This window comes from Variovorax sp. GW821-FHT10B04 (assembly GCF_059415645.1).
Genome location: NZ_JBWKNQ010000004.1, coordinates 226870 through 335360, shown reverse-complemented (window position 1 = coordinate 335360; position 108491 = coordinate 226870). Strand labels below are relative to the sequence as shown.

Below are 108491 nucleotides of genomic sequence, written 5' to 3'. Positions count from 1 at the left end.
ACTACACGGCCGGCCAGAGCGCCACCATCGCGGGCGTCGGCACGCTGGTGATCAATGCCAACGGCAGCTACACCTTCACGCCGGTCGCCAACTACAACGGCCCGGTGCCGGTGGTCACATACACGATGACGGATGGGTCGAGCGGCGACACGTCGACGCTGACGATCACGGTGAACCCGGTGGACGACCCGTTCACCGACGCCGACGAGACGGTGAGCGTGAACGAGGACACGACGCTCACCGGCTCCGTGCTCACCGGCACGACCAGTGTGGACGGCCCGGTGACCGTCACCGGCTTCACCGTCGCGGGCAGCGCGACGAACTACACGGCCGGCCAGAGCGCCACCATCGCGGGCGTCGGCACGCTGGTGATCAATGCCAACGGCAGCTACACCTTCGTCCCGGCCGCCAACTACAACGGCGCGGTGCCGGTGGTCACGTACACGATGACCGACGGATCGAGCGGCGACACGTCGACGCTGACGATCACGGTCAACCCGGTCGACGACCCGTTCACCGATGCCGATGAGACGGTGAGCGTGAACGAGGACACGACGCTCACAGGCTCGGTGCTCACCGGCACGACCAGCGTGGACGGCCCCGTCACGGTCACCGGCTTCACCGTCGCGGGCGATGCCACGAACTACACGGCGGGCCAGACCGCCACGATCGCAGGCGTCGGCACGCTGGTGATCAACGCCAACGGCGCGTACACCTTCATCCCGGTGGCCAACTACAACGGCCCGGTGCCGGTCGTCACCTATGCGATGACGGATGGGTCGAGTGGCGACACGTCGACGCTGACGATCACGGTGAATCCGGTGGACGACCCGTTCACCGATGCCGACGAGAGCGTCAGCGTCAACGAGGACACGACGCTGACGGGTTCGGTGCTCACCGGCACCACGAGCGTCGATGGCCCCGTCACCGTCACCGGCTTCACCATCGCGGGCGACGCCAGGAGCTACACGGCGGGCCAGACCGCGACCATCGCGAACGTCGGCAACCTGGTCATCAATGCCGACGGCAGCTACACCTTCACGCCGGTCGCCAACTACAACGGCCCGGTGCCGGTGGTGACGTACACGATGACGGATGGGTCGAGCGGCGACACGTCGACGCTGACGATCACGGTGAACCCGGTGGACGACCCGTTCACCGACGCCGACGAAAACGTCAGCGTGAACGAAGACACGACGCTGACGGGTTCGGTGCTCACCGGCACGACCAGCGTCGACGGCCCGGTGACCGTCACCGGCTTCAGCATCGCGGGCGATGCGACGAATTACGCCGCCGGCCAGACCGCGACCATTGCGAACGTCGGCACGCTGGTGATCGGCAGCAACGGCGCGTACACCTTCATCCCCGCGGCCAACTACAACGGTCCGGTGCCGGTCGTCACGTACACCATGACGGATGGGTCGAGCGGCGACACGTCGACGCTGACCATCACCGTGAACCCGGTGGACGATCCGTTCACCGATGCCGACGAAAACGTCAGCGTGAACGAGGACACGACGCTGACCGGCTCGGTGCTCACCGGCACGAACAGCGTCGACGGCCCGGTCACGGTCACGAGCTTCACGGTGGCGGGCGACCCGACCACCTACCTCGCGGGCCAGACCGCCGTCATTGCCAATGTCGGCACGCTGATCCTCGGCGCCAACGGCGCCTACACCTTCACGCCCGTCGCGAACTACAACGGTGCGGTACCGGTCGTCACCTACAGCATGACCGACGGGTCGAGCGGCGACACATCGACGCTGACGATCACGGTGAATCCGGTGGACGATCCGTTCACCGATGCCGACGAAAACGTCAGCGTGAACGAAGACACCACGTTGACCGGTTCGGTGTTGACCGGCACGACCAGCGTGGACGGCCCCGTCACGGTCACCGGCTTCACGGTCGCCGGCGATGCCACGGGCTACACGGCGGGCCAGACCGCGAGCATCGCGAACGTCGGCAGCCTGGTCATCAATGCCAACGGCAGCTACACCTTCATCCCCACGGCCAATTACAACGGCCCGGTGCCGGTGGTCACGTACAGCATGACCGATGGATCGAGCGGCGACACGTCGACGCTGACGATCACGGTGAACCCGGTCGACGATCCGTTCACTGATGCCGACGAAAACGTCAGCGTGAACGAAGACACCACGTTGACCGGCTCGGTATTGACCGGCACGACCAGCGTCGACGGCCCGGTGACCGTCACCGGTTTCCACGTCGCCGGCGATGCGACCAACTACAGCGCAGGCCAGACCGCGACCATCGCGAACGTCGGCACGCTGGTGATCGGCGCCGACGGCAGCTACACCTTCACGCCGGTCGCCAACTACAACGGCCCGGTGCCGGTGGTCACGTACACCATGACCGACGGATCGAGCGGCGACACGTCGACACTGACGATCACCGTGAACCCGGTGGACGACCCGTTCAGCGATGCCGACGAAAACGTCAGCGTGAACGAGGACACGACGCTGACGGGTTCGGTGCTCACCGGCACGACCAGCGTCGACGGCCCGGTGACCGTCACCGGCTTCAGCGTGGCGGGCGATGCCACCAGCTACGCGGCCGGCCAGACCGCGACCATCGCGAACGTCGGCACGCTGGTGATCGGCAGCAACGGCGCGTACACCTTCACGCCGGCTGCCAACTACAACGGCGCGGTGCCGGTCGTCACCTACGCGATGACCGATGGCTCGAGTGGCGACACATCGACGCTGACGCTCACCGTCAACCCGGTCAACGATGCGCCGGTCGCCAATGCCGACAGCAGCACCACGGCCGAGGACGTGCCCGCGAGCGGCAACGTGCTGCTGAACGACAGCGACATCGACGGCGACACGCTGACGGTCACCCAGTTCGACTTCGGCGGCACGACCTATCTGGCGGGCCAGTCGGCCAGCGTCGCGGGCGTCGGCACGCTGCGCATCGCGGCGGACGGCAGCTACACCTTCACGCCGGCCGCGAACTACAACGGCCCGGTGCCGACCGCCACCTACACCGTGAGCGACGGCACGGCGACCGCCAGCGCCAGCCTCACGCTGACGCTCACCGCCGTCAACGATGCGCCGGTCAACACGCTGCCGGCCAGCTGGACCACCGCCGAAGACACGTCGCTGCCGCTCACCGGCCTGCAGATCTCGGACGTGGATGCGGGCAACGGCACGATGCGCGTCACGCTCAGCGTGCCGACCGGCACGCTCACCGGCGCATCGGCCAATGGCGTGACCGTCAGCGGCAGCGGCACGGGCACGCTGGTGCTCGAAGGCTCGCTCGCCGGCATCAACGCCTACCTGGCCGGCGCGTCGCAGCCGAACTACGTGCCGACCGAGGACGCCAGCGGCAACGTGGTGCTGACCATGACCACCAGCGACCTCGGCAGCACCGGTGCCGGCGGCGTGCAGATCGACACCGACACCGCGGTCATCGTGATCGCCCCGGTCAACGATGCGCCGTCGGGCAGCGACCGCACCGTCACCCTGGCGGAAGACGGCAGCTACACCTTCTCGGCTGCGGACTTCCCGATCACCGACGCCAGCGACGCGCCCGCCAATGCGTTGCAGTCGGTCATCGTGACCACGCTGCCGCCGGCCACCGATGGCGTGCTGCGCCTGAACGGCGTGGCCGTGACGGCCGGGCAGCGCATTCCGGCGGGCAGCCTGGGCCTGCTGACCTTCACGCCGGCGGCCAACGTCAACGGCAACGGGCTGGGCAGCTTCACCTTCCAGGTGGTCGACGACGGCGGCACCGCCAACGGCGGCCAGGACACCGATCCGACGCCGAACACCTTCAGCTTCAACGTCACCGCCGTCAACGACGCACCGGTGGCCGGCAACGACGTGGCGAGCACGCCCATCAACACGCCGCTGGCCAACATCCCGGTGCTGGCCAACGACAGCGACGTGGACGGCGACACGCTGAGCGTCACCAGCGCCACGCTGGCGAACCCGGCGCAGGGCAGCGTCAGCATCAACCCGAACGGCACGTTGAACTTCACGCCCGCCAGCAACGTGAGCGGCGCGGTGTCGATCAACTACACCATCAGCGACGGCAAGGGCGGCACGGCCAGCGCGACGCTGACGGTCAACGTCGGCGCCAACACGCCGCCCACCAGCCTCGACGCGACCGTCTCCGGTACCGAGGACACGCCCGTCGTGCTGGGCACCGGCAACTTCGCCTTCAGCGACGCCGACGCGGGCCAGACGCTGGCCAACGTGCGCATCGACACGCTGCCGGCCAACGGCACGCTGCTCTACAACGGCGCGGCGGTGAGTGCGGGCCAGGTGATCACCGCCGCCGACATCGCGGCCGGCCGGCTGAGCTTCGTGCCGGCTGCCGACGGCAACGGCACGGGCTATGCGAGCTTCACCTTCTCTGTGCAGGACTCGGCCGGCGCCTTCGACGCCGCGCCGAACACCCTCGGCTTCGACATCGCGCCGGTCAACGACGCACCGGTGGCCAATGCCGACACCACCACGATCGACGAGGACACGACCGCCACCGGCAACCTGCTGGGCAACGACGTCGATGTCGACAACGACATCCTCTCGGTCACGCAGTTCACCGTCAACGGCTACAGCTTCGCGGCCGGGCAGACGGCCACGCTGGCGGGCATCGGCACGCTGACGGTGGCGGCCAACGGCGCCTACGTCTTCACGCCGGTGGCCAACTACAACGGGCCGGTGCCGGTGGTCGGCTACACGGTGAGCGACGGCACCGCCACCGCGAGCTCGACGCTGACGATCCGCATCACGCCGGTGGACGACGCCTTCGCCGATGCCGACGAGGTCGTCAGCACCAACGAGGACACGCCGCTGAGCGGCTCGGTGCTCACCGGCACGTCCAGCGTCGACGGGCCGGTGACGGTCACGGGCTTCACCGTCGCGGGCATCGCCGGGAGCTTCTCCGCCGGCCAGACCGCGGCCATCGCGGGCGTGGGCACGCTGTTCATCGATGCCGACGGCAGCTACACCTTCACGCCGGCGGCCAACTACAACGGCGCGGTGCCGGTCGTCACGTACACGATGACCGATGGTTCCAGCGGCGACACGTCGACGCTGACGATCACCGTCAATCCGGTGAACGACGCGCCGGTGGCCGCCAACGACACGCTCGGCGCCACCGAAGACACGCCGCTGACCATCCCCGCCGCCACGCTGCTGGCCAACGACACGGACGTCGACGGCGACACGCTGAGCATTGCCAGTGTGCAGGGCGCGGTCAACGGAACGGTCGCGCTGGTCAACGGCAACGTCGTCTTCACGCCGAACGCCAACTACAACGGACCGGCCAGCTTCAGCTACACGGTGAGCGACGGCCATGGCGGCACGTCGACCGCCACGGTCGCGATCAACGTCGCCGCGGTCAACGATGCGCCGGTGGCGCTGGCCGACACCGCCACCATCCCCGAGGACACGGTCGCGACCGGCAACGTGCTGGGCAACGACAGCGACGTGGACGGCGACACGCTCACGGTGACGCAGTTCGCGCTCAACGGCCTCAGCTACACGGCGGGCCAGACGGCGGTGATCGATGGCGTCGGCACGCTCACGATCGGCAGCGACGGCAGCTACACCTTCACGCCGGTCGCCAACTACAACGGGCCGGTGCCGGTCACCACGTACACGGTGAGCGACGGCACCACCACCGCGAGCTCGACGCTGACGATCCAGGTCACGCCGGTGGACGACCCCTTCTCCGACGCCGACGAGAACGTCAGCGTGAACGAGGACTCGACGCTGACCGGCTCGGTGCTCACGGGCACCAGCAGCGTGGACGGCCCGGTGACCGTCACCGGCTTCACCGTGGCGGGCGACACGACGAACTACGGCGCAGGCCAGACCGCGGCCATCGCGAACGTCGGTGCGCTGGCCATCAACGCCGACGGCAGCTACACCTTCACGCCGGTGGCGAACTACAACGGCCCGGTGCCGGTCGTCACGTACACGATGACCGATGGTTCCAGCGGCGACACGTCGACGCTGACCATCACCGTCAATCCGGTGAACGACGCGCCGGTGGCCGGCAACGACACGCTCGGTGCCACCGAGGACACGCCGCTGACCATTCCCGCCGCCACGCTGCTGGGCAACGACACGGATGTCGACGGCGACACGCTGAGCATCGCCAGCGTGCAGGGCGCGGTCAACGGAACGGTCGCGCTGGTCAACGGCGACGTCGTCTTCACGCCGAACGCCAACTACAACGGCCCGGCCAGCTTCACGTACACGGTGAGCGACGGCCACGGCGGCACGTCGACCGCCACGGTCACGGTCAACATCGCTGCGGTGAACGACGCGCCGGTGGCCGGCAACGATGTCGCGAGCACGCCGATCAACACGCCGCTGGCAAGCATCCCGGTGCTGGCCAATGACAGCGACGTGGACGGCGACACGCTGACCGTCACCAGCGCGACGCTCGACGACCCGGCGCAAGGCACGGTCGCCGTCAACCCCGACGGCACGCTGCGCTTCGCACCCGCCGCCAACGTGAGCGGCGCGGTGCTCATCCGCTACACCGTGAGCGACGGCAACGGCGGCACGGCCAGCGCGACGCTGACGGTCAACGTCGGCGCCAACACGCCGCCGCAAAGCGCGGACACGACGGTTGCCGGCACCGAAGACACGCCGCTCACGCTGTCGACCGCGAACTTCCCGTTCAGCGACGCCGACGCCGACCAGCGCCTGGCCAACGTGCGCATCGACACGCTGCCGGCCAATGGCACGCTGCTCTACAACGGCGCCGCCGTCGTCACGGGCCAGACGATTTCTGCCGCCGACATCGCGAGCGGTGCGCTGAGCTTCGTGCCGGCCGCGAACGGCAACGGTGCGGCCTATGCGAGCTTCGGCTTCTCGGTGCAGGACAGCGCCGGCGCCTTCGACGCCGCACCGAACACGCTGACGATCGACATCGCCGCGGTCAACGATGCGCCGGTGGCGCTGGCCGACAGCAACACGTTGGCCGAGGACACGGTCGCGACCGGCAACGTGCTGGCCAACGACAGCGACGTGGACGGCGATGCGCTGGCCGTGACGCAGTTCACCGTTGGCGGCACGACCTACGCCGCGGGCCAGACCGCCAACCTGGCCGGCATCGGCACGCTGACCATTGCCGCCAGCGGCGCCTATGTGTTCACGCCGGCCGCCGACTACAACGGCCCGGTGCCCGTGGCGACCTACACCGTGAGCGATGGCACAGCCACCGCCAGTGCGACGCTGACGCTCCAGGTCACGCCGGTGGACGACGCCTTCGCCGACGCCGACGAGACAGTCAGCGTCAACGAAGACACGGTGCTGATGGGTTCGGTGCTCACCGGCACGACCAGCGTCGACGGCCCGGTGACGGTCACCGGCTTCACCATCGCGGGCGACCCCGCGGGCCATGCGGCGGGCGAGACCGCCACGATCGCCGGCGTGGGCACGCTGGTCATCAACGCCGACGGCAGCTACGTCTTCACGCCGGCCGCCAACTACAACGGCCCGGTGCCGGTGGTCACATACACGATGACCGATGGCTCCAGCGGCGACACGGCGACGCTGACCATCACGGTGAATCCGGTGGACGACGCCTTCAGCGACGGCGACGAGAACGTCACGACCGCGGAGGACACGCCGGTCTCGGGCTCGGTGCTGGTCGGCACCAGCAGCGTCGACGGCCCGGTGACTGTCACCGGCTTCACCGTCGCGGGCGATGGCACCGCCTACACGGCGGGCCAGAGCGCGACGATCGGCGGCGTGGGCACGCTGGTCATCAACGCGGACGGCAGCTACACCTTCGCGCCGGCGCCCGACTACAACGGCACGGTGCCGGTCGTCACGTACACCATGACCGATGGCTCGAGCGGCGACACCTCGACGCTGTCGATCACCGTCACCGCGGTGAACGATGCGCCCGTGGCGACGGCGGACACCGGCAGCACCGCCGAAGACACGCCGCTGTCGGGCAACGTGCTGGCGAACGACAGCGACGTGGACGGCGACGCGCTCAGCGTCACCCAGTTCACGGTCAACGGCACGGTCTATGCCGCCGGCCAGACGGCCACGCTGCAGGGCATCGGCACGCTGACGATCGGCGCCGACGGCGGCTACCTGTTCAACCCGGCCGCGAACTTCAACGGCAGCGTGCCGGTGGTGGGCTACACGGTGAGCGATGGCGCGACCAGCGCCAGCAGCACGCTGTCGCTGAGCGTCACCGCCGTCAACGACGCGCCGGTCAACACGCTGCCGGCCGGCTGGAGCACGGTCGAGGACACATCGGTCGGCCTCACCGGCCTGCAGATCTCCGACGTGGATGCCGACGGCGGCACGGTGCGCGTCACGCTCAGCGTGCCGGCGGGCACGCTCACCGCCGCGTCGGGCGGCGGCGTGGCCGTGACCGGCAGCGGCACCGGCGTGCTGGTGCTCGAAGGCTCGCTGACCAGCATCAACGCCTACCTGGCGAGCGCCGCGCGGCCCGACTACCTGCCGGTGGCCGACGCCAACGGCAACGTCACGCTGACGATGGTCACCAGCGATCTCGGCAATACCGGTGCCGGCGGCCCGCGGTCGGACACCGACACGGCCATCATCGCCATCGCGCCGGTGAACGACGCTCCCGCGGGTGCCGACCGCACCGTCGTCATCGGCGAAGACACGGCCTACACCTTCTCGGCGGCAGATTTCCCGATCACCGACGCGGGCGACAACCCGGCCAACGGCCTGCAGGCGGTGGTGATCACCACGCTGCCGCCCGCGGCGGAAGGCGTGCTGACGCTCGACGGCGTGGCGGTGGCCGAAGGCCAGGTCATCGCGGCGAGCAGCCTCGGCCTGCTGCGCTTCAATCCGGCGGCGGACGTCAACGGCTCGGGCATCGGCCGCTTCACCTTCCAGGTGGTGGACGACGGCGGCACCGCCAACGGCGGCCGCAACACCGACCCGACACCGAACAGCTTCAGCTTCGACGTCACGGCCGTCAATGACGCACCCGTGGCCAACCCCGACACCGTCGCCGCGGTCGAGGACACGCCGCTGACCATCTCCGCGGCGTCGCTGCTGGCGAACGACACCGACGTCGATGGCGACACGCTGAGCATCACCAGCGTGCAGGGAGCGGTCAACGGAACGGTCGCGCTGGTGAACGGCGATGTCGTCTTCACGCCCAACGCCGACTACAACGGTCCGGCCAGCTTCACGTACACGGTGAGCGACGGGCAGGGCGGCAACTCGACCGTGACGGTCACGGTGAACGTGGCCGCCGTCAATGACGCACCGGTGGCCGCCGACGATGTGGCGAGCACACCGATCAACACGCCGCTCGGCAACATCCCGGTGCTGGCGAACGACAGCGACGTGGACGGCGACGCGCTCACGGTCACCAGCGCCACGCTGAACACGCCGGCGCAGGGCACGGTGTCGATCAACGCCGACGGCACATTGAACTTCACGCCCGCCGCCAACGTGAGCGGGCCGGTCGTGATCACCTACACGGTGAGCGATGGCCATGGCGGCACCGACACGGCCACGCTGACGGTGATCGTCGGTGCGAACACGCCGCCGACCAGCCTGGACGCGACGATCGCCGGCACCGAAGACACGCCGGTCACGCTGACCACGGCGAACTTTGCGTTCAGCGATGCGGACGCGGGCCAGACGCTGGCGAACGTGCGAATCGACACCGTGCCGGCCAACGGCACGCTGCTGCTCAACGGCAACGCGGTCGTTGCAGGGCAGGTCATCTCGGCTGCAGACATCGCGGCGGGCCGGTTGAGTTTTGTTCCGGGCGCCGACGGCAACGGCACGGGCTACGCCAGCTTCAGTTTCTCGGTGCAGGACTCGGGCGGCGCCTTCGACGCGGCGCCGAACACGCTCAGCTTCGACATCGCGTCCGTCAACGACGCGCCGGTGGCAACGGGCGACACGGTGGCTGCGACCGAAGACACGCCCTTGTCCATCCCGGTCGCCACGCTGCTGGCCAACGACACCGACGTGGACGGCGACACACTGACCATCGTCAGCGTGCAGGGCGCGACCAACGGCACGGTCAGCCTGGTGGGCGGCAATGTCGTCTTCACGCCGAACGCCAACTACAACGGCCCGGCGAGCTTCACCTACACCGTGAGCGACGGCCAGGGTGGCACGTCGACCGCGACGGTGTCGGTCAACGTCGCAGCCGTCAATGACGCGCCGATCGCCAACCCCGACAGCGTGACCGTGCCCGAGGACACGGTCGCCACCGGCAACGTGCTGGCGAACGACAGCGACGTCGAAGGCTCGCCGCTCGCGGTCACGCAGTACACCGTCGACGGCACCACCTACACCGCGGGCGACACCGCCACCCTGGCGGGCATCGGCACGCTGGTGATCAACGCCGACGGCAGCTACCGCTTCACCCCGGCCACCAACTACAACGGCGCGGTGCCGACCGCTACCTACATGGTGAGCGACGGCAGCCTGGTGTCGACCGCGACGCTGTCGATCAGCGTGTCGGCCGTCAACGACGCGCCGCTGGCCGTCGATGACACGCGCACCGTGGCCGAAGACAACGCGGTCACCGGCAACGTGCTGGCCAACGACAGCGACCCCGACGGCGATGCGCTGAGCGTCACCGGCTTCACCGTCGCCGGCAGCGGCACCGCCTACCTGGCCGGCCAGAGCGCGGTGATCGCAGGCGTCGGCACGCTGGCGATCAATGCGGACGGCAGCTACGTCTTCACGCCGGTCGCCAACTACAACGGTCCGATGCCCGTGGCCACCTACACGGTGAGCGACGGCACGGCCAGTGCCACGGCCACGCTGAGCATCAACCTCACGGCGGTGAACGACGCGCCGGTGGCTGGCGACGACGTGGCGAGCACGCCGATCAACGTGCCGCTCGACAACATCGCCGTGCTCGCGAACGACAGCGATGTCGATGGCGATACGTTGAGCGTGACCAGCGCCACGGTCGACCCGGCGCGCGGTACGGTCACCGTCAATGCCGACGGTTCTCTGAACTTCAGCTCGGCGGCCAACGTCACGGGTCCGGTCGTCATCACCTACACCGTGAGCGACGGCCACGGTGGCACAGACACGGCGACGCTGACAGTGAACGTGGGTGCCAACACGCCGCCGACCAGCCTGGATGCGACGATCGCGGGCACCGAAGACGCGCCGGTCACGCTGACGACGGCGAACTTTGCGTTCAGCGATGCGGACGCGGGCCAGACGCTGGCGAACGTGCGCATCGACACCGTGCCGGGCAACGGCACGCTGCTGCTCAACGGCAACGCGGTCGTTGCAGGGCAGGTCATCTCGGCCGCTGACATCGCCGCAGGACGATTGAGCTTCGTGCCCGGCGCCGACGGCAATGGCACGGGCTACGCCAGCTTCACTTTCTCGGTGCAAGACAGCGCCGGTGCGTTCGACACGGCGCCGAACACGATCAGCTTCGACATCGCTGCAGTCAACGACACCCCAGTGGCAGCGCCCGACACGGTGGCTGCGACCGAAGACACGCCGCTGTCCATCCCGGTCGCCACGTTGCTGGCCAACGACACCGATGTGGACGGCGACACGCTGACCATCGTCAGCGTGCAGGGCGCGACCAACGGCACGGTCAGCCTGGTCGGTGGCAACGTCGTCTTCACGCCGAACGCCAACTACAACGGTCCGGCCAGCTTCAGCTACACCGTGAGCGACGGCCAGGGCGGCACGTCGACCGCGACGGTCACGGTCAACGTCGCAGCCGTCAATGACGCACCGGTGGCTGGCGACGACATCGCCAACACGCCGATCAACGTGCCGCTCAACAACATCGCCGTGCTCGCGAACGACAGCGATGTCGATGGCGACACGCTGAGCGTGACCAGTGCCACGGTCGACACGGCGCGCGGCACGGTCACCGTCAATGCCGATGGTTCGCTGAACTTCAGCCCGGCGGCCAATGTCACGGGCCCGGTCGTCGTCACCTACACCGTGAGCGACGGCCACGGCGGTACCGACACCGCGACGCTGACGGTCAATGTCGGCGCCAACACAGCACCGAACGGCGCGGACGCGACCATCGCCGGCACGGAAGACACGCCGGTCACGCTGGCGACGGCGAACTTCGGCTTCAGCGATGCAGACGCCGGCCAGACCTTGGCGAACGTGCGCATCGACACGCTGCCGGCCAACGGCGCGCTGCTGCTCGGCGGCGATGCGGTGACCGCCGGCCAGGTGATCTCGGCCACGGACATCGCCGCAGGACGACTGAGCTTCGTGCCCGGCGCCGACGGCAACGGCGCGGGCTATGCGAGCTTCACCTTCTCGGTGCAGGACAGCGCCGGTGCGTTCGACACGGCGCCGAACACGCTCAGCTTCGACATCGCGGCCGTCAACGACGCGCCTGTCGCGAACGCCGACACCGTCGTCACGGCCGAGGACGCGGTCGCCACCGGCAACGTGCTGGCGAACGACAGCGATGCGGACAACGACACGCTGACGGTCACGCAGTTCGTGGTGGGCGGCACGACCTTCGCCGCCGGACAGACCGCGACCCTTGCCGGCATCGGCACGCTGACCATCGGTGCGGATGGGGCGTACACCTTCGTGCCGACTGCCGACTACAACGGTCCGGTGCCCGTGGCGACCTACACCGTGAGCGACGGCACGGCCACCGCGACCGCTACCCTGACGCTCGGCGTGGCGCCGATCAACGATGCACCAGTCGCGCGCCCCGACACCGCCACCGTGGCCGAGGACACGCAGGCCACGGGCAACGTGCTCGGCAACGACAGCGACGTGGACGGCGACACGCTGACGGTCACCGGCTTCACGGTGGCGGGCAGCGGCACGGTCTACGCCGCGGGCCAGACCGCGGCCATCGCCGACGTCGGCACGCTGACGCTCAACGGCAACGGCAGCTACGTCTTCACGCCGGCACCCGACTACAACGGCGCGGTGCCCGTCGTGACCTACACGGTCACCGACGGCGCGGCCAGCGCGACGTCGACGCTGTCGATCAACGTGACGCCGGTGAACGACGCGCCGGTGGCCGCCGACGACATCGCGAGCACGCCGATCAACGTGGCGCTGACCAGCATCCCCGTGTTGGCGAACGACAGCGACGTGGACGGCGACACGCTGACGGTGACGAGTGCGACGCTGAACGACCCGGCGCAGGGCACCGTCGCCATCAATGCAGACGGCACGCTGCGCTTCACGCCCGCCACCAACATCAGCGGCCCGGTGGCGATCAGCTACACCGTGAGCGATGGCCATGGCGGCACGGCGAGCGCCACGCTGACGGTGAACGTCGGCACGAACACACCGCCGTCGAGTGCGGACGCGACGATCGCCGGAACCGAGGACACGCCCGTCGCGCTGGGCACGGCGAACTTCGCCTTCAGCGATGCCGACGCCGGTCAGACACTGGCGAACGTGCGCATCGACACGCTGCCGGCCAACGGCACGCTGCTGCTCGGCGGCAATGCGGTGGCGGCGGGCCAGGTGGTCTCGGCTGCCGACATCGCCGCAGGGCGACTGAGCTTCGTGCCCGGCGCCGACGGCAACGGCACGGGCTACGCCAGCTTCACCTTCTCGGTGCAGGACAGCGCGGGCGCGTTCGACGCCACGCCGAACACGCTCAGCTTCGACATCGCGGCCGTCAACGACGCGCCTGTCGCGAACGCCGACACCGTCGCCACGGCCGAGGACACCGTGGCCAGCGGCAACGTGCTGGCGAACGACTCGGACGTGGACGGCGATGCGCTCAGCGTCACGGGCTTCAGCGTGGCGGGCGATGCGACCGCGTACCTGCCGGGCCAGACCGTGACGATCTCGGGCGCGGGCAGCCTGACGCTCAATGCCGACGGCAGCTATGTCTTCACGCCGGCCGCGAACTACAACGGCCCGGTGCCGGTGGTGACTTACACGGTCAGCGACGGCACGGCCAGCGCCACGTCGACGCTGAGCCTCAGCGTCGCATCGGTGAACGACGTGCCGGTGGCGAACCCCGACGTCGGCACCACGGCCGAGGACACGCCGCTGTCCGGCAACGTGCTGGGCAACGACAGCGACGCCGACGGCGACGTGTTGTCGGTGACCGGCTTCAGCGTGGCCGGCAGCGCGACGGTCTATGCGCCAGGCCAGGTCGCGCGCATCGACGGCGTGGGCACGCTCACGATCGCGGCCAATGGCGCGTACACCTTCACCCCGGCGGCCGACTACAACGGCGCGGTGCCGGTGGTCGCGTACACGGTCAGCGACGGCACGGCGAGCGCGACGTCGACGCTGACGATCAACGTCACGCCGGTGAACGATGCGCCGGTGGCCAACGACGACCTGGCGAGCACGCCGATCAACGTGGCGCTCAACAACATCGCCGTGCTGGCGAACGACAGCGATGTCGACGGCGACGCGCTGAGCGTCACCAGCGCCACGCTGGACAATCCGGCGCAGGGCACGGTGGGCATCAACGCCGACGGCACGCTGAACTTCACGCCGGCCAGCAACGTGACCGGCCCGGTGCGCATCAGCTACACGGTGAGCGATGGCCATGGCGGCACGGCGACCGCGACTTTGACGGTCAACGTGGCGGCCAACACGCCGCCGCAAAGCGCCGATGCGACCGTGTCCGGCACCGAGGACACGGTCGTGCCGCTGGGCCTGGCGAACTTCGCTTTCAGCGATGCGGATGCGGGCCAGGGCATCGCCAACGTGCGCATCGACACGCTGCCGGCCGCGGGTGCGCTGCAGCTCGACGGGGCGGCCGTGGTGGCGGGCCAGGTGATCTCGGCCGCGGACATCGCGGCGGGCCGCCTGCGCTTCGTGCCGGGTGCCGACGGCAACGGCGCGCCGTATGCGAGCTTCACCTTCTCGGTGCAGGACAGCGCAGGCGCATTCGACACCACGCCGAACACGGTCAGCTTCAACATCGCGGCCGTCAACGACGCGCCGGTCGCTGGTGCCGACACCGTGGCGGCGACCGAGGACACGCCGCTGTCCATCCCCGTGGCCACGCTGCTGGCCAACGACAGCGATGTGGACGGCGACACGCTCGCGATCGTCAGCGTGCAGGACGGCGTCAACGGCACGGTGAGCCTGGTGGGGGGCAATGTCGTCTTCACGCCGAACGCCAACTACAACGGTCCGGCCAGCTTCAGCTACACCGTGAGCGACGGGCAGGGCGGCACGTCGACCGCGACGGTGACCGTCAACGTCGCGCCGGTGAACGACGCGCCAGTGGCAGGCGACGACATCGCGAGCACGCCGATCAACGTGCCGCTGAGCAGCATCCCGGTGCTGGCGAACGACAGCGACGTGGACGGCGACGCGCTCACGGTCACCAGCGCCACGCTGAACACGCCGGCGCAGGGCACGGTGTCGATCAACGCCGACGGCACATTGAACTTCACGCCCGCCGTCAACGTGAGCGGGCCGGTTGTGATCACCTACACGGTGAGCGATGGCCATGGCGGCACCGACACGGCGACGCTGACGGTGAACGTCGGTGCCAACACGCCGCCGACCAGCCTTGACGCGACGATCGCGGGCACCGAGGACACGCCGGTCACGCTGACGACGGCGAACTTTGCGTTCAGCGACGCGGACGCGGGCCAGACACTGGTCAATGTACGGATCGACACCGTGCCGGCCAACGGCGCGCTGCTGCTCAACGGCAACGCGGTCGTTGCAGGGCAAGTCATCTCGGCCGCCGACATCGCCGCCGGTCGGCTGGTCTTCACGCCGGCTGCGGACGGCAACGGCACGGCGTACGCCAGCTTCAACTTTTCGGTGCAGGACTCGGGCGGTTCCTTCGACGCAACGCCGAACACGATCAGCTTCGACATCGCTGCAGTCAACGACGCACCCGTGGCAGCGCCCGACACGGTGGCTGCGACCGAAGACACACCGTTGTCCATTCCGGTCGCGACGCTGCTGGCCAACGACACCGACGTGGACGGCGACACACTGACCATCGTCAGCGTGCAGGGCGCGACCAACGGCACGGTCAGCCTGGTGGGTGGCAACGTCGTCTTCACGCCGAACGCCAACTACAACGGTCCGGCGAGCTTCACGTACACCGTGAGCGACGGGCAGGGCGGCACGTCGACCGCGACGGTGTCGGTCAACGTCGCCGCGGTGAACGACGCGCCGGTGGCCCGCAACGACCTGGCCAGCACGCCGATCAACACGGCGCTCGCCAGCATCCCGGTGCTGGCGAACGACACCGACGTGGATGGCGACACGTTGACGGTGACCAGCGCCACGCTGAACGATCCGACGCGGGGCACGGTCGGCATCAACCCGGACGGCACGCTGAACTTCGCGCCGGCCGCCAACGTGAGCGGCCCGGTCGTCATCACGTACACGGTGAGCGACGGCCAAGGCGGAACGGCCACGGCCACGCTGACGGTCAACGTCGGCGAGAACACGGCGCCGACCAGCCTGGACGCGACGGTCGCGGGCACCGAAGACACGCCGGTCACGCTGGGTACGGCGAACTTCGCCTTCAGCGATGCCGACGCCGGCCAGACGCTGGCGAACGTGCGCATCGACACGCTGCCGGCCAACGGCAGTCTGCTGCTCGGCGGAAACGCCGTGACGGCCGGCCAGGTGATCTCGGCCGCGGACATCGCGGCAGGCAACCTGCGCTTCGTTCCGGCAGCCGACGGCAATGGCGCGCCGTATGCGAGCTTCACCTTCTCGGTGCAGGACAGCGCGGGCGCATTCGATGCGGCGCCGAACATGCTCACCCTGAACATCGCGGCGGTCAACGATGCGCCGTCCGGCACGGCCGATGCGATCGCCGCGACCGAAGACACGCCGCTGACCATCGCCGCCGCGACGCTGCTCGCCAACGACACGGACGTCGACGGCGACACGCTGACGATCACCAGCGTGCAGGACGCGACCCATGGCACGGTCAGCCTGATCGGTGCCAACGTGGTGTTCACGCCCGACGCCAACTACAACGGCCCGGCCAGCTTCACCTACACCGTCAGCGACGGCCAGGGCGGCAGCACGACGGTCACGGTGACCGTGGCCGTCGCCGCCGTCAACGACGCACCGGTGGCCGGCAACGACCTCGCGAGCACGCCGATCAATGTGCCGCTCGCCAACATCCCGGTGCTGGCGAACGACAGCGACGTCGACGGCGACACCCTGACCGTCACCAGCGCCAGCGTCGACCCGGCGCTGGGCAGCGTCAGCATCAATGCCGACGGCACGCTGGACTTCAACCCGGCCGCGAACATCAGCGGCCCGGTGCGCATCAGCTACACGGTGAGCGACGGCAACGGCGGCACCGCCACCGCGACGCTGACCGTGAACGTCGGCGCCAACACGCCGCCGACCAGCGCGGACGCCACGCTGAGCGGCACCGAGGACACGCCCGTCACGCTGACCACGGCCAACTTCGCCTTCACCGATGCGGACGCGGGCCAGGCGCTGGCGAACGTGCGCATCGACACAACGCCGGCCAACGGCACCTTGCTGCTCAACGGCTCGGCCGTCACGGCGGGTCAGATCGTGTCGGCCGCCGACATCGCCGCCGGCCGGCTGGTCTTCGCGCCTGCTGCGGATGGCAACGGCACGGGCTACGCCAGCTTCACGTTCTCGGTGCAGGACTCGGGGGGTGCCTTCGACGCCGCGCCGAACACCATCACCTTCGACATCGCCGCCGTCAACGACGCGCCGGTGGCGAACCCCGACACGGTGGCTGCGACCGAAGACACGCCGCTGTCCATCCCGGTCGCCACGCTGCTGGCCAACGACAGCGACGTGGATGGTGACGCGCTGACCATCGTCAGCGTGCAGGACGGCGTCAACGGCACGGTGAGCCTGGTGGGCGGCAACGTCGTGTTCACGCCGAACACCAACTACAACGGCCCGGCCAGCTTCACGTACACCGTGAGCGACGGCCAGGGCGGCACGTCGACCGCGACGGTCACGATCAACGTCGCCGCCGTCAACGACGCACCGGTGGCCGGCAACGACATCGCGACGACGCCGATCAACACGCCGCTGCTCGACATCCCCGTGCTGGCGAACGACAGCGACGTCGACGGCGATGCATTGACCGTGACGAGCGCGGCGCTGGACGATCCGGCGCAGGGGACGGTGACCGTCAACGCCGACGGCACGCTGAACTTCGCGCCGGCCGCGAACGTCAGCGGCCCGGTGCGCATCAGCTACACGGTGAGCGACGGCAACGGCGGCACCGCCACCGCGACGCTGACCGTGAACGTCGGCGCCAACACGCCACCCGGCAGCGTCGATGCGACCTTCAATGGCACCGAGGACACGCCTTATGTCTTCGATCGCACGAGCTTCTCTTTCAGCGACGCCGATGCGGGCCAGGCGCTGGCCAACGTGCGCATCGACACGCTGCCGGCCAACGGCACGCTGCAGTTGAACGGCATGGCCGTGACCACCGGCCAGCTCATCGCGGCCAGCGACATCGCGGCCGGTGCGCTGCGCTTCGTCCCGGCGGCCGATGGCAATGGCACGGGCTACGCACGCTTCAGCTTCTCGGTGCAGGACTCGGGCGGTGCGTTCGACACGGCGCCGAACACCATCACCTTCGACATCGCCGCCGTCAACGACGCACCGGTCGGTGCGCCGGACACACTGAACGCGGTGGAAGACACGCCGCTGACGGTGCCGGCTGCAACGCTGCTCGCGAACGACAGCGATGTCGATGGCGACACGCTGACCATCACCAGCGTGCAGGACGCGGTGAACGGCTCGGTGAGTCTGGTGGGCGGCAACGTGGTCTTCACGCCGAACGCGAACTACAACGGGCCGGCGAGCTTCACGTACACGGTGAGCGACGGCAACGGTGGCGCGTCCACGGTGACCGTCACGGTGAACGTCGGTGCAGTCAACGACGCGCCGGTGGCGGGCGACGACATCGCCAGCACGCCGATCAACACGCCGCTCCTCAACATCCCGGTGCTCGCGAACGACAGCGACGTGGATGGCGACACGTTGACGGTGACAGCCGCGACGCTGAACGACCCGGCGCAGGGCACGGTCTCGGTCAATGCCGACGGCACGCTGAACTTCACGCCGGCCGCCAACATCAGCGGCCCTGTCGTCGTCAGCTACACCGTGAGCGACGGGCATGGCGGCAACGACACGGCGACGCTGACGGTCAACGTCGGCGCCAACACACCGCCGGACAGCGTCGACGTGCGGCTGAGCGGCACGGAAGACACGCCGCTGACGCTGAGCGTCGCGAATTTCGGCTTCAGCGATGCCGATGCCGGTCAGACCTTGGCGAACGTGCGCATCGACACGCTGCCGTCCAATGGCACGCTGCTGCTCAACGGGTCGGCGGTCGGTGCAGGGCAAGTCATTTCTCGCGCGGACATCGCCGCGGGCCGGCTGAGCTTCGTGCCGGGTGCGGATGGCAACGGTGCGGGCTATGCCAGCTTCACCTTCTCGGTGCAGGATTCGGGTGGTGCGTTCGACGCCACGCCGAACACGATCAGCTTCGACATCGCGGCCGTCAACGACGCGCCGGTGGCGACCCCCGACACGGTGACCGCCACCGAAGACACGCCGCTGACCATTCCGGTCTCTGCGCTGCTGGTGAATGACAGCGATGTCGATGGTGACTTGCTGACGGTGGTCAGCGTGCAGGACGGCGTCAACGGAACGGTGAGCCTGGTGGGTGGCAACGTCGTGTTCACGCCGGCCGCCAACTACAACGGCCCGGCGAGCTTCACGTACACGGTGAGCGATGGCCAGGGCACAACGTCCACGGTCACCGTGACGGTCAACGTCGGCGCGGTGAACGACGCGCCAGTCGCCGGCGACGACATCGCCAGCACGGCCATCAACACGCCGCTCCTCAACATCGCCGTGCTCGCGAACGACAGCGATGTCGATGGCGACACGTTGACCGTGACAGCAGCGACGCTGAACGACCCGACGCAGGGCACGGTCTCGGTCAATGCCGATGGCACGTTGAACTTCACGCCTGCCACGAACGTGAGCGGCCCGGTCGTCATCAGCTACACGGTGAGCGACGGCCACGGTGGCATCGACACCGCCACGCTGACGGTCAACGTCGGCGCCAACACGCCACCGACCAGCCTGGACGCGACGATCTCCGGAACCGAGGACACGCCAGTCACGCTGACGACGACGAATTTCGCGTTCAGCGACGCGGACGCGGGCCAGGCGCTGGCCAACGTGCGCATCGACACGTTGCCGGCCAATGGCACGCTGCTGCTCGACGGTACGGCTGTGACGGCCGGGCAGGTCGTGTCGGCCGCCGACATCGCCGCAGGGCGCCTGAGCTTCGTGCCCGCCGCCAACGGCAACGGCGCGGCCTATGCGCGCTTCAGCTTCTCGGTGCAGGACTCCGGCGGTGCCTTCGACACGACGCCGAACACCATCACGATCGACATCGCGGCGGTCAACGACGCGCCGGTGGCGAACGCGGAAACGGTCAGCGCGGTCGAGGACACGGCGTTGACGATTCCGGTCGCGACGCTGCTCGCGAACGACAGCGACGTCGACGGCGACCCGCTGACGATCGTCAGCGTGCAGGACGCAACCCATGGCACGGTCGCCTTGGTCGGCGGCAATGTCGTCTTCACGCCGAACGCGAACTACAACGGTCCGGCCAGCTTCACGTACACGGTGAGCGACGGGCAGGGTGGCACGTCGACCGCGACGGTGACCGTCAACATCGCGCCGGTGAACGACGCGCCGGTGGCCGGCGACGACATCGCGAGTACGCCGATCAACACGCCGCTGAATGGCATCGCGGTGCTGGCGAACGACACGGACGTCGACGGCGACACGCTGACCGTGACGAGCGCCACGCTGAACGACCCGTCGCAGGGCACGGTCACCGTCAATGCCGACGGCACGTTGAACTTCACGCCCGCTGCCAACGTGAGCGGCCCGGTGACGATCACCTACACGGTGAGCGATGGCCACGGCGGCACCGACAGCGTGACGCTGACGGTGAACGTCGGCGCCAACACGCCGCCGACCAGCCTGGACACGACGATCGCGGGCACCGAAGACACGCCGGTCACGCTGACGACGGCCAACTTCGCCTTCAGCGATGCGGACGCAGGCCAGACGCTGGCGAACGTGCGCATCGACACGCTGCCTGCCAATGGCACGCTGCTGCTCAATGGTTCGGCCGTCACGGCGGGGCAGATCGTCTCGGCCACCGACATCAGCGCCGGCCGGCTGGTCTTCGCGCCCGCTGCGGATGGCAACGGCACGGCTTACGCGAGCTTCGACTTCTCGGTGCAGGACTCGGGTGGCGCGTTCGACGCGGCGCCCAACACCATCACCTTCGACATCGCTGCGGTCAATGACGCACCAGTGGCGAACCCGGACACCGTGGCAGCGACGGAAGACACCACGCTCACGATTCCTGCTGCAACGCTGCTGGCGAACGACGTCGATGTCGACGGCAATCCGCTGACTATCGCCAGCGTGCAGGACGCGGTGAACGGCTCAGTGAGCCTGATCGGCGGCAACGTGGTGTTCACGCCGAACGCCAACTACAACGGCCCTGCGAGCTTCAGCTACACGGTAAGCGACGGGCAGGGCGGAACGTCCACGGTGACCGTGACGGTCAACGTCGCGACGGTGAACGACGCGCCGGTGGCCGGCGACGACCTGGCGACGACACCGATCAACACGCCGCTCCTCAACATTCCGGTGCTGGCGAACGACAGCGATGTGGACGGTGACGCGCTGACTGTCGCGAGTGCAACGTTGAACGACTCGACTCAAGGTGCGGTGACGGTGAACGCGGACGGCACGCTGAACTTCACGCCCGCTGCCAACGTGAGCGGCCCGGTGGCGATCGTCTATACGGTGAGCGACGGCCATGGGGGCACATCCACCGCCACGCTGACCGTCAATGTGGGTGCCAACACGCCGCCGACCAGTGCCGATGCGACCCTGAGCGGAACGGAGGACACACCGGTCACCTTGACGGTGGCGGACTTCGCGTTCACCGACGCGGACAGCGGCCAGACGCTGGCGAACGTGCGCGTCGATACCTTGCCAGCGCACGGAACGTTGCTGCTCGATGGCGTTGCAGTCTCTGCAGGCCAGGTGATCTCGGCGAGCGATATCCAGGCGGGTCTGCTGAGCTTCGTGCCGGCCGCGAATGGCAACGGACCGGCGTACGCGAGCTTCACGTTCTCGGTGCAGGACTCGGGCGGTGCGTTCGACACGGTGCCGAACACGATCACCTTCAACATCGCCGCCGTCAACGACGCGCCGGTGGCCGCGCCGGACACCGTCAGCGCCAGCGAAGACGTGGCGCTGACGATCCCGGTCGGCACGTTGCTGGGCAATGACAGCGACGTGGATGGCAATCTGCTGACCATCATCAGCGTGCAGGACGCAACGAACGGCACGGTCACGCTGTTCAACGGCAGCGTGGTGTTCACGCCAGCGGCCAACTACAACGGCCCCGCCAGCTTCAGCTACACGGTGAGCGATGGGCAAGGCGGCACATCCACCGCGACCGTGATGGTCAATGTTGCGGCGGTGAACGACGCGCCGATCGCGACCAACGATCTGGCAACGACGCCGATCAACACGCCGCTGACGAGCATCCCGGTGCTGGCGAACGACAGCGATGTCGATGGCGACACGCTGACGGTGACCACGGCCGCGCTGAACGATCCGACGCAAGGCGTGGTGACCATCAACGCAGACGGCACGCTCAACTTCACGCCAGGCACGAACGTGAGCGGCCCGGTCGTGATCACCTACACGGTGAGCGACGGCCAGGGTGCAACCTCCACGGCGACGCTGACAGTCAACGTCGGCGCCAACACGCCGCCGGACAGCGTCGACGCGACGATTTCCGGCACCGAAGACACACCGATCGTCCTGAACCCGTCGAACTTCGCGTTCGCCGATGCGGACACGGGCCAGACGTTGGCCAACGTGCGCATCGACACCTTGCCTGCCAACGGCACGCTGCTGTTCAATGGCTCGGCCGTCGCGGCAGGCCAGGTCGTCTCGGCAGCGGACATCGCGGCGGGTCGGCTGAGCTTCGTGCCGGGCGCGAATGGCAACGGCGCGGGCTATGCCAGCTTCAGCTTCTCGGTACAGGACTCTGGCGGCGCGTTCGACACCACGCCGAACACGCTCACCTTCGACATCACCGCCGTCAACGACGCGCCGGCCGCGAACGCCGACACGGTGACCGCCACTGAAGATGTGTCGCTCACGATTCCCGTGACGGCGCTGCTGGCGAACGACAGCGATGTCGACGGCGACACGTTGACCCTCGTCAGCGTGCAGGACGCGACGAACGGCTCGATCGCCTTGGTGGGCGGCAACGTCGTCTTCACGCCGAACGCGAACTACAACGGCCCGGCGAGCTTCACGTACACGGTGAGCGACGGCCAAGGCGGTTTCTCCACGGCGACGGTGACGGTCAACGTCGGCGCAGTCAACGATGCGCCCGTCGCCGGCGACGACATCGCCAGTACGCCGATCAACACGCCGCTGACCAGCATCGCGGTGCTGGCGAACGACGGCGATGTCGATGGCGACACGCTGACCGTGACGACCGCGACCTTGAACGACCCGACGCAAGGCACGGTGTCGATCAACGCGGATGGCACGCTGAACTTCACGCCCGCCACGAACGTGAGCGGGCCGGTCGTCATCACCTACACGGTGAGCGATGGCCATGGCGGCATCGACACGGCGACGCTGACCGTCAACGTCGGCGCCAACACGCCGCCGGACAGCATCGACACCACGATCAATGGCACCGAAGACACGGCGGTCGTGCTGACCCGCGCGAACTTCGCCTTCAGCGACGCGGATGCCGGCCAGGTCTTGGCGAACGTGCGCATCGACACGCTGCCAGCCAATGGCACGCTGCTGTTGAACGGCGCTGCCGTCACCGCCGGGCAGGTCATCTCGTCGGCCGACATCGATGCCGGCAGGTTGAGCTTTGTCCCGGCGACCGACGGCAATGGGGCGGGCTATGCGAGCTTCACCTTTTCCGTGCAGGATTCGGGTGGAGCCTTCGACGCGACACCGAACACCATCACCTTCGACATCGCCGCCGTCAACGATGCGCCGGTTGCGAACGGCGACGCGCTCAGCGCGGTCGAGGACACGCCGCTGAGCATCCCGGTCGCGTCGCTGCTGGCGAACGACAGCGATGTCGATGGCGACACGTTGACCATCACCAGCGTGCAGGACGCGGTGAACGGCTCGGTGAGTCTGGTGGGCGGCAACGTGGTCTTCACGCCGAACGCCGATTACAACGGCCCGGCCAGCTTCACGTACACGGTGAGCGACGGCCAGGGTGGCTTCTCCACGGCCACGGTGACGGTCAACGTGGGTGCGGTCAACGACACACCGGTGGCCGGCGACGACATCGCCAGCACACCTGTCAACACGCCGCTCCTCAACATCCCGGTGCTGGCGAATGACAGCGACGTGGACGGTGACGCGCTGACGGTGACGGGCGCCACGCTGAACGATCCGACGCAGGGTACGGTCACGGTCAACCCGAACGGCACGCTGAACTTCACGCCTGCCACGAACGTGAGCGGCCCGGTCGTCATCACGTACACGGTGAGCGATGGCCACGGCGGCACGGACACCGCCACGCTGACCGTCAATGTCGGCGCCAACACGCCGCCGGACAGCGCGGACGTGCGGCTGAGCGGCACGGAAGACACGCCACTCACGTTGAGCGCGAGCGATTTCGCATTCAACGAAACGGATGCCGGCCAGAGCCTGGCGAACGTGCGCATCGACAGCTTGCCGGTCAATGGCACGCTGCTGCTGAACGGCGTCGCTGTTGCGCAAGGCCAGCTGGTGTCGGCCGCCGACATCGGTGCCGGCAAGCTGAGCTTCGTACCCGGCGCCGACGGCAATGGCCTGGCGTATGCGAGCTTCACCTTCTCGGTGCAGGACTCGGGTGGTGCGTTCGACAGCACGTCGAATACCGTCACCATCGACATCGCCGCCGTGAATGACGCTCCGGTCGGATCGCCGGATACGCTGAACGCGGTCGAGGACACTGCGCTGACGGTCTCGGCTGCGACGCTGCTGGCCAACGACACGGATGTGGATGGCGACACGCTGACGATCACCGGCGTGCAGGATGCGACCAACGGCACAGTGAGCCTCGTCGGCGGCAATGTCGTCTTCACACCGAATGCCAACTACAACGGCGTTGCCAGCTTCACCTACACGGTAAGCGACGGACAAGGAGGCACGTCGACCGTCACCGTGACCGTCAACGTGGCTGCGGCCAACGATGCGCCGACGGCATCGCCGGACACGGTGAACGCCACCGAAGACACGGCGCTGACGATCGCTACCGGCACCTTGCTGGGTAACGACACGGACATCGATGGAGATCCGCTGACGGTGGTCAGCGTGCAGGACGCGGTGAACGGCTCCGTGAGCCTGATCGGCGGCAACGTGGTCTTCACGCCGAACGCCAACTACAACGGCCCTGCCAGCTTCACATACACCGTGAGCGACGGCCAGGGCGGCTTCTCCACTGCGACGGTGAATGTCGTCGTGGCAGCCGTCAACGACGCGCCGGTGGCGACCAACGACATCGCCACGACGCTGATTAACACACCGCTGACCGACATCGCAGTGCTGGCCAACGACAGCGACGTCGATGGCGACACATTGACGGTCACCAGCGCGACGCTGAACGATCCGACGCAGGGCAGCATCGCCATCAACGCCGATGGCACGCTGAACTTCACGCCGGCCGCGAATGTGAGCGGCCCTGTCGTCATCACTTACACGGTGAGCGATGGCCACGGCGGCACCGACAGCGCGACGCTGACGGTGAACGTCGGCGCCAACACGCCACCGACGAGCCTGGACGCGACGATTGCCGGCACCGAAGACACGCCCGTCACGCTGACGACGGCGAACTTCGCCTTCAGCGATGCGGACGCCGGCCAGACGTTCGCGAACGTGCGCATCGACACGCTGCCCGCGAACGGTTCGCTGCTGTTGAACGGCGTGGCGGTGAGTGCAGGCCAGGTCATCTCGGCAGCCGACATCACTGCCGGCAACCTGAGCTTCGTGCCTGACACCGACGGCAATGGCGTGGCGTATGCGCGCTTCAGCTTCTCGGTGCAGGACTCTGGCGGTGCGTTCGACGCGACGCCGAACACCATCACCTTCGACATCGCACCGGTCAACGATGCACCGGTCGCCAATCCCGATGCCGTGTCAGCGACGGAGGACGTGCCGCTGGCCATCCCCGCCGCCACGCTGTTGGCGAACGACAGCGACGTGGATGGCGACACGCTCACGATCGTCAGCGTGCAGGACGCGACCCACGGCACAGTGACGTTGGTCAACGGCGACGTGGTCTTCACGCCGGCCGCCAACTACAACGGCCCCGCCAGCTTCACGTACACCGTCAGCGACGGCCAGGGTGGCACGTCCACGGTAACCGTGACGGTCAACGTCGCGGCGGTGAACGACGCGCCAGCCGCCGGCGACGACATTGCCAGCACGGCCATCAACACGCCGCTTCTCAACATCGCGGTGCTCGCGAACGACAGCGATGTCGATGGTGACACGTTGACCGTGACAGCGGCGACGTTGAACGATCCGACGCAGGGCGCAGTGAGCATCAACGCCGACGGCACGCTGAACTTCACGCCCGCCACCAACGTGAGCGGCCCGGTCGTCATCAGCTACACGGTGAGCGACGGCCACGGCGGCACGGATACCGCCACGCTGACGGTCAACGTCGGCGCGAACACGCCGCCGACCAGTGCCGATGCGACCCTGAGCGGAACGGAAGACACGCCGGTCACGCTCAGCGTGGGCGACTTCGCGTTCACCGATGCGGACAGCGGGCAGACGCTGGCGAACGTGCGCATCGATACCTTGCCAGCGAACGGAACGTTGCTGCTCGGTGGCAATGCCGTGACCGCGGGCCAGGTGGTTTCGGCAGCCGACATCCAAAGTGGCCTGCTGAGCTTCGTGCCGGCAGCGAATGGCAACGGGCCGGCGTACGGGAGCTTCAGCTTCTCGGTGCAGGACTCGGGTGGTGCGTTCGACACGGTGCCCAACACCATCACCTTCAACATCGCCGCAGTCAACGACGCGCCGGTGGCTGCGCCGGACACCGTCAATGCCAGCGAAGACGTGGCACTGACGATCCCCGTCGGCACGCTGCTGGGCAACGACAGCGACGTGGATGGCAATCCGCTGACCATCATCAGCGTGCAGGATGCCGTCAACGGCACGGTCACGCTGTTCAACGGCAGCGTGGTGTTCACGCCGGCTGCCAACTACAACGGCCCCGTTAGCTTCACGTACACGGTCAGCGATGGTCAAGGCGGTACGTCGACTGCGACGGTGACGGTCAATGTCGCGGCGGTGAACGACGCGCCGGTAGCGAACGATGACATCGCGACAACACCGATCAACACGCCGCTCCTCAACATCCCGGTGCTGGCGAACGACAGCGATGTCGATGGCGACACGTTGAGCGTGACCAGCGCCACGGTGGATCCGACGCAAGGCACGGTGACAGTCAACGCCGATGGCACATTGAACTTCACGCCGGCCGGCAACGTCAGTGGTCCGGTCGTCATCAGCTACACGGTGAGCGATGGCCACGGCGGCACGGATACCGCCACGCTGACAGTCAACGTCGGCGCCAACACGCCACCGGACAGCGTCGATGCGACCGTCACGGGAACGGAAGACACACCGGTCGTGCTGAATCCGTCGAACTTCGCGTTCGCCGATGCCGACATGGGCCAGACCCTGGCGAACGTGCGCATCGACAGCCTGCCTGTGAACGGCACGCTGCTGTTCAATGGCGCGGCCGTCACGGCGGGGCAGGTGATCTCCCGCGCGGACATCGCCGCGGGCCGGCTGAGCTTCGTGCCGGGCGCGGATGGCAATGGTGTGGGCTATGCCAGCTTCACCTTCTCGGTGCAGGATTCGGGTGGCGCGTTCGACGTGGCGCCGAACACGATCACCTTCGACATCACGGCGGTGAACGACGCGCCAGTGGCGGCGCCCGACACGGTGACCGCCACCGAAGACACGCCGCTGACCATTCCGGCTTCTGCGCTGCTGGCGAATGACAGCGATGTCGACGGTGACTTGCTGACGGTGGTCAGCGTGCAGGACGGCGTCAACGGAACGGTGAGCCTGATGGGTGGCAATGTCGTGTTCACGCCGAACGCGAACTACAACGGCCCGGCGAGCTTCACGTACACGGTGAGCGATGGCCAGGGCGCAACGTCCACGGTCACCGTGACGGTCAACGTCAGCGCGGTGAACGACGCGCCAGTCGCCGGCGACGACGTCGCGACCACACCGATCAACACGCCGCTCCTCAACATCCCGGTGCTGGCCAACGACAGCGATGTCGATGGCGATACGTTGACCGTGACAGCCGCGACGCTGAACGATCCGACGCAGGGCACGGTGAGCATCAACGCCGACGGCACGTTGAACTTCACGCCGGCCGCGAACGTGAGCGGCCCGGTCGTCATCAGCTACACGGTGAGCGACGGCCACGGCGGCATCGACACCGCCACGCTGACGGTGAACGTCGGCGCGAACACGCCGCCCGAAAGCGTCGACGTGCGATTGAGCGGAACCGAAGACACGCCGTTGACGCTGAGCGTCGCGAACTTCGGCTTCAGCGATGCCGATGCAGGCCAGACCCTGGCGAACGTGCGCATCGATACATTGCCGGCCAATGGCACGCTGTTGTTCAACGGCTCGGCCGTCACGGCGGGGCAGGTCGTCGCGGTCTCCGACATCACCGCCGGTCGGCTGGTCTTCGCGCCGGCGGCTGACGGCAACGGCACGGGCTACGCGAGCTTCAGCTTCTCGGTGCAGGATTCGGGCGGCGCGTTCGACGCGACACCGAACAACATCACGATCGACATCGCTGCGGTCAACGATGCGCCGGCAGTGAACGGCGAAACGCTCAGCGCGGTCGAGGACACGCCGCTGACGATCCCGACCGCGGCGCTGCTGGCGAACGACAGCGACGTCGACGGCGACCCGCTGACGATCGTCAGCGTGCAGGACGCAACCAACGGCACGGTGAGCCTGGTGGGCGGCAACGTCGTGTTCACGCCGAACGCCGACTACAACGGCCCGGCCAGCTTCACGTACACGGTGAGCGACGGCCAGGGCGGCTTCTCCACGGCGACGGTGACGGTCAACGTCGGCGCAGTCAACGATGCGCCGGTGGCCGGCGACGACATCGCGAGCACACCGATCAACACGCCGCTGACCAGCATCGCGGTGCTGGCGAACGACAGCGATGTGGACGGCGATGTGCTGACGGTGACGGGCGCGACCCTGAATGATCCGACGCAAGGCGCCGTCACGGTCAACCCCAATGGCACGCTGAACTTCACACCGGCAGCGAATGTCAGCGGCCCGGTACTCATCACCTATACCGTGAGCGACGGTCACGGCGGCACGGACACCGCCACGTTGACCGTCAATGTCGGCACGAACACACCGCCGGACAGCGCGGACGTCACGCTGAGCGGCACCGAAGACACGCAGCTCGTGCTGACCACGGCAACCTTCGATTTCGTCGACGCCGACAACGGACAGACCCTGGCGAACGTGCGCATCGACAGCTTGCCGGCCAATGGCACGCTGTTGCTGAATGGCGTCGCGGTTGCGCAAGGCCAACTGATCTCGGCCGCCGACATCGGTGCCGGCAGGTTGAGCTTCGTACCCGGCGCAGACGGCAATGGCTTGGCGTATGCGCGCTTCGGCTTCTCGGTGCAGGACTCCGGCGGTGCGTTCGACGCGACACCGAACACCATCACCTTCGACATCGCGGCGGTCAACGATGCACCAGTCGGCACGCCGGATACGTTGAACGCGGTCGAGGACACCGCGCTGACGGTCTCGGCTGCGACGCTGCTGGGCAATGACACGGATGTGGATGGCGACACGCTGACGATCACCAGCGTGCAGGACGCGACCAACGGCACGGTGAGCCTGGTGGGCGGCAATGTCGTCTTCACACCGAATGCCAACTACAACGGCGTTGCCAGCTTCACCTACACGGTAAGCGACGGACAAGGTGGCACGTCGACCGTCACCGTGACCGTCAACGTGGCTGCGGCCAACGATGCACCGACGGCATCGCCGGACACGGTGAACGCCACTGAAGACACATCACTGACGATTGCCACCGGCGCCTTGCTGGGCAATGACACGGACATCGACGGCGATCCGTTGACGGTGGTCAGCGTGCAGGACGCGGTCAACGGAACGGTGACGCTGGTTGGCGGCAATGTCGTCTTCACGCCGGCCGCCAACTACAACGGCCCCGCCAGCTTCACGTACACCGTCAGCGACGGCCAGGGCGGCTTCTCGACGGCGACGGTGACGGTCAACGTCGGCGCAGTCAACGATGTGCCAGTCGCCGGCGACGACATCGCCAGCACGCCGATCAACACACCGCTGGCCAACATCGCGGTGCTGGCCAATGACAGCGACGTCGATGGCGACACCTTGACGGTCACCAGTGCCACGCTGAACGACCCGGCGCAAGGTACGGTCACGATCAACGCCGACGGCACGCTGAACTTCACACCCGCTGCCAACGTGAGCGGCCCGGTCGAGATCACCTACACGGTGAGCGATGGCCACGGCGGCACCGACAGCGCCACGCTGACGGTGAACGTCGGCGCCAACACGCCACCGACCAGCCTGGACACGACCATCGGCGGCACCGAAGACACGCCGATCGTGCTGACCCGCGCGAACTTCGCCTTCAGCGACGCGGACGCCGGCCAGGTCTTGGCGAACGTGCGCATCGACACGCTGCCGGCCAACGGCACGCTGCTGCTCAACGGTGCAGCCGTCACGGCCGGCCAGGTGCTGTCGTCGGCCGACATCGATGCAGGTCGCCTGAGCTTCGTGCCGGGTGCGAATGGCAATGGCACGGGTTACGCCGGCTTCACCTTCTCGGTGCAGGACTCGGGCGGTGCGTTCGACAGCATGCCGAACACCATCACCTTCGACATCGCAGCCGTCAACGACGCGCCGGTGGCGAACCCCGACACGGTGGCCGCCACCGAAGACACGCCGTTGAGCATCCCGGTCGCCACACTGCTGGCGAACGACAGCGATGCCGATGGCGACACGTTGACCCTCTCGAGCGTGCAGGACGCGACCCATGGCACGGTCGCCCTGGTCGGCGGCAATGTGGTGTTCACGCCGGACGCGAACTACAACGGCCCGGCCAGCTTCAGCTACACCGTGAGCGACGGCCAGGGTGGAACGTCCACGGTGACCGTGACGATCAACGTCAGCGCGGTGAACGACGCGCCGGTGGCCAGCGACGACATCGCGAGCACGCCGATCAACACGCCGCTGAATGGCATCGCGGTGCTTGCGAACGACAGCGATGTCGATGGCGACACGTTGACCGTGACGGGTGCGACGCTGAACGATCCGACACAGGGTGCGGTGACGGTCAACGCCGACGGCACGCTGAACTTCACGCCCGCCACCAACGTGAGCGGCCCGGTCGTCATTACCTACACGGTGAGCGATGGCCACGGCGGCACGGACACGGCGACGTTGACGGTCAACGTCGGCGCCAACACGCCACCTGCAAGTGCGGATATCACGTTGAACGGCACAGAAGACACGGCGCTGACGCTCACCACGGGCGATTTCGCGTTCACCGATTCGGACAGCGGCCAGACGCTGGCGAACGTGCGCGTCGATACGCTGCCAGCCAACGGCACGTTGCTGCTCGGTGGCATTGCGGTCTCTGCAGGCCAGGTGATCTCGGCGAGCGACATCCAGGAGGGTCTGCTGAGCTTCGTGCCGGCAGCGAATGGCAACGGACCGGCGTACGCGAGCTTCAGCTTCTCGGTGCAGGATTCCGGTGGCGCGTTCGATGGAACACCGAACACGATCACCTTCAACATCGCGGCCGTCAACGACGCGCCGTTGGCTGTGCCGGATATCGTCAACGCCAGCGAAGACGTGGCACTGACGATCCCTGTCGGCACGCTGCTGGGCAACGACACAGATGCTGATGGCAACACACTGACGGTCATCAGCGTGCAGGACGCCGTCAACGGCACGGTCACGCTGTTCAACGGCAGCGTGGTGTTCACACCGGCGACCAACTACAACGGCCCTGCCAGCTTCAGCTACACGGTGAGCGATGGGCAAGGCGGCACATCCACCGCGACCGTGACGGTCAATGTCGCCGCAGTGAACGACGCGCCGATCGCGACCAACGATCTGGCAACGACGCCGATCAACACGCCGCTGACCAACATCGCTGTACTGGCGAACGACAGCGATGTCGATGGCGACATGCTGACGGTGACCGCGGCCACGCTGAACGATCCGATGCAAGGCGTGGTGACCATCAATGCAGACGGCACGCTCAACTTCACGCCGGCCAACAACGTCGCAGGCCCGGTCGTGATCATTTACACGATCGGCGATGGCCGTGGCGGCACGGCGACCGCGACCTTGACGGTGAGTGTCGGCGCCAACACGCCACCGGACAGCGTCGATGCGACCGTCACAGGAACGGAAGACACACCGATCGTCCTGAATCCGTCGAACTTCGCGTTCGCCGATGCGGACATGGGCCAGACGCTGGCCAATGTGCGCATCGACACCTTGCCTGCCAACGGCACGCTGTTGTTCAACGGTTCGGCCGTCATGGCAGGCCAGGTCGTCTCGGCAGCGGACATCGGAGCGGGCCGGTTGAGCTTCGTGCCGGGAGCGGACGGCAATGGCACGGGTTACGCCAGCTTCACCTTCTCGGTGCAGGACTCGGGCGGCGCGTTCGACATCACGCCGAACACGCTCACCTTCGACATCACCGCCGTCAACGATGCGCCGGTAGCGAACCCCGACACGCTCAGCGCGGTCGAGGACACGCCGCTGAGCATCTCGGTCTCTGCGCTGCTGGCGAACGACAGCGATGTCGACGGCGACGCGCTGACGGTGGTCGGCGTGCAGGACGGCGTCAATGGCGCGGTCAGCTTGGTGGGTGGCAATGTCGTCTTCACGCCGAACGCGAACTACAACGGCCCCGCCAGCTTCACGTACACCGTCAGCGACGGCCAGGGCGGCTTCTCCACGGCGACGGTGACTGTCAACGTCGGCGCGGTCAACGATGCGCCAGTCGCCGGCGACGACATTGCCAGCACGCTGATCAACACGCCGCTGACCAGCATCGCGGTGATGGCGAACGACAGCGACGTCGATGGCGACACGCTGACCGTGACGACCGCGACCTTGAACGACCCGGCGCAAGGCACGGTCACGATCAACGCCGATGGCACGCTGAACTTCACCCCCGCTGCCAACGTGAGCGGCCCGGTGGTCATCACCTACACGGTGAGCGACGGCCATGGCGGTACCGATACGGCGACCCTGATCGTCAACGTCGGCACCAACACGCCACCTGAAAGCACGGACATCACGCTGAGCGGAACCGAAGACACGCCGCTGACGCTGAACGTCGCGGACTTCGGTTTCAGCGATGCCGATGCCGGCCAGACTTTGGCGAACGTGCGCGTCGACACGCTGCCGGCCAATGGCACGCTGCTGCTCAATGGCTCGGCCGTCACGGCGGGGCAGGTGATCTCCCGCGCGGACATCGCAGCGGGCCGGCTGAGCTTCGTGCCGGGTGCGGATGGCAACGGCACGGGTTACGCCAGCTTCACCTTCTCGGTGCAGGATTCGGGTGGCGCGTTCGACGCCACGCCGAACACGATCGCCTTCGACATCGCGGCCGTCAACGACGCGCCGGTGGGCGGCCCGGACACCTTCAGCGCCGCCGAGGACACGCCGCTGACGATCCCGGCGACGGCGCTGCTGGCAAACGACAGCGACGTCGACGGCGACACCCTGGCGTTGATCAGCGTGCAGGACGCGGTCAACGGCACGGTGAGCCTGGCCGGCGGCAACGTGGTCTTCACGCCGAACGCCGATTACAACGGCTCGGCCAGCTTCACGTACACGGTGAGCGACGGCCAGGGTGGCTTCTCCACGGCCACGGTGACGGTCAACGTCGGCGCGGTCAACGACGCACCGGTGGCCGGCGACGACATCGCCAGCACGCCTGTCAACACGCCGCTCCTGAACATCGCGGTGCTGGCGAACGACAGCGACGTGGACGGTGACGCGCTGACGGTGACGGGCGCCACGCTGAACGATCCGACGCAGGGCACGGTCACGATCAACCCGAACGGCACGCTGAACTTCACGCCCGCCACGAACGTGAGCGGCCCGGTGGTCATCACGTACACGGTGAGCGATGGCCACGGCGGCACGGACACTGCCACGCTGACGGTCAATGTCGGCGCGAACACGCCGCCGGACAGCGCCGACGTGACGGTGCAGGGAACCGAAGACACGCCGGTCGTGCTGACGACCGCAGCCTTCGACTTCGTCGATGCCGACAACGGCCAGATCTTGGCGAACGTGCGCATCGACACCTTGCCGGGCCGAGGCACGCTGCTGCTCAACGGCGTGGCGGTCGCGCAAGGCCAGGTGGTCTCGGCGGCGGACATCGCGGCGGGCCGGTTGAGCTTCGTGCCTGCAGCCAACGGCAACGGCACGGGCTACGCCAGCTTCACCTTCTCCGTGCAGGACTCGGGCGGTGCGTTCGACAGCACGCCGAACACCGTCACGATCGACATCGCGGCGGTGAACGATGCGCCGGTGGCCGGCAACGACACGGCCAGCACGCCGATCAACACGCCGCTGACGAACATCCCGGTGCTGGCGAACGACAGCGACGTGGACGGCGACCCGCTGACCGTGACCGGCGCCACGCTGAACGATCCCGCGCAGGGCACGGTCACGGTCAACGCGGATGGCACGCTGAATTTCACGCCGGCCGCCAACGTGAGCGGCGCGGTCGTGATCACCTACACGGTGAGCGATGGCCATGGCGGCGTGGCGACGGCGACGTTGACGGTCAACGTCGGCGCCAACACGCCACCCGACAGCGTCGACGTCAGGCTGAGCGGCACCGAAGACACGCCGCTCACGCTGGGCCTCAACGACTTTGCATTCGCGGACGCCGACACCGGCCAGACGCTGGCCAGCGTGCGCATCGACACGCTGCCGAGCCAGGGCACGCTGCTGCTGAACGGCGTGGCGGTCGTGCAGGGCCAGGTCGTCTCGGCAGCCGACATCGCGGCGGGCCGGTTGAGTTTCGTGCCTGCAGCGGACGCCAACGGCACGGGCTATGCGAGCTTCACCTTCTCGGTGCAGGACTCGGCCGGCGCGTTCGACGCCACACCGAACACCGTCACGATCGACATCGCGGCTGTGAACGACGCGCCGGTGGTGCGGCCCGACATGGCGGTCTCCGCGAACGGCGCGACCGTGGTGATCGACGTTCTCGCCAACGACAGCGACCCCGAAGGCGGTCCGCTGACCATCCGCGACATCAACGGCGTGCCGATCGCCGTCGGTGGCTCGGTGGCGGTGACCGGCGGCACGGTCACGCTCAATGCCGACGGCACGTTGAGCTTCGCGCCGCAGCCGGGCTTCTCGGGCACGCCGAGCTTCTCGTACACCGCGGTCGATCGCGATGGCGCGGCGGCGACGGGCACGGTGAGCCTGAGCGTGTCGCCCGCAGTGCAGCCGCCTGAACCGCCCGAGCCACCCGCGCCGCCGGCCGAGGCGCCCGCATCGGCCGACGTCGGCCAGTTGCTGGCGATCGGCGAGCCCGACTGGCCGGCGGGCTGGGACATCCGCACCGAGTGGGGCTACAAGGCCTACGAACTCAAGCCGATCGAGGTGCCGCTGCACATCGACGAAGCGGTCAACGCGATCCGTCCGCTCTACGGCATCCAGTTCCTGGAAGGCAGGGAGCCGCTGCGGACCGCGCTCGACGCCATGCGCTCGCTGAACGGCACGCCGCGCCTGGACAGCAGCACGCCGATCGTCGACATGGTCGAAAGCCTGCAGCGCCGCTTCGTGATGCTCGACCCGATCCGCGCGATGTTCTCCCGGCAGGGCGACGTGCGCATCTTCGATGCGACCCAGTCGGGCCAGCAGGTGCTGGCCGGCGACACGGCGGACCGGCCCGACGGTGCCGCGGGCCCGGGCTCGACGCCGCCGGGCGACGCCTCGAACGATCCGCGCATCGGCAACGAGCGCACGCCTGCACCGCCGCAACCGCAGCCCCAGCGCACGGCGGTGCCATCGCTGCGCGCCGCGATCCTTCCGGCGGCCGAGGTCGGCGGGCTGCTCTTCAGTGAGCAGATCGCCTTCCACGCCAGCCAGTCGGCCACCGAAACGGAGCAACTGGCTGTCGCCCTGCGCGCACAGCCGGTCGTGGATATCACCCTTTGAGAAACGAATTCAAGGAAGGACGCCCGCCATGCCATCGACCCACCCCACGCACAGCACGCACAGCACGCACCGCACGAGCCGCCAGGGCAGTAGTGAGCGTCGCGAGACCTCGCCGGCGCGCAGCCGTCCGGTGGCGCGGCTGCGCGCCGCCGTCCTGGGCGTCACCGCGATCGCGCTGCTGGCGGGCTGCGCCGTCACGCCGGAGCCGCTGACCAAACCGCAGCTGACGGTGCGGATCACCCGCAACATGAAGACGCTCACCACCGGGCAGGAGCCGGTGAGCAATGCGATCAGCCTGTACGAGGCGATGGCACGCGCGCTGAAATACAACCTCGACTACAAGGTCGCGATGATGGAAGAAGCGGTGCGCGGCCAGGAGCTCGACCGGGCGCGCTTCGACATGCTGCCGCAGCTGGTGGCCAATGCCGGCTTCAATGCGCGCAACAACGAGAGCGGTGCCAGCAGCCGTTCGCTGCTGAGCGGGCGCCAGTCGCTGGAACCGTCGACCTCGACCGAGCGCCAGACCACGGCGGTCGACCTGAGCCTGAGCTGGGACGTGCTGGACTTCGGCGTGTCCTATGCGCGCGCCAAGCAGGCGGCGGACATGCGCCTGATCTCGCTGGAGAGCCGCCGCAAGGTCGCCAACCGGATGGTCGAAGACGTGCGCACCGCCTACTGGCGCGCCATCAGTGCCGAGCGCCTGATCGCCAAGCTCATGCAGCTGGCCGGCGATGTCGACAGCGCGCTCGGCGACTCGCAGGAGCTCGCCAGCCGCCGCACCACGAGCCCGCTGGCCGCGCTGACCTACCAGCGCGACCTGATCGACGTGCAGCGCCAGATCCAGGCATTGCAGCGCGAGCTGGTGATCGCCAAGGCGCAGCTCGCCGCGCTGATGAACCTGGCGCCGGGCACCGAGTTCTCGCTGGTCGTGCCGCAGCGCACCGCGCTGTCGACCGACTTCTGCATGTCGGGCGAATCCATGATGACCGCCGCGCTCGAGAACCGCTCCGAGCTGCGCGAGATCGCCTACCGGCTGCGCATGAACGAAAGCGACGGCACGGTGGCGCTGCTGCGCAACCTGCCGAGCCTGCGCACCTTCATCGGCGCGAACTACGACTCCAACGACTTCCTCTACAACAACAACTGGGCCGGCGTCGGCGTGCGCGCGAGCTGGAACCTGCTGAGCATCTTCCGCTACCCGGCCGACAAGCGCGTGATCGAGGCGCAGACCGAGTGGCTGGGAGAACGCGAACGCGCGTTGACGATGGCCGTCATGACGCAGGTCCACGTGAGCCGCGCGCAGTTCGCCTTTGCGCGGCAGTCGCTGGTCACCGCCAGCCGCTACGCCGAAGTGCAGGCCGGCATCACCACGCAGATCCAGTCGGCCTTCAAGGCCAACCAGGAAAGCCGGCAACGCATGATCCGCGAGGAGATGAACGGCCTGCTGTCGGAGGTGCGCTACGACCTGGCCTATGCCGACATGCAGAACGCGTTTGCCAACGTGTACAGCGCGATCGGGCTGGACAGCTTCACGCCCGAGGTGAGCACCCGCGACTCGGTGAAGGATCTTTCGAACGGCCTGCAGCAGCTGTGGCTGAGCAGGCAGGACACGACCGGCACCCGGAACGCCGTGGCCTGCATGGCCGCGTCATGACCCGCCGCGCCGCGGCTCCGCCTTTTCACCGGGACCTGTCTCATGAAACTCGATGAATCCCATCCTTCCGAACGGCTTCAGCCATCTTCCGGCGGCGGGATGCTGCGCTCGCTCGCCATCTGCCTGGCCTTCATGGCCGTGCTGGCGGCCATCGGCTGGGGCTACCTGGGCGACCATGGCCTGACGGCGCGGCCGCCGTCGCCGGCAGTGGCTGCCGCGCCGCCGGCCGTACCGCCGGTGCCGGCAGCATCGGCACCTGCTCCGGCGCCTGCGGCGTCGACCGCGATCGCGGCGGCCGCCGCGCCCGGCATGCCGCCCGCCATGGTCGCCATGGCGCCGACCGATGCACCGCGCGGCGAGGCCGGCGGCGTGCGGGGCGTCGTCAAGGCGAAGGACGAGGTGCTGTTCTCGGCCAAGATCGCCGCCCGCATCGCGCAGATGCCCTACCGCGAGGGCGAGCGCTTCCAGAAGGGCAGCGTGCTGGTCGCGTTCGACTGTTCGCGCATCCGCGCCGAAGCCAACGCGGCCTGGGCCGCCAACCGCGCGAGCAACCAGGTGCTCACGCAAAGCGTGGAGCTCGACAAGTACAACGCGATCGGCAAGAGCGACGTCCAGATCGCCAAGGCCAAGTCGGAGCAGACCGGCGCCGAGGCGACCGCGCTGGAGGCGCAGATGCGCGACTGCACCATCGTCGCGCCGTTCTCGGGCATCGTGGTGGAGAACATCTCGCACCAGCACGAGAACGCGGCCGCCGGGAAGGAGCTCACGCGGGTGCTCAACGACAGCGAGCTCGAGATGCACCTGATCGCGCCCTCCGCCTGGCTGAGCTGGTTGCAAAAGGGCAGCGCCTTCCAGTTCAGGATCGATGAGACCGGGCGCAGCTACGAAGGCAAGGTCACGCGGCTCGGTGCCGCGGTGGACCCGGTGAGTCAGACGGTGCGCGTGGTCGGCCAGTTCATCGGGAACCGCGAGGCCGTGCTGCCGGGCATGAGCGGCAGCGCCGAGTTCGCGCAGAACACGGCGTCGCGGCAACGTGCGGAGCCCAGGCCATGACGCGGCGGGCCGCATCATGAGCGCCGCACCGCTCGGGGAGATCGGCGGCGCTTCGGCGAAAGGCGCCGCGCCGGGCCCAACAGGCCAGGCACCGCGTGCGGCCGGCGGCGCCCGCGTGGTCGACGCCACGCCGCGCCTGCGCGACGGCACGCTGGTGCTGCTCGAACTCGAGGCCGAGATCCGCCGCCAGCAGACCGAGAAGGAGCTGATCTTTCATCTGCTCAACGAGGCCAAGCGCATCCTGCCGTTCCGCCAGGCCTTCTGCCTGCGGCGCCGGCACGGGGATGCGGCTTTCCACGTCATCGGCGTGTCGAGCCTGGCCGCGGTGGACCGCAACGTGCCGCTGATCCGCTGGATCGAGCGCATGGTCGCCCATCTGCCGGCGGAGGCGGTGCGCACCGAAGAGCCGCTGGCCTTCGGCCGCGACGCCTATGTCGATCCGGAGGAGCGCGATGCCTCGGCCTATCCGTTCGCGCATGCGCTGTGGCTGCCATTGCGCATGCACGAGGGCGACGCGCTGGGCGGCGTGCTGCTGTTCGCCGCCGAGCCCTGGAGCGATCCTCAGCAGAAGGTGGCGCGCCGGCTGGCCGAGACCTACTCGCACGCTTGGGCCGCACTGGCCGGGCCCACCCGCTTCTGGGAGGGTTGGCGCTTCGGGCGCGGCACGCGCTGGCTGATCGCGGCGGCGTTGCTGCTGGCCTGCGTCTTTCCGGTGTCGATGAGTGCGCTGGCGCCGATGGAGGTCGCCGCCGCCGACCCCGCGGTGATCGCGGCGCCGCTGACCGGCGTGGTGGCCGAGATTTTGGTGCCGCCCAACACGCCGGTGAAGGCGCATCAGCCGATCCTGCGCTTCGAGGACACCAAGCTGCGCAACGAGCTCGAGCTCGCGCAACGCAAGATGCAGGTGGCGACGGCCCGCTTCGCGAGCACCTCGCAGGCGGCGATCGACAGTGCCGACGCCAACCGCGAGGTGGCGATCAACAAGGCCGAACTGGAGCTGGCGACCGCGCAGTACGACTACGCACGCGACCTGATGGGCAAGTCGGTGCTGAGCGCGCCGGTGGACGGCATCGCGGTGTATTCGGACCGCCGCGACTGGCAGGGCCGGCCGGTGGAGACGGGCCAGCAGATCATGAAGATCGCCAACGCCGAGCGCATCGAGTTCAGCATCTTCCTGCCGGTGCAGGACAGCCTGCTGATCGAGGACGGCGCGCGCGTGAAGATCTACCTCGACAGCGATCCGCTGCGCCCGATCGAGGCGCATCTGCTGCGCGCCGGCTACCAGGCCGAGAAGACCGAGAGCAGCAGCCTGGCCTTCAGGCTCGCTGCGCGCGCCGCCGATGCGCAGGCGCTGCGCGGCCTGCGCATCGGCACGCGCGGCACCGCGCAGGTGTATGGCGGCAAGGTGCCGCTGCTCTTCTATGTGCTGCGCCGCCCGATCACGGTGGCACGGCAGAGCCTCGGCTGGTAGGCGGGCATGAGTACGCTCCGACCTGCGATGGCCCAGGGCGAGCTGCCCGACGAAGCGGTGCTGCCCGAACTGCGCGAGGAGCTGCGCTTCGACCGCAGCTCGCCGCTGCTCGACGGCGCGCCGAGCTGGAGCATCTTCGACCCGGTGCGCCATGCCTATTTCCAGATCGGGCAGGTCGAACTGGCGCTGCTGTCGGCATGGCACGGTCGCACGGTCGGCGAGATACGCCGGCTGTTCGCGCAGCAGCAGGGCACGGAGCCCGAGTCCGGCGCGATCAAGGCGCTGCTGCAGTTCCTGGCCAGCAACAACCTCACGCGCGCGCCACTGGGCGACGCGGTGAAGAGCCTGAACGCGCAAGCCAGGGCGCACGACCAGGCCTGGTGGAAATGGCTGCTGCACCACTACCTCTTCATCCGCATACCGCTGGTCAAGCCCGACCGCTTTCTGCGGCGCACGGTGCACTGGGTCGATCCGGTCTTCACGCGCACCTTCGCGTCGATCATGGTGGTGCTGGCGCTGCTGGGGCTGTACTTCGTCTCGCGCCAGTGGGACGACTTCCTGCACACCTTTCCGTACTTCTTCTCGCTCAAGGGTGTCGCCATCTACGGCCTGAGCCTGGCCTTCACCAAGACGATGCACGAACTCGGCCACGCCTATGCGGCCACGCGCTACGGCTGCCGCGTGCCGACCATGGGCGTGTCGTTCCTGGTGATGGTGCCGGTGCTCTACACGGACACCACCGACACGTGGAAGCTGCGCTCCCGCAGGCAGCGCCTGCTGGTCGACGGCGCCGGCGTGCTCACCGAGCTGTGCCTGGCGAGCATCGCGACCTTCCTGTGGGCCTTCCTGCCCGACGGGCCGGTGCGCAGCGCGGCCTTCGTGATCGCCACCACCAGCTGGATCAGCACGCTGGCGATCAACATGAGCCCGTTCATGCGCTTCGACGGCTACTACTTCCTGTCGGACATGGTCGGCGTGCCCAACCTCAGCAGCCGTGCCCAGGCCTTCGGCCAATGGAAGCTGCGCGAATGGCTGTTCGGCCTGGGCGCGCCGATGCCCGAGCCCGTGGCGCCGCGCACCGCCCGGCTGTTCGCGTTCTTCGCATGGGGAACGTGGTGCTATCGCCTGTCGCTCTTTCTCGGCATCGCCCTGGTGGTCTATCACTTCTTCTTCAAGGCCGCGGGCATCTTCCTGTTCGCGGTGGAGATCGGCTGGTTCATCGCGATGCCGGTGTGGCGCGAGATGAGTCACTGGTGGCGGATCAGGGAACGCATTGCGTTCAGCCGGCGTGGCGTGACGGGCATCGTGCTCATCGGCCTGCTGCTGGTGGCGGCCTTCCTGCCGCTCGACGTGAGCGTGAAGGTGCCCGCCGTGCTGGGCGCCACGCGCGAGGAGCCGTTGTTCGCGCCCGAGGCCGCGCAGCTCGCGCAACTGCATGTGAGCCCCGGCGATCGCGTCGGCGAAGGGCAGGTGCTGTTCACGCTGGACTCGCCGATGCTGGCGCAGGAGCAGCGCGAGGCGCGCATCCGGCTCGCGCTCCTGCAGGCGCGGCTGTCGCGCTCGGTGGCCGACAAGATCGATCGTGCGCAGACGCAGGAGCTGCTGCGCGGCGTGGTGGCCGAACAGGAAAACCTCAGCGGCCTGGCCAAGCGGCGCGCGCTGCTGCAGGTCAAGGCGCCCTTCGCCGGCACGGTGGCGGACTTCGACGCCGAACTGCATCGCGGACGCTGGATCACCGGCCGCCAACTGCTCGCGCGCGTGGTCGACGAAGGCGGTGCGCAGGACTTGCGCGGCTATGTCGAAGGTCAGCATGCCTGGCGGCTGAGCGACGGCGCCGAGGGCCGGTTCGTGCCCGACGATCCGCGGCAGGCCAGCTTCAAGGTGCGGCTGGTGAGCCTGTCGTCGGTCGCCGCGGAGGAGATCGACTCGGCCTATCTCCAGTCGGTCAACGGTGGCCCGATCGCGGTCAATGTGACCGACAAGGGCAGGGCGGTGCCCAACCAGAGCCAGTACCCGCTGCTGATGCGGCCGCTGGCGCCGCAGCGCGATGCCGTGTACCTGCACCAGATCGTCCGCGGCGTGGTGACGGTCGATGCGCGCGGCGAGAGCTTCTCGGCCAAGGTGGCGCGCCAGGTGCTGCGCGTGCTGGCGAGGGAGAGCGGGCTGTGAGCCCGCTGCGCAGCTGCAAGGGCAGGTCGCGGGCTCAGGCGACGCGCCCGCCGTCCACCGGCAGGGCGATGCCCGTGGTGAATGCGGCGTCGTCGCTCAGCAGGTAGAGCACCGCCGCCGCGATCTCGTCCGCCTCGCCGAAGCGGCCCAGCGGAATGCCCGACAGCATGCGTTGCGCACGCGCCAGCCGCGCGTCGCCTTCGCCGGCCTGCGCGAAGCTGGCCTCGGTCATCGGGCCGTTGATGGTGCCGGGGCACACGCAGTTCACGCGGATGCGCTCGGCCGCATGGTTCAGCGCCAGGCTGCGCGTGAGCATCGTCACCGCGCCCTTCGATGCCGAATAGGCCGACAGGAAGGGCGAGCCGACGAGCCCGGCGGTCGACGAGAACAGCACGATCGCGCCGCGCCCGACTTCGCGCATCTGCGGCACGAAGGCGCGCGCTGCCAGCCACGGGCCCTTCACGTTGACGGCGAAGAGCCGGTCCCACTCGGCCTCCTCGAGCTCGATCGCCGGCCTGGCCGGGCCGAGGATGCCGGCGGCGGTCGCCAGCAACTCGACCGGGCCGAGCGTGCGGCGTGCCGTCTCCGCGGCGCGCGCGACGTCCGCGGCCGAGGCGGCATCGCCGACCACCGTCACCGAGCCCGGACAGCCGGCGGCCGTCGCTGCGAGCCCTTCGGCGTCGCGGTCGAACAGCAGCACGCGCGCGCCCTGTTGCGCCAGTGCCAGCGCGGTGGCCTTGCCGAGACCGCTGGCGGCGCCGCTCACGGCCGCGATGCGGCCTTCGAAGCGTCCGGTCATGTGCGACTCCCGATGGTCAAGGCATGGCCTTGCGGTACTGGACGAAGCCCGAGCGCTCGGCGACCTTGTCGTAGAGCTTCATCGCATCGACGTTGGTCTCGTGCGTGAGCCAGTACACGCGCGACGCGCCGTGCTGCCGCGCCGCGTCGTAGACGTGCTCGATCAGCTTGCGCCCATGTCCGCCGCCGCGCTGGTCGGGCTGGACGAACAGGTCCTGCAGGTAGACATAGTCGCCCGAGGTCCAGGTGGAGCGATGGAAGATGTAATGCACCAGGCCGACGAGCACGCCGTTGCGTTCGGCGACGGCACAGTGCATCGGCTCGGCGGCGTCCAGCAGGCGTGCCCACGTGCCGTCGGTCACCGCGGGCGCGATCTCGACCTTGTAGAAGCGCTGGTAGCCCTCCCACAAGGCGCGCCAGGCATCGGTGTCGGCAGGCTTCAGGAGGCGGATGGAAACGGTGTCGGTCATGGTGCGGTTCCTCGGTTGGGTTGCCAGGTGCCGGTCGCCTCGATCTGGGCGGCCAGTTGAAGAATGATGTCGTCGCGCCCGAGCCGCGCGATCACCTGCGTGCCGACCGGCAGGCCGGCGGCGGTCCAGTGGGTCGGCAGGCTCGCGGCCGGCTGCCCGGACGCATTGGTGAGCGCGAGGAAGGTCGAGTAGCGGCCCATGCGGCGGCGGAAGTCGCGGAAGCTGCCGGTCATGGCCAGCTCGCCGAGCGGCGCGGGCAACTGCACCAGGCCCGGCGTCATCAGCAGGTCGACGCCGGACAGGCACTGGTCCATCAGCCGGCCGATCGCATGGAAGCGGTTGATCGCGGCCGCATAGGTCGCGGCCGATACCGACTTGCCCATGTCGTAGCCGTCGCGGATCGCCGGCTCCAGGTCGTCGTCGTGCAGGCCGCGGCCGAGCACCTTGAGGCGGTTGTCGACCGACAGCACGATGTTGGCCGCCAGCACCTCGGCGTGCGCATCGACGAAGGCGTCGTAGTCGAAGTCCGGCGTGGCCATCTCGACCATCTCGTGCCCGAGCGACGCGCACAGCCGGACGGTGGCGTCCAGCGCCTCCAGGCATTCCGGCGCGATGTCGATCCCGCCGAAGGGCTTGCGCCACACGGCGATGCGCAGCGGGCGGTGCAGGCCTTCGTCCAGCGACGCCATGAAGGACTGGCCGAACACCGGCCCGAGGTACGGCGCGCCGGGCTCGGCGCCCGAGATGGCGTCCATCGCCGCGGCGGTGTCGCGCACCGTTCGGCTCAGCACGCCGTCGACGGCCAGTCCGCCCCAGCCCTCGCCGCGGAACGGCCCCATCGGCACGAGTCCGCGCGATGCCTTCAGGCCGAACAGGCCGCAGCACGATGCGGGAATGCGGATGGAGCCGCCACCGTCGCTGCCGTGCGCCACCGGCACGATGCCGGACGCCACGGCGGCGGCCGCACCGCCGCTCGATCCGCCGGCCGAACGGGTGCGGTCCCAGGGGTTGCGCGTCGGGCCGTGGTTGCGCGCGGCCTCGGTGGTCGGCGCCATGCAGAGCTCGGGCACGGTCGAGCGGGCGAAGGGAATGAAGCCGGCCATCTCGAAGCGGTCGACCAGCGTCGCGTTGCGCGTGTAGTGCATGTCGTCGAACAGCCGCGAACCCAGGCTCGACGGCAGGCGCGTCGACGCCAGGCCCGAGTCCTTCAGCAGGAACGGAATGCCGCGGAAGGCGCCGCGCGGCGCCCAGTCACGTGCCACGGCCAGCGACGCCTCGTACTGCGCATAGGTCAGCGCATTGAGCGCGGGGGCGCGTTGCTGCGCGAGCCGGATCGCGCACTGCATCAACTCCTCGGACGTCACCTCGCCGGCGCGCAGCAGCGCCGCCAGGCCGAGGCCGTCCAGTCTCTCGTATTCGTGATCTTGCATGGGGCTCAGGCAGCGGCCTCCGTGCGCGCCCAGGCTTCGGCCACTTCGCCGCCACGCGCAAACCACACGTTCGGGAAGCCCTGCATCCAGGCGATGAATTCGCGCAGCATGGCGATGCGCGCGGGCCGGCCGATCACCTGCGGATGCATCGTCAGCGAATAGAGGCCGCCCCAGCGGTAGATCTCGCGGAACTCGTCCTTCCAGACTTCCAGGATCTGCTGGTTCGACACGATGGTGCGCGGCGTCTTGATCGAGAACAGCGCGAAGGGTGCATCGTCCAGGCTCCAGTGCACCGGCAGCTCGACCGGGCCGGGCGTGCCGTCGGCCAGCACGTGGCGGTACGGGTTGATCTGGTCCATCAGCGAGCTGTCGTAGCGCAGGCCGTACTTCTGGATCAGCGACACCATGTTGTGGCTGGTTTCCCAGGCCGGCGAGCGGTAGCCCAGCGGCTTGACGCCGACCGTCTTCTGCAGTGCCTCCAGGCCCTTCACGAAGACTTCTTCCTCTAGCTCCGGCTTGTCGGGGTCGATCCACTCGTGCAGGTAGCCGTGGTGCCCGACCTCATGGCCGTGCGCGAGCACCAGCTCGACCTTGTCGGTGTGGCGCTCGGCGGTCCAGCCGGGCACGAAGAAGGTCGCGGGCACGCCGGCTTCGTGCAGCGTCTCGACGATCTTGGGCACGCCGACCTTGGCGCCATAGGTGCCTTGCGACAGCGTGCCGGGCCGCTTGGCGTTGGCCGGGTCGCGCGACAGCCAGAGCGTTTCGGCGTCGAAGTCGAAGGCGAGCATCACGGCGCAGCGCGCACCGTTCGGCCAGTTCACCGGATCATTGGGATTCATGGGTTGTCCTTGCTGTGGTTGTGGGGTTGCAGCGGCATCAGGCGTGCGAATGGCAGGCGAGCCAGCCGCCGTCGACCGCGATCACCTGGCCGGTGACATAGGAGGCGTCTTCGCTGCAGAGAAAGGCGATGACCGACGCGACCTGCGCGCCGGTGCCGATCGCCTTCAGCGGCGTGGCGTCGACCATCGCCTTGTTGTAGTCCGCGTCGTTCGTCAGCCGATGGGCCGTCATCGCGGTGTGGATCACGCCCGGCGCAACGGCGTTCACGCGGATGCCGCGCGCCGACAGGTCGGACACCAGCTGCCGCGTGAGCTGCGAGATGCCGGCCTTCGACACCGCATAGGCGGTCGAGCCGGGGAAGCCGGTCTCGCCGAACACCGAGGCGACGTTCACGATGCTGCCGCCGTCGGCCAGGTGCGGCAACACGTCGCGCGTGAGCCGCAGCACCGCGCGCAGGTTGACGCCGAGGATCCGGTCGATCAGCGCGTCGTCCGACAGCGCCAGCGCCTTGGAGCCGCCGATGCCGGCGTTGTTGACCAGGAAGTCGATCGGGCCGCCGAGTTCGCGCGCGGCCGCGACCACGCGCGCCGGCGCGTCGTCGGCCGACAGATCGACGGCGAGGCTGCGCACCGGCAGCGTGCCCAGGTCGCCGGTGTCCAGGTCGACCGCGAGCACCTTCGCGCCCTCGGCGACGAAGCGCTCCACGGTGGCCCGGCCGATGCCCCGGCCCGCGCCGGTGACGATCACGTTCTTGTCCTTGAATCGCATGGTGTGCGCTCCTTCAGGCGGCGGTGGCAGCGGCTGGCGCCGCGCCGAGATAGAACTGCTGCAGCGACGCCATGTCGACGTCCGGCCCGTTCACGCAGGAATGCGCGACGCGGCCTTCGCGCAGGATGTGGATCTCGTCGGCGAGCTCGAGCGCCATCGAGACGTTCTGCTCCACCAGCAGGATCGACAGGCCGCGGCTGCGCAGGCCGCGGATGATGTCGGCGATCTCGCCCACGACCTTCGGCGACAGTGCGGCCGACGGTTCGTCGAGCAGCAGCATGCGCGGCTTGGCCAGCAGTGCGCGGCCGATCGACAGCATCTGCCGCTCGCCGCCCGACAGCAGCCCGGCCAGCGCCTTCTTGCGCACGACCAGGCGCGGGAAGAGGGCATAGACCTCGTCGAGGTCGCGCCGGATCTGCGCCTTGTCGTGGCGCCGGTGGTAGGCGCCCATCAGGATGTTCTCTTCGACCGACATGCCGGCGAAGACCTCCTTGCCCTGCGGCACCAGCACCAGGCCGTTGCCGGCCATCTGGTGCGCGGGAACGCCGTCGATGCGCTGGCCGTCGAGCACGATCTCGCCCGAGCTCGGCACCACCAGGCCGGCCAGCGCCTTCAGCGTGGTCGACTTGCCCGAACCGTTGCCGCCCAGCACGGCGGTGAGCCCGCTCTTCGGCACCGAGAAGGACACGCCGTACAGCACCTTGGAGCGGCCGTAGCCGGCTTCGATGTTCTTGACTTCAAGCATGCTTTGCCCGTCCCGTACCCAGATAGGCCTCGACCACGCGCGGGTCGTTGATGGCGACCGATGGCGCCGCGTCGGCGATCTTCTCGCCGTAGTCGAGCACCACCACCCGGTCGCACACGGCCTGCACCACGCGCATCACGTGCTCGACCAGCAGCACCGTCACGCCGTAGTCCGCACGCATGCGCTGGATGACCTCGATCAGCCGGTCGACCATCGGCGGCGACAGGCCGGCGGCCGGCTCGTCGAGCACGAACACGCGCGGCGCCGTCGCCAGGCCGCGCGCCAGCTCGACCATGCGCTGCTGGCCGATCGACAGCGCGGTGGCCGGCTGGTCGATGAACTTCTCGAGGTTGAACAGCGACAGCATCTCGATCGCCTTCGCCCGCACCGATGCGTCTTCGCGGCTGGCCGAGCCGAGCCGGAAGATCGATGCGCCGTAGCCGGTCTTCAGGCCGGGCTGCATCGCCAGCGCGATGTTGTCGGCCACCGACATGGTCGGGAACAGCCGCAGCATCTGGAAGGTGCGCGCCACGCCGGCGCGGGCGATGCGCCAGGGCGCCGTGCCGGAGATCCGCGCATCGCCCATGTACACCGCGCCGGAACTCGGCGGCAGCACGCCGGTGACGATGTTCGCCAGCGTCGACTTGCCCGAGCCGTTGGGCCCGATCAGGCCGACGATCTCGCCGGCACCCACGTCGAAGCTGATGCCGTTGAGGGCCACCAGGCCGCCGAAGCGGCGCGTCACGTTGTCGAATCGCAGCAGTGGCGCCGTCATTTCTTCTTCCTTCCGGCCCAGGCGCCGAACACGCCTTCGGGCATCACGATGACCATGACGATCATGAGCAGGCCATAGATGATGAGTTTGTAGTTCGCCGCGAATCCGAGCACCTCGGGCAGCGCGGTGAACACCACGGCGCCCAGCAGCGGGCCCCAGATGGTCCCGCGGCCGCCGACCACCACCATCGCGACGATCGTGGCCGAGCTCAGCACCGTGAAGTCGTCCGGCGTCACGCCGCGGATGTGGTGCGCCACCAGCACGCCCGCCGCACCGGCGAGTGCCGACGCGAGCACGAAGGCGGCGAGCTTGCTGGCCGTGGTGTTCAGGCCGATGGCACGCGCCAGCACCTCGTCGTCGCGCACCGCCTGCCAGGCCTTGCCGAGCCGCGAGTGCGTGAGCAGCCAGCCGATGGCGACGCTGGCCACGCTCAGGCCGAGCGCGAGGTAGTAGAAGCGGTCGATCGACGCGAAGCCCTCGACCGGCTGCACCTCGATGCCGAACTGTCCGCCCGTGAGCGACTTCCACTGCGTGAGCGCGAGATAGACGATGGTCTGGAAGGCGATCGTGACGATCGCCAGGAAGTGCCCGCGCAGGCGCAGCGCAGGCAGGCCGAGCAGCAGGCCGCACAGGCCGGAGACGACCATGCCCGCGGGCAGGTTCGACCAGAAGCCGGTGCCGAAGTCGCGCTGCAGGATCGCGGCCGTGTAGGCCCCGATGCCGAAGAAGGCCGCATGCGCGAAAGAGAACTGGCCGGCCCAGCCCATGACCAGGTCGAGGCTCACGGCGAGCATGACGAAGATGAAGATCATCACCATGATGTTCAGGACGTAGCCGCCCAGACCCATCATGGGCAGCAGGGCCAGTGCGCCGATGGCGACCAGCAAGGCAATCAGTTGGCGCATGTCAGGAACGCTCCGTGGATTGGCCGAACAGCCCTTGCGGCCGGATGAGGAGCATGGCGATCACCAGGAAGAAGCCGATCATGTCGCGCAGCTCGTTGCCGATGTAGCCCGACACCATCGACTCGATGACGCCCAGGCCCACGCCGGCCAGCACGGCACCGCCGATGCTGCCCATGCCGCCCAGGATCACCACGGTGAAGGACTTCATCACGAGCATCGCGCCCGAGGTCGGCTGCACCAGGAAGACGGAAGACATCAGCGCGCCCGCAACGCCGGCCATGGCGGCCGCGATGGCGAAGGTGATGACGGCGACCTTGCGCACGTTGACGCCGCTGATCTGCGCGACGGTCGGGTGCTGTGCCATGGCGCGCAGGGCGCGGCCGGTCCAGGTGAAGCGCAGCACCAGCAGCAGTGCGGTGACGATCGCGACCGTGACCGCGACGATCAGCACGCGCTGCCCGGTCAGGAAGACGGAGCCGATCTGCACCGGCACGTTCGCCAGGTCGGTCTTGAGCGACTGCGGCTGTGCGCCGAAGGCGAGCAGCGCGCCGTTCTGCAGCATCACCGAGAGCCCAAAGGACGCGATGATCGCGTTGCTCGGGTCGCGCTTGGCCAGCGGGCGGAACACCACGCGTTCGGCCAGCATGCCGAGTGTCGCGAGGCAGACGATCACGACGATGAGCGTCGGCACGAGCGGCAGGCCGAACACCGCCGATGCCGTGACGGCCGCATAGCCGCCCAGCATGTAGAACTCGCCGTGGGCGAAGTTGACGATGTTGAGAATGCCGAAGACCAGGGTCAGGCCGACGGCCACCAGCACGTAGCTGGCGCCATTGACCAGCCCGTTGGCCAGGAACTGCGGGAACAGGCTGAGCAAATCCATTGCGGAACGGAACCGGGTTCGATCAGTCGAACGGCAGCCACTGGCGCTTGCCGTTGCGCACCACGGCCAGGCCGATCTTGAAGCTCACGCTGCCCTTGTCGTCGAACTTGGCGACGGTGCCGTCCGGACCCTGCACCAGCGGCACGTCCTTCATCGACTTGAGCGTGGCCTGCATCGATGCGCCATCGAGCTTCGGCGCGCGACGTGCGGCCTCGATCAGCAGGTGCATCGAGTCGTAGCCCAGCGCGCTGTACACGTCGGGTTCCTTCTTCATCTTCTGGCGGAAGTCCTGCGTGAAGGCCTGGCCGACCTTGTTCGGCGTCGACGGCTCGAACATCGACGACACGGCGAAGCCTTCGGAGGCGGGACCGGCGAGTTCGATCAGCTTGTCGCTCATCATCGAACCCGAGCCGACCAGCTCGGCCTTCAGGCCGGCTTCACGCGACTGCTTGATGATCTGCGCGCCCGCGTCCATCAGGCCGGCGATGTAGATCGCGTCGGGCTGCTTGGTGCGGATCTTGGTGAGCACGGTGTAGAAGTCGCGCTCGTCGGGGTTGTAGCTCTCGGTGCCGACGATCTCGCCGCCGTACTGCGGGATCACCTTCTTCATCTGGTCGGCCAGGGACGAACCGTAGATCGAGTTCTCCTGGATCAGCGCGACCTTCTTGGCGTTGAGCTTCTTCACGATGTCGCGTGCGGACTGCTCGCCCTGTTCGTCGCTGCCGGGGAAGGCGCGGAAGAACCACGGGTCGCCCGCCGTGTTGGCCTCGGTCACGTTGGACGAGGTCGAGCCGGCGGACACCATCGGCACCTTGAACTCGCGGCTGACCTTGGACGCAGCCAGCGCCACGGCGCTCACATAGGTGCCGCTGATCGCGATCACCTTGTCGGACTCGACCAGCTTGCGCACCGCCGTCACGCCCTTGGTCGACGAACCTTCGTCGTTCTCGATGAAGAGCTGCACCTTGCGGCCGTTGACGCCGCCCTTGGCGTTGGCCTCGTCGGCGGCGAAGCGCACGCCTTCGAGGATCGAGGTGCCGGCCAGCGCGGCCGGGCCGGTCAGCGGCAGCATCACGCCGAGCCGGATCGGGTCGCCGGCGCCCTGGGCGGCGGCAAAGGGGACAACGGCGGCAGCCGCCAGCGCCAGCAGCGCACGACGCATCACGATTCGCTTCATTTCAAAGATCCTTCTCAGGTGGGAGTCACAAAAAGCTGTCACGGGGAAAGCGCACCTCGATCGGTCCGGAATCACCAATCTGGGTCGACTGTATTTCTATGTAATACAGTTTGATTCTATAATAATATCATTCGATCATTAATTTTCAACGGAAGCATCATTTGTGCCAGCTTATGATCGACGTCAGAGCGCGCTCGCACCGAGCGGAGAAGGAGCCAGGTTGTCCAACACAGATCACTTATTCGTGCAGTCGGTCGCCAAGAGCATGGGATTGCTGGAGGCGCTGGGGACGCGCCCGGGGCCGCTGAGCCTCAATGAACTGGCCGAGCAGGCCGGCATGGACCGCAGCACGGCGCAGCGCATGGCGCACACGCTCGCCACGCTGGGTTATCTCGAGAAGGGGCCGAACGGACGCGGCTATGTGCTCGGCAAGAAGATCCTGGAGCGCACCTTCGACTTCCTGCGCGGCACGCCGCTGATCGAGCGCGCCACGCCGATCCTGGCCGAGCTGCAGAAGGAAACCGGCGAGCGGGTCGACCTGAGCCTGTTCGACGACCTGTCCATCATCTATGCGCTGCGCCGCCAGACCAAGCGCCAGACCTTCTTCGCGACGCTGGTCGGCCGCCGTATCCCGACCTACTGCTCGTCGGGCGGACGCGCCGTCATGTCGTTCATGTCGGAAGAGGCGGTGGACGACATCCTGGAGCGTTCGACGCTGGTCGCGCTGACGCCCAAGACGGAAACCGACAAGGGCCGGATCAAGCAGAAGATCGCCGAGGCGAAGGCGATGAACTATGCGGTCTCGCTGGAAGAAAGCCTGCTCGGCGAGATCGCCCTGGCCTGCGCGATCCTCGACCACAACCACCAGCCGATCGCAGCCGTGCACATCGCGGGCACCTGCGCCGAGTGGACGCCCGAGGCCTTCGCACAGCGCTTCGCGCCGCTGGTGATCGAGACCGCCCGCGCGCTGGGCGGGTCGCCGCGCTGAGTTGGTGCCAGGGCGCACGGCGACGGCCGCCGCGGGTGGCGGCGGTCCATGCGCAGCGTGCCGACCCTATGCGGCGCGCGCGGCCAGGAGTGCCTCGCGCAACACGTCGAGCCTTCCGAGCTGATTGGCGAGCACCAGCACCAGCCGCGCATTGAATGCATGGCTGTCGGCGGTCGAGAGGCCCTGGTGCGCCTCGATCAGCGCTTCGTAGAAGTCGTCGGGCGCGTCGAAGTTCGGGCGCGTGATCAGTGTCGTGGTCATGGTGGTGTCGGTCCTCAGGCTCTGGCCAGCGCATGCTCCAGCGCTGCGCCAATGCCATGCGCGGTGGCCCGGCGCCAACGCGCGCACACATGCTGGTCGGGGCGCAACAGGTAGACGGTGCCGGGCTTCGCGTCGTAGCGCTGCGCAGCCAGCGCGTGTGCGGGGTCGAGCGGAATGCGCACCACCGTCACGGGGATGTCCGTGGCCGATGCGGCCGTGTCCACCTCGCGGTGTGCGGCGTCGCCAGCACCGTCGCCGCCGAACACGAGGGCAATGAAGGCGGTGGGCATCGAGGACATGGCCTGCAGCAGCCAGCCTGGTCGGCCGCCGCCGGCCACCCACGGCGCGTCGCAGGCCGCGGCACCCGGTGACATCAGGCCTTCGAAAGTGTCGCGGTCGGCCGTGTTGAGCGCCGAGCCATGCAGCGTGGCCGGCACTGACAAGCGTCCGCTGTTGACCAGCGCGCGCGCGAAGGCATGCCGCTTCGCGAGCTGCAGCACCGCGTCGCGGAACAGGTGGCTGATCTCGCTCTTGGGCGTGATGAAGTCGGTAGCGCGCGTCGAATTCAGGATGTTCTCGTCGGCCGCGTACTCGCGCTCGCTGCCATAGCTGTCGAGCAGCGCACCGGGGGCGCTGCCGCGCAGTACGGCGGCCAGCTTCCAGGCCAGGTTCTCGGCGTCCTGCACGCCCGAATTGGCCCCCCGCGCGCCGAAGGGCGAAACGCCGTGCGCCGAGTCGCCTGCGAACAGCACACGGCCCTGGCGGAAGGCGCCCATGCGCAGGCACGAGAAGGTGTAGACGCTGGCCCATTCGAGCTCGAACTGCGCGTCCTCGCCCAGCAGCGCCTTCACGCGCGGGATGATCTTCCCGGGCTTCTTCTCTTCGTCGGGGTCGGCGTCCCAGCCGAGCTGGAAGTCGATGCGCCACACGTTGTCGGGCTGCATGTGCAGCAGCACGCTCTGGTTGCGGTGAAAGGCCGGGTCGAACCAGAACCAGCGCTCGGCCGGGCGGTCCATCTGCATCTTCACGTCGGCGATCAGGAAGCGGTCCCTGAACTGGCGGCCCTTGCTTTCGAGGCCGAGCAGTTGGCGCATCGCCGATCGGCTGCCGTCGCACGCGGCAACGTAATCGGCGTTCAGCCGGTACGGACCATCGGGCGTTTCGACCGTCAACGCCACGTGGTCGCCGTCCTGCACGGCACCCGCCACCGCGTGGCTCCAGCGGATGTCGATCAGAGGCAGCGCCGCGGCGCGCTCGGCCAGGAAGCCTTCCACGTAGTACTGCTGCAGATTGATGAAGGCGGGGCGGGCGTGCCCGCTTTCGGGCAGCAGGTCGAAGCTGTAGATCTGCTCGTCCTTGAAGAACACGCGGCCGACGTTCCACGACACGCCCTTGTCGACCATGCGGTCGCCGCAGCCCAGGCGGTCGAAGATCTCCAGCGTGCGCTTGGCGAAGCAGATCGCTCGCGACCCGGCCGACAGCCTGTCGTCGTTGTCCAGCAGCACGACCCGCACGCCCTGCAGCGCGAGATCGATCGCGAGCGCCAGGCCCACGGGGCCCGCACCCACCACCACCACCGGATGGCGGGCGGGCACGGCCGCGTCCTGATCGGCATGGCGCGCGTAGCTGAAGCGCAGGTGTTGGTAGTCGGTCACGTCGTGTCTCCGTGCTTGCCGCGGTTCTGGTTCAGCCTTCGAGCGATTTCCACATCTCGACGTCGCGGTCGGCCGTCCACACGCGCGGGTCTGGGTATTGCGTGGCTTCGTCGTAGCAGCGTGTCACGTCGAAGGGCATGCAGTGGTCGAAGATCACCCAATGGCCGTACTTCGGCTTGAGCCTGGCGTACGTTTCCCGGTAGACCGTGTTCAGGTCTTTGCCCGCCTTGGCGCCTTCGCTCACGCTGGCGTACACGTCGGCGATGAAGCCGCGTGTCTCGGCCAGGCCCCTGGCCACGTCGGCGGGCGTGGTGAGTGCCGCACCGCGTCCGGGGACGAGCACCCTCGGGCCCAGCGCCGCCAGCTTGTCGAGCGTGTGCGGCCAGTCCCTGAAGTAGGCATCGCCCGCATACGGCGTGGCGCCGAACTCGACCAGGTCGCCCGACAGCAGGGCGCCTTCGCCGGGCAGCCACACCACGGTGTCGCCCTTGGTGTGGCCGCGGCCGAGCTGGAGCAGCTGCACTTCGAGCTTGCCCAGCCACACGGTCATCCGGCCCGTGAAAGTCATGGTGGGCCAGGTCATGCCGGCCGGCACCGTCTCGACGTTCTGGAACAGCCGCGGAAAGCGGCCGATCTCGCTGGCCTTGTCGGCTTCGCCACGCTCCACGATCAGGTCGTAGGTGTCTTGGCTCGCCAGGATCTGCTGCGGCGCGTAGGCGCTGGCGCCCAGCACGCGCACTGCGTGGTAATGCGTGAGCACGACGTACTTGATGGGCTTGTCGGTCACCTCGAGGATGCGGCGGATGACGTCGGCGGCCATGGCGGGCGTGGCCTGCGTGTCGGCCACCAGCACCGCGTCGTCGCCGATGACGATGCCGGTGTTCGGGTCGCCTTCGGCGGTGTAGGCCCAGGCATGTTCGGAGATCTGGCTGAAGGTGACCTTCTTCTCTTCGAGGTCGGCCTGGCTGGCGAATTTCTTGGTGGCGACAGTGTTCATGGTGTGGGTCCTGGTGGTTCTCGTCTCGACTTGATTCATCTGCAATGACGCCGATGCGGGCGTCATCTCGTCACGGGCTGGCTGCGGCGCTTCCACCGGCCAGCGCGCCCAGCGTGGCGAGCGCCTGTTCGAAAGAAGCGGCCGGTGCGCGGACATCGAACTGGATGGCGCGCATGCCGGCCGCGACGGCGCCGGCCACGTTGCGCGGCTGGTCATCGACCATCACGCAGCGCGACGGTGGCAGGCCGAGCTGCCGCGCGCAGTCGGCATAGGCGCGCGCCTCGGGCTTGAGGACGCCGGTGTAGGTGGCATCGATCACGACGTCGAAGCCATCGAGGAAGGGCAGCCGGCTGCGGAAGTCCGCGCCGTAGAACAGGTCGAGTTCGTTGGAGAGGATCGCCAGCTTGTGTCCACGCTCCCGCGCATGACGGATGGCGTCGAGCGCCTCGGGCCGGATGACCGAGTCCGGGTCCGCCCCGCGCGCGCGCCGGACCAGGATTTCCATGCGGTCCCAGTCTTCGTCGAGCAGGCGGCCCACCTCCTGGGTGCGGATGTGCCAGTAGCGGCGTTCGCTGATGGTGCCCGCCTGCATCTGCCGCCACAGCGGATCGGACGATGGATCGAAGGGGCCGTGCCAAGTGAGCGTGCCGGCGGCCAGGCCGAGTGCGGCTTCGGTCTGGCGATGCGTTTCGAACAGGGTTCTGCTGATCACGCCGCCGAAGTCGAGCACCAATGCTGCTGTTTTCATGAGGCGAGCGCGATGGCCTGTGCAGTGGCCTGCGTGCGCGGCACGATGCCCGACGCGATCCACCGGTCGAACACCGCCAGTGCCGCATCGGCGAACGCCTCGTCGTTGATGTGCGCGGCAACCTGCAGAACGTCGACGCCGGGCCCGACGGCGCCGGGCATCTCGTCGAGGAAGGCGGACAGGCCCGCCGGGTCGTGCAGCGGCTGGCCTTCGCGGTCCCACTCTTCCACGCCGAATTCGGGCAGCAGGAGGCAGGTCGGTCCCGTCGCCTGGGAGAGACGGTGGCCGATGTCCCGCGCAATGGCCCTGCGGGTGCCGCCGTCGACGGACACCGACGCGATCAGCCGGTTGTGCTGATGGACGGCCCGGCCTTCGAAGCGATCGGGGCATCCACGCCATGCGGGGAAATCGACCATGTCCGTGGCACCGGGCGCCACGAGTTGCGGAATGCCTGCGCGGCCGGCGGCCCGCAGCCGGTCGGGGCCCGCCGTCACGGGCGAGCCGGCCAGGTGGTTGACGACTTCCTGCAGGCTGAAGTCCATCACCGCCACGAACGCGCGGCGGGCCGCGAGTTCCTCGAAAGCGCGGCCACCCATGCCGGTGGTGTGGAACACCGCCAGTTCGTAGCCCCTGCCTTCGAGCGCTGGCTTCAGCAGCTTCATGTAGCGCAGTGCGCTCGAGCCCAGCGACGTCATGCCGATGACCGGCCTCGCGGGCGCGGCGTCCGTCTGCCCGATGGCCAGGCACGCGCCGACGGCCGCACCGGCAGCCTGTGCCAGCGCCGATCTGCAGATGCGGTTGAGACCGTACAGCCCGCCGGCCCACAGCCGAACCATCAGGTCCGGGGAGATGCGCTCGGGCGGAATCAGGTGCGAATGGGCGATCGTCGAAAGAATCACCTTGGGCACGTCCAATGGGAGCGCACCGGCCACGTCGAGTGCGAGGTCCGTGCCCATGGTCCCGCCCAGCGCGAGCAGGCCGTCGAACCGTCCGAGCGCATGCCAATGGGCCGCGATGCGGACGGCGCCAAGCGCCATGGCGGTCATCGCCGCGTTCTCGTCGCCGCGCTCGACGAGCCGGGCGAGCGTGGTGCCTGCGGCGGCGGCCACGTCGGCATTGGATATCTCGCCCGGCAGGGTCGGGCGGCCGAGCACGCCGACGTCCATGACGATGGCCGTGCCGCCGCTGCGACCGATGCAGTCGCTCAGGTAGCGCATCTCGTCGGCCTTGGTGTCGAGCGTGCCGATGACCAGGATGCGCGGTCGCAAGGCGACGCGAGGCGCGTGCGGTTGCCGGCCGGTGGGTGACGGTGCCGTGCTCATGGGGCGTTCTGCACGGACTGGCAGGATTCCTCCAGCACGTCGACCAGGAAGTCGACTTCCTCCCGGGTGATGACGAGGGGTGGCGACAGGATGAGGTTGGGCCCCGAAACCCGCACCATGGCGCCGCGCCGGTAGGCCTCTCGCGCCACGCGCAGGAGCAGGTCGCTGCCACGCGGCAGCGGTGCCCTGGATGCCCGGTCGGCCACCATCTCGATGCCTGCCATGAGACCGCGCCCCCGGACATCGCCGACGAAGCCGAAGCGCTCGGGGAAGCTGCGCAGGCGCGCTTGAAGATGCGCCCCCACGCGCGCCGCATTGCCGACCACGTCGAGCGCCTCGATCTGTTCCAGCGTGGCGAGCGCCGCTGCGGCGGCAACCGGATGCGCCGCGTAGGTGTAGCCGTGCGACACGGCGCCGGCGCCCGTGGTGTCGGCGTCGAAGACCTCGGCCACCTTGCGACCGATGGCCGTGGCGCCGAGCGGCACATAGCCGGACGTGATGCCTTTGGCCAAGCACCACATGTCGGCCTTCACGTTCCACAGGCGCGTGCCGAACAGGGTGCCGCCGCGGCCGAATCCGGTGACGACTTCGTCCGCGATGAGCAGGACGCCGTATTTGTCGCAGACCGCGCGTACGAGCGGCCAGTAGTTGTCGGGCGGCACGATCACGCCGCCAGCGCCCTGGATGGGTTCGGCGATGAACGCGGCCACCGTGTCGGGGCCCTGGAAGACGATCTCGCGCTCGAGCAGTTCCGCGCAGATCTCGCCGAGGCGCGCCGGGTCCTGCGTGTAGGGATTGCGGTAGAGCCAGGGCGTGTCGACATGAAAGCAGCCCGGCAGCAGGGGCTCGTACGCGCGCCGGAAATTGGTGTTGCCGTTCACGCTCATGCCGCCGAAGTGCACGCCGTGGTAGCCCTGCTTCAGGCTGATGAACTTGAAGCGATCGGCCTGGCCCTTGATCTTCCAGTACTGCCGGGCCAGCTTGAGCGCGCCCTCGACCGCATCCGAGCCTCCGCTGCCGAAGACCACCGTGCTCACGTCCTCGGGCTGCATCATCTGCACGAGCCGGGTCGACAGCTCGATCGCGCGCGGATGCGTGGTGCCGCGAAAGACGTTGTAGAACGGAAGCTCGTCGAGCTGGGCCACGATCGCGTCGCGCACGCTCGCATTGCTGTGGCCGAGATTGCAGCTCCACAGGCCGCCGACGCCGTCGAGCATCTTGTGCCCGTCGATGTCCCAGATCCAGCTGCCCTTGCCGCGCGCGATGATGTCGGGCGGTGTCTTCCGCATGGCGGCCGGATGCGCCATCGGATGCCAGATGTGGCTGGCGTTGATCTGTTTCAGTTCTTCGGTGTTCATGATCGGGAAAGCGGGTGTCTGCAATGCGATGGAAGGGCGGCGCACGCCGTCAATGCGAGGCGCCCACGGTGATGGTCTTGAGTTCCGTGTAGTGCTGGATGCCCTCCAGCCCCATCTCCTGGCCGATGCCGCTCTGCTTCCATCCACCGAATGGAAGCTCGGGCTGGGACACGCCGAAATGGTTGATGCCGACCATGCCGGCCTCGATCTCTTCGCCGAGGCGGTGCGCGGTGTCCAGGTCGCGCGTGAACGCGTAGGCACCCAGTCCGAACGGCAGCGCATTGGCTTCGCCGATGGCGCCGTCCAGCGTGTCGTAGGGCTGGATCACCGCGATCGGGCCGAAGGGTTCCGACTGCATCAGCCGGCTGTCGGGAGGGGCATCGAAGAACACCGTGGGTTCGAAGAAATAGCCCTGGCGGTCCGCGCGGTGGCCGCCCGTCAGCAGCGTCGTGCCGCGCGCGAGCGCGTCCTCGACGAAGAGCGCCATGTCGTCGATACGGCGTGCGTGGGTGAGCGGCCCCATCTGGGTCCGCGGGTCCGTGCCGGGGCCCAGTCGCAACTGGCTCGCCCCCAGCGCGAACTGCCGTGCAAAGTCCTGGGCGTGCGCGCGCGGCACATAGAACCGGATGGGCGACGCGCACACCTGGCCGGCGTTGCGGAACCTGGCGGCAATCGACGACTTCAGCACGAACGAGAGCTGTTCGCTCGCGCACATGTCCGCACAGACGATGACGGGCGCATGGCCGCCGAGTTCGCCGGAGAAGCGCTTCATGTGGCCCGCCGCCTGCACCGCCAGCAGCTTGCCTACCGCGACGGAGCCGGTGATCGAGACCTTGCGGATGCCGGCGTGCTCGATGAGCACCGACGAGACCTGCTGCGGCTCGCCGCACACCATGTTGATGGCGTCTGGCGCGACGCCCGCATCGAGGAAGGCCTGCACGATCAGCATGCAGCTGCCGGGCGTTTCCTCGTCGGGCTTCAGCACCACGCTGCAGCCGGCGGCCAGCGCGCTGGACAGCTTGCGCACCGGCAGGTTCACCGGGAAGTTCCATGGCGTGAAGGCCGCGACCGGACCGATCGGCTGGCGCACCACCGTGTGCGAGAGAATGCCCGCGACACGCGGCGCCACGGTGCGCCCGTACAGGCGCTTCGCTTCTTCCGCCTGAAAGTCGAGGATGTCCGCCGACAGGCGCACCTCGCGCTGCGCCTCTGCCAGGGGCTTGCCCTGTTCGAGGGTCAGCACCAGCGCGATCGTGTCGGCGCGTTCACGCATGAGCTGCGCTGCCTTGCGCAGCGTGGCGTGGCGATCGTGGGCACTGACGCGCCGCCACGCCGCGAAGCCCTTGCCGGCGGACTCCGCGGCCGCATTCAGTTCGCTGGCGCCTGCGAGCGGCAGCGTGCCCAGCGTCGACTCGTCGGCCGGGTTGACGACGCGGCGCGTGCCGCCGGACGCCGCGCTCAGCCATCGGCCGCCCACATGGAGCGCCAGGTTCGGATAGCTCATGGCGTCCGCGCGGTCAGATCGCGGAAGCCGCGTCGACCAGCGCTGCCCTGGTCGACACGCCGTGCAGCGCGATCATGTGGACCATCGGGTCGACGCTGGTCGTGCAGTCCGTCAGGATCGAGACCTTGTACGGCTCGGCGGCCCTGGACACGGCCGTGTGCGTGACGCAGTTCTGCGTCATCATCCCGCCGATCAGCAGTTCCTGGGTACCCAGGCTCTCCAGCTTCTCGGCGAGATCGGTCTCATGAAAGCTGTCCGCAAACGCCTTCCTGACGACGATGGCATCGGGCGCGATCGCCTTGACGCGTGCGTGAAGCTCGGCGCCGGTCGACCCTTCGTTGAAGAAGGGTGCCTTGGCGCTGTCGGCGTCGCCCACGTGCTGTACCAGCACGACCGGGATCTTCTTCGCCTGTGCCTTGCCGATCGCCGACTCGATGTTGGCCAGCGTGGCTTCCGTGTTCCAGAGCGGATATTTGCCCTCGGGAAAGTAGTCGTTCTGTGCGTCGATGATGATCAGCGCCTTCTTGCTTTGCAGGGACATGGTGTCGGGTTCCGTTGATTGATGACGATGAATTGTTGATGTGCGAGGCGTTCGGGACGAGTGGCCTGAATGACATTGTTCGAAAGAATCAGGCCAACTTGTCGGTGATCGATCCGCACTAGGACAGCATCAGACCGCCGTCGATGACGAGACCGATGCCGTGGATGAAGCCCGCTTCGTCGCTGCTCAGGTAGGCGACGGTGTTGGCGATTTCCTCGGGCGTTCCGATGCGCCCCGCAGGAACGCGCGAGTAGGTTGCCAATGCCTCGGGGTGGGCGACCCAGATGGGTTGCGTGAGCCCGGTGTCCACTGCGCCGGGGCAGACCGCGTTGACGCGGACGCCGCGTGCCGCGTAGTCGTGCGCCAGTTGCCGAGTGAAACCCAGGATCGCGTGCTTCGACGTGGTGTAGGCCGCGCCACCTCCGCCGACCACGTGCGAAGCCGTCGAGGCCACGTTCACGACCGTCCCGCCGCCGGCCAGGATGATGTGCGGCAGCACCGCCCGCGTGACGCGGTACGTGCCCTGGAGATTGATCTCGAGCACGCGGTCCCACACGCTCTCGTCCATCTCCAGCAGCGGCGCAGGCGTGCCGAAGACGCCGGCGTTGTTCACGAGCGCATCGAGCTTGCCGAAGGCCGCGAGCGCCGCGGCGACCGCGTCCTTGATCTGCTGGCGATCGCGCACGTCGGCCACTCTCGCCAGGCCGCGATGGCCCTCTCCGCGCAGCTCGCGCACGGTCTCGTGGACGGCGTCCTCGTCGACGTCGACCGCCGTCACCGACGCGCCTTCGCGCGCGAACTTGAGCGCCGTGGCGCGCCCGATGCCCGAGCCCGCGCCCGTCACGAACGCGGATCTGCCGCGCAGTCTTTCGCTCATCTCGCACCTCTCATTCGGGTTGTTCCATCGATCGGTTCATGCAGCGATGGCGCTGCCGTCGGGGCCTCGAGCGCGTGAAGGATCGCGGCTTCGCTCAGCTGCGCCCGCGCCAGTTCCGCGATGCCGGTGCCGTGCTGGATGACGACGACGCGATGGCAGATCGCGGCGAGCTGCTCGAAGTCGCCCGAGACGACGAGAACGGCGGCGCCTTGCGCGGCCGCCTGCATGACGTGCTCCAGGATCTGCTTGGCCGAACCCGGATCCACGCCTTGTGTCGGCTCGTCCAGCAACAGGACGCGGGGATGGATCTGCAGCCATTTGGCCAGCACGATCTTCTGCTGGTTCCCGCCGCTGAAGGCGCCCATCGGGTAGTCCGGACGGTGCGGATGCACCGCCACGTTCCGGAGCGAATGCTGCGCGCTTTCCTTCAGCGGACCCGCGGCAATGCCGCGCCACGAGGTGTGCTGCCCGAGGATCGGCAAGGTCACGTTCTCTTCCGCCGTGCCGGCGATCCAGAGTCCGTCTCGGATGCGATTGCCGGGCACCATCGCGATGCCTGCGCGCAGGGCCGCGCGCGGCGAATCGAAGGTCACCGGCGCACCGTCGAGAAGGCAGGCGCCGCCGGTCACCGGCGCTGCGCCCGACAACAGCTCCGGCAGTTCCTCCTGCCCCATGCCCGCGAGGCCCGCGACGCCGACGACTTCGCCCGCATGGAGCTGCAGGTCCAGCGCGTGGATGCGCCGCCCCGACAGCCGCTTCAGGATCAGCCGCGGTGCCTTCGTGGCGTCGACATCGGGCGGGGTGGGATAGAAGTCGCCGAGCGGCTTGCCGAGCATCAGCGCGACCAGTTCGGCGCGTGTGGTCCGTGCGACCTCCAGGTGCGCGACGTCGCGGCCCGCCCGCATGACGGTCGTGCGGTCGCAGCAGGCCATCACCTCGCTGAGGCGGTGGCTGATGAACACCACGGACGACCCGAGCGCAGCCACGCTGCGCATTACACGCAGGATCTTGGCGGACTCCGTGCCCGAAAGCGCGGCCGTGGGTTCATCGAGGATCAGCAGCCGCCTGCTGGCCCGCGCCCCGGCGATCCGCATGGCGCGGACGATGCCCAGCAGCGAACGTTCCGCGGGCCTGAGCGTCGACACGCGCGCGTCGAGGTCGAGCGCAATGTCGAGTTGCGCCATCAGGTCGCGGTAGATCCGCCGTTCCCGGCGAACGTCGATCGGGCGCAGGAGCCCGGTGCCGTAGTGTGACGTGACGCCCAGGTTCTCCAGCACCGTCATCGCGTCCACGAGGCCGACGTCCTGGTGCACGACGGCAATGCCCGCGCGCTCGGGCGACACGACCGGCAGGCGGAGCGCATCGCCACCGATCGCGATGGCACCGGCATCCGGCGCGACCACGCCGGTCAGTATCTTGACCACCGTGCTCTTGCCGCAACCGTTCTGTCCCAGCAGGGCGTGGATTTCGCCGGGGCGGACCTCCATCCGGAAGTCGGTGAGTGCGGCTGTGCCGCCGTAGGATTTGGAAAGGCCGGTGATCCGAAGCGCTGTGTCCATCGCCGTTCCTGCGGATCAACGTTGGGCGTGGGTGCCGCGCCGGCCGCCCGCCATCTTTGCGGCGGTCACCGCCGTCATCAGGGCGCAGCCGTAGAAGACGTTCGTCACCCAGGTCTGCGCCCCCAGGAGCTGGAGGCCCGTGATGCCGACCGTCAGCAGGTACAGCGCGGCCACGGTGCCGAGCGCATTGAAGCGTCCGACAGAGATGGCCGTTGCGCCGAGAAAGGCCGCCGCGAAAGGCTGGAGCATGAATTGCGATCCCACGCCCGGATCGATGGCGCCGAAGTAGCCGGCGAAAAGCAGTCCGATGACCGAAGCCAGGAGGCTGGACACGACATACGCCGCGGCACGGAGCCGGCCGACCGGAATGCCGGTGAGGCGCGCGGCCTGCCGGTTGCCGCCGATGAACAGGAAGTAGCGCCCGAGCGGCGTGCGCTCGTACACGTACCAGAGCACGGCGGCCAGGCCCCACGCATACCAGGTGATCAACGGCAGGCCGAACGCCTTGGTGCGCGCGGCTTCGGTCAGGGCCGCCGGGACGCCCGTCACGGTCCTGCTGCCGGTGAACAGGTAGCACAACCCCGCGGTCAGCGTGAACATGCCCAGCGTGGCGACGAACGAGTCCACACCGACCTTCACCACGAGCAGCGCGTTCACCAGGCCGACCGCGACGCCGAACAGCAACCCGGCGAGCACGGCCACCGGCAGCGGAGCGTCGCCCTTGGCGAGCATGACGGCGATCGCGCCGCTTGCCACCATCGTCTGCGAGATCGAGAGATCGAAGTCGCCGGCCCTGAGCACGATGGTCGCGGTCAGGGCCAGCAGCAGCACCAGCGACTGCGCGTTGAGCATGGTGATGAAGAGCGAGAAGGTGCGGAACTGCGGAAAGCTCGCCATGCAGATCAGGACGAGAAGAAGCAGTGCGCCCACGAGGAACCATCGCTCGACGAGTTCGTGGGGGGAGGCTCGCGATGCCGACCGATGGGCGGCTTCGACGACGAGGCGCGGCGCGGCCGCGTCGCTGGTGGTGGCGTGCATGGGGGACATTCCGCGCGGAGTGAGTGGCAGGGGAGGAGGCATGGGGTGCGCGCCGCCGGCATGTCGCCGGTCAGCGCTTCCAGGCATTGATGAATGCCGCCTGGTAGCCGACGTAGGCCGGGAACAGGCGGGCCTGCGAGCCATCGGCGATGTTCGTCGCGTCGATGATCCGGGCCGGGATCGTGTAGCCGGTGCGCGGCTGCTTGAGGATGGCTCGTGCCAGGTCGTCGAACGCGAGCCAGCCCAGCCACTTGAAGTCGGGCATGGCCAGCGTCATGTCCTGGCCGGAGCGCGCCTTGATCATCCCGATGCTGGCCGCCAGGCCGTCGCGGCCGAGCACCTTGGCCTGCGAATTGGCGGTGGAGACGATCGGCGAGACGAAGGGCACCAGGCTGTCGCCGGTCGAGAAGATGTAGTTCACCCCCGGGTCCTGCTGGAGCGCCGCCTGCAGCTGGCTGCCCAGGTTGGTGGCGATGTTCGCGATGTCGATGTCGAGCACCTTCAGCGAGCACTCGCGGCAATACCTGGCGAACGCATCGCGCGCGCCGTTGGCCATGTTCTGCCAGACCGCCACCGAGCTCGAGGTGATCAGCACCATGCGCGCCTTGCAGCCGGAATCCAGCAGCGCCCACTTGGCGCCGGTAGCCCCGTCGGCAGTGAAGTCCGAGGTGAAGTTGCCGAACATGCCGTTCGGCACCGCAGTCCTGGGGTCCGCATTGAAGCCGTTCATCACCGGGATGCCTGCGGCCTTGGCTTCGGCCAACGACGCCGAGATCACGGCCGGATCGATCGCCGCCACGATGATGCCCGCGGCGCCTTGCGCAACCGCTTGCGTGATGCCTTCGTTGAAGCGGCTGGCCGAACCCTGTCCGTCGAAAGTCACGATGCGCACGCCGGCGCGGTCTGCGGCTTCCTGGAGGCCCGCCACCCAGTCGGACGAGAACTGGTTGAACGTGACCGCGACGTACCAGATCGTCCTGCCCTTCAGCGCCGCCAGATCGAGCGGCGTGGCGGGTGCAATCAGGCGCGTGGGGGCTCTTGCGGCGTCCACGTCCTGCCGGACCGCATTCACGCAGGCGCTCTGCGCGGGTGTGAGCGCCGGAGCGGTCGATGGCAATGACTGCGCCGCCACGAGCGTGCACGAGACGAAGGCGACGATGGCCGCCATGGCTTTGAGGAAGGGTTGAGCCCGCATACTTTCTCCAGTTGGGTGAAACGGCCCGTCACCTCCGTGAAAGGGAGGCTGCAGGTCTCATGCGAACAGCGCAATGACGCTCGATGCCGGGTCGCGCCATTCACGGCGTGGCGTCTTCATGCCCCTGGCTTCTAAGCTCATGGCTGCAGTTCGCAGGTCCACATTCTGGTGAGCGGGCATGTACCGAGTGAGTGGCCCAAGTGACATAATTGAATGAGATCGGGCCAAATACAGGAGCGAGCACCATGGACGCGAGCGAGAAGAAAATTGTGGTCGCGGTGGTCGCGTTCGACCACATCAGTCCCTTCCATCTGGCAATACCCTGCGCCATCTTTGGCGAGACGCACCCCGATGTTCCGGCCTTCGAACTGGTGGTCTGTGCGGCCGAGCGCGGGCCCTTGCGAGCGACCGTCGGATTCACGATCGAAGCCGTCAAGAGCCTGCATGCGATGCGCCGGGCTTCGATCGTCATCGTGCCGAGCTGGCGTGACCCGGGCGGGCGCCCGCCCGAAGAACTTCTGAGTGCGCTGGTGGCTGCGCATCGGCGCGGCGCCAAGATCGTCGGCCTCTGCCTGGGTGCTTTCGTGCTGGGCGAGGCGGGCCTGCTGGCCGGCCGCACCGCCACCACGCACTGGTCCTATGCGGCGGATTTCGCTGCGCGGTTTCCCGACGTGAAGGTCGATCCGGATGTCCTGTACGTGGACGAAGGCGACATCGTCACGTCGGCGGGCACGGCCGCGGCCATCGATTGCTGCCTGCATCTGCTGCGGCAGCAATATGGCACCGCGATCGCCAACCGCGTGGCCCGGAGGCTCGTCGTGTCCCCCCATCGCCAGGGCGGGCAGGCTCAGTTCATCGAGCAGCCGCTCCCCGCATCGACGCGGGACTCACGGCTCTCGGCCATGCTCGATGAAGTCCGTTCGACGCTCAAGCTGCCCCACTCGCTGGACGCACTGGCCGCCCGGATGGTGATGAGCCGGCGCACCTTCACGCGGCGCTTCAGGCAGCTGACGGGCACCACGGTCCACCAGTGGCTCTTGAAGGAAAGGCTTGCGTTGGCGCAGCGTCACCTGGAGACGTCGGACCATGCCATCGAGAACATCGCGGACCTCGCCGGCTTCGGCTCGCCCGTGTCGTTTCGCCAGCATTTCCGGGCGGCGTTCGGCGTCACGCCGACCGCCTGGCGGCAGACCTTCGCCGGGCAGCCTGTGGAGCCGGGTTTGAACTAGCCGGCGTCGGCATGGCGAGCTGCACGCACAGCGTTGGACGTGACGGCAGTGTGCGGTGCGCCGGCATTTCCGATGACAGGCGTTCTTCGATCCAATGCGACTCGAGGCCATCGGTGCGCACGCCGACGTCCATGAACCACCGGAGCATTTCGCAGTTCTTCTGGGTCGCCGACAGCCACATGCCGCGTTGCGCCGGAGCATCGTCGCCGTCGGCGGAAGTTGAAAGGCGGCAAAGGCGCACCTGGCGGTGCCGCATGTCTTCATTGCTCGCTTGAACTGCCATGGTCCGGATCGCTTTCATCGTGATGGTTGTCGGCGGCGAGGGCGCTCGGTGCGGCCTTGCCGTCCTGCGACCTGAGCCAATCGGCCGCCGTGGGCTGGCGCGTTCCTTCCTCCGCCGAGAGAGACTGGATGATGTCGATGAGGTCCTGCCGCCGCGTCATGGCTGACCAAGATGCCCTCGAGCGCGCGGCTCGTGTGTAGGTTGATTGCAAAAGAAGCTGACGTTGGGTTGCTGACATCGGTCGCGGCGCGGCCGGCCGATGGCGCCCGCTGCACCCCCGACCGGGCTGCCTGCCAGAATCCCCGGCAATGCATCACGAACCCGACTTCTTCCAGAACCTCCGCAACGAACTGTCGAGCTGGCGCGTCTGGCTCGACCGCGCGATCGTGCTGGGCTACGCGATCGCGGCCGGCCTGTTCGTCGTCGGTTTCACGATGGCGGCCGAATGGGCCTTCGGCGGGTTCGAGCGGCTCCACCACGCGCAACCGTGGGCCGTGCTGATCTGGACGCCGGCACTCACCGCTGGCATCGTCTGGACCACCCGGCGCTGGTTTCCGGGCGCGGGCGGCTCGGGCATTCCGCAGATCAAGGCGGCGCTCGACCCGGCGGTGCCACCCGAGAGCCGCAGTCTGTTCGCCTCGCTGCGGTTGACGGTCGCGAAGATCGCGCTGGGCACGGCCGGCTTCGCAGCGGGCCTGTCGATCGGCCGCGAAGGCCCGTCGGTCCAGGTGGCGGCCGGCGTCATGCAGCATGCGCGGCGCTGGCTGTCGCCCGGCAGCACGCTGGACAGCCGCTCGCTGCTGGTGGCGGGCGGTGCGGCCGGCATCGCGGCGGCCTTCAATGCGCCGCTGGCGGGCGTGGTCTTCGCGATCGAGGAGCTTTCAGGCCGGCTGGAGGCGCGCGCCAGCGGGCTGATCATCGCGGCCATCGTGCTGGCCGGCCTGGTCGCGGTCTCGGCCTTCGGCAATCTGAGCTACTTCGGCATCATCCGCGTGCCGCCGCTGGGCTGGCACGTGCTCGGGCCCGGGCTGCTGGTGGCACTGGTCAGCGGTGTGGCCGGCGGGTTGTTCGCGCGGCTGATGATCGCCTCGCTCACCGGCGCACCGCAGCGGCTCAACCGCTGGCGCGCACGCTGGCCGGTGCGCTTCGCGGCCGTCGGCGGCCTGCTCGTCGCGGTGATCGGCCTGGTGACGGGCGGCGCCACCTTCGGCGCGGGTTCCGAGGCCGTCAAGCAGATGCTGGCCGGCCACGACGAGCTCACGCCGCTCTACACGCTGCTGAAGTTCATCGCGACCTGGATCACCGCCTGGTGCGGCGTGCCGGGCGGCATCTTCGCGCCCTCGCTGTCGATCGGCGCGGGCATCGGCGACGGCATCGCGCAGCTCACCGGGCCGGCGCTCGGGCCGGCGTTGATCGCCATGGGCATGGCCGGCTTCCTGGCGGCCGTCACGCAGGCCCCGCTGACCGCCTTCATCATCGTGATGGAGATGGTCGACGGCCACTCGATGGTGCTGAGCCTGATGGCCAGCGCGATGCTCGCCAGCCTGGTGTCGCGCATGATCAGCCGGCCGCTGTACGAGACGCTGGCGGAACACATGGTGGCCGCGGTGGCCCGTTCGCCGAGGCCTTGAGGCTGAGCTGGGCTGCGGGGCGTTGGCGGATCAGCTCTCGTACTGGCTGCGCTGCCCGTCCAGCAGCCGGAGCGCGGCCTGCCAGGTGAGCTGCACGATCTCGGCCGACTCGGCGCTCAGGAACTGCTCGGCCGTCAGCGCGCAGACGTCCGCCGGTGGCATGCGCAGCGGCGTGCCACCGGCGAGTGCCTGCACCTGGAGCTGGCAGGCGCGCTCCAGGAACCAGATCTCGTGGAACGCGTCGGCGACCGTCGCACCGCCGACCAGCAGGCCGTGGTTGCGCAGGATCATCGCGTTGAACGACCCGAGATCGGCCACCAGCCGGGCGCGTTCCGACAGGTCGAGCGCAATGCCCTCGTAGTCGTGGTAACCGAGGCGCCGATGGAACTTCAGCGCGTGCTGGCTGATGGGCAGCAGGCCGGCTTCCTGGGCCGACACCGCACCGCCCGCGGCGGTGTGCGTGTGGATCACCCAGTGCAGGTCGCTGCGCGCCGCGTGCACGGCCGAATGGATCGTGAAGCCCGCCCGGTTCACGCGCCGCGCCGGCGACGCGGTGTCGACCACGTTGCCGTCGAGGTCGACCTTCACCAGGTCCGATGCGCGCATCTCTTCGAACAGCACGCCATAGCGGTTGATGAGGAAGTGGTTGTCCGGCCCCGGCACGCGCGCGCTGATGTGCGTGTCGATCAGGTCCGTCATGCGGAAGTGCGCAATCAGCCGATAGAGCGCCGCGAGCTCGCAGCGCGTGGCCCACTCGCCGCCGGGCGTGCCGCCGGTCACGGTGCGGGAACGCCGTTCACCGCGGCCTGCTTCACCGCGCTGGCCTGCAGGTTCCACTTGGCGACGATCGACGCGTAGGTGCCGTTGGCGATCAGCTTGCGGAATGCGCCGAGCACGGCGTCGCGCAACTGCGTGTCGGCCTTGGCGAAGGCGATGCCCTGCTGCGCGCCTCCGAAGGGCGCGCCGACCGGCTTGTAGACGCCGGGTTCCAGCGTCATCGCGTAGGGCACGGTCTCGCTGCCCTGGGCGCCGCCCTCGAAGCGCTCCTGCTTCAGCTGGGCGCGGGCGGCGGCGTTGTCCGATGTTCCTTCTACCGTGATCGGCGGCTTGCCGGCCGCCACGCAGTTGGCGTCGCTCCAGGTCTTGATTTCGGCGGGGAATGCGGTGCTGCGGCTCGTGCCCACGGTCTTGCCGCACAGATCGAGCGGCTGGTTCACCGCCGTGCGCGATGCCAGCGTGTAGAACTGCACGCCCGAGTTCAGGTAGTCGACGAAGTCCAGCGTCTCGCGGCGGGCCGGGCGGTCGTTCAGGCCGCTGAGGATCATGTCGACGCGACCGGTCTGCAGCGACGGAATCAACTGCTCGAAGGCCGACTCCTGCCAGTCCAGCGTGACGCCGAGCTCCTTGGCCAGCGCATTGCCGAGGTCGACGTCGAAGCCGATCAGCTTGCTGGTTTCGGGGTCCTTGTATTCCATCGGCGGATAGATCGCATTGACGGCGATCTTGATCGTCCTGGCCTTGGCGATGCGCTCGGGCAGCGCCTGGCCATGGGCCGCTGTCAGCAGCGCCAGCGGTGCGAGGGCGACGATGGCGCCGAGGGTGAGGGTGCGAAGTGATTTCATGGTGAAGGCTCTGTGGGCGGGCGGTTGGGAAAGGCAGGAATTCGGGATGGCGGCGTGGGCAGGCCGGGAGCGGCTGCGGGCGCTGCGTTCAGCGGATCAGTTCATGCTGCGCGGCCTGGCCGGCCAGCAGCGGCAGCAGGGCACGCGCGTCGGCAAGCTGGTCGAGGTGCAGCACCTGCTCGGCCAGCGCTGCGGCGCCCGCGTTCGACAGCGCGACGCCGGCCAGCGCGGCAAACTTTCGCTGCAGGTCGGCATCGCTCAGCGGATTGGCCGGCGCGCCCAGCGCGATCGGCACGTGGTGCGACACGGTCTCGCCCGTCGTCGACGTGATGGTGACGGTCGGCTCTTCCAGTGCCGGCATGGCGGGGTCGGCGTGCAGGCGCACGAGCGGCATCGCCGCGGCGAGCCGTGCGTCGCGGCGCGCGGGCGCCAGGTAGCGCGCCAGGCCGGCGTCGCCGAACACCCAGGCCAGCGCCACCGCGTACGGCATGCTCATCTGCGCGCTCGACAGCGTCGACAGGTCGCGGCCGCCGCACATGTTCATCACGAAGCTGCTCAGGCGCACATCGATGTGCGCGACGTGCTGGGCCAGGCCGTCATGGCGCGCCATCAGCTGGCAGACCGCGTCGATGGTGGCGTGGTTGCTGCGGCAGGATGCATGCGGCTTGATCGAGCAGCGCAGCAGCTTCCAGGTGCTGCCGAGGTCGGCCAGCAGCGCCTCGGGCTCGCGCGACTGCGGTGCGAAGGCGTTGAAGAAGCCGCCCCACACGTCCTCGAACACCTGTGCCGGCCCGGTGATGCCGCGCGCGGCGAGCAGGGCCGCCGTCAGGCCGCCTTCGGCCGCGCGGCCGGCGTGCAGCCGCTTGGTCTGCGACGCGTCGTGGATGAAGGCCCAGAGTCCGCCGCTGGCGCTGGCGGCGTGGCCGAACGCGGCCATGGTCTGCGCCGCGTCGAGGCCCAGCAGCCGGCTCGACGCCGCGGCGGCGGCAAAGGTGCCGCAGGTGGCCGTCGAGTGCCAGCCCTGGCCGTTGTGCGGCGAATAGCCGCCGCAGGCCTCGAGCACGCGACGGCCGACGTCGTAGCCGATCGCGACCGCGGTGATCAGGTCGCGGCCGCTGAGGGGCGCGTGATGGCCGGGCACCGTCAGCGCGGCCATCGCCGCGGGCAGCACGACCGCGCCCGAATGGTCGCAACCGCCGGTATCGTCGAGTTCCAGCGCATGCGCCGCCACGCCGTTGACGAAGGCCGCGTCACGGCTGCCGAGCCGCTCCGCCGTGCCCCAGACGGGCGCGCTGCCGCTGCTGCGTTCGGCGCAGAGCATCTGCAGCACCTCGCGCGGTTCGGCCGCCGCGCTGCCGGCCAGCGTCGCGCCGAAGGTGTCGAGGATGTGGCGCTGCGTGCGTGCCACCAGCTCCGGCGGGAGGTCGTCGAAGCGGGTCTCGGCGCAGAAGCGGGCGAGACGAAACGAGGTGCTGTCGGTCATGCGGCTGGACGCTGCGGAAGCTGTGAAGAAGGCTGATGAAGCGGCGACAGGATGTCGACCGGATGGGCCGGCTCGTTGGCGCTGCGCTGGCTGCGCCACCAGGCGCCGACCTCGCGGCCGGTCGCGACCCACACATCGGGGTGCGCGAGCACGCCGGAGAGGAATTCGCGCAGCATGTCGATGCGGCCGGCCGTGCCGATGATCTCGGGGTGCAGGCGCAAGGGCATGCACAGGCCGAAGCGGCGGAAGCCGGCAAAGTCCTGCTGCCAGTTGCCGAGCACCTCGCGGTACGACGCGATGCGCGGCTGCCCGACCGGCACGGGCGGAAACAGGTTGAACGAGAAGTAGGGCTCGTCTTCCAGCTCGTAGTGCAAAGGCAGTTCGACCAGCGGCGCGGCCGACATGTCCGGCCCGATGGCCGGCGGATGGAAGTAGGGCAGGTCGTCGCCGCGCCAGGACGAGGACCAGGCGATGCCCGCGTCGCGCAGATGCTGCGTGAAGCCCGGTGCCCAGTTGCCGAAAGGCGAGCGGAAGCCGGTCGGCCGTTCGCCGGTGATCTCCGCCAGCACGGCCTGCGCGGCCACCAAGCTGTCGCCTTGCTGTGCCAGCGTCAGCGTGTCGAAGTTCTCGCAGCCGAACGAGGCGTTGCCGATCTCGTGGCCTGCGTGGTGGATGCGCGCCACCAGGTCGGCATGCGCACGTGCGACCGTGCCGGGCACGAACCAGCTGCTCTTCACGCCCAGCGCGTCGAACAGATCGAGCAGGCGGTCGACGCCGCGCTTGGCGCCGTACTGCCAGACCGACAGGCTCTTCTCGCGGCCGGCCATGCGCGGCTCCTGCACGAGGATCGCCGCGTCGTCGAAGAAGTCGACGGTGATGACGAAGGCCATGCGCTTGCCTTCGGGCCAGCGCGGTGGGCTCAGGGGAGTCGATGTCATGCCCGTGGCTCCGGCGCCGCGTGGCGCTGCCGCCACCATTGCGCGACCTCGCCGCAGCGCGCGAACCAGACGCCGTCCTGCGCGCGCATGTGCGTGAGCAGGCGTTCCAGCAGCAGGATGCGGCCCGGCTTGCCCGACACCTTGGGATGGAACAGCGTCGTCATGCAGAGCCCTTCGCGGTGGGAGCCGTCGAACTCGCGCCGCCAGTTGTCGAAGGTGGTGTCATAGCTCGCAATGCGGTCGAGGCCGGCCGGATAGTCCGGGTTGCGTTGATAGGCCAGCGAGGCGTAATCGTCGAGCTCCCACTTGCCGGGAATCTCGACCAGGCTGCGCCCGCTGGCCGCGTGCGTGATGAAGTAAGGCCGGTCGTCGCCGCGCATCGAGCTCGAGTAGGTGACGCCGGCATCGAGCAGCACTTCGATCGTGTCGGCGCCCCAGTCGCCCGAGGGCGTGCGAAAGCCGACGGGCGTGAGCCCGAGATGCCGCCGGAACAGCGCGAGCGACTGCGCCATCACCTGCTGCTGGCGTTCGCGCGTGAGCTGCCAGAAGGCCTCGTGCTGGTAGCCGTGGTAACCGATCTCGTGGCCCCGGTCGACGATGGCGCGGATCTGTGCCGGCCATGTCTCGAGCACCCAGCTCGGCACGAAGAAGGTGGCCGGGACGCGGTGCTCGTCGAGCAGGTCCATCAGGTAGCCGACGGCGCGCCACGGCCCGTAGGCGCCCAGCGTGAAGAACGAGGGGTTGCGCCAGATCGAGCCGTCGAGCATCGCGCCGCCGGTCGGCCCGTCGACGTCGAAGGCCAGCGCGACCGCCGACTGCACGCCGGCGGGCCAGCGCCCGCCCGGAGCGGCTGCTGCGTTCTCCTGCAAAGGCATGGTCAGTCTGCGCTGTCGAGGATCAGCTTCGGCACCGCGTAGTCCGACAAGCCCCACTTGGCCGCGATCTTGGCGTAGGTGCCGTCGGCGATCAGCTTGGTCATCGCGCCGGCCAGCTCGGTGCCCAGCGCATCGTCCTTGCGGTTGGTCGCGAGGCCCACGTACTGGAAGGCGAAGGTCTTGCCCACCGTCATGTACGCGTTCGGCTCCTGGCTCATGATGTATGGCATGGTTTCGCCGCCCTGCACCGCGGCGTCGAGCCGGCCCTGGCGCAACTGCGTGCGCGCATCGGCCGAGCCGTCGGTTCCGACCACCGTGATGGCGGGCTTGCCGGTCTTCACGCACTGCTCGTCGCTCCACTTGCCGATCTCGACCGGGAAGGACGTGCGGCGGCTGGCGCCCACCTTCTTGCCGCACAGCGCGGCCATGCTCGCGAAGTCCGCGGCGCGGTCTTTCATCACGTAGAACTGGGGGCCGGTCTTCAGGTAGTCGATGAAGCGCACCGCCTCGCGCCGTGCCGGAAGGTCGGTCATGCCCGACAGGATGATGTCGACCCGGCCGGTGGCCAGCGAACTCATCATCTGGTCGAAGCTGGTTTCCTCCCACTTGATCGTCGTGCCGGCCTTGGCCGCGAGCGCTTCGCCCAGGTCGATGTCGAAGCCGGTGAGCTTGCCGGTGGCCGGGTCCTTGAATTCCATCGGCGGGTAGTTGGCGACGACCGCGGCGGTGATCGGTGCGCCCTTGGCGCGCGCGGTCTGTGCCTGTGCCATCGGCAGGAGCGCGACGAGTGCCGCGGCGAGGAGGGTGAGACGGGTCACACCCGTGATCGAGCTGCTGGACATGGGAAGGCTCCGGTGGGTAAAAAAACGGTCAGCCGCGGACGGCGGAAATGAATTCGCGCGTGCGCGCATGGCTGGGGTTCGACAGCACGGTGGCGGGGTCGCCGGTCTCGACGATCCGGCCCTTGTCCATGAACAGGACCCGCGTGGCGACGTCGCGCGCAAAGCCGAGCTCGTGCGTGACGACCACCATGGTCATGCCGGACGATGCGAGGTCGCGCATCACCGCGAGCACCTCGCCCACCAGCTCCGGGTCGAGTGCCGAGGTCGGCTCGTCGAACAGCATCAGCCGGGGCCGCATGGCGAGTGCGCGGGCGATGGCCACGCGCTGCTGCTGGCCGCCCGACAGCTCGATCGGGAAGGCGTCGCTCTTGTGCGCCAGGCCGACGCGTTCCAGCAGCGCACGCGCTTCCTTCACGACTTCGTCGCGTTCGCGGCGCTGCACGCGCAGCGGGCCTTCGGTCACGTTCTCCAGCACCGTCATGTGCGGGAACAGGTTGAAGCGCTGGAACACCATGCCGGTCTTCAGGCGCTGGCGTGCGACGTCGTTCTCCGACAGCGCATGCAGCTTGTTGCCCGCGCGGCGGTAGCCGACCAGCTCGCCGTCGACCCACAGCGCGCCGCCGGTGACGGTCTCGAGCTGGTTGATGCAGCGCAGGAAGGTGCTCTTGCCCGAGCCCGACGGGCCGATGACGCACAGCACTTCGCCGACGGCGATGTCCAGCGTGATGCCCTGCAGCGCGACGAAGTCGCCGAAGCTCTTGCGCACGTCGACGGCGCGGACGATGGGACGCATCTCGTTGTTCATGTTCACTGCCTTGCGGTGGCGCGGCCCGCACCGCGGGCGAAACGGGCTTCGACGCGCGACTGCAGCAGCGACAGCACGGTGACGACCACGATGTACCAGATGCCGGCCACGATCAGCAGTTCGATCACCCGGGCATTGGCGTAGTAGATGTTCTGTGCGCTGTGCAGCATCTCGGCGTACTGGATCACGCTGGCCAGCGAGGTCAGCTTGATCATCCCGACGAACTCGTTGCCGATCGGCGGAATGATCACGCGCATGGCCTGCGGCAGGATCACGCGGCGCAGGGCCAGCAGGCGCGGCATGCCGATCGACTTGGCGGCCTCGTACTGGCCGACGTCCACCGACAGCAGGCCGGCGCGCACCACTTCCGAGGTGTAGGCGCCCTGGTTGATGCCCAGGCCCAGCAATGCGGCGAGGAAGGGCGTCATCACGTCGACGGTGCGCATCTCCCAGAGCCCGGGGATGCCGATCGTCGGAAACACCAGCGCGAGGTTGAACCAGAGCAGCAGCTGCAGGATCACCGGCGTGCCGCGGAACAGCCACACATAGCCGCGTGCGACCCAGCTCAGTACCGGATTGGTCGACACGCGCATCACCGCGGTCACCACGCCGAGCGCGATGCCCAGCGCCATCGCGAGGATGCTCATGACCACCGTGTTCACGAGGCCGGTGAGGATCGACTGCGCCGTGAGGAAGCGCCCCACGTACTGCCATTCGATCTTGCCGCGCGCGAAGGCGTTGAGCACCAGCAGCACCGCGATCGCGATCAGCGCGGTCGCGATGTAGCGGCCCCAGTAGCGCCGGGGCACGTGCTCCAGGTGCGAGATGTCGATGAACTCGGCCGGCGCCGCCGGCACATCGGCTGCCTTGTTGCCGGCGCCTAGCATCGCGGCCCCCGGTAGTCGGTGGTCCAGGCGGACTGCTCGCCGAGCCGGGCCTTCAGCCGGCCGATCTGTTCGGCGACGCGGGCCGGCGCGGTGCCGCCCTGGCCGGTGCGCGCACCGATGGCCGCGTCCAGCGTCAGGCGGTCCAGCACCGCGGGCTGGAGCCGCGCGTCGACCTCGGCGAGCATCGCCGGCGACAGGTCGCCCAGCTCGATGCCCTGGGCCTCGCAGAACTTCACCAGAGCCCCGGTGATCTCGTGCGCCTCGCTGAAGGGCACGCCCGACATCGCGAGCCAGTCGGCCACCTCGGTCGCCAGCGTGAAGCCCAGCGGCGCATGGCGGCGCAACTGGTCGACGTCGACGCGCATCGTGCGGATCATCCCGGCCATCGCCGGCAGCACGAGCGACAGCGTGTCGATGCTGTCGAAGGACGCGCTCTTGTCCTCCGCGAGGTCGCGGTTGTAGGCGAGCGGCAGGGACTTCAGGGCCGACAGCATGCCGACCAGGTTGCCGATCAGCCGGCCGGCCTTGCCGCGGCTGAGCTCGGCGATGTCCGGGTTCTTCTTCTGCGGCATGATCGAACTGCCGGTGCAGTAGCCGTCGTCCAGCACGACCCACTGGAACTGGCGCGAGGACCACAGCACCACTTCTTCCGACAGCCGCGACAGCTCGACGGTCAGCATGCTGGTGACGAACAGGAACTCGCACACATGGTCGCGTGCGGCGACGGCGTCGATCGAGTTCTCGCATGGCGCGTCGTAGCCCAGCTCGGCGGCCGACAGTTCGGGCGACCGGCAGATGGCGGAGCCCGCGAGTGCGGCGGCGCCCAGCGGCGAGCGCGCGCTGCGGCGGTCCCAGTCGATCAGCCGGTCGATGTTGCGGCCGATGGCCTGGGCATGCGCCATCAGGTGATGCGCGAACAGCACGGGCTGCGCAGGCTGCAGATGGGTGAAGCCGGTCGAGACCGTGGCGATGTGCTGCTCGGCCTGCGACACCAGCGCGTTCTGCAGGTCGATCACCATGGCGGCGATGGCGCGCGACTTGTCGCGCAGGTAGAGCTTCAGGTCGTTGGCCGCCTGGTCGTTGCGCGAGCGGCCGGCGCGCAGCTTGCCGCCGATCGGGCCGAGCCGCTGCGTCAGCACGCGTTCCAGGAATGTGTGGACGTCTTCGTCGGCCTCCGACGGATGCAGGTCGCCGGCCACGTACTCGCGTTCGACCGCGTCGACGCATTCGAACAGTTGTGCAAGCTCGTCGGCCGTGAGCACGCCAGCGCGATGGAGCTCGCGTGCATGGGCGCGGGAGCCGGCGAGGTCGTAGGGTGCGAGCCTGAAGAAGCTGGGCTCGGATCGGGACAGCGCCTTCAGCGCTGCGGAAGGCTCCGATTTGAAACGTGCGCCCCAGAGGCGTTTCGTCGAGCTTGCTTCTTGGTTTTCCATTCAATGCCTTCGTGAAGATGAGCGGATCGTAGTGACGAACCCGGGGACTGGAAACCGAGAATTAAGCGACGATGAACCTTAAAAAATCTCAGCATCGAAAGGCCCTCGAGTCCCTGAAACCAGGGATAAATCCCAGTTGTGGCCCGAACCTTGCGTGCGCACATTCCCCCCTTGAAAAAAGAAGAAGACATCGATGCCTGAACCCGGAAAGCGACTGGTCGGAAGGAACCGGCTGCCGCCTTTGAACGCCCTGCGCGCCTTCGACGCAACGGCCCGGCACCTGACGGTCGTGAAGGCGGCCGACGAGCTGCACGTCACGCCCAGCGCAGTCAGCCATCAATTGAGAACGCTGGAAGAGGCACTCGGCGTGCAGCTGTTCAGCCGCAACAAGACGCGCCTGAAACTCACGCCGCATGGCGAGGCGCTGCTGCCGTCGGTGCGCTCGGCCTTCCAGATGATCGCGTCGGCCGCGGCCAAGCTGGGCGATCCCGTCATGGGCGGCAACCTGGTCGTGTCCACGCCGGTGGGGCTGAGCTCGCGCGTGCTGTCGCGCCACATCGGCGAGTTCCTGGCCAGCTATCCGGACGTGCAGCTCAAGCTGATCGCATCGAACGACGACAAGGAGGTGTACTCGCCGTCGGTCGATCTGTGCATCCGCTACGGCACCGGCATCTGGCCCGATCGCGAGGTGCGGCTGCTGACGCACGTGGAGCTGTTCCCGGTCTGCAGCCCCGCCATGATCAACGGCCAGCCGAGCATCCCGGTCGATGAGCTGCGCAGTCACCTGCTGCTGTGCGAGGACGGCGGCACCGAATGGACGCGCTGGCTGCTGGCCGCGGGCATGCCGGTGACCGGGTTCCGCATGACCGAGATGGGCAACGCCCACATCGCGATGGAAGCGGCCGTGCACGGGCAGGGCGCCGCGCTCGGCGACAGCCTGCTGGTGGGAGACGATCTGGCCGAAGGCCGGCTGGTGCGGCTGTTCGAGAACAGCGTGCCGGCCAAGCACGCCTACTACATGGTGTGCCGCAAGGAGGTCTGCGACAGTCCGCTGGTGGCGGCCTTCATCGACTGGATATGGAGCAAGGTGCACCGCGCCGCCTGAAGGAGCGCGGCCCGTGCAGCGCCGCCGCGCTCAGGTGCGGTAGGCCACGCCGGGCATGACGCACAGCATCTCGAAGGCCAGGTTGGCGCCCACCAGCGCCGTGGTGCCCTGCGGGTCGTAGGGCGGCGAGATCTCGACGATGTCTGCGCCCACGAGGTTCAAGCCGCGAAGGCCGCGGATGATCTCCATGCCCTGTTGCACCGTGAGTCCGCCGATCTCGGGCGTGCCGGTGCCGGGCGCGAAGGCCGGATCGAGTCCGTCGATGTCGAAGCTCAGGTACACCGGGGCATCCCCCGACAGGCCCGCGACGCGCTCGACCACTTCCTTCATGAGCGGCGTCAGGCTCTTGTGCCAGCACTCCTCGGCCTGCACCACGCGAAAGCCCTGCTCGCGGCACCAGTCGAAGTCGTCGGCGTGGTAGCCGCTGCCGCGCAGGCCGATCTGCACCACGCGGTTGCAGTCGAGCAGGCCTTCTTCCACCGCACGGCGGAAGGGCGTGCCGTGCGCGATCTTCTCGCCGCCCATGGTGTCGTTGACGTCCGCATGCGCGTCGACGTGCACCACGCCGATCGGCCCGTAGCGCTTGTGCATCGCGCGCAGGATCGGCCAGGCGATGGTGTGGTCGCCGCCGATGGTGATGGGGCGGCATCCGTTGGCGATGATGCCGTCGTAGGCGGTCTCGATGCGATCGATCGAGTCGAAGATGTTGTACGCGTTGGTTGCGACGTCGCCGATGTCGGCCACCTGCAGCGAGTCGAAAGGCGCGGCGCGCGTCGCCATGTTGTAGGGGCGCAGCAGCACCGACTCGCTGCGCACCTGGCGCGGACCGAAGCGCGCGCCGGAGCGGTTCGACGTGCCCAGGTCGAAGGGCACGCCGACGAAGCAGGCGTCGAGCCCTTCGGACGTCTCCTGGAACGGCAGGCGCATCATCGTCGCGATGCCGGCAAAGCGCGGCACGGCGTCGCCACCCAGGGGCTGATTGAAGGGCTTCTTTGCGGAGGTGGCGGGGGAGTTCGACATGTCAGGTCATTTCGACGAATGACTCGATGGTAGGCAGCCGGCCGAAACGCAAGCATCAAAAAACTCAGCATCCCCGCTTAGATTTCATCCGCGCCCGGCCCTTCGCGTGCGCAAGGGCCAGGCCAGGCACGCCGCGACGGCGGCGGCCACGGCACCGATCAGGAACACCTGCGAGTGCCCGAAGTGGTCGGCGATCCACCCGGCCATCGGTCCGGTGGCGCCGTAGGCCAGGTCCTGAAACGCCGCGAAGCCGCCGATGGCGGTGCCGCGCAGATGCGCCGGCACGCGCTTGACGGCTTCCAGCCCCATCGCCGGAAAGACCATGGAGCAGCCCATGCCCGTGAGGAGGGCGCCGACCATCGCCACGGCCGGATTCGGTGCGAGCCACAGCAGTGTCTGCCCCAGCGCCTCGACGAGCAGCGACACCAGTGCGACGGGCGCTCCGCCCACGCGGTCCGGCAGCGAGCCCGCCAGCAGCCGCACCGCCACGAAGCCCAGGCCGAAGCAGGTGAGGCCGTAGCCCGCGCCGGCCCATCCGTGGGCCAGGAAGTACAGCGGGAAGAACGCGCCGAGCGCAGCAAAGCCGACGCCCTGCAATCCGACCACGGCGCCCGGTTTCCATACGAGGCCGAGCACCTGCGTGAACGGCGCGCGCTGGCCTGGGGCCGACATCGCCGGCGCGGTGCGCCAGAGCATCAGGGCACTGACCAGCGGCAGCGCCATGCCGGCCAGCATCAGGCCTGCGAAACCAAGGCCCTGGAGCAGCCACAGGCCGAGGGGGCCGCCGACGGCGAAGGCACCGTACATGCCGATGCCGACCAGGGCCATCACCAGCCCGGAGCGTGCCGGCCCCAGCGTGGCCATCGCCCAGGCCAGCATGCCGACCAGCGCATAGCTTTCGCCGAGCCCCAGCAGGAGCCGGCCCGCCAGCAGGACCAGGTAGGACGCGAGGCCGGTGCCGAGGCCGAGCGCGGGCAGCGACGATGCCCAGCACAACAGCCCGGCCATCGCATACAGGCCCAGGCCGCGGAACATGGCGACTTTGCCGCCGCGCTCGTCCGCGAGCCGGCCCGCCCAGCCGCGGCTGAGGATCGTGGAGAGAAACGCAATGCCCACCGCGAGCCCCGATGCGACATTGCCCATGCCGAGCGCCTGCGAGACATGCACGGCCACGGCCGGCATCGCCATGGCGACGGACAGGTAGGTGAGGAAAAGCGCGAGGGTCATCCAGACCAGCTGGCGCAGGGAAGAATTTTTCAGGACGTTCGACATCGACCGCCACTCCTTGAGACATGAGCGCGGCACCGGTGCAAGGACCGGCGGAACACGATGAGCGACGAAGCGACCAACGCACACCGCCAGTCGGCTGCAAGTGCCGCTGGTGATGCGTTGGTTGACGTAAACGCTTACGGCTGCTTCTGCGGTGAACGGGTCACGCACCGAGGCAGCGGCGGCGATTGTACGGGCAGCGATGTCCTGTTCGCAGGCGCTGCCCATCCCGCCGGCGAGTCGTACGCCGGGAGGACTGGCGTCGCCCGCTCAGACGTAGGGCGTGCCGGCCATGGCGGCCTTCAGGCCCAGGGTTCCCTTGTCGACGATGGCGAGAAAGACGGCCTTCGATTCTTCCGTGTCCTGCGTCAGCTGAAAGCGCCGATGCGCCTGGATGAGCGCCACGGTCCACGTCGCCAGCAACAGATCGGCCGCGAGATGCGCGGCAGGATCGATCGCTTCCCGCCCGACGCATTCGGACAGGGCCACCGCGACGACGCGCGCGATTTCGTCGCGAATCGTCCTGGCCCGCGCCTTGAGGCTTTCGCTGGCCTCGATCGTCGCCATGAAGCCTTGGCTCTCTGCAGTGAACCGGACGTAAGGGCTCTGTTCCGCGATCAATCGATGGGCGAGCAGGCTCAACGTGTCGACCGGAGAGACCAGCGGATCGCGTTGCCGCAAGGCCTCGCGCAGGACTTCGCGGCCCTCTTCGTCCCGGTCGAAGAACATGTCTTCCTTGCGGGGAAAGTGATTGAACACCGTCATGCGTCCGACGTCGGCCGCGGCCGCGATGTCGTCCACCGTCACCTGGTCGAAGCCGCGTTCGGCGAAGAGGCGCGTGGCCGCATTGGAGATGCCTTGTCGCGTGGCGAGGCGCTTGCGGGATCGGAGATCGGACGGCATTGACATCGTTTCATTGTACTGAGTACATTTAATGTACTGAGTACAGATTGGAATCAAGTCTATGAAAGAGCAGTTTGATGTGGTGGTTGCAGGTGCAGGCCCGGTCGGGCTCCTGGCCGCCATCGAGTTGACCCTGGGCGGCGTGCGCGTTCTCGTGCTCGAACGCCTGCCTGCGCCGAGCACGGCGATGAAGGCGTTCGGGATCGGGCCGCTGGCGTGCGAGTCGTTGCAGCGCCGCGGAATGGCCACCGCCGTTGCCGAGGCCGAAGCGCGCAGCTTCGCGGCGATGGCGCCGTTCATCGTGCGCAGCGGCGCAGACGTGCGAGGCCAAGGGTCGAAGATCAGCGGCCACTTCGCCGGGCTGTCCCTGATCCGGAAAGAGGCGCAAAGGGAACCGGAGCGGCACGCCCGCCCGGTCGATCAGCAGGCCGTCGAAGCCATGCTGGCCGATCGTGCACGTGCGCTCGGCATCGACGTGCGCCGCGGCTGCGAGATCGATGGGCTCGTCCAGCAGCCGGACGGTGTCGAGGTGGCGTGGACATCGCTCGAAGGCGGCGGCGCAAGCCGGGTCCGTTGCGGCTACCTGGTCGGCTGCGACGGCGGGCGCAGCCTCGTCCGCAAGATGGCGGGCTTCGAGTTTCCGGGCACGGCGCCGACCTCGACGTTCTACCAGGCGGTCGCCGAGATCGACCACCCCGAGCGTCTGTTGCCCGGCGGCTGGCGCCGCACGCCGGGTGGCGTGTTTTCCCATGGGCCTTTTCCCGGGCGGTTGTTCATGCTGGATTTCACCGGCCCGCCCGAAGACCGGCAGGCGCCGGTCACGCGCGAGGAGATCGAGTCCGTGCTGCGCCGCATCAGTGGCGCGGATGTGCGCGTGAAGGCGCTCGAAAGCGGCAGCCGATGGACCGACAACACGCGGCTGGTCGACACCTACCGCCGAGGCCGGGTCCTGCTCGCAGGCGATGCGGCACACGTCCATTCGCCATTCGGTGGACAGGGCATGAGCCTCGGCCTCGTGGACGCTGCCAACCTCGGCTGGAAGCTCGCGGCGGTCATCCGTGGCGCGATGCCCGAGAGCCTGCTCGACACCTACACGGCCGAACGGCGGCCCGTGGCCGAAGCCGTCCTGGCGAACACCCTGGCCCAGGTCGCGATCATGCGGCCCGATCCGCAGGCGGGCGCGATGCGGGACCTCGTGGCAAGGCTCATGGACCTCGATGACGTCAACCGCCACATCGGCGAGATGACGAGCGGCCTCGCCACGCGCTACGACTTCGGCTCCGAACGCATGGACGTCGGGCGGTTGATCGGCGACAGGCCGATCGGTGCGGTCGGTGCGATCGGCGACCAGGCATCGCTTTACGGCGCGATGCAGGACGGCATGGGCGTGCTGCTCGATGCCTCCGCCGGTGGACAGGCGTCGGCGCTCGTGGCCGCTGCCACGCTCAAGGTACGTTGCCTGCGCGTCGATGCGGGGCCTTCGATGCTGATCCGTCCCGACGCCTGCGTCGCCTGGGCCGGCGAAGGGAACGGCACGGACGGATTGGCGGAAGCGCTCCGTCGCTGGTTCGAGTCGTCCGGAGGCGACGACCGCGCGGCACGCCGGCCTATCGGACAGCCGTGATGCCCGCGAGGATCAGGTCGATGCCGACGAGGAATTGCGCGCGGTCGTCATGCGCGGGCAACTGGGCCGCCACCTGGTGCAGGAACGGATACGCCGCAGGATCGAGTTGCGCCCACCGTGCCGCGACGGTGCCGAGCACCGCGCTTCGGTCGGTGTCGGGTGCGTGCAGGCGGGCGTTCGCGGCGTTCTGCCCCGCGACGCCGAGGATGTAGTTCACCATCGCCGACGCGCAGTCGAACTGCGCCCGCTGGGGAACGCCGAGCGTCTGCAACTGGCCGCCGACGCCTTCGAATATCTGCACCATCGCGGGTTGCCATGGCGCGCGGGAGAGCTGCGCGCCGACCCAGGGATGGGCATCGATCGCGTCGAACACCCCGAGGCCGACCGCACGTATCGCGTCCGCCGGCGCCGCGCCGCCGGACACGTCGGTCATCGCGCGCGAGACGACGTCGTCCGTGGCCGCCGCGAGCAGTTCGTCCTTGTTGGCGACGTGCCAGTAGATCGCGCCGCTGCCCGTTGCCAGGCGTGCCGCGAGCGCGCGGAAGGTCAGGGCGTTTTCGCCGTCCGTGTCGAGGATCCCGATCGCGGCTTCGACGATCCGCGCCTTCGAGAGCCCGTCCGTGCGTCGCTCGGCTCGCCGGGGCTGGGGTTCTGTCTTGTTCTTCATGGCCATGCGCTCGATCTTGACATGCATGGAACGTTGTTCCAACATCGGAGTATGGAACGCCGTTCCAATTACCTTTTGAAAGCTCATGATGACGACACCCGTCACGATCGTCGGTGCGGGCCTGGGCGGGCTCGTCCTGGCACGCGTCCTCCACGTCCACGGCATCCCTGCAACGATCTACGAGGCCGACCCGTCGGCCGACGCCCGCACTCAGGGCGGCCAGCTCGACATTCATGCGCATGACGGACAGCGCGCCCTCGAAGCGGCCGGCCTCATCGACGCGTTCCGCGAAATCATCCACGAGGGCGCGGAGGCTTCGCGCGCGCTCGATCCGCAGGGTGCGGTGCTGCTGGACGAGCCCGACGACGGCACGGGCAAGCGCCCCGAGGTGCTTCGCGGCGACCTGCGCCGGATCCTCCTGGAATCGCTGCCCGCGGAGACGATCCAGTGGGGCAGGAAGCTCGTCGACGTCTCGGCGCATGGCAACGGCCGGCACACCTTGCGCTTTGCGAACGGGTCGGCCGTCGACACCGAGCTTCTCGTCGGTGCGGACGGCGCCTGGTCGAAGGTCCGGGCGTTGCTGTCGGACGCAGAGCCCGCGTACGTCGGCGTGACCTTCGTCGAAACGTACCTTCGCGACGCGGACGAGCGGCACGCCGCGGCCGCGGCGGCAGTGGGCGCCGGCGCCATGTACGCGCTGACGCCGGGGAAGGGCATCGTCGCGCACCGCGAGGCGGGAGGCGTCCTGCACACCTACGTCGAACTGAAGCGCTCCGCCGAATGGGTGGCCGGCATCGACTTCGGCGACGCCGCCGCGGCGACGGCCCGGATCGCGGCCGAATTCGACGGCTGGGCGCCGGCGCTCACGGCGCTGATCACCGATGGCGATACCGCGCCCGTTCCCCGCATGGTCTACGCGCTCCCGGACGGTCACCGATGGGAGCGCGTTGCCGGGGTGACGCTGCTCGGCGACGCCGCCCACCTGATGCCGCCGTCCGGCGACGGCGCGAACCTCGCCATGTTCGACGGCGCCGAACTCGGCCAGGCGATCGCGGCGCACCCCGGCCACATCGAGGCGGCGCTTGCCGCCTACGAGGACGCGCTGTTCCGCCGCAGCGCAGCGGCGGCGGTGGACGCGCGCCAGACGCTGGAACTCTGCGTTGGCGAGCGCGCACCCTTCGGGCTGATCGAGTTCTTCACCGGCGTACTCGGGACGTCGCAGGGGAAGCGCGCGCAGCCGTAGCCCGGCCGTCGATCACTACAATCAAATGAGATTCATTCTCATGACTGTAGTTTTGACCTCGTCATCCCTGCCGCTTGCGACCGAAGAGGCGCGGCACGCACAAGCGTTATTCGTCGACCATCAACCCTGGCTGCTGGGCAGGCTCCATCAGCGCCTGCGCGATCGAGCGCATGCGGAAGACGTGGCGTCGGAGACCTTCGTCAAGGTCATCAGCGCCCGTGGGCTTGCCGACATCCGGGAGCCGCGCGCGTTCCTGACCACCGTGGCCAAGCGGGTGCTCCATGAGTTCTGGCGCCGGCGCGATCTGGAGCAGGCCTATGTCGATGCGTGCCTTCACCTGCCCGATGGCCTGGCGCCGTCACCCGAGGACAGGGCGCTGCTGCTCGAATCGCTGGCGCAGGTGATCGCGGCGCTCGACGGCATGAGCGCGCGTGCACGCCAGGCCTTCCTGCTGAGTCAGCTCGACGGCCTGACCTATGCCGAGATCGCGTTGCGCCTCGATGTGTCGGCCAGCATGGTGCGCAAGTACATGGTGCAGGGCTGGCGTGCCTGCGCGCTGGCGACCGGGATCGCACGTTGAGCGCCATTGCAGGCGGCGCCCTGGACGCGGTCACCGAAGAAGCCATCGACTGGCTGGTGCTGATGCGTTCCGGCGAAGCGACGGCGACCGATCGGCAGGCGCTGGAAGACTGGCTCGTCCGGTCGTCGGCGCATCAGCGCGCCTGGTCGCACCTGGCCGGCACGGTCGACGCTGCATTCGCGCCGGCAAGGCGTGTCAATCAGCGCCACCCTGGCCAGGCCGACACGTTGTCGGCGGCGCTGGCCGGCAGTGCCGTCAGGTCGGGCCGGCGCAGGCGCCTGCTGCAGGGCGCACTCGCCATCGGCGGTGTCGGCGTGACGACGGGGCTGCTGGCCGACAGGCTGGTGCCCGTTGGCGACCTGTTGTCCGACTGGCGCACCGCAACCGGCGAACGCCGCAGCTTCATGCTGGCCGACGGCAGCAGCCTGCTGCTCAACGCACGGTCGGCGGCGGATGGCGCGATGACGAGCCGCCAGCGCGAGGTCCGACTGCGGCGCGGCGAGGCCATCGTGGATGCGGTCGCGGTCGCACGCCCTTTTCTGCTGGTCGGTGCCCACGGCCATCTGGTTGTCGGATCGGGGCGGGCAGCCCGTTTCCTGCTGAGGCAGGAGGAGGAACGCAGCCTGGCCGTCGCGTTGCGCGACTCGCTCACGCTGGCTTCGGCGAGCGGACTCGACCGCGTGCTGCGGGCCGGAGAGGCGGCCTGGTTCGGCCCGGCCGGCATCGAGCCGGCGCCGGGCCTGGCGGCCACCGCGGCGGCCTGGCAGCGCGGACAGCTGGAGGTGCACGATCGACCGTTGGGCGAAGTCATCGCCGCCTTGCGGCCCTATCGGCGCGGGTTCATCCGCATCAGCCCCGAAGCGGCGAGATTGCGCGTCTACGGCAGTTACCCCTTGGACGACACCGATCGTGCGCTGCTGACCATCGGTGAAACCCTGCCGTTGGTCGTGCATCGGCATTCGGGCGGCTGGCTGGTGCGCATCGACGTGGCGTGAAGGCGTCGGAGCCGGCAGCGAGAAGAATTTTCCTGGATCGCTGACGCTTTTTCCGGCTCGTTGCACAAGCAGGGGAGGACCTTGGTTTCCTCACCAACCGGAACCCCTTCTCCCATGCATCGAGCCTATTCCATTCCCTCCTTCGGTCGCCTGATGCGGCCCACCGTGCTGGCTGCCGGCATTGCGCTGTTGTGTGCGTCCATCGCAGCCGCACAACCCCAGCCGACGCCGGGCGGCGCCGCGCGCGGCTACGACATTCCCGCCCAGCCGCTGGGCGCGACGCTTGCACGCATTGCCACCGAAGGCGGGCAGGCGATTTCCATCGACGCCGCGCTCGTACAGGGCCTGTCGGCGCCCGCGGTGCGAGGCAATCTGAGCGTGGAGGAGGCGGCGCAGCGTGCCCTGGCCGGCAGCGGCCTGCAGCTGGCACGGACACCGAGCGGCGCGTTGATGCTGCAGCGCAACGGCGTGTCGGCGCCGGCCGCCGGCGAGCGCGCGCAGGAGGCCGACAGCGTGTATTCGCTGCGAGAAGTCCGGGTGACCGGCAAGCGCGACGGCGAAACCGAAGGTACCGGCTCGTACACCAGCGACGTCATCACCATCGGCAAGACCGCCCAGGCGATGCGCGAGCATCCCCAGTCAGTGTCCGTCTTCACCAAGCAACGGCTCGAGGACCAGAACATCACGGACCTGACCAAGGCGGCCGAACAGATCGTCGGCATCACGGTGCAGGACACCAACTCGCGCTCGCAGGAGATCTACTCGCGCGGCTTCGCGATCGACAGCATCCAGCTGGACGGCGGTGCGCCCATGTCCTCCTCGTACGACAACTACGCCGAACTGGTCTTCGACATGAGCGAGTACGACCGGGTCGAGGTCCTGCGCGGTGCGGCCGGCCTGCTCAACGGCACCGGCAATCCGGGTGGCGCCGTGAACCTCGTGCGCAAGATGCCCACCGCCACGCCGCATTTCAACTTCACCGCGAGCGCCGGGCGCTGGAACAACTACCGCACCGAAGTCGATGCCTCCGGTCCGCTGGCCTTCGACGGCAAGCTGCGCGGACGCGCCGTGGTCGCCTACGAAGACCGCAAGTACTTCACCGATTACCGCGCGACGCAGAAGCCCACCTTCTATGGCGTGCTGGAGGCCGACATCGGCCCCGCCGCGGTGCTTGCATTCGGCGCGCGCGAACAGCATGTCCATGAAGACGGCAGAAGCATCGGGCTTCCGCGCTACAGCAATGGCGCGGACCTGGGACTGTCCCGGAACTCCGGATTCACGGCGCCCTGGGCTTATTCCGATCACACGTCCCAGGAAATCTTCGCCAAGCTCACCTGGCGCCTGGCCGACCGCTGGACGCTGCGCGCCAACGCGACACACACCCGCGATGACGGCGACATCGTCGGGGGTTTCGTCTCGGGCGGGATCAATCCGCTCACCCTGAGCGGTGCCACGTGGAAGGGGTCGGACGTCTCCATATCGAACAAGCAGTCGCTCGTCGACGTCAACCTGAGCGGTGCCTTCGACCTGTTCGGCCGGACGCACGAAGTGCTGCTGGGGGCCGACATGCAGGACATCACCAGCAGCTGGAACAGCTACAACACGAACCTGGGCAGCGGCAAGACCGTGGCCAACGTGTTCGACATCGCCAGCACGCCGTGGGTGCCCAACAGCTTGCAGCGCGGCGAGCTCTTCAGGAGCTACAGCCCGAACGACACCCAACAGTACGGCGCATACGGCACGCTGCGGCTCGAAGTGGCCGATGGCACCAAAGTCATCGTGGGCGCTCGCGCCAACAAGTACAAATACAAGCAGGTGTATGGAACGCTGCTCGACGCCAACTGGAACGTGACCGACACCTGGCGCATCGCCAGCGCGACCCAGTACAGCGAGCCGACCAAGATCGTTCCTTTCGGCGGCATCGTCCATGACCTCAATGCCGAATGGGCGGCCTACGCGAGCTATGCCGAGATCTTCAAGCCGCAGGCCGGCTACAAGGCAGGCCCCGCGCCCGGCGTCGGGCTCGACCCCATGCATGGAAGCACGGCCGAACTGGGCGTCAAGGGCGAGTTGTTCAACGGCAGGCTGAACACCGCCTTTGCGCTCTACCGGACCGTGCAGAAGGACCGCGCGGTGCTCGACACCCGCTACCCCGCCGAAGACATCCTGTACGCCGGCAGCTGTTGCTACCTCACCTCCGGCAAGGTCGTCAGCAAAGGCTTCGACATGGAGGTCAACGGCGAGGTGGCGCGCGGTGTGAACCTGTACGCGGGCTACACCTACAACCACAATCGCAACGAGACCGACAACGCGGTCTTCAGCACGATCACGCCCAAGCATTCGCTGAAGTTCTTCGGCACCTGGCAACTGCCAGGCGCAGCTTCGGCCTGGAAGGTGGGCGGCGGTGCCACGATCAACAGCAAGCAGTACGTTTCCGGCACCGCCGCAACCTGGAATGCGACGGCACAGAACTGGACCGGCGGATCGGTGCCGTTCGCGTACACCCAGTCGGGCTATGCGGTGTGGAACCTGATGACCGAGTATCGGATCGACCCCCGCTGGACGGTCGCGCTGAACCTCAACAACGCGTTCGACAAGTGGTACTACCGCACCGTGGGCAGCGCGACGTCCGGCAACTACTACGGCGAGCCGCGCAACTGGATGGTCACGCTACGCGGACGGTTCTGAGTTCGGCGAGGGCGCCGACGCCGCGCCATGGCGCCGCAGCGGCGCGCGGCTGCGCTCGTTGTTGTGGGTCACGAACTTGCGCAGCAGGTTCAGCAGGTCGGCGCTTTCCTGTGCGGTCAGGCCTGCGAGCAGCGTTTCCTGCAGCGTCCGGATCGGCATCGTCAGGCTGTCGAGCAGCGCCTGCCCGCCATCGGTGAGCTGCAGGCGGCGCTGGCCGCGCGCAGCCACGGTGCGCAGGATGAGCCCCTTGGCCTCGAGGCGGGCGGCGATCTCGGCGCAGGACGAGGTGTCGATCGCCACCTCGCGCGCCACGGTGAGCTGATCGATGCCGGGCTTCTCGGCCAGCAGCATCAGGATCGCGTACTGCACCGGGGTCACCTCGCGGCCGACGACGTCGAGAAACACCGACACCGAGATCTGATGCGCGCGGCGGATCAGGTGACCCGGCTGGTCATGGAGATCGATGAAGGAAGGATCGGCCGTATGGATCGACATGCGCGGGCAGGAGACGATGAGGGGGACGGGAAGAGACGGCGCGATTCTCCCATCACTCCCTTCATCGATGCGCTACAGATCGAGCACCAGCAGCGGCGAGCGCGACCGTGAACAGCAGGGCGTGAACTGGTCGTTGGCGGCCTGCTCCTCGGGCGTGAGGTACAGGTCCTTGTGGTCGGGCTCGCCCTCCAGCACGCGCGTGAGGCAGGTGCCGCACACGCCCTGCTCGCAGGACACCTGCACGTCCACGCCGGCATCGCCGAGCGCCTGAACGACGGTGCGGTCCGCCGGGATGCGGATCACGCGGCCGGAGCTCGCGAGCTTGACGTCGAAGCTGCTGTCGTCGGCCGAAGGCGACACGTCGGCAGCGAAGAACTCGTAGTGCAGCTGGGCCTCGGGCCAGCCGGCCGCGCGTGCGCCGCCGAGCACCCAGTCCATGAAACCCTTGGGGCCGCACACATACAGATGCGTGCCGGGCCGGACTTCGCCGAGCACGCGCTCGATCGACAGTTTCTGTTCGGCTGCGGCATCGTCGAAATGGAACTGCACCTGCGCGGCGAACGCCGCGTCCGCGATGCGCTGCCGGAAGGCAGTGCGTTCGGGCGAGCGGGTGCAGTAGTGCATCTCGAAAGGCTTGCCGATGGCTGCGAGCCGTTCGGCCATGCACAGGATCGGCGTCACGCCGATGCCACCGGCCAGCAGGATGCTGTGCTGTGCGTCGTGTGCCAGTTCGAAGTGGTTCTTCGGCGTGCTGATGCGCAGCACGTCGCCTTCCTGCACCTCGTCGTGCATGGCCCGCGAGCCGCCGCGCGACGCCGGGTCGCGCAGCACGCCGATCAGGTAGCGGTGGTTCTCGCCCGCGTCGTTGCACAGCGAGTACTGGCGCGTCGGGCCCGAGGGCAGGTGCACGTCGATGTGCGAGCCGGCCGAGAACGCGGGCAGCGGCCCGCCGTCGGTGCGCACCAGCTCGAAGCTGCTGATGTCGAGCGCTTCGGCGGTCTTGCGCGCGACCCGCACGCTGAGTTCGGAGGTATCGGTCATCGTGGCCTGTGGTGGTCTGGCGGTGTCGGGCATCAGGCGGCTGCGGCCACAGGCGCAGCGGTGGTGGCCTGCTGTTCCTGCGCGAGGATGCGTTCGATCACGCGGCGCGACTGCACGCCGCCGGCATCGATGTTGAGCTTGAGCAGGCCGCGCGTCGGGTGGGCCAGCAGGTTGCGCTGCTGCTGCTCGAGCATCTCCAGGTCTTCGCTGAAGATCTGGCCCTGGCCTTCGCGGATGCTGTCCGTCAGCGCCTTGTCCTCGGGCCGGAAGTTGCGCGCCATGCCCCAGAAATACCAGATCGACGTGTCCGTCTCCGGCGTGATGAAGTCGACCACGATGCTCGAGGCCTTGTGGGCCGGGTCCGCGTCGTAGCCGCCCTTGCCCGCGTGGGCCACGCCGACCTCGATCATCACGTGGCTCGGCGGCGTGAAGCGGCAGATCTGCCAGCGGTCGACCGGCACGTCGTCGGCCAGGCCGTTGCCGCGCAGCGCCATGCGCCAGAACGGCGGCGCCATGATGTTTTCCATCGTGCGGCTGGTGATCACTTCGTCGCCTTCCACGCGGGTCGCGCTCGGCGTCTCGTCGATCTCCTTCTGGCCGATGCTGCTGGAATGCACGTAGGTCTCGTGCGTCAGGTCCATCAGGTTATCGACCATCAGGCGGTAGTCGCAGTTGATGTGATAGAGCCCGCCGCCGTAGGCCCACTCGTCGCTCTCGGCCCATTCCAGGTGGTGCAGCTTGGCGGCGTCGGCCAGCGCGGCTTCACCGGGCCAGATCCAGATGAAGCCGTAGCGTTCGATCAGCGGGAAGGTGCGGATGGCCGGGAAGCCACGCACGCGCTGGCCGGGCATGGCGATGGTCTTGCCGTCGCAGCCCATCTCCAGGCCGTGGTAGCCGCAGACGAGCTTGCCTTCGACCACGCGGCCGAGCGACAGCGGTGCGCCGCGGTGCGGGCAGAAGTCTTCCAGCGCGGCGACCTTGCCTTCGGCGTCGCGGTAGAACACGAGGCGTTCGTTGCAGACCGTGCGGCCGAGCGGCTTGTCGGTGACTTCGTCGCTCGAGCAGGCGACATACCAGGCGTTTTTCGGGAACATGTTGAATTCCTAGACGTGGGGAATCGGAAGAAGGAAGGGGGCGCGTTCAGTGCGCGGCGGCGGCGATGCGTGTGCCGGGGCCGTTGCCGACCTGCTGGCCCAGCGCCATCACGGAGGCGGCGGCAGCCAGCAGCGGCAAGGCGTAGACGTAGTACAGGTGCGGGGCCGGCCAGCCGCCGTCGAGCAGCATGCCAGCGACCAGCGGGCCGAGCACCGCGCCCAGCCGGCCGATGCCGATCGCCCAGCCGAGGCCGGTGGTGCGCACCGACGCGGGATAGACCACCGGCGCGAAGGCATAGAGCCCAGCCATCGACGCGAAGATGAAGGCACCGATCGCGCCGGCGACCATGAAGGCCATGCCCAGCTCCTGGGTGTAGAGCCCGAAGGCCGCGACCGCCACCGCCGTCAGGACCAGCGACACGGCCGTGAGCGGACGCAGCGCCACGCGCGCCGCCAGCAGGCCGAACACGCTGCCGCCGACGATGCCGCCGACGTTGAGCAGCACGCCGCCCGTCACGCCTTCCTTGGCGGAGAGGCCGGCCGACACCAGCAGCTTCGGCGTCCAGCTCAGCGCGAAGTAGAAGCTGAACATCAGCAGGAAGAAGGCGGCCCACAGGCACAGCGTCGAGGCCCGGAGGCTCGGCGCGAACAGGCCCGCGATGCTGCCGCCGGAGGTCTTGGCGCGGGCGCTGCGCGCCGGCAGTTCGGCCAGCGCGGGTTGCTGCATGCGCTGGAGCAGGGCGTTCACCTTGGACAAGGCCTTGGCCGGCTGGCGCGTCATGAGGAAGTCGAGCGACTCGGGCAGGTACCAGAGCACTGCCGGGATCATCAGCGCCGTCGCCACGCTGCCGAAAGCGAAGACCGAGCGCCAGCCGTAGTGCTCCAGCAGCACGGCCGCGATGGTGCCGCCGATGGTCGCGCCGATCGGATAGCCCGTGGCCTGCAGGCCGACCGCCGTGCTCCGCCATTTGTCCGATGCGAATTCGGCCGTGATCACGCCGACGCTCGCCAGCATGCCGCCGATGCCGATGCCCGTGAAGGCACGCAAGAGGCCGAGTTCGACGCTGCTGCGCGACAGCGCGGACAGGCCCATGCCGATGGTGATGACCACGAGGCAGATCAGGATGACCGCCTGGCGCCCCCAGCGGTCGGCCAGCGGTGCGAGGAACAGGGAGCCGGCGGCCATCCCGACCAGTCCGGCGCTGAACAGGAAGCCGAGCTCGGCACCGTTGAGCTTCCATTCGGCCGAGATGCCGGACGCCGTGAAGGCCATCACGAGCACGTCGAAACCATCGAGCATGACGAGCATCACGCAGATGGTCACGGCGAACCATTGGAAAGGAGTCATCGGACTCTCGTCGAGAGTCTGTCGTATATCGCGCGTCATCGTGGGCTGTCCTTGATCTGGATCGATCTGTCGTCGATCAGTACACTGATTGTGGCGACAAGGACGGCGTTTGAATTGAGGGTTTACCCGAGAGGCGCGCGCGCTGCCGGCGATTCCGACTGGCGCGTGACCTGATGGCGGCGCGAGGGCAATCCCCCGGAAAGGCGATGTCCGCGCGAGCAGCCGCATGGGACCATCGATCGCGCCCGTTGGCGTGAAGGAGACATCCCATGAAGATCGCGTTCGTGCTGGCCATCGCGCTGGCGTTGCCCGCTGCCCCTGTCCTGGCGAAGGGGCACAGCCACAGCTCGAAGTCGCATGCGAGTTCGCATCGCTCCGGCGGAAGTCATTCGTCCGAGACTTCGAGCAGCAGGAGCAAGGGTGGCACGGTGCACTTCGCGACCGGCTCCGCCCGTGTCGCGAGCAAGGCGAAGAGCAGCCGGTCGAACGCAGCCGGCAGCACCGGAAGTACCGCAAATCCCGCTTCGAGCGGTACCGGCGCTTCGCAGGTGGCATCGGCGGCTGGCGATTGCGCCTGTGGCACCGGCGGCATCTGCACCGGCCCGCGTGGTGGGCAGTACTGCATGACCAGCGGCGGCAACAAGAGCTACTTGCGGAAGTGATCCACCCGCCGGGATGTGCTCAGCAAGAGCGATTCAACTGCGCATCAACGCGTCCATCAGCTGACGCAGGATCGGCAGCGCGGGCGGCTCGGAGCGACGACGCAGGGTGATCAGGCCGAAGCGCGCGACCGCGTTGAGCGGTGGGTCGATCTTCACTTCCACGAGGTCGGGCGCGGCCGCGCGGATGGCCAGCAGGATCGCATCGCTGCGGCTCACGACATCGACCAGGCTGGGCAGTTCCTCGCACTCGAGCGAGACGGATTTAGACGGGTGTGCGTCGGGGCCGTAACGCTCCATCAGCTCGCGCGAGATCTCGTCGCCCAGCGGCGTGGAGGCGAGCGGATAGCGGCGCAAGGTGTCGAAGTCGATGGCCGTGCGCCGGCGTGCCAGCGGATGCCCCTTGCGGCACATGAAGGCGCCGCGCATGTCGCGCAGCAGGGTGGTCTGGAGATCCGTCGCCGGGCGCAGTGACCGCGCCTCGAGCACCAGCGCATCGAGCGAGCGATCGCGCAGCGCCTGAAGCAGCAGCTCGGTGCTGCCTCGCGCCACCTTCACGCGCAGCCTGGGATGGTTCGTGGCGATGTGCATCAGCAGCGGCGTCATCAGCATCGCGCCGGGGCCCGAAGCCATCCCCACGCGCATCGTGCCGGCCTGACCCGCACGCATCAGGCGCCCGCTCTCCCGCAGGTCTCCGGCCTCGAGCACCAGCGCTCGCGCACGGGCCAGCACCTCGAGTCCGAACGATGTGAGTTCGCTGCGCCGGCCCACGCGGTCCATCAGCGGCAGTCCGAGCTCTTCTTCCAGGGCGCGAATGCTCCGGCTGAGCGCCGGCTGTGTCAGGTGAAGCAGCTCGCCGGCCTTGTTGAACGAACCGGTCTCGGCGAGCGCGATGAAGTGCCTGAGCTGAACGAGTGTCATCGTGGCTTCGCCGAAGTCTGTTTGAAACTCATGATAAGAGAAAGATTAATGCATTGGACGTTTGGAACGGGCGTTCCTACGATCCGCTGCATATGACGACCCCGATGCTGAAAGACGACGAAGTGGACGCGATGGTCCAGTGGCGCCGCGCCATTCACCGCCATCCCGAATTGGGCTTCGAGGAGTTCGGCACCAGTGCGCTGGTGGCACAGCGCCTGCGGGAATGGGGCTACGCGGTGACGACGGCCATCGCCGGAACCGGCCTGGTCGCGACACTCTCGTTTGGGCCCGGCGAGCGAAGGCTGGGACTGCGCGCTGAAATGGATGCGTTGCCGATCCAGGAGGAAACGGGTCTTCCCTGGGCAAGCCTGCAACCGGGAAAGATGCACGCGTGCGGCCACGACGGCCACACCGCGATGTTGCTGGGTGCGGCACAGGCACTGGCGCGCATGCGCCGCGAAGGTGCGGCATGGGGCGGCACCTTGCACCTGATCTTCCAGCCCGCGGAAGAACTCGGTGGCGCGGGCGGCGCCAGCCGCATGATCGAGGAAGGGCTGTTCGAGCGCTTTCCCTGCGACGCCGTGTTCGCGATGCACAACCATCCCGATCAGCCCGCGGGGCAGCTCTTCTTTCGCACCGGCCCCTTCCTCGCGTCTTCCGACAAGGCGCGCATCCGATTCAAGGGGCGTGGCGGCCATGGGGCCATGCCGCACCGGGCCATCGATCCGTCGCTGCCGGCAGCGGCCACCGTCCTGGCCCTGCAGAGCATCGTCGGGCGCAACGTCGACCCGCAGGACGCGGCGGTGGTCACGGTCGGGCGCCTGGTCGCCGGGCAGACCTACAACGTCATTCCGGAGACGGCCGAGCTGGAGCTCAGCGTGCGCGCGTTGCAGCCGGACATCCGCGAGATGCTGGAGCGCCGCATCGGCGAGATCGCGCACGGCCAGGCCGCCAGCTTCGCCTGCGAATGCGAGATCGACTACGAGCGCGGGTACCCCGTGCTCGTGAACAGCGAGCGAGAGACGCTGTTCGCCGCCGGCGTGGCACGCGAACTCTTCGGCGATGTACGGGTGACCGGCGACGCCACGCCGCTGTGCGCCAGCGAAGACTTCGCCTACATGCTGCAGGAACGCCCCGGCTGCTATCTGATGATCGGCAACGGCGACAACGGCCATTCGGGCGGCCAGGCCTGCGGCCCCTGCAGCGTGCACAACCCGCACTTCGATTTCAACGATCGCTGTCTCGCCACCGGCGCTGCCTTCTGGGTGGCGCTGACCCAGTCATTCTTCACCAAAGCCCACTGAGTACACGCCCCATGACCATCACCCGCCGGCTCGCCCTTGCCCTTCTGGCCGTTCCTCTCGTCCTGACTGCAGCCACGGCGGCTGCGGCAGACCCGTATCCGACGAAGACGGTGACCTTTCTGGTTCCGTATCCGGCGGGCGGCCTGTCCGACTCGATCGCCCGGGCGCTCGCCGGGCCGTTGACCAAGGCATTGGGGCAGCAGGTCATCGTCGACAACCTGGGTGGCGTCAGCGGTGCGCTCGCCGCGCAGAAGATATTGAACGCGCCGGCCGACGGCTACATGCTCTTCCTGGGTTCGCCCAACGAAATCATCCTGGCGCCATTGGCCAATTCGGCGGTCAAGTTGCGGGCGGAAGACTTCAGGCTCGTCACCCAGCTGACGATCAACCCGCTCATGCTGGTCGCCCGCAAGGACCTTCCGGCCAACACCATCGACGAGCTGATCGCGCTGGGCAGAAAGCCGGGTGCCACGCCGATGAGCTACGGCAGCGTGGGCGTCGGCTCGATGTATCACATGCTCACCGAGAGCATGGCGGTGCAGACCGGCATGACGCTGACGCATGTGCCCTACAAGGGCATGGCGCCGTTGATACAGGACATGGGCGGCAACACCGTGGACTTCGCCATCCTGCCGTACGCGACCAGCTTCCGCGCGATGTCGGACACCGGCCGCATGAAGATGATCGGCTGGGTGAGCGAGACGCGGAGCCCGCTCGACAAGGATGTGCCGGCGTTCGGCGAAGGCAAGCTGCTGCCGACGTTCAGCCATCGCACGTGGGCCGGCCTGATGGTCAAGAAAGGCACGCCGGACGACGTGGTGAAGACGATCCACAAGGCGATCGGCGAAGCCATGCGCGACCCCGAGGCGCGCAAGCAGCTGGCGGCGACCGGCTCTGAAATCGCGCCGCTCAACGGGCTGCCGGAAGCCGATGAGCTCCTGGTCAACGAGACCGCGAAGTTCCGCGCGATCGCCAAGAGCATCAACCTGCAGCCTCAGTAAAGCCCCTGAGGCCAGGCCCCTAAGGCGCCTGGAGTGCCGGGCGCGTCCGCATCAACCGGCCGCGATGCTCACGCTTTCTTCCAGCGGGAACTCTTCGAGGTTGACACCTTCGCCGCCACGGTCGACCACGATGAAGTCGCGCACCTCGCCCAGTGCGAGCAGCGGGTGGTGCCACACGTTGCGCGCGTAGTTCACGCCCTGCCAGCCGTTGCTGACGAAGGCACGCAACGCGCCTGGCCGGCCGTTGTCGTCTTCGGCGACCACCACGAGATACGTCGCATCCGCCAGCGGCAGGAAGGCCTGGGAGCCGAGCGGATGGCGTTCCATCAGGCTGAGCTGCACCGGCTCTTCGCGCGGCAGCGCGCGGAACAGGTTGATCAAGGTGCGGCCGCCTTCGGCCAGCACGTCGACCTTCGCGAGGTCATGGAAGCGGGTGGTCGTGCCGGCGTTGATCGGGATCTGGCGGGCGCCGGCCAGCTCGATCACGTCGCCGAAGGGGGCGAAGGCGGTGGCGGTCAGGGGTTCGGGTCGAAGGATTCGCATGACTCAATTCTCGGGCGTCTCTGGAATCCCCGGTGCCTCGAGTGCAGCGAACCGCTGGCGCATGAAATTGCTCACGTGCGGCGCGAATTCCATGAAGCCCTTCACCGCATGGAACTCTGGCGTGTCGTACACCCAGTCGCCCGCCACTTCGTAGATGGCCGCGTACTTCGGGCCGCCTTCGAGCGAGACGAAGCGTCTGGCCGACAGCCAGCCCGGGCAGCCGAGCAGGGCGGGCACGTGCACCTCGTCGTACCAGCGGTTGAAGGCGTCTTCATGCGCCGGATCGACGTCGACACGCACCATGTGCAGTTGCGGCAGTGGTTGCGGCAGTGGTTGCGGTGTGGCGCTCATGGCGCCACCTTCGGCTTGACGCGCGGAAACTTCAGCGTGGCTTCGGCCTTGAGCACTTCCTTGCCTTCTTCATTGGTCGCGCTGGCCTGCCAGACGACGCTGCGCGTGTCGGCGTTCATCTGCGCGATCCATACCTTGAACTCGATCGTGTCGCCATAGAACACCGGCCCGGTGAACCAGAAGCGGTCTTCGATCGACACACCCAGCGTGCCGGCCAACTCGGCGGTCAGCACGCTGGTGCAGATGCCCGCGACCATGATGCCTGGCGCGAGCCGCTTGCCGAAGCGCGTCGTCTCGGCATAGCTGTCGTCGACGTGCACCGGCCCGAAATCGCCGGTGGCCGCGATGTAGAGCGCGCCATCGGCCTCGGTGATGGTCTTGCGCACCGACACCGTGTCGCCGAGATGCAGGCTGTCGAATGGCTTGAGTTCGTACATGCGTTCTTGCCTCGCGCCTCAGCCGCGCGCCGATGCCGGCGCAACCGGCACCAGCTTCGCCGTGCCCTGCGCCATCAGCTCGCCGGTCGACTTGGTGCAGCGCACGCTGCACGACACGCTGGCGTCCGTCACGTCGAGCACCTCGATGCGCGACTCCACGGTCTCGCCGACCAACACCGGCAGCGCGAAGTCGATCTGCAATCCGCCCAGTCGCCAGGCCGTACCGGCGACCCGGTTGAGCGCCGTGGTCGCGAGCGCCACCGCGTTCAATTCGAAGGCCAGCATGTTGTCGAAGCCCGCTGCCTCGGCGGCACGCTTGTCGACATAGAGCGGCGCCATGTTGCCGCTGATGCCGGTGAACATCGCCTGCTCGGCGACGGTGAGGGTCTTGCGGAACGACATGGCGTCGCCGACGTTGAGCGCAGTCATTGCAAAGCTCCAGGTGTGTGATGAAAACCGTGGGTCACAGCGCGAGGCCGTTCTTGATGACCGCCTTGGCGATCAGCATGCGGTGGATCTCGGACGTGCCGTCGTACAGGCGCGTCACGCGGCTGTCGCGGTAGATGCGTTCCAGCGGCAGGTCCTTGCAGAAACCCATGCCGCCGAACACCTGGATGCCGCGGTCGGCCACGCGGCCGATCATCTCGGACGCATAGAGCTTGACCATCGACACCTTGTCGCGCGGCTCGCGGCCCTGGTCGAGCTCCCAGGCGGTGTTGAGCACCATCATCCGCGCCGCGAAGATCTCGGTGGCCGAGTCCGCGATCATCTGCTGCACCATCTGGAAGTCGCCGATCGGCTGGCCGAACTGCTTTCGCTCGGCGGCGTAGGTGCGCATCATCTCGAGCACGCGCGACGCCATGCCGACCGCCCGCGCGCCGATGTGCGCGAGCCGGATGCCGGCCACGCTGTTCATGATCAGCTTGAAGCCGCCGCCGACCTCGCCCAGCACCGCGTCGACCGGGATGCTGCACTCGTCGAAGGACAGCTCCGCATGGCCGTAGCCGCGGTGGCCCATCATCGGCTGCACGCGGTTCACCGTGAAGCCGGGCGTGCCCTTGTCGACCAGGAACAGCGTGATGCCGCCGCGCGCGCGCTTCTCCTTGTCGGTCAGCGCCATCACGATCACGTAGTCGGCGATGTCGCCGTCGCTGATGAAGTGCTTGCCGCCGTTGAGTACCCAGCGGTCGCCTTCGAGCCGCGCGGTGGTCGAGATCGATGCGGCGTCCGACCCCGCGCCAGGCTCGGTGATGGCCATCGCGCAGATCTTGTCGCCCTTCACGGTGGGCAGCAGGTACGTCTCGCGTTGCGCTGCATTGCAGGCCAGCAGCATCGGATAGGCCTGGCCGAACACGCGGCGGATCAGCGCGTCGGAGGTCTTGCCGAACTCCTCTTCGACCAGGCACATGGTCACGCTGTCGAGCCCGCCGCCGCCGCAGTCTTCCGGCATGTTCATCGCGAACAGGCCGAGCTCCTGCGCCTTGCCGCGCACGCGTTTCAAGGCGTCGGGCGGCACGTGGCCGAGCGCTTCGGTTTCGTTCTCGAGCGGCTGCACTTCCTGGGTGACGAAGCGGCGCACGGTGTCGACGAGCAGTTGCGCGTCGGACGGAATGGAGAAGTCGAACATGGTGGTCTCGAATCAGTTGGGAGCGGACGCCGGCGGCTCGCCGACGGCCTTGGTGGCGAGCAGCGCGTCGATCTCGTCGGCGCCGTAGCCCAGCTCGCCGAGCACTTCTCGCGTCTGCTTGCCGAGCTGCTGCGGTGCGAAGCGCACCGGCGGCGCCGCGCCGTCGTAGCGCAGCGGGTGGTTGAGCATCGTGATCGGCGCGCCCTCGACGCTTTCCGCATCGATGAACACGCCGAGATGCGCGAGCTGCGGGTCGGCACGCAGCTCGTCGTAATCCTTCACCGGCATGTGCCAGATGCCGCGCGCGGCGAGCAGCGGCAGCCATTCGGCGGTGGTGCGCGCGGGCAGGCGCTCGGCCACGATGCGGGTGATCTCGGCGCTTTTCGAGAAGCTGTCGGCGGTGTCGAACCCGGCCAGCGCCGGCAGGTCGAGCGCCACCGCCAGGTCGGCCGGCGCCGCCATCGAGATCGCCAAGTGGCCATCGGCCGTTGCATGGATTCCCGAAGGCCCCGAGCCGCACCAGCTCGCCAGGCCATGCGGCCCGCGCGAGGTTTCGGAGCGCGCGCCGTTCATCCACGCGGTCATCGACTCGGCCTGGAGGTCGATCGCCGACTGCAGCAGGCTGCCTTCGACCAGGCGGCCTTGCCCGGTGCGCTCGCGCGACAGCAAGGCGGCGAGGATGCCCATCGCCAGCAGCGACGCGGCGTGCTGGTCAACGATGACCGGGCCGGCCGGCGTCGGCGGCCCATCGGCGCGGCCGGTGCGTGCGGCGAACCCGGAGCGTGCCTGCAATAACAGGTCTTGGCCCGGCAGGTCGCGGTCGGGGCCGCTGGCGCCGTAGCCGCTGACCGACGCGTAGACGATGCGCGGGTTGAAAGCCTTGATCTGTTCATAGCCGAGGCCCAGCCGCGCCATCGCGCCAGGGCGGAAGTTCTCCATCACCACATCGGCGCCTTCGACCAGCTTGCGCGCGACGGCCTTGCCGGCCTCGGACTTCATGTCGAGTGCGAGGCTGCGCTTGTTGCGGCCGGTGGTCAGCAGGTTCACGCTCTGGCCTGCGACGAAGTGGTTGGCGACCGCCCAGTTGCGGTGGAAGGCGCCATCGAGCGGCTCGACCGCGATCACGTCGGCGCCCATGTCGGCGAGCAGCTGGGCTGCCATCGGGCCGGCGTGGAAGTGGTTGAAGCTGATGACTTTGAAGCCGGAGAGCATGCGGGGTCCTGAAAGCGGTGGGGCAGGTTCAGGATAGATGCGGGGTGGCTTATCTGGGGCGGTGCGGCTTATTCAATATCTGAGGGGGACTATCAGTGGGGTGGATAGGTGTTGGACTGACATTCGCTGCTAAGGAGCCGGCTGCAGCGCTTTGCGAGCTGTACGGGAGCTTGGTTGGCGATTTCGAGACTCGCGCGCGACGGCGCCGTATCGCGGTTCGCCAGCTCGATCGGTTCCGGCCCAAAGCTGTGTCAGAGCTTGGTTCCGAACGATTGATTGGATCTGCCACTGGTGCGGATCTTTAGCACTGGCGGCCGGTAAGACGACCATTTTTTGCGCAGGGAGAGGATGCCCTGCGGACTCTGAACCAGTCTTCCACGGCCGTTTGGCTTGGCCGCTTAGTGTCCGCTTGGGTTGATGCATCACTCCTGCGAAGCGAACAATGCTTGAGCATTGAGCCGCGGCTTCACCGCAAGTAGATATTATTTCAGCGGCCTGCCGTACGATCGAGATATGTCTGGCCTCACGTCACCTGTCAACCTGTCGCTTTCCGAACTTGCTGTAGCGGCGCCGGTTCTCGCGGTCGGGTGCGAAATTTGCATTGACGTTCCAGAAAGCTACCTTAGCGATGAGCGTTTCGAGCTACCGGGAGTTGAGGCGCTCGCTATACAGCGCCTGATCACGCTGGCGCACCACGCCGCCACCTTAAAGGTCTTTTGGCACACTGCCGCTGCGCGACGTTTGCTCGATTCGCCTTCGGTTCATCCTCTGGCCGCTGTGGCTCTGTGTCTGAATAATGCCAGCCATGCGGCACCTGAGGACGCAAATCTCCCGCCGGGTGCTTTTGACCGCGCCCGAGCCAAGGTGCTAGGTTATAAGCTCAGCGCTGACATGTTTACTGATCGCCAGGTCGTCATGTGCCTGGACTTCGAGCGACCGAGCCTTCCGATGGACCTCTACGAGCCGTCGACTCGGCGGCTTAGACCCGAGGTCGACTTTGAGTCGCTCGTCGACGACCTTGTGTATGCCCAACACGGCGCGGGATTTAAGGCTGAGAAGTTGTCTAGGCTGCGCTTGGCGTTGGCTGTCATCCTTCGTGAACTGCTGGAGAACACCGATGACCATGCCAAGACGGACTTCGAAGGCAAAGTCCTCAGGCCCAACTCCATTCGAGGCCTGCTGGTAAAACGCATTCTCGAGAATCGCAGATTGCCGACGCCAGCCGCAACTGAACTACCACCAGTTCCATGCCTAGAATTCACTATCTTCGACTCTGGCATCGGCTACTACAACTCTTATCGACGACAGCTGCTTCGCGGCCAGGCAAGAGGCGAGCCGGTCGTCATTGGCGACAAGCAGGCGGACACGGTTCGAAGTTTTGAGCTGGGCTCGAATGTTCCTGTTGAGGTCGAGTATGCCGTCGTCCTTAAGTGTCTGGGCCGGCATTCCGAGAATGCGAAGGCGATACCTGACTCGCGACCCGGCCATCGCGGAATGGGGCTTTACGAGGTGCTTCGCGCTTTGAAAGAGATGCAGGGCATGCTTGAAGTTCGCACTGGACGCATCCATGGCTACCGAAGTTTTCTAGAAGGCGAGCTTCGCCTCCAACTCGAGCCTGAAACATCTGAGACTAGGCCTGGCATGCCTAAGGCATCTCTTTTGGATGTCGACCGAAAGATAGCTTCCTACCCATTGCCCCGTGAGCTCGTTCGTGGGTCGCTTGTACGCGTCGTCGTACCCCTGGCATGAACGATCAGAACGAGACGCAGGGCCTATGGCTGCGGACGAGGTACCGGGAGAACCAGTACAACGGCGAGGCATGCCTGCTCGTCTATGACTTGGACTCTTTCGACGACGCACTTGTCGGCAGCGATGTCAAGCAAGTGTTCGAGCAGCGGGCTGGTACAGCCAACATCTTTATTGTTGCGCCGTTCCTAAGCAACCAGACCTGTCGGGAGAGGCTGAAGACTGGCGTGGCGCTGCAAAGGGCGACTGCATACATGTCAGCCAAGACTGGCCGCTTTTACTTGCTCGAAATAAATGTCGAAGCTGGCTCGCGAGCTGTTTCGATAACGACGAGCATGCTGCAGTGGAATGTGGCCACAGCAGAAGTCCAGTTTGGACCCGCGAAGCCTTTGGACCCCGCCCTGCGCGAAGGGTGGCTGTTCCACCTGTTCGATTCCAACGGAGGGCTGGTCGTTGCACCGCCAGGCGTCCACTTTCGAAAGAGCTCGAACAAGCACGCGGACAAGTTCTTGCGCGCAGCTAACACTCTCACATCGTCGAGCGCGTGCGGACTGCTTGCGATCTTCGCGTTGGCGACGCTTGCGCCGCGTACCCCGAAGCGCATCCTTGTAGACACCGCGCCACTACTCTCGCTGGCCTATGCCATGATGCGCGTGGCAAAAAAACATGGTATCTGGGAAGCCGATGTGCCTACACGGTCGTTCAGCTCGTACGGCGGACAGTCGAAGATGCGACGACTGTCTGTGAACGACGTGATCCTCATTTCAGCCACGACGTCGGGCTCACTCGCGGAGGCGCTCAAAGCTCAGCAGGCAAACGAAGATTCGATCGTGACACTCTTCTTCCTTTGCTCCGTGGGAGCAGCTCGCCCGCACAATGTCCTCTGCGACTTGACGTTGACACCAGAGCGTGATTTCGGCTATCAGCCAATACAGAATCACCCAGCAGTGGGATGCTCACTATGCGCTTCCGACTTCATACTCGCGGAATTTGAGGGTGATCAGTTTCTCCTGCAGCAACGCAATCATCGACTGTTGAAGTTTGTCCGAACCACACAGGCTGAAGATACTCGTTCAACCCTAACGGAGCTATACGAAGTCGGGGCCACTGAAGTAGTAATGCGGCCCGATGCAACACGACCGTCATCTATAGAGATCAATGAGGCGAAACTCCTTAATTGCGCGGCAATCCGCAAAGACTTAATCCGAAATCTCCGGCGCTATCTGCCTCAACCACTATCTCTGGTGATACGTGTGCGTATCACTGAGATCCAACTTTCTAACTTGATCGATGAAGCCGGCATCAGCGCCGCGGTCACACACGCTAGAGTAATCGACTGGCCAGACCTTTCGGCTCATCCTGCTTTGAGCGAAGGTCAAGGAGTTCTGGTTGTCTTCGGCTGTCTTTCGAGTCACACGATTGCCCGCCAGATTAATGCCTCACTCCGGTCTAAAGTTAACAACGGAAATGTTGCCTACGTCTCTGCCCTGACGATCGCAGAGACGCCTGAGCAGTATCAAGACATCAAAATATTTCTCGGATTCGGTGAGCGCGGTGCGGACACCTTCACTTATCGGGACGCACGCAAGTTAGCACTGCCAACTCGTTGCGCGGACAAAAACCCATGGGCTGAGGAGCTCGATCTTTTGAACGATCTCGCAGATCAAAAGATTTCAGAGCTGGAGGCCCGTCGCCAGCTTTTGTCCACACAGATTACTGCCCGGAACGAACTCTTCTGGCCCGGTCGCAGTGGCCCACTCGTCATTCAGCGAGACTTTGTCTACCTTGACACGACTGCTGGAACCGCTGACATCTCGCACGCCGACGTCTTCGCTGTTGTATCTAATTTGTTCGCCGCTGCACGTTCGGGCAGCAACGGTCTTAGCAGGAGGAGTAACGATGCCATCCCACTAAGTCAGTCCTTTTATGGCCACATTCTCTTGACGCCGGAGGCCTTTATGACCTTTAACGATGGCGTGCTCAAGGCATGCCTGCTTCGGGCGGCAAGAAAGAGCGATCTGATGTACGAAGTGGATCCAGGGTACAGCAATCGCATCCTGGAGATCGTGCTTGCCGAAATTGCGGGATGGCCTGTTGGAACGGGTGATGCGCTCCCGGAAATGTTGGTTGCACTTGCCACTGGACGTCTAAGGCTGCGTGAGACAGATTCGGCATTGATTCGCACAAAGGCGCTCGCTGCGGGACTACCGCCGTATATCACAGCGCTAGCCAGTGCGATTCCGTAGAAATAGACGCCCAACCTCGACGGCAAGAACGCTACTAGCGGGATCCAAGTGGGAGCGGAAAATTGCATGCTTTGATGGCGTGCAGTCAGAACTCACACATTCGAGTTCGATCGGCAGTACTTCTGTAACCTTGAGCCAAGCAACAAGGCTAGGAGCCGACCTGCTCATTGCTCGGCGAGTGAGGTTAGACGAAGGACCTTTGTTCCCCCAAGACGGGACTTTCGGATTACGGGGTGTCCGGCGGCAATTGCTATGAGCGCGGTCACTGTTCTGATTTCGCCATGTGTAGTCAATCAGACTGACGGCGTTTACCAGAAGGTTACGCTTGTCGCTTTTACCCGGAGTTCTTGCAAAGCTGGTCGCACGTGGACACATCCGAACACCTTTGTCGTGCTGACTACCGCGTTGGAGATAGGCCTAAGTGGCTGCGCGTTTCACGACGTACCTTCTATTTCACTAAACAGTTTGGCAAAGATTTGGTCCGCACCCCATGCCTGCGCCGCGGTGAAGGCCATCTGGCGCGATTGCTGTTCGGAAAGAGGGGCGTAAGGCTTGTAACCCAAGTCGTGCTCGGCCTCGCTCCACGCGTGTTGAAACAACGTTTTGATCTGGAGCTCGAAAAAGTCGGGGGCATCTGGGCGATCGTCGCTTTCGAACAGTTCCTCGGGAAGCGCCAGTATCAAATGGCGACCCTCGTAGCCGAAAGCCTTTGGCTCTTCTTTGATCGTGATTTCTTCGATGCTGCCGAAGTAACGCTTTATCACGGCCTCGACTGCGTCGACATCTTGCAGGTAGAACACCGTGACGCGTGCCGCGACCTGATCCTGAATCTCGCTGAGCGGGTCGCGGTATTTGCGCTGGCCGCCATGCTGCTTGGTTGCTTTGGCAAGAAAGCGATCAGGAGCCTTCGCCCTAGCACTGATGCGATCAATGCGTTCCACACCGTTAAGGCGGTCGGTCAAATGGCTTGCCAAGCCCTCGGCCAGCGGCGCGAGAACCGTTGCGCGCCTGCGCGTGTATTCGGCTAGTAGTTCGCTGTCTGTCATCTGTTAGACCTCAGCTTTTCATCCACGATCTTTCCGCGAGTTGCAAACGAGTGCTCATTTCCCACTTTGCGGTGCTCAAGCACCGCGTCGAAGGTGCCTGTCGGCGCCATGATCGTCACCTCGTTGTCCAACTGCACCTGCTTATAGGGGACATGCTTAACGAACTCTGCAGCATCGAAGCGAAACGACTCGTCGATTAGGCGACTTGGCTGGACAGCGGCTTTGACCGCGGCGGCAGCGGCGGGAGATAGGGCGAATTTCTGGCAGAACTGATCGATTGTCATGGCGTCAGGAGGCATGTTCTTCGCGAGCTTGGCCGCGGCGACGATTTCCATGCGCGTATCTAAATCGCCTGTCTTACTCGCGTTCTTCATGGCTAAGGCGAGGCGGCGCGTGCCCTCGGGCCCAGTCGTTGTCAACTCGGATCGAAGGAACTCAACGATCCAATAGTCAGCGATGGCCTTGGCGCCATGATTGAGCTGGCGGTCGGTGGCGACGCCCTTCCACGCATCGTTCTTTCCGTCCTCGTGCGAGTAGGTGACTGCTTTATAGCTGTGGGCGTTCTTTAAGAATACTTGCTCCACGAACTCTACGCTCAGCGCGCCGCGCTTTTTGCTGGCGACCACGGCTTCTTCAGCGGCAAAGCGGGAAAGAACTACCCGCTTCCCGGGTTTGCCCTCATCGGAGCCGAGGCAGACGAAGAACAGACCCATACCGGCGGTTCCAGGTGTGGCCGCCTGGAGGGACTTGGCGAACAGCAGGGCGGTTGCGAGCTTTGGGCCGTCGAAGAACGCCATAAGTTCGGCGCGCGTCGCGTTCTGCTTGTCCTTGGAAACGAAACGGATAGGAACATCACGCTTAGTCCTGGGACCGTCAAAGACATCGGCGAGCATGCCAGAGAGCTTGCCCTCATCTGGTTCGATGTGGATGCCCTCGATGTCCTCTTTGGCTTTCTCGTGGTTCTTGGGATACGTGAGAAAGCTGTAGATATCTTCGATTGGCATTCGGCTCTCCTCCGACGGCGAGGAGCACGCTGCTAAGAAGCATCGACCCCACAAGATTTATTTCATTTAGTGCAAATGTAACATCCGGAAATATAGAGCGGGGTGCAATGCCCAGGTTCAGTTCGGCGCTGCCTGCTCTTCTAGTGCTTTGGTTCTAATTTCCACACGAATGTCCATGCGCCGGTCAGATACGAATAAGGTGTACTGAGTGCCGTCGGCTAAGGCCGAATCTTTCCAGCTCATGAACCGTGCCCTGGCTCGTTGGCAGCGGCTGTGTCACGCAAGTTGTTCTGGTCGCACAGGCAGCCGCTACCAGCGCACGTACGCAATAGCTCCAGTCGCACCCAAGCTATTCACCACCCTTATAGTCCCACCCCCAAACCGCATTGGCCCACGGGGCAGCGCCCCGCTAAGGTGACCCCAGTCCATCACCCCGCGCCGCCATGCCCCCCGAGTCCTTCGATCATTTCCGCGGCATCCATGCCGCCACCGTCTGCCCGCTGCTCGACGACGGAGGCATCGACGAAGTCACGCTGGCATCGCATCTCTCGGCCGTTTCCCGCGTCGACGGCATCACCGGCCTGCTGATCAACGGCCACGCCGGCGAGAACTTCATGCTGGGCCGCGACGACAAGCGCCGCGTGACCGAGATCGCGCGGCAGGCCTGTCCGGCGCACACGCTGCTCGTGTGCGGCATCAACGCCGAAGACAGCCTCGAAGCGCAGCGCCATGTCGACGACGCCGAAGCCGTCGGCGGCGATGCGGTGCTGGTGTTCCCGCCGTT

General features: G+C 67.7%; 69 protein-coding genes (1 of these 69 running past the window's edge). 20 read left to right on the top strand and 49 right to left on the bottom strand.

The window, feature by feature from the left end; genetic code table 11:
- The first annotated feature begins 26 nt into the window (after positions 1–26).
- The 5 genes from AC07PZ_RS12685 to AC07PZ_RS12665 are packed head-to-tail and all read left to right on the top strand — an operon-like array spanning position 27 to position 42676.
- A complete protein-coding gene (locus AC07PZ_RS12685) occupies positions 27–36329 on the top strand; it encodes an Ig-like domain-containing protein (RefSeq protein WP_495295695.1) in 36303 nt (12100 codons plus the stop codon).
- Between the two features lie 28 nt (positions 36330–36357).
- The gene (locus tag AC07PZ_RS12680) at positions 36358–37983 is read left to right on the top strand and encodes a TolC family protein (protein WP_495295444.1); all 1626 of its coding nucleotides are present in this window, start codon (positions 36358–36360) and stop codon (positions 37981–37983) included.
- 42 nt (positions 37984–38025) lie between these two features.
- The gene (locus AC07PZ_RS12675) at positions 38026–39036 is read left to right on the top strand and encodes an efflux RND transporter periplasmic adaptor subunit (RefSeq protein WP_495295443.1); all 1011 of its coding nucleotides are present in this window, start codon (positions 38026–38028) and stop codon (positions 39034–39036) included.
- Between the two features lie 16 nt (positions 39037–39052).
- Positions 39053–40507 carry an efflux RND transporter periplasmic adaptor subunit gene (locus tag AC07PZ_RS12670; protein WP_495295442.1) on the top strand — a complete coding sequence of 485 codons (1455 nt, stop codon included), beginning with the start codon at positions 39053–39055 and terminating at the stop codon, positions 40505–40507.
- Positions 40508–40513: 6 nt separating this feature from the next.
- Positions 40514–42676: a site-2 protease family protein gene (locus AC07PZ_RS12665; RefSeq protein ID WP_495295441.1), complete on the top strand. Its 2163-nt coding sequence runs from the start codon at positions 40514–40516 to the stop codon at positions 42674–42676.
- Between the two features lie 34 nt (positions 42677–42710).
- Here the strand turns inward: AC07PZ_RS12665 and AC07PZ_RS12660 are convergent, their stop codons facing one another.
- Genes AC07PZ_RS12660 through AC07PZ_RS12615 form a run of 10 tightly spaced genes read right to left on the bottom strand, consistent with a single transcriptional unit; the run spans position 42711 to position 51467 of the window.
- Positions 42711–43475: an SDR family NAD(P)-dependent oxidoreductase gene (locus tag AC07PZ_RS12660; RefSeq protein WP_495295440.1), complete on the bottom strand. Its 765-nt coding sequence runs from the start codon at positions 43473–43475 to the stop codon at positions 42711–42713.
- Between the two features lie 16 nt (positions 43476–43491).
- Positions 43492–43944: a GNAT family N-acetyltransferase gene (locus AC07PZ_RS12655; protein WP_495295439.1), complete on the bottom strand. Its 453-nt coding sequence runs from the start codon at positions 43942–43944 to the stop codon at positions 43492–43494.
- Complete coding sequence (locus AC07PZ_RS12650; RefSeq protein WP_495295438.1) at positions 43941–45374, bottom strand: amidase; 1434 nt, start codon at positions 45372–45374, stop codon at positions 43941–43943. The genes AC07PZ_RS12655 and AC07PZ_RS12650 overlap by 4 nt, the downstream gene beginning before the upstream one ends.
- A gap of 5 nt (positions 45375–45379) precedes the next feature.
- The gene (locus AC07PZ_RS12645; RefSeq protein WP_495295437.1) at positions 45380–46213 is read right to left on the bottom strand and encodes a polysaccharide deacetylase family protein; all 834 of its coding nucleotides are present in this window, start codon (positions 46211–46213) and stop codon (positions 45380–45382) included.
- A 37-nt stretch (positions 46214–46250) separates the two neighbouring features.
- Positions 46251–46982, bottom strand: a complete 732-nt coding sequence (locus AC07PZ_RS12640; protein ID WP_495295436.1) for an SDR family NAD(P)-dependent oxidoreductase — start codon at positions 46980–46982, stop codon at positions 46251–46253.
- 13 nt (positions 46983–46995) lie between these two features.
- The gene (locus tag AC07PZ_RS12635; protein ID WP_495295435.1) at positions 46996–47727 is read right to left on the bottom strand and encodes an ABC transporter ATP-binding protein; all 732 of its coding nucleotides are present in this window, start codon (positions 47725–47727) and stop codon (positions 46996–46998) included.
- Positions 47720–48502 (bottom strand): ABC transporter ATP-binding protein, encoded by a 783-nt coding sequence (locus AC07PZ_RS12630; protein WP_495295434.1) that lies wholly within the window; start codon positions 48500–48502, stop codon positions 47720–47722. Before AC07PZ_RS12630 ends, AC07PZ_RS12635 begins: the two co-directional genes overlap by 8 nt.
- On the bottom strand, positions 48499–49407 hold the full coding sequence (locus AC07PZ_RS12625) for a branched-chain amino acid ABC transporter permease (RefSeq protein WP_495295433.1): 909 nt from the start codon (positions 49405–49407) through the stop codon (positions 48499–48501). The genes AC07PZ_RS12630 and AC07PZ_RS12625 overlap by 4 nt, the downstream gene beginning before the upstream one ends.
- Before the next feature lies 1 nt (position 49408).
- Positions 49409–50290, bottom strand: coding sequence for a branched-chain amino acid ABC transporter permease (locus tag AC07PZ_RS12620; protein WP_495295432.1), 882 nt, complete (start codon positions 50288–50290; stop codon positions 49409–49411).
- Positions 50291–50312: 22 nt separating this feature from the next.
- Complete coding sequence (locus AC07PZ_RS12615; protein WP_495295431.1) at positions 50313–51467, bottom strand: ABC transporter substrate-binding protein; 1155 nt, start codon at positions 51465–51467, stop codon at positions 50313–50315.
- Positions 51468–51687: 220 nt separating this feature from the next.
- Here AC07PZ_RS12615 and AC07PZ_RS12610 point away from each other — a divergent pair, with 220 nt between their 5' ends.
- Positions 51688–52455 (top strand): IclR family transcriptional regulator, encoded by a 768-nt coding sequence (locus AC07PZ_RS12610; RefSeq protein ID WP_495295430.1) that lies wholly within the window; start codon positions 51688–51690, stop codon positions 52453–52455.
- Between the two features lie 66 nt (positions 52456–52521).
- On the opposite strand, the gene AC07PZ_RS12605 is transcribed toward AC07PZ_RS12610, so the two are convergent.
- From AC07PZ_RS12605 to AC07PZ_RS12550, 12 genes are all read right to left on the bottom strand, one after another.
- Entirely contained in the window at positions 52522–52716 is a 195-nt protein-coding gene (locus AC07PZ_RS12605; RefSeq protein ID WP_495295429.1) for a DUF2783 domain-containing protein, read from the bottom strand.
- Positions 52717–52730: 14 nt separating this feature from the next.
- Complete coding sequence (locus AC07PZ_RS12600; protein ID WP_495295428.1) at positions 52731–54371, bottom strand: FAD-dependent oxidoreductase; 1641 nt, start codon at positions 54369–54371, stop codon at positions 52731–52733.
- A gap of 31 nt (positions 54372–54402) precedes the next feature.
- On the bottom strand, positions 54403–55368 hold the full coding sequence (locus AC07PZ_RS12595; protein ID WP_495295427.1) for an MBL fold metallo-hydrolase: 966 nt from the start codon (positions 55366–55368) through the stop codon (positions 54403–54405).
- A 70-nt stretch (positions 55369–55438) separates the two neighbouring features.
- Positions 55439–56116, bottom strand: coding sequence for an HAD family hydrolase (locus tag AC07PZ_RS12590; RefSeq protein WP_495295426.1), 678 nt, complete (start codon positions 56114–56116; stop codon positions 55439–55441).
- Positions 56113–57438: a Tm-1-like ATP-binding domain-containing protein gene (locus tag AC07PZ_RS12585; RefSeq protein ID WP_495295425.1), complete on the bottom strand. Its 1326-nt coding sequence runs from the start codon at positions 57436–57438 to the stop codon at positions 56113–56115. The genes AC07PZ_RS12590 and AC07PZ_RS12585 overlap by 4 nt, the downstream gene beginning before the upstream one ends.
- A complete protein-coding gene (locus tag AC07PZ_RS12580) occupies positions 57435–58796 on the bottom strand; it encodes an aminotransferase class III-fold pyridoxal phosphate-dependent enzyme (RefSeq protein ID WP_495295424.1) in 1362 nt (453 codons plus the stop codon). Before AC07PZ_RS12580 ends, AC07PZ_RS12585 begins: the two co-directional genes overlap by 4 nt.
- 49 nt (positions 58797–58845) lie before the next feature.
- Positions 58846–60300: an NAD-dependent succinate-semialdehyde dehydrogenase gene (locus tag AC07PZ_RS12575; protein ID WP_495295423.1), complete on the bottom strand. Its 1455-nt coding sequence runs from the start codon at positions 60298–60300 to the stop codon at positions 58846–58848.
- Between the two features lie 13 nt (positions 60301–60313).
- On the bottom strand, positions 60314–60841 hold the full coding sequence (locus AC07PZ_RS12570) for a cysteine hydrolase family protein (protein WP_495295422.1): 528 nt from the start codon (positions 60839–60841) through the stop codon (positions 60314–60316).
- 118 nt (positions 60842–60959) lie between these two features.
- The gene (locus AC07PZ_RS12565) at positions 60960–61718 is read right to left on the bottom strand and encodes an SDR family NAD(P)-dependent oxidoreductase (RefSeq protein ID WP_495295421.1); all 759 of its coding nucleotides are present in this window, start codon (positions 61716–61718) and stop codon (positions 60960–60962) included.
- The gene (locus tag AC07PZ_RS12560; RefSeq protein ID WP_495295420.1) at positions 61715–63277 is read right to left on the bottom strand and encodes a sugar ABC transporter ATP-binding protein; all 1563 of its coding nucleotides are present in this window, start codon (positions 63275–63277) and stop codon (positions 61715–61717) included. The genes AC07PZ_RS12565 and AC07PZ_RS12560 overlap by 4 nt, the downstream gene beginning before the upstream one ends.
- 15 nt (positions 63278–63292) lie before the next feature.
- Positions 63293–64315, bottom strand: coding sequence for an ABC transporter permease (locus AC07PZ_RS12555; protein WP_495295419.1), 1023 nt, complete (start codon positions 64313–64315; stop codon positions 63293–63295).
- A 70-nt stretch (positions 64316–64385) separates the two neighbouring features.
- Complete coding sequence (locus tag AC07PZ_RS12550; protein ID WP_495295418.1) at positions 64386–65483, bottom strand: sugar ABC transporter substrate-binding protein; 1098 nt, start codon at positions 65481–65483, stop codon at positions 64386–64388.
- A 272-nt stretch (positions 65484–65755) separates the two neighbouring features.
- On the opposite strand from AC07PZ_RS12550, the gene AC07PZ_RS12545 reads away from it, so the two are divergent.
- Positions 65756–66739, top strand: a complete 984-nt coding sequence (locus tag AC07PZ_RS12545; RefSeq protein ID WP_495295417.1) for a helix-turn-helix domain-containing protein — start codon at positions 65756–65758, stop codon at positions 66737–66739.
- A gap of 260 nt (positions 66740–66999) precedes the next feature.
- On the opposite strand, the gene AC07PZ_RS12540 is transcribed toward AC07PZ_RS12545, so the two are convergent.
- A complete protein-coding gene (locus tag AC07PZ_RS12540) occupies positions 67000–67182 on the bottom strand; it encodes a hypothetical protein (protein ID WP_495295416.1) in 183 nt (60 codons plus the stop codon).
- Positions 67183–67330: 148 nt separating this feature from the next.
- Here AC07PZ_RS12540 and AC07PZ_RS12535 point away from each other — a divergent pair, with 148 nt between their 5' ends.
- A complete protein-coding gene (locus AC07PZ_RS12535; protein ID WP_495295415.1) occupies positions 67331–68653 on the top strand; it encodes a chloride channel protein in 1323 nt (440 codons plus the stop codon).
- A gap of 30 nt (positions 68654–68683) precedes the next feature.
- On the opposite strand, the gene AC07PZ_RS12530 is transcribed toward AC07PZ_RS12535, so the two are convergent.
- The 9 genes from AC07PZ_RS12530 to argH form a co-directional block, all read right to left on the bottom strand.
- Positions 68684–69433 (bottom strand): class II aldolase/adducin family protein, encoded by a 750-nt coding sequence (locus AC07PZ_RS12530; protein ID WP_495295414.1) that lies wholly within the window; start codon positions 69431–69433, stop codon positions 68684–68686.
- A complete protein-coding gene (locus AC07PZ_RS12525) occupies positions 69430–70275 on the bottom strand; it encodes an ABC transporter substrate-binding protein (protein WP_495295413.1) in 846 nt (281 codons plus the stop codon). The genes AC07PZ_RS12530 and AC07PZ_RS12525 overlap by 4 nt, the downstream gene beginning before the upstream one ends.
- Before the next feature lie 88 nt (positions 70276–70363).
- Positions 70364–71758: an MmgE/PrpD family protein gene (locus AC07PZ_RS12520; protein ID WP_495295412.1), complete on the bottom strand. Its 1395-nt coding sequence runs from the start codon at positions 71756–71758 to the stop codon at positions 70364–70366.
- A complete protein-coding gene (locus tag AC07PZ_RS12515; RefSeq protein WP_495295411.1) occupies positions 71755–72696 on the bottom strand; it encodes a polysaccharide deacetylase family protein in 942 nt (313 codons plus the stop codon). The genes AC07PZ_RS12520 and AC07PZ_RS12515 overlap by 4 nt, the downstream gene beginning before the upstream one ends.
- Positions 72693–73571 (bottom strand): polysaccharide deacetylase family protein, encoded by an 879-nt coding sequence (locus AC07PZ_RS12510; RefSeq protein ID WP_495295410.1) that lies wholly within the window; start codon positions 73569–73571, stop codon positions 72693–72695. The genes AC07PZ_RS12515 and AC07PZ_RS12510 overlap by 4 nt, the downstream gene beginning before the upstream one ends.
- A gap of 2 nt (positions 73572–73573) precedes the next feature.
- Positions 73574–74413 carry an ABC transporter substrate-binding protein gene (locus tag AC07PZ_RS12505; protein ID WP_495295409.1) on the bottom strand — a complete coding sequence of 280 codons (840 nt, stop codon included), beginning with the start codon at positions 74411–74413 and terminating at the stop codon, positions 73574–73576.
- Positions 74414–74441: 28 nt separating this feature from the next.
- Positions 74442–75218 carry an amino acid ABC transporter ATP-binding protein gene (locus AC07PZ_RS12500; RefSeq protein WP_495295408.1) on the bottom strand — a complete coding sequence of 259 codons (777 nt, stop codon included), beginning with the start codon at positions 75216–75218 and terminating at the stop codon, positions 74442–74444.
- 2 nt (positions 75219–75220) lie between these two features.
- Complete coding sequence (locus AC07PZ_RS12495) at positions 75221–76105, bottom strand: amino acid ABC transporter permease (RefSeq protein WP_495295407.1); 885 nt, start codon at positions 76103–76105, stop codon at positions 75221–75223.
- Positions 76099–77538 carry an argininosuccinate lyase gene (gene argH / locus AC07PZ_RS12490; protein ID WP_495295406.1) on the bottom strand — a complete coding sequence of 480 codons (1440 nt, stop codon included), beginning with the start codon at positions 77536–77538 and terminating at the stop codon, positions 76099–76101. Before argH ends, AC07PZ_RS12495 begins: the two co-directional genes overlap by 7 nt.
- Before the next feature lie 193 nt (positions 77539–77731).
- Between argH and AC07PZ_RS12485 the strand changes: the two genes are divergently transcribed.
- Positions 77732–78643 (top strand): LysR substrate-binding domain-containing protein, encoded by a 912-nt coding sequence (locus tag AC07PZ_RS12485; RefSeq protein ID WP_495295405.1) that lies wholly within the window; start codon positions 77732–77734, stop codon positions 78641–78643.
- A gap of 30 nt (positions 78644–78673) precedes the next feature.
- On the opposite strand, the gene speB is transcribed toward AC07PZ_RS12485, so the two are convergent.
- From speB to AC07PZ_RS12470, 3 genes are all read right to left on the bottom strand, one after another.
- On the bottom strand, positions 78674–79663 hold the full coding sequence (speB, locus tag AC07PZ_RS12480) for an agmatinase (protein ID WP_495295404.1): 990 nt from the start codon (positions 79661–79663) through the stop codon (positions 78674–78676).
- A gap of 84 nt (positions 79664–79747) precedes the next feature.
- Positions 79748–80935 (bottom strand): MFS transporter, encoded by a 1188-nt coding sequence (locus tag AC07PZ_RS12475; RefSeq protein ID WP_495295403.1) that lies wholly within the window; start codon positions 80933–80935, stop codon positions 79748–79750.
- 267 nt (positions 80936–81202) lie between these two features.
- The gene (locus AC07PZ_RS12470; RefSeq protein ID WP_495295694.1) at positions 81203–81835 is read right to left on the bottom strand and encodes a TetR/AcrR family transcriptional regulator; all 633 of its coding nucleotides are present in this window, start codon (positions 81833–81835) and stop codon (positions 81203–81205) included.
- A 61-nt stretch (positions 81836–81896) separates the two neighbouring features.
- Here AC07PZ_RS12470 and AC07PZ_RS12465 point away from each other — a divergent pair, with 61 nt between their 5' ends.
- On the top strand, positions 81897–83459 hold the full coding sequence (locus AC07PZ_RS12465) for an FAD-dependent oxidoreductase (protein WP_495295402.1): 1563 nt from the start codon (positions 81897–81899) through the stop codon (positions 83457–83459).
- On the opposite strand, the gene AC07PZ_RS12460 is transcribed toward AC07PZ_RS12465, so the two are convergent.
- Positions 83443–84132: a TetR/AcrR family transcriptional regulator gene (locus tag AC07PZ_RS12460; protein WP_495295401.1), complete on the bottom strand. Its 690-nt coding sequence runs from the start codon at positions 84130–84132 to the stop codon at positions 83443–83445. The two genes, AC07PZ_RS12465 and AC07PZ_RS12460, sit on opposite strands and share 17 nt — an antisense overlap.
- A 79-nt stretch (positions 84133–84211) precedes the next feature.
- On the opposite strand from AC07PZ_RS12460, the gene AC07PZ_RS12455 reads away from it, so the two are divergent.
- From AC07PZ_RS12455 to AC07PZ_RS12440, 4 genes are all read left to right on the top strand, one after another.
- Entirely contained in the window at positions 84212–85369 is a 1158-nt protein-coding gene (locus AC07PZ_RS12455; RefSeq protein WP_495295400.1) for an FAD-dependent oxidoreductase, read from the top strand.
- Between the two features lie 40 nt (positions 85370–85409).
- The gene (locus AC07PZ_RS12450; RefSeq protein ID WP_495295399.1) at positions 85410–85949 is read left to right on the top strand and encodes a sigma-70 family RNA polymerase sigma factor; all 540 of its coding nucleotides are present in this window, start codon (positions 85410–85412) and stop codon (positions 85947–85949) included.
- Positions 85946–86944 carry a DUF4880 domain-containing protein gene (locus AC07PZ_RS12445; protein ID WP_495295398.1) on the top strand — a complete coding sequence of 333 codons (999 nt, stop codon included), beginning with the start codon at positions 85946–85948 and terminating at the stop codon, positions 86942–86944. The genes AC07PZ_RS12450 and AC07PZ_RS12445 overlap by 4 nt, the downstream gene beginning before the upstream one ends.
- Positions 86945–87058: 114 nt before the next feature.
- Positions 87059–89632: a TonB-dependent siderophore receptor gene (locus AC07PZ_RS12440; protein ID WP_495295397.1), complete on the top strand. Its 2574-nt coding sequence runs from the start codon at positions 87059–87061 to the stop codon at positions 89630–89632.
- On the opposite strand, the gene AC07PZ_RS12435 is transcribed toward AC07PZ_RS12440, so the two are convergent.
- From AC07PZ_RS12435 to AC07PZ_RS12420, 4 genes are all read right to left on the bottom strand, one after another.
- Positions 89615–90127, bottom strand: coding sequence for a MarR family winged helix-turn-helix transcriptional regulator (locus tag AC07PZ_RS12435; protein ID WP_495295396.1), 513 nt, complete (start codon positions 90125–90127; stop codon positions 89615–89617). The two genes, AC07PZ_RS12440 and AC07PZ_RS12435, sit on opposite strands and share 18 nt — an antisense overlap.
- Before the next feature lie 72 nt (positions 90128–90199).
- On the bottom strand, positions 90200–91168 hold the full coding sequence (locus AC07PZ_RS12430) for a PDR/VanB family oxidoreductase (protein ID WP_495295395.1): 969 nt from the start codon (positions 91166–91168) through the stop codon (positions 90200–90202).
- Positions 91169–91200: 32 nt separating this feature from the next.
- Positions 91201–92262, bottom strand: a complete 1062-nt coding sequence (locus AC07PZ_RS12425) for an aromatic ring-hydroxylating dioxygenase subunit alpha (RefSeq protein WP_495295394.1) — start codon at positions 92260–92262, stop codon at positions 91201–91203.
- A 46-nt stretch (positions 92263–92308) separates the two neighbouring features.
- Complete coding sequence (locus AC07PZ_RS12420; RefSeq protein ID WP_495295393.1) at positions 92309–93649, bottom strand: MFS transporter; 1341 nt, start codon at positions 93647–93649, stop codon at positions 92309–92311.
- 230 nt (positions 93650–93879) lie between these two features.
- Between AC07PZ_RS12420 and AC07PZ_RS12415 the strand changes: the two genes are divergently transcribed.
- Entirely contained in the window at positions 93880–94272 is a 393-nt protein-coding gene (locus tag AC07PZ_RS12415; protein ID WP_495295392.1) for a hypothetical protein, read from the top strand.
- A gap of 33 nt (positions 94273–94305) precedes the next feature.
- Here AC07PZ_RS12415 and AC07PZ_RS12410 read toward each other — a convergent pair whose 3' ends face one another.
- Positions 94306–95190, bottom strand: coding sequence for a LysR family transcriptional regulator (locus tag AC07PZ_RS12410; protein WP_495295391.1), 885 nt, complete (start codon positions 95188–95190; stop codon positions 94306–94308).
- A gap of 92 nt (positions 95191–95282) precedes the next feature.
- On the opposite strand from AC07PZ_RS12410, the gene AC07PZ_RS12405 reads away from it, so the two are divergent.
- Both AC07PZ_RS12405 and AC07PZ_RS12400 read left to right on the top strand, forming a co-directional pair.
- Positions 95283–96494: a M20 aminoacylase family protein gene (locus AC07PZ_RS12405; RefSeq protein WP_495295390.1), complete on the top strand. Its 1212-nt coding sequence runs from the start codon at positions 95283–95285 to the stop codon at positions 96492–96494.
- Between the two features lie 11 nt (positions 96495–96505).
- Complete coding sequence (locus AC07PZ_RS12400; protein WP_495295389.1) at positions 96506–97495, top strand: tripartite tricarboxylate transporter substrate binding protein; 990 nt, start codon at positions 96506–96508, stop codon at positions 97493–97495.
- A 51-nt stretch (positions 97496–97546) separates the two neighbouring features.
- On the opposite strand, the gene AC07PZ_RS12395 is transcribed toward AC07PZ_RS12400, so the two are convergent.
- The 6 genes from AC07PZ_RS12395 to AC07PZ_RS12370 are packed head-to-tail and all read right to left on the bottom strand — an operon-like array spanning position 97547 to position 101665.
- Positions 97547–98038, bottom strand: coding sequence for an ureidoglycolate lyase (locus tag AC07PZ_RS12395; protein WP_495295388.1), 492 nt, complete (start codon positions 98036–98038; stop codon positions 97547–97549).
- Between the two features lie 3 nt (positions 98039–98041).
- Positions 98042–98389: a hypothetical protein gene (locus AC07PZ_RS12390; protein WP_495295387.1), complete on the bottom strand. Its 348-nt coding sequence runs from the start codon at positions 98387–98389 to the stop codon at positions 98042–98044.
- The gene (locus AC07PZ_RS12385) at positions 98386–98826 is read right to left on the bottom strand and encodes a MaoC/PaaZ C-terminal domain-containing protein (RefSeq protein ID WP_495295386.1); all 441 of its coding nucleotides are present in this window, start codon (positions 98824–98826) and stop codon (positions 98386–98388) included. The genes AC07PZ_RS12390 and AC07PZ_RS12385 overlap by 4 nt, the downstream gene beginning before the upstream one ends.
- Positions 98827–98844: 18 nt before the next feature.
- The gene (locus AC07PZ_RS12380; RefSeq protein ID WP_495295385.1) at positions 98845–99255 is read right to left on the bottom strand and encodes a MaoC family dehydratase; all 411 of its coding nucleotides are present in this window, start codon (positions 99253–99255) and stop codon (positions 98845–98847) included.
- Positions 99256–99289: 34 nt separating this feature from the next.
- The gene (locus AC07PZ_RS12375; RefSeq protein ID WP_495295384.1) at positions 99290–100453 is read right to left on the bottom strand and encodes an acyl-CoA dehydrogenase family protein; all 1164 of its coding nucleotides are present in this window, start codon (positions 100451–100453) and stop codon (positions 99290–99292) included.
- 12 nt (positions 100454–100465) lie between these two features.
- Entirely contained in the window at positions 100466–101665 is a 1200-nt protein-coding gene (locus AC07PZ_RS12370) for a CaiB/BaiF CoA transferase family protein (RefSeq protein WP_495295383.1), read from the bottom strand.
- A gap of 513 nt (positions 101666–102178) precedes the next feature.
- Between AC07PZ_RS12370 and AC07PZ_RS12365 the strand changes: the two genes are divergently transcribed.
- Both AC07PZ_RS12365 and AC07PZ_RS12360 read left to right on the top strand, forming a co-directional pair.
- The gene (locus tag AC07PZ_RS12365; protein ID WP_495295382.1) at positions 102179–103414 is read left to right on the top strand and encodes a hypothetical protein; all 1236 of its coding nucleotides are present in this window, start codon (positions 102179–102181) and stop codon (positions 103412–103414) included.
- Positions 103411–105657 (top strand): hypothetical protein, encoded by a 2247-nt coding sequence (locus AC07PZ_RS12360; RefSeq protein ID WP_495295381.1) that lies wholly within the window; start codon positions 103411–103413, stop codon positions 105655–105657. The genes AC07PZ_RS12365 and AC07PZ_RS12360 overlap by 4 nt, the downstream gene beginning before the upstream one ends.
- Positions 105658–106091: 434 nt before the next feature.
- Here the strand turns inward: AC07PZ_RS12360 and AC07PZ_RS12355 are convergent, their stop codons facing one another.
- Both AC07PZ_RS12355 and AC07PZ_RS12350 read right to left on the bottom strand, forming a co-directional pair.
- A complete protein-coding gene (locus tag AC07PZ_RS12355) occupies positions 106092–106703 on the bottom strand; it encodes a GTP pyrophosphokinase (protein ID WP_495295380.1) in 612 nt (203 codons plus the stop codon).
- On the bottom strand, positions 106700–107707 hold the full coding sequence (locus tag AC07PZ_RS12350; protein ID WP_495295379.1) for a hypothetical protein: 1008 nt from the start codon (positions 107705–107707) through the stop codon (positions 106700–106702). Before AC07PZ_RS12350 ends, AC07PZ_RS12355 begins: the two co-directional genes overlap by 4 nt.
- Positions 107708–108150: 443 nt before the next feature.
- Here AC07PZ_RS12350 and AC07PZ_RS12345 point away from each other — a divergent pair, with 443 nt between their 5' ends.
- Positions 108151–108491, top strand: the start of a protein-coding gene (locus tag AC07PZ_RS12345; protein WP_495295378.1) for a dihydrodipicolinate synthase family protein. The gene runs 613 nt beyond the window's last position; only the first 341 of its 954 coding nucleotides appear in the window; its start codon is at positions 108151–108153; its stop codon lies off the right edge, out of view.

Coding starts and splice junctions, on each gene's coding strand:
- AC07PZ_RS12680 (WP_495295444.1), top strand. CDS start 36,358: ATGCCATCGACCCACCCCACGCACAGCACGCACAGCACGCACCGCACG.
- AC07PZ_RS12675 (WP_495295443.1), top strand. CDS start 38,026: ATGAAACTCGATGAATCCCATCCTTCCGAACGGCTTCAGCCATCTTCC.
- AC07PZ_RS12670 (WP_495295442.1), top strand. CDS start 39,053: ATGAGCGCCGCACCGCTCGGGGAGATCGGCGGCGCTTCGGCGAAAGGC.
- AC07PZ_RS12665 (WP_495295441.1), top strand. CDS start 40,514: ATGAGTACGCTCCGACCTGCGATGGCCCAGGGCGAGCTGCCCGACGAA.
- AC07PZ_RS12660 (WP_495295440.1), bottom strand. CDS start 43,475: ATGACCGGACGCTTCGAAGGCCGCATCGCGGCCGTGAGCGGCGCCGCC.
- AC07PZ_RS12655 (WP_495295439.1), bottom strand. CDS start 43,944: ATGACCGACACCGTTTCCATCCGCCTCCTGAAGCCTGCCGACACCGAT.
- AC07PZ_RS12650 (WP_495295438.1), bottom strand. CDS start 45,374: ATGCAAGATCACGAATACGAGAGACTGGACGGCCTCGGCCTGGCGGCG.
- AC07PZ_RS12645 (WP_495295437.1), bottom strand. CDS start 46,213: ATGAATCCCAATGATCCGGTGAACTGGCCGAACGGTGCGCGCTGCGCC.
- AC07PZ_RS12640 (WP_495295436.1), bottom strand. CDS start 46,982: ATGCGATTCAAGGACAAGAACGTGATCGTCACCGGCGCGGGCCGGGGC.
- AC07PZ_RS12635 (WP_495295435.1), bottom strand. CDS start 47,727: ATGCTTGAAGTCAAGAACATCGAAGCCGGCTACGGCCGCTCCAAGGTG.
- AC07PZ_RS12630 (WP_495295434.1), bottom strand. CDS start 48,502: ATGACGGCGCCACTGCTGCGATTCGACAACGTGACGCGCCGCTTCGGC.
- AC07PZ_RS12625 (WP_495295433.1), bottom strand. CDS start 49,407: ATGCGCCAACTGATTGCCTTGCTGGTCGCCATCGGCGCACTGGCCCTG.
- AC07PZ_RS12620 (WP_495295432.1), bottom strand. CDS start 50,290: ATGGATTTGCTCAGCCTGTTCCCGCAGTTCCTGGCCAACGGGCTGGTC.
- AC07PZ_RS12615 (WP_495295431.1), bottom strand. CDS start 51,467: ATGAAGCGAATCGTGATGCGTCGTGCGCTGCTGGCGCTGGCGGCTGCC.
- AC07PZ_RS12605 (WP_495295429.1), bottom strand. CDS start 52,716: ATGACCACGACACTGATCACGCGCCCGAACTTCGACGCGCCCGACGAC.
- AC07PZ_RS12595 (WP_495295427.1), bottom strand. CDS start 55,368: ATGAACACTGTCGCCACCAAGAAATTCGCCAGCCAGGCCGACCTCGAA.
- AC07PZ_RS12590 (WP_495295426.1), bottom strand. CDS start 56,116: ATGAAAACAGCAGCATTGGTGCTCGACTTCGGCGGCGTGATCAGCAGA.
- AC07PZ_RS12585 (WP_495295425.1), bottom strand. CDS start 57,438: ATGAGCACGGCACCGTCACCCACCGGCCGGCAACCGCACGCGCCTCGC.
- AC07PZ_RS12580 (WP_495295424.1), bottom strand. CDS start 58,796: ATGAACACCGAAGAACTGAAACAGATCAACGCCAGCCACATCTGGCAT.
- AC07PZ_RS12575 (WP_495295423.1), bottom strand. CDS start 60,300: ATGAGCTATCCGAACCTGGCGCTCCATGTGGGCGGCCGATGGCTGAGC.
- AC07PZ_RS12570 (WP_495295422.1), bottom strand. CDS start 60,841: ATGTCCCTGCAAAGCAAGAAGGCGCTGATCATCATCGACGCACAGAAC.
- AC07PZ_RS12565 (WP_495295421.1), bottom strand. CDS start 61,718: ATGAGCGAAAGACTGCGCGGCAGATCCGCGTTCGTGACGGGCGCGGGC.
- AC07PZ_RS12560 (WP_495295420.1), bottom strand. CDS start 63,277: ATGGACACAGCGCTTCGGATCACCGGCCTTTCCAAATCCTACGGCGGC.
- AC07PZ_RS12555 (WP_495295419.1), bottom strand. CDS start 64,315: ATGCACGCCACCACCAGCGACGCGGCCGCGCCGCGCCTCGTCGTCGAA.
- AC07PZ_RS12550 (WP_495295418.1), bottom strand. CDS start 65,483: ATGGCGGCCATCGTCGCCTTCGTCTCGTGCACGCTCGTGGCGGCGCAG.
- AC07PZ_RS12545 (WP_495295417.1), top strand. CDS start 65,756: ATGGACGCGAGCGAGAAGAAAATTGTGGTCGCGGTGGTCGCGTTCGAC.
- AC07PZ_RS12540 (WP_495295416.1), bottom strand. CDS start 67,182: ATGACGCGGCGGCAGGACCTCATCGACATCATCCAGTCTCTCTCGGCG.
- AC07PZ_RS12535 (WP_495295415.1), top strand. CDS start 67,331: ATGCATCACGAACCCGACTTCTTCCAGAACCTCCGCAACGAACTGTCG.
- AC07PZ_RS12525 (WP_495295413.1), bottom strand. CDS start 70,275: ATGAAATCACTTCGCACCCTCACCCTCGGCGCCATCGTCGCCCTCGCA.
- AC07PZ_RS12520 (WP_495295412.1), bottom strand. CDS start 71,758: ATGACCGACAGCACCTCGTTTCGTCTCGCCCGCTTCTGCGCCGAGACC.
- AC07PZ_RS12515 (WP_495295411.1), bottom strand. CDS start 72,696: ATGACATCGACTCCCCTGAGCCCACCGCGCTGGCCCGAAGGCAAGCGC.
- AC07PZ_RS12510 (WP_495295410.1), bottom strand. CDS start 73,571: ATGCCTTTGCAGGAGAACGCAGCAGCCGCTCCGGGCGGGCGCTGGCCC.
- AC07PZ_RS12505 (WP_495295409.1), bottom strand. CDS start 74,413: ATGTCCAGCAGCTCGATCACGGGTGTGACCCGTCTCACCCTCCTCGCC.
- AC07PZ_RS12500 (WP_495295408.1), bottom strand. CDS start 75,218: ATGAACAACGAGATGCGTCCCATCGTCCGCGCCGTCGACGTGCGCAAG.
- AC07PZ_RS12495 (WP_495295407.1), bottom strand. CDS start 76,105: ATGCTAGGCGCCGGCAACAAGGCAGCCGATGTGCCGGCGGCGCCGGCC.
- argH (WP_495295406.1), bottom strand. CDS start 77,538: ATGGAAAACCAAGAAGCAAGCTCGACGAAACGCCTCTGGGGCGCACGT.
- AC07PZ_RS12485 (WP_495295405.1), top strand. CDS start 77,732: ATGCCTGAACCCGGAAAGCGACTGGTCGGAAGGAACCGGCTGCCGCCT.
- speB (WP_495295404.1), bottom strand. CDS start 79,663: ATGTCGAACTCCCCCGCCACCTCCGCAAAGAAGCCCTTCAATCAGCCC.
- AC07PZ_RS12475 (WP_495295403.1), bottom strand. CDS start 80,935: ATGTCGAACGTCCTGAAAAATTCTTCCCTGCGCCAGCTGGTCTGGATG.
- AC07PZ_RS12470 (WP_495295694.1), bottom strand. CDS start 81,835: ATGCCGTCCGATCTCCGATCCCGCAAGCGCCTCGCCACGCGACAAGGC.
- AC07PZ_RS12465 (WP_495295402.1), top strand. CDS start 81,897: ATGAAAGAGCAGTTTGATGTGGTGGTTGCAGGTGCAGGCCCGGTCGGG.
- AC07PZ_RS12460 (WP_495295401.1), bottom strand. CDS start 84,132: ATGGCCATGAAGAACAAGACAGAACCCCAGCCCCGGCGAGCCGAGCGA.
- AC07PZ_RS12455 (WP_495295400.1), top strand. CDS start 84,212: ATGATGACGACACCCGTCACGATCGTCGGTGCGGGCCTGGGCGGGCTC.
- AC07PZ_RS12450 (WP_495295399.1), top strand. CDS start 85,410: ATGACTGTAGTTTTGACCTCGTCATCCCTGCCGCTTGCGACCGAAGAG.
- AC07PZ_RS12440 (WP_495295397.1), top strand. CDS start 87,059: ATGCATCGAGCCTATTCCATTCCCTCCTTCGGTCGCCTGATGCGGCCC.
- AC07PZ_RS12435 (WP_495295396.1), bottom strand. CDS start 90,127: ATGTCGATCCATACGGCCGATCCTTCCTTCATCGATCTCCATGACCAG.
- AC07PZ_RS12430 (WP_495295395.1), bottom strand. CDS start 91,168: ATGACCGATACCTCCGAACTCAGCGTGCGGGTCGCGCGCAAGACCGCC.
- AC07PZ_RS12425 (WP_495295394.1), bottom strand. CDS start 92,262: ATGTTCCCGAAAAACGCCTGGTATGTCGCCTGCTCGAGCGACGAAGTC.
- AC07PZ_RS12420 (WP_495295393.1), bottom strand. CDS start 93,649: ATGACGCGCGATATACGACAGACTCTCGACGAGAGTCCGATGACTCCT.
- AC07PZ_RS12415 (WP_495295392.1), top strand. CDS start 93,880: ATGAAGATCGCGTTCGTGCTGGCCATCGCGCTGGCGTTGCCCGCTGCC.
- AC07PZ_RS12410 (WP_495295391.1), bottom strand. CDS start 95,190: ATGACACTCGTTCAGCTCAGGCACTTCATCGCGCTCGCCGAGACCGGT.
- AC07PZ_RS12405 (WP_495295390.1), top strand. CDS start 95,283: ATGACGACCCCGATGCTGAAAGACGACGAAGTGGACGCGATGGTCCAG.
- AC07PZ_RS12400 (WP_495295389.1), top strand. CDS start 96,506: ATGACCATCACCCGCCGGCTCGCCCTTGCCCTTCTGGCCGTTCCTCTC.
- AC07PZ_RS12395 (WP_495295388.1), bottom strand. CDS start 98,038: ATGCGAATCCTTCGACCCGAACCCCTGACCGCCACCGCCTTCGCCCCC.
- AC07PZ_RS12390 (WP_495295387.1), bottom strand. CDS start 98,389: ATGAGCGCCACACCGCAACCACTGCCGCAACCACTGCCGCAACTGCAC.
- AC07PZ_RS12385 (WP_495295386.1), bottom strand. CDS start 98,826: ATGTACGAACTCAAGCCATTCGACAGCCTGCATCTCGGCGACACGGTG.
- AC07PZ_RS12380 (WP_495295385.1), bottom strand. CDS start 99,255: ATGACTGCGCTCAACGTCGGCGACGCCATGTCGTTCCGCAAGACCCTC.
- AC07PZ_RS12375 (WP_495295384.1), bottom strand. CDS start 100,453: ATGTTCGACTTCTCCATTCCGTCCGACGCGCAACTGCTCGTCGACACC.
- AC07PZ_RS12370 (WP_495295383.1), bottom strand. CDS start 101,665: ATGCTCTCCGGCTTCAAAGTCATCAGCTTCAACCACTTCCACGCCGGC.
- AC07PZ_RS12365 (WP_495295382.1), top strand. CDS start 102,179: ATGTCTGGCCTCACGTCACCTGTCAACCTGTCGCTTTCCGAACTTGCT.
- AC07PZ_RS12360 (WP_495295381.1), top strand. CDS start 103,411: ATGAACGATCAGAACGAGACGCAGGGCCTATGGCTGCGGACGAGGTAC.
- AC07PZ_RS12355 (WP_495295380.1), bottom strand. CDS start 106,703: ATGACAGACAGCGAACTACTAGCCGAATACACGCGCAGGCGCGCAACG.
- AC07PZ_RS12350 (WP_495295379.1), bottom strand. CDS start 107,707: ATGCCAATCGAAGATATCTACAGCTTTCTCACGTATCCCAAGAACCAC.